This window comes from Mycolicibacterium novocastrense (assembly GCF_001570485.1).
GTDB lineage: Bacteria > Actinomycetota > Actinomycetes > Mycobacteriales > Mycobacteriaceae > Mycobacterium > Mycobacterium novocastrense.
Genome location: NZ_BCTA01000028.1, coordinates 230,687 through 344,419, shown reverse-complemented (window position 1 = coordinate 344,419; position 113,733 = coordinate 230,687). Strand labels below are relative to the sequence as shown.

113 protein-coding genes, 1 tRNA gene and 1 pseudogene (1 of these 115 running past the window's edge) are annotated in these 113,733 nt (G+C 67.7%); 40 read left to right on the top strand and 75 right to left on the bottom strand.

Annotated features, from left to right (window positions below; genetic code table 11):
* Positions 1–48 precede the first annotated feature (48 nt).
* From RMCN_RS12270 to RMCN_RS12255, 4 genes are all read left to right on the top strand, one after another.
* Positions 49–645: a PaaI family thioesterase gene (locus RMCN_RS12270; RefSeq protein ID WP_067389363.1), complete on the top strand. Its 597-nt coding sequence runs from the start codon at positions 49–51 to the stop codon at positions 643–645.
* A gap of 99 nt (positions 646–744) precedes the next feature.
* Positions 745–1,221 (top strand): DUF6328 family protein, encoded by a 477-nt coding sequence (locus RMCN_RS12265; RefSeq protein WP_067389534.1) that lies wholly within the window; start codon positions 745–747, stop codon positions 1,219–1,221.
* Positions 1,222–1,260: 39 nt separating this feature from the next.
* On the top strand, positions 1,261–2,202 hold the full coding sequence (locus RMCN_RS12260) for a DoxX family protein (RefSeq protein ID WP_064414159.1): 942 nt from the start codon (positions 1,261–1,263) through the stop codon (positions 2,200–2,202).
* A gap of 61 nt (positions 2,203–2,263) precedes the next feature.
* Positions 2,264–2,746, top strand: a complete 483-nt coding sequence (locus RMCN_RS12255; RefSeq protein WP_064414158.1) for an RDD family protein — start codon at positions 2,264–2,266, stop codon at positions 2,744–2,746.
* A gap of 42 nt (positions 2,747–2,788) precedes the next feature.
* On the opposite strand, the gene RMCN_RS12250 is transcribed toward RMCN_RS12255, so the two are convergent.
* The gene (locus RMCN_RS12250) at positions 2,789–4,237 is read right to left on the bottom strand and encodes a GntP family permease (protein ID WP_067389360.1); all 1,449 of its coding nucleotides are present in this window, start codon (positions 4,235–4,237) and stop codon (positions 2,789–2,791) included.
* Between the two features lie 106 nt (positions 4,238–4,343).
* Entirely contained in the window at positions 4,344–4,847 is a 504-nt protein-coding gene (locus RMCN_RS12245; protein WP_064414156.1) for a gluconokinase, read from the bottom strand.
* Positions 4,848–4,971: 124 nt separating this feature from the next.
* Here RMCN_RS12245 and RMCN_RS12240 point away from each other — a divergent pair, with 124 nt between their 5' ends.
* The 3 genes from RMCN_RS12240 to RMCN_RS12230 all read left to right on the top strand — a co-directional run bounded on the left by RMCN_RS12240 (position 4,972) and on the right by RMCN_RS12230 (position 7,042).
* Positions 4,972–5,685: a FadR/GntR family transcriptional regulator gene (locus RMCN_RS12240; protein WP_067389357.1), complete on the top strand. Its 714-nt coding sequence runs from the start codon at positions 4,972–4,974 to the stop codon at positions 5,683–5,685.
* 56 nt (positions 5,686–5,741) lie between these two features.
* Positions 5,742–6,626 carry an SCO6745 family protein gene (locus RMCN_RS12235; RefSeq protein WP_067389338.1) on the top strand — a complete coding sequence of 295 codons (885 nt, stop codon included), beginning with the start codon at positions 5,742–5,744 and terminating at the stop codon, positions 6,624–6,626.
* Between the two features lie 89 nt (positions 6,627–6,715).
* Complete coding sequence (locus RMCN_RS12230; protein ID WP_064350090.1) at positions 6,716–7,042, top strand: YnfA family protein; 327 nt, start codon at positions 6,716–6,718, stop codon at positions 7,040–7,042.
* A 95-nt stretch (positions 7,043–7,137) separates the two neighbouring features.
* Here RMCN_RS12230 and RMCN_RS12225 read toward each other — a convergent pair whose 3' ends face one another.
* Entirely contained in the window at positions 7,138–9,096 is a 1,959-nt protein-coding gene (locus tag RMCN_RS12225) for a DUF7064 domain-containing protein (RefSeq protein WP_067389336.1), read from the bottom strand.
* Positions 9,097–9,134: 38 nt separating this feature from the next.
* Positions 9,135–10,643, bottom strand: coding sequence for a carboxylesterase/lipase family protein (locus tag RMCN_RS12220; protein WP_067389333.1), 1,509 nt, complete (start codon positions 10,641–10,643; stop codon positions 9,135–9,137).
* An 86-nt stretch (positions 10,644–10,729) separates the two neighbouring features.
* Between RMCN_RS12220 and RMCN_RS12215 the strand changes: the two genes are divergently transcribed.
* Entirely contained in the window at positions 10,730–11,404 is a 675-nt protein-coding gene (locus tag RMCN_RS12215) for a hypothetical protein (RefSeq protein WP_064350088.1), read from the top strand.
* Positions 11,405–11,413: 9 nt separating this feature from the next.
* On the opposite strand, the gene RMCN_RS12210 is transcribed toward RMCN_RS12215, so the two are convergent.
* The 6 genes and pseudogenes from RMCN_RS12210 to RMCN_RS12185 form a co-directional block, all read right to left on the bottom strand.
* Positions 11,414–12,508 (bottom strand): LLM class flavin-dependent oxidoreductase, encoded by a 1,095-nt coding sequence (locus tag RMCN_RS12210; protein WP_067389330.1) that lies wholly within the window; start codon positions 12,506–12,508, stop codon positions 11,414–11,416.
* Between the two features lie 7 nt (positions 12,509–12,515).
* Positions 12,516–13,529 carry an ABC transporter substrate-binding protein gene (locus RMCN_RS12205; RefSeq protein ID WP_067389322.1) on the bottom strand — a complete coding sequence of 338 codons (1,014 nt, stop codon included), beginning with the start codon at positions 13,527–13,529 and terminating at the stop codon, positions 12,516–12,518.
* A 26-nt stretch (positions 13,530–13,555) separates the two neighbouring features.
* A complete protein-coding gene (locus RMCN_RS12200) occupies positions 13,556–14,278 on the bottom strand; it encodes an ABC transporter ATP-binding protein (protein ID WP_067389319.1) in 723 nt (240 codons plus the stop codon).
* A pseudogene (locus RMCN_RS12195) lies at positions 14,275–15,030 on the bottom strand (ABC transporter permease). Before RMCN_RS12195 ends, RMCN_RS12200 begins: the two are co-directional and overlap by 4 nt.
* 176 nt (positions 15,031–15,206) lie before the next feature.
* Positions 15,207–15,887 (bottom strand): hypothetical protein, encoded by a 681-nt coding sequence (locus RMCN_RS12190; protein ID WP_067389532.1) that lies wholly within the window; start codon positions 15,885–15,887, stop codon positions 15,207–15,209.
* Between the two features lie 102 nt (positions 15,888–15,989).
* Complete coding sequence (locus tag RMCN_RS12185) at positions 15,990–16,331, bottom strand: hypothetical protein (RefSeq protein WP_064414149.1); 342 nt, start codon at positions 16,329–16,331, stop codon at positions 15,990–15,992.
* Positions 16,332–16,456: 125 nt separating this feature from the next.
* On the opposite strand from RMCN_RS12185, the gene RMCN_RS12180 reads away from it, so the two are divergent.
* Positions 16,457–16,792 (top strand): RNA polymerase-binding protein RbpA, encoded by a 336-nt coding sequence (locus RMCN_RS12180; protein WP_064350208.1) that lies wholly within the window; start codon positions 16,457–16,459, stop codon positions 16,790–16,792.
* A gap of 92 nt (positions 16,793–16,884) precedes the next feature.
* On the opposite strand, the gene RMCN_RS12175 is transcribed toward RMCN_RS12180, so the two are convergent.
* From RMCN_RS12175 to RMCN_RS12160, 4 genes are read right to left on the bottom strand one after another with little or no spacing between them, the layout of a single operon-like run.
* Positions 16,885–17,661 (bottom strand): polyprenol monophosphomannose synthase, encoded by a 777-nt coding sequence (locus RMCN_RS12175; protein ID WP_067389316.1) that lies wholly within the window; start codon positions 17,659–17,661, stop codon positions 16,885–16,887.
* Positions 17,658–19,298: an apolipoprotein N-acyltransferase gene (gene lnt, locus RMCN_RS12170; protein WP_067389312.1), complete on the bottom strand. Its 1,641-nt coding sequence runs from the start codon at positions 19,296–19,298 to the stop codon at positions 17,658–17,660. Before lnt ends, RMCN_RS12175 begins: the two co-directional genes overlap by 4 nt.
* Positions 19,291–20,877: an amidohydrolase gene (locus tag RMCN_RS12165; protein ID WP_064414146.1), complete on the bottom strand. Its 1,587-nt coding sequence runs from the start codon at positions 20,875–20,877 to the stop codon at positions 19,291–19,293. Before RMCN_RS12165 ends, lnt begins: the two co-directional genes overlap by 8 nt.
* Before the next feature lie 13 nt (positions 20,878–20,890).
* Positions 20,891–21,397 carry an FxsA family protein gene (locus tag RMCN_RS12160; RefSeq protein WP_064350082.1) on the bottom strand — a complete coding sequence of 169 codons (507 nt, stop codon included), beginning with the start codon at positions 21,395–21,397 and terminating at the stop codon, positions 20,891–20,893.
* A gap of 47 nt (positions 21,398–21,444) precedes the next feature.
* Here RMCN_RS12160 and RMCN_RS12155 point away from each other — a divergent pair, with 47 nt between their 5' ends.
* Positions 21,445–22,152: a dienelactone hydrolase family protein gene (locus RMCN_RS12155; RefSeq protein ID WP_064414145.1), complete on the top strand. Its 708-nt coding sequence runs from the start codon at positions 21,445–21,447 to the stop codon at positions 22,150–22,152.
* Here RMCN_RS12155 and RMCN_RS12150 read toward each other — a convergent pair.
* From RMCN_RS12150 to RMCN_RS12115, 8 genes are all read right to left on the bottom strand, one after another.
* On the bottom strand, positions 22,136–22,522 hold the full coding sequence (locus RMCN_RS12150; RefSeq protein ID WP_067389310.1) for a PPOX class F420-dependent oxidoreductase: 387 nt from the start codon (positions 22,520–22,522) through the stop codon (positions 22,136–22,138). The genes RMCN_RS12155 and RMCN_RS12150 overlap by 17 nt on opposite strands.
* 2 nt (positions 22,523–22,524) lie before the next feature.
* A complete protein-coding gene (locus RMCN_RS12145; RefSeq protein ID WP_067389307.1) occupies positions 22,525–22,905 on the bottom strand; it encodes a PPOX class F420-dependent oxidoreductase in 381 nt (126 codons plus the stop codon).
* Between the two features lie 9 nt (positions 22,906–22,914).
* Complete coding sequence (cobN, locus tag RMCN_RS12140) at positions 22,915–26,496, bottom strand: cobaltochelatase subunit CobN (RefSeq protein WP_067389304.1); 3,582 nt, start codon at positions 26,494–26,496, stop codon at positions 22,915–22,917.
* Between the two features lie 417 nt (positions 26,497–26,913).
* A complete protein-coding gene (locus RMCN_RS12135) occupies positions 26,914–28,371 on the bottom strand; it encodes a flavin-containing monooxygenase (protein ID WP_067389301.1) in 1,458 nt (485 codons plus the stop codon).
* A 62-nt stretch (positions 28,372–28,433) separates the two neighbouring features.
* Positions 28,434–29,399 (bottom strand): glycine betaine ABC transporter substrate-binding protein, encoded by a 966-nt coding sequence (locus RMCN_RS12130; protein ID WP_067389298.1) that lies wholly within the window; start codon positions 29,397–29,399, stop codon positions 28,434–28,436.
* Positions 29,396–30,166 (bottom strand): ABC transporter permease, encoded by a 771-nt coding sequence (locus tag RMCN_RS12125; RefSeq protein ID WP_064414139.1) that lies wholly within the window; start codon positions 30,164–30,166, stop codon positions 29,396–29,398. The genes RMCN_RS12130 and RMCN_RS12125 overlap by 4 nt, the downstream gene beginning before the upstream one ends.
* Complete coding sequence (locus RMCN_RS12120) at positions 30,163–31,365, bottom strand: ABC transporter ATP-binding protein (protein WP_067389295.1); 1,203 nt, start codon at positions 31,363–31,365, stop codon at positions 30,163–30,165. The genes RMCN_RS12125 and RMCN_RS12120 overlap by 4 nt, the downstream gene beginning before the upstream one ends.
* The gene (locus RMCN_RS12115) at positions 31,362–32,009 is read right to left on the bottom strand and encodes an ABC transporter permease (RefSeq protein ID WP_064414137.1); all 648 of its coding nucleotides are present in this window, start codon (positions 32,007–32,009) and stop codon (positions 31,362–31,364) included. The genes RMCN_RS12120 and RMCN_RS12115 overlap by 4 nt, the downstream gene beginning before the upstream one ends.
* 134 nt (positions 32,010–32,143) lie before the next feature.
* Between RMCN_RS12115 and RMCN_RS12110 the strand changes: the two genes are divergently transcribed.
* The 4 genes from RMCN_RS12110 to RMCN_RS12095 are packed head-to-tail and all read left to right on the top strand — an operon-like array spanning position 32,144 to position 36,384.
* A complete protein-coding gene (locus tag RMCN_RS12110; protein WP_067389292.1) occupies positions 32,144–33,082 on the top strand; it encodes a TauD/TfdA dioxygenase family protein in 939 nt (312 codons plus the stop codon).
* 57 nt (positions 33,083–33,139) lie between these two features.
* On the top strand, positions 33,140–34,255 hold the full coding sequence (cobG, locus tag RMCN_RS12105) for a precorrin-3B synthase (protein WP_067389291.1): 1,116 nt from the start codon (positions 33,140–33,142) through the stop codon (positions 34,253–34,255).
* A 9-nt stretch (positions 34,256–34,264) separates the two neighbouring features.
* Positions 34,265–34,891 (top strand): precorrin-8X methylmutase, encoded by a 627-nt coding sequence (locus RMCN_RS12100; RefSeq protein ID WP_067389289.1) that lies wholly within the window; start codon positions 34,265–34,267, stop codon positions 34,889–34,891.
* Entirely contained in the window at positions 34,888–36,384 is a 1,497-nt protein-coding gene (locus RMCN_RS12095; protein WP_067389287.1) for a precorrin-2 C(20)-methyltransferase, read from the top strand. The genes RMCN_RS12100 and RMCN_RS12095 overlap by 4 nt, the downstream gene beginning before the upstream one ends.
* Here RMCN_RS12095 and RMCN_RS12090 read toward each other — a convergent pair.
* Genes RMCN_RS12090 through RMCN_RS12080 form a run of 3 tightly spaced genes read right to left on the bottom strand, consistent with a single transcriptional unit; the run spans position 36,372 to position 40,715 of the window.
* Complete coding sequence (locus tag RMCN_RS12090) at positions 36,372–38,936, bottom strand: multicopper oxidase domain-containing protein (RefSeq protein ID WP_067389284.1); 2,565 nt, start codon at positions 38,934–38,936, stop codon at positions 36,372–36,374. The two genes, RMCN_RS12095 and RMCN_RS12090, sit on opposite strands and share 13 nt — an antisense overlap.
* On the bottom strand, positions 38,933–40,024 hold the full coding sequence (locus tag RMCN_RS12085) for a DUF8744 domain-containing protein (RefSeq protein ID WP_067389281.1): 1,092 nt from the start codon (positions 40,022–40,024) through the stop codon (positions 38,933–38,935). The genes RMCN_RS12090 and RMCN_RS12085 overlap by 4 nt, the downstream gene beginning before the upstream one ends.
* Positions 40,017–40,715, bottom strand: a complete 699-nt coding sequence (locus RMCN_RS12080; protein WP_067389278.1) for a helix-turn-helix transcriptional regulator — start codon at positions 40,713–40,715, stop codon at positions 40,017–40,019. Before RMCN_RS12080 ends, RMCN_RS12085 begins: the two co-directional genes overlap by 8 nt.
* A 58-nt stretch (positions 40,716–40,773) precedes the next feature.
* Here RMCN_RS12080 and RMCN_RS12075 point away from each other — a divergent pair, with 58 nt between their 5' ends.
* From RMCN_RS12075 to RMCN_RS12065, 3 genes are all read left to right on the top strand, one after another.
* Positions 40,774–41,532, top strand: a complete 759-nt coding sequence (locus tag RMCN_RS12075; RefSeq protein WP_067389276.1) for a DUF2249 domain-containing protein — start codon at positions 40,774–40,776, stop codon at positions 41,530–41,532.
* A gap of 94 nt (positions 41,533–41,626) precedes the next feature.
* Positions 41,627–42,697 (top strand): phosphotransferase family protein, encoded by a 1,071-nt coding sequence (locus tag RMCN_RS12070; RefSeq protein WP_067389274.1) that lies wholly within the window; start codon positions 41,627–41,629, stop codon positions 42,695–42,697.
* Between the two features lie 187 nt (positions 42,698–42,884).
* On the top strand, positions 42,885–43,814 hold the full coding sequence (locus RMCN_RS12065) for a VOC family protein (protein ID WP_067389272.1): 930 nt from the start codon (positions 42,885–42,887) through the stop codon (positions 43,812–43,814).
* Positions 43,815–43,823: 9 nt separating this feature from the next.
* Here the strand turns inward: RMCN_RS12065 and RMCN_RS12060 are convergent, their stop codons facing one another.
* From RMCN_RS12060 to RMCN_RS12045, 4 genes are read right to left on the bottom strand one after another with little or no spacing between them, the layout of a single operon-like run.
* Positions 43,824–44,567 carry a cobalt-precorrin-6A reductase gene (locus RMCN_RS12060; RefSeq protein WP_067389270.1) on the bottom strand — a complete coding sequence of 248 codons (744 nt, stop codon included), beginning with the start codon at positions 44,565–44,567 and terminating at the stop codon, positions 43,824–43,826.
* Positions 44,567–45,322 carry a precorrin-4 C(11)-methyltransferase gene (cobM, locus tag RMCN_RS12055; RefSeq protein WP_067389528.1) on the bottom strand — a complete coding sequence of 252 codons (756 nt, stop codon included), beginning with the start codon at positions 45,320–45,322 and terminating at the stop codon, positions 44,567–44,569. The genes RMCN_RS12060 and cobM overlap by 1 nt, the downstream gene beginning before the upstream one ends.
* Positions 45,319–46,500 carry a precorrin-6y C5,15-methyltransferase (decarboxylating) subunit CbiE gene (gene cbiE / locus RMCN_RS12050; protein WP_201028829.1) on the bottom strand — a complete coding sequence of 394 codons (1,182 nt, stop codon included), beginning with the start codon at positions 46,498–46,500 and terminating at the stop codon, positions 45,319–45,321. Before cbiE ends, cobM begins: the two co-directional genes overlap by 4 nt.
* A 60-nt stretch (positions 46,501–46,560) precedes the next feature.
* Positions 46,561–47,319 carry a decaprenylphospho-beta-D-erythro-pentofuranosid-2-ulose 2-reductase gene (locus tag RMCN_RS12045; protein WP_067389268.1) on the bottom strand — a complete coding sequence of 253 codons (759 nt, stop codon included), beginning with the start codon at positions 47,317–47,319 and terminating at the stop codon, positions 46,561–46,563.
* 35 nt (positions 47,320–47,354) lie between these two features.
* On the opposite strand from RMCN_RS12045, the gene RMCN_RS12040 reads away from it, so the two are divergent.
* Entirely contained in the window at positions 47,355–47,780 is a 426-nt protein-coding gene (locus tag RMCN_RS12040; RefSeq protein ID WP_067389266.1) for a F420-dependent biliverdin reductase, read from the top strand.
* Between the two features lie 7 nt (positions 47,781–47,787).
* Here the strand turns inward: RMCN_RS12040 and RMCN_RS12035 are convergent, their stop codons facing one another.
* Positions 47,788–48,915, bottom strand: a complete 1,128-nt coding sequence (locus tag RMCN_RS12035; protein ID WP_067389264.1) for a M24 family metallopeptidase — start codon at positions 48,913–48,915, stop codon at positions 47,788–47,790.
* A 69-nt stretch (positions 48,916–48,984) separates the two neighbouring features.
* On the opposite strand from RMCN_RS12035, the gene RMCN_RS12030 reads away from it, so the two are divergent.
* Positions 48,985–49,941, top strand: a complete 957-nt coding sequence (locus RMCN_RS12030) for a 5'-3' exonuclease (RefSeq protein WP_067389526.1) — start codon at positions 48,985–48,987, stop codon at positions 49,939–49,941.
* Between the two features lie 5 nt (positions 49,942–49,946).
* On the opposite strand, the gene RMCN_RS12025 is transcribed toward RMCN_RS12030, so the two are convergent.
* The 7 genes from RMCN_RS12025 to pafA form a co-directional block, all read right to left on the bottom strand.
* Positions 49,947–50,768, bottom strand: a complete 822-nt coding sequence (locus RMCN_RS12025) for a DUF4333 domain-containing protein (protein ID WP_067389262.1) — start codon at positions 50,766–50,768, stop codon at positions 49,947–49,949.
* 60 nt (positions 50,769–50,828) lie between these two features.
* Positions 50,829–53,603, bottom strand: coding sequence for a DEAD/DEAH box helicase (locus tag RMCN_RS12020; RefSeq protein WP_067389524.1), 2,775 nt, complete (start codon positions 53,601–53,603; stop codon positions 50,829–50,831).
* Complete coding sequence (gene tatC / locus RMCN_RS12015) at positions 53,587–54,537, bottom strand: twin-arginine translocase subunit TatC (protein ID WP_064350056.1); 951 nt, start codon at positions 54,535–54,537, stop codon at positions 53,587–53,589. The genes RMCN_RS12020 and tatC overlap by 17 nt, the downstream gene beginning before the upstream one ends.
* Before the next feature lie 51 nt (positions 54,538–54,588).
* Positions 54,589–54,852 carry a Sec-independent protein translocase subunit TatA gene (tatA, locus tag RMCN_RS12010; protein WP_064404258.1) on the bottom strand — a complete coding sequence of 88 codons (264 nt, stop codon included), beginning with the start codon at positions 54,850–54,852 and terminating at the stop codon, positions 54,589–54,591.
* Positions 54,853–54,887: 35 nt separating this feature from the next.
* Positions 54,888–55,847, bottom strand: coding sequence for a helix-turn-helix transcriptional regulator (locus RMCN_RS12005; protein ID WP_067389260.1), 960 nt, complete (start codon positions 55,845–55,847; stop codon positions 54,888–54,890).
* The gene (locus tag RMCN_RS12000; protein WP_067389258.1) at positions 55,844–56,833 is read right to left on the bottom strand and encodes a helix-turn-helix transcriptional regulator; all 990 of its coding nucleotides are present in this window, start codon (positions 56,831–56,833) and stop codon (positions 55,844–55,846) included. The genes RMCN_RS12005 and RMCN_RS12000 overlap by 4 nt, the downstream gene beginning before the upstream one ends.
* Positions 56,834–56,899: 66 nt before the next feature.
* Complete coding sequence (gene pafA, locus RMCN_RS11995; protein ID WP_094286531.1) at positions 56,900–58,258, bottom strand: Pup--protein ligase; 1,359 nt, start codon at positions 58,256–58,258, stop codon at positions 56,900–56,902.
* Between the two features lie 156 nt (positions 58,259–58,414).
* Between pafA and RMCN_RS11990 the strand changes: the two genes are divergently transcribed.
* From RMCN_RS11990 to RMCN_RS11980, 3 genes are read left to right on the top strand one after another with little or no spacing between them, the layout of a single operon-like run.
* Complete coding sequence (locus RMCN_RS11990; protein WP_067389256.1) at positions 58,415–58,690, top strand: DUF7162 family protein; 276 nt, start codon at positions 58,415–58,417, stop codon at positions 58,688–58,690.
* The gene (locus RMCN_RS11985; protein WP_067389255.1) at positions 58,687–60,258 is read left to right on the top strand and encodes an alpha/beta hydrolase; all 1,572 of its coding nucleotides are present in this window, start codon (positions 58,687–58,689) and stop codon (positions 60,256–60,258) included. Before RMCN_RS11990 ends, RMCN_RS11985 begins: the two co-directional genes overlap by 4 nt.
* Positions 60,255–61,166 carry an alpha/beta fold hydrolase gene (locus tag RMCN_RS11980; protein ID WP_064414118.1) on the top strand — a complete coding sequence of 304 codons (912 nt, stop codon included), beginning with the start codon at positions 60,255–60,257 and terminating at the stop codon, positions 61,164–61,166. The genes RMCN_RS11985 and RMCN_RS11980 overlap by 4 nt, the downstream gene beginning before the upstream one ends.
* A 1-nt stretch (position 61,167) precedes the next feature.
* Here RMCN_RS11980 and prcA read toward each other — a convergent pair whose 3' ends face one another.
* The 4 genes from prcA to dop all read right to left on the bottom strand — a co-directional run bounded on the left by prcA (position 61,168) and on the right by dop (position 64,606).
* Positions 61,168–61,911: a proteasome subunit alpha gene (gene prcA / locus RMCN_RS11975; RefSeq protein WP_067389253.1), complete on the bottom strand. Its 744-nt coding sequence runs from the start codon at positions 61,909–61,911 to the stop codon at positions 61,168–61,170.
* Complete coding sequence (gene prcB / locus RMCN_RS11970; protein WP_067389251.1) at positions 61,908–62,825, bottom strand: proteasome subunit beta; 918 nt, start codon at positions 62,823–62,825, stop codon at positions 61,908–61,910. The genes prcA and prcB overlap by 4 nt, the downstream gene beginning before the upstream one ends.
* A complete protein-coding gene (locus RMCN_RS11965) occupies positions 62,822–63,016 on the bottom strand; it encodes a ubiquitin-like protein Pup (RefSeq protein WP_064393943.1) in 195 nt (64 codons plus the stop codon). Before RMCN_RS11965 ends, prcB begins: the two co-directional genes overlap by 4 nt.
* Positions 63,017–63,109: 93 nt before the next feature.
* Entirely contained in the window at positions 63,110–64,606 is a 1,497-nt protein-coding gene (gene dop / locus RMCN_RS11960) for a pup deamidase/depupylase (protein WP_064350045.1), read from the bottom strand.
* A gap of 40 nt (positions 64,607–64,646) precedes the next feature.
* Between dop and RMCN_RS11955 the strand changes: the two genes are divergently transcribed.
* Positions 64,647–65,816, top strand: a complete 1,170-nt coding sequence (locus tag RMCN_RS11955) for a hypothetical protein (protein WP_067389249.1) — start codon at positions 64,647–64,649, stop codon at positions 65,814–65,816.
* Between the two features lie 45 nt (positions 65,817–65,861).
* Entirely contained in the window at positions 65,862–67,004 is a 1,143-nt protein-coding gene (locus RMCN_RS11950; RefSeq protein WP_067389242.1) for a hypothetical protein, read from the top strand.
* Here the strand turns inward: RMCN_RS11950 and RMCN_RS11945 are convergent.
* Both RMCN_RS11945 and arc read right to left on the bottom strand, forming a co-directional pair.
* Complete coding sequence (locus tag RMCN_RS11945) at positions 66,986–67,612, bottom strand: hypothetical protein (RefSeq protein WP_067389522.1); 627 nt, start codon at positions 67,610–67,612, stop codon at positions 66,986–66,988. The genes RMCN_RS11950 and RMCN_RS11945 overlap by 19 nt on opposite strands.
* 99 nt (positions 67,613–67,711) lie before the next feature.
* Positions 67,712–69,553 carry a proteasome ATPase gene (gene arc / locus RMCN_RS11940; RefSeq protein WP_067389239.1) on the bottom strand — a complete coding sequence of 614 codons (1,842 nt, stop codon included), beginning with the start codon at positions 69,551–69,553 and terminating at the stop codon, positions 67,712–67,714.
* Between the two features lie 145 nt (positions 69,554–69,698).
* Here arc and RMCN_RS11935 point away from each other — a divergent pair, with 145 nt between their 5' ends.
* Genes RMCN_RS11935 through RMCN_RS11925 form a run of 3 tightly spaced genes read left to right on the top strand, consistent with a single transcriptional unit; the run spans position 69,699 to position 71,049 of the window.
* A complete protein-coding gene (locus RMCN_RS11935; protein WP_064414112.1) occupies positions 69,699–70,190 on the top strand; it encodes an MTB12 family secreted protein in 492 nt (163 codons plus the stop codon).
* A gap of 7 nt (positions 70,191–70,197) precedes the next feature.
* Positions 70,198–70,746, top strand: a complete 549-nt coding sequence (locus RMCN_RS11930) for a lipoprotein LppK (protein ID WP_165604436.1) — start codon at positions 70,198–70,200, stop codon at positions 70,744–70,746.
* 6 nt (positions 70,747–70,752) lie between these two features.
* A complete protein-coding gene (locus RMCN_RS11925) occupies positions 70,753–71,049 on the top strand; it encodes a DUF503 domain-containing protein (RefSeq protein WP_067389237.1) in 297 nt (98 codons plus the stop codon).
* A 52-nt stretch (positions 71,050–71,101) separates the two neighbouring features.
* Here RMCN_RS11925 and RMCN_RS11920 read toward each other — a convergent pair whose 3' ends face one another.
* Positions 71,102–71,935 (bottom strand): tRNA (adenine-N1)-methyltransferase, encoded by an 834-nt coding sequence (locus RMCN_RS11920; protein WP_064404227.1) that lies wholly within the window; start codon positions 71,933–71,935, stop codon positions 71,102–71,104.
* Between the two features lie 74 nt (positions 71,936–72,009).
* Here RMCN_RS11920 and RMCN_RS11915 point away from each other — a divergent pair, with 74 nt between their 5' ends.
* From RMCN_RS11915 to RMCN_RS11890, 6 genes are all read left to right on the top strand, one after another.
* On the top strand, positions 72,010–72,897 hold the full coding sequence (locus RMCN_RS11915) for a RecB family exonuclease (RefSeq protein WP_067389234.1): 888 nt from the start codon (positions 72,010–72,012) through the stop codon (positions 72,895–72,897).
* Between the two features lie 67 nt (positions 72,898–72,964).
* The gene (locus RMCN_RS11910) at positions 72,965–73,762 is read left to right on the top strand and encodes a thioesterase family protein (protein WP_067389231.1); all 798 of its coding nucleotides are present in this window, start codon (positions 72,965–72,967) and stop codon (positions 73,760–73,762) included.
* A 140-nt stretch (positions 73,763–73,902) separates the two neighbouring features.
* Positions 73,903–74,187 carry a YiaA/YiaB family inner membrane protein gene (locus RMCN_RS11905; protein ID WP_067389228.1) on the top strand — a complete coding sequence of 95 codons (285 nt, stop codon included), beginning with the start codon at positions 73,903–73,905 and terminating at the stop codon, positions 74,185–74,187.
* A 46-nt stretch (positions 74,188–74,233) separates the two neighbouring features.
* Positions 74,234–74,554, top strand: a complete 321-nt coding sequence (locus RMCN_RS11900) for an ArsR/SmtB family transcription factor (protein ID WP_067085246.1) — start codon at positions 74,234–74,236, stop codon at positions 74,552–74,554.
* Positions 74,547–75,047 (top strand): SRPBCC family protein, encoded by a 501-nt coding sequence (locus tag RMCN_RS11895; RefSeq protein ID WP_067389225.1) that lies wholly within the window; start codon positions 74,547–74,549, stop codon positions 75,045–75,047. The genes RMCN_RS11900 and RMCN_RS11895 overlap by 8 nt, the downstream gene beginning before the upstream one ends.
* 1 nt (position 75,048) lies before the next feature.
* Positions 75,049–75,681, top strand: coding sequence for a flavodoxin family protein (locus RMCN_RS11890; protein ID WP_067389222.1), 633 nt, complete (start codon positions 75,049–75,051; stop codon positions 75,679–75,681).
* Here RMCN_RS11890 and RMCN_RS11885 read toward each other — a convergent pair.
* The 8 genes from RMCN_RS11885 to metH all read right to left on the bottom strand — a co-directional run bounded on the left by RMCN_RS11885 (position 75,647) and on the right by metH (position 86,253).
* Entirely contained in the window at positions 75,647–77,017 is a 1,371-nt protein-coding gene (locus RMCN_RS11885) for an FAD-containing oxidoreductase (RefSeq protein ID WP_201028828.1), read from the bottom strand. The two genes, RMCN_RS11890 and RMCN_RS11885, sit on opposite strands and share 35 nt — an antisense overlap.
* Positions 77,018–77,042: 25 nt before the next feature.
* Positions 77,043–77,525, bottom strand: coding sequence for a DUF4126 family protein (locus RMCN_RS11880; protein ID WP_067389216.1), 483 nt, complete (start codon positions 77,523–77,525; stop codon positions 77,043–77,045).
* A gap of 63 nt (positions 77,526–77,588) precedes the next feature.
* Positions 77,589–78,440 (bottom strand): ATP phosphoribosyltransferase, encoded by an 852-nt coding sequence (hisG, locus tag RMCN_RS11875; RefSeq protein ID WP_067389213.1) that lies wholly within the window; start codon positions 78,438–78,440, stop codon positions 77,589–77,591.
* The gene (locus RMCN_RS11870) at positions 78,440–78,721 is read right to left on the bottom strand and encodes a phosphoribosyl-ATP diphosphatase (RefSeq protein WP_064416339.1); all 282 of its coding nucleotides are present in this window, start codon (positions 78,719–78,721) and stop codon (positions 78,440–78,442) included. Before RMCN_RS11870 ends, hisG begins: the two co-directional genes overlap by 1 nt.
* 39 nt (positions 78,722–78,760) lie before the next feature.
* Positions 78,761–80,296, bottom strand: a complete 1,536-nt coding sequence (locus RMCN_RS11865) for an FAD-binding protein (protein ID WP_067389516.1) — start codon at positions 80,294–80,296, stop codon at positions 78,761–78,763.
* Positions 80,293–81,750, bottom strand: a complete 1,458-nt coding sequence (locus RMCN_RS11860; protein WP_067389209.1) for a sugar porter family MFS transporter — start codon at positions 81,748–81,750, stop codon at positions 80,293–80,295. The genes RMCN_RS11865 and RMCN_RS11860 overlap by 4 nt, the downstream gene beginning before the upstream one ends.
* A gap of 57 nt (positions 81,751–81,807) precedes the next feature.
* Complete coding sequence (locus RMCN_RS11855) at positions 81,808–82,491, bottom strand: HAD family hydrolase (RefSeq protein WP_067389513.1); 684 nt, start codon at positions 82,489–82,491, stop codon at positions 81,808–81,810.
* A gap of 12 nt (positions 82,492–82,503) precedes the next feature.
* A complete protein-coding gene (gene metH / locus RMCN_RS11850) occupies positions 82,504–86,253 on the bottom strand; it encodes a methionine synthase (RefSeq protein WP_067389206.1) in 3,750 nt (1,249 codons plus the stop codon).
* 393 nt (positions 86,254–86,646) lie between these two features.
* Between metH and RMCN_RS11845 the strand changes: the two genes are divergently transcribed.
* Positions 86,647–87,537, top strand: coding sequence for a PAC2 family protein (locus RMCN_RS11845; RefSeq protein ID WP_067389203.1), 891 nt, complete (start codon positions 86,647–86,649; stop codon positions 87,535–87,537).
* A gap of 3 nt (positions 87,538–87,540) precedes the next feature.
* Here RMCN_RS11845 and RMCN_RS11840 read toward each other — a convergent pair whose 3' ends face one another.
* From RMCN_RS11840 to RMCN_RS11805, 8 genes are read right to left on the bottom strand one after another with little or no spacing between them, the layout of a single operon-like run.
* Positions 87,541–88,419: an SDR family oxidoreductase gene (locus RMCN_RS11840; RefSeq protein WP_064416343.1), complete on the bottom strand. Its 879-nt coding sequence runs from the start codon at positions 88,417–88,419 to the stop codon at positions 87,541–87,543.
* A gap of 34 nt (positions 88,420–88,453) precedes the next feature.
* The gene (gene mshC, locus RMCN_RS11835) at positions 88,454–89,692 is read right to left on the bottom strand and encodes a cysteine--1-D-myo-inosityl 2-amino-2-deoxy-alpha-D-glucopyranoside ligase (RefSeq protein WP_067389201.1); all 1,239 of its coding nucleotides are present in this window, start codon (positions 89,690–89,692) and stop codon (positions 88,454–88,456) included.
* 57 nt (positions 89,693–89,749) lie between these two features.
* The gene (locus RMCN_RS11830; RefSeq protein WP_067389199.1) at positions 89,750–90,529 is read right to left on the bottom strand and encodes a 3'(2'),5'-bisphosphate nucleotidase CysQ; all 780 of its coding nucleotides are present in this window, start codon (positions 90,527–90,529) and stop codon (positions 89,750–89,752) included.
* 4 nt (positions 90,530–90,533) lie between these two features.
* The gene (locus RMCN_RS11825) at positions 90,534–91,367 is read right to left on the bottom strand and encodes an Rv2133c family protein (protein ID WP_064416346.1); all 834 of its coding nucleotides are present in this window, start codon (positions 91,365–91,367) and stop codon (positions 90,534–90,536) included.
* Positions 91,351–91,938, bottom strand: coding sequence for an Rv2134c family protein (locus tag RMCN_RS11820; RefSeq protein ID WP_064350016.1), 588 nt, complete (start codon positions 91,936–91,938; stop codon positions 91,351–91,353). Before RMCN_RS11820 ends, RMCN_RS11825 begins: the two co-directional genes overlap by 17 nt.
* A gap of 46 nt (positions 91,939–91,984) precedes the next feature.
* Positions 91,985–92,689 carry a histidine phosphatase family protein gene (locus RMCN_RS11815; protein WP_064416347.1) on the bottom strand — a complete coding sequence of 235 codons (705 nt, stop codon included), beginning with the start codon at positions 92,687–92,689 and terminating at the stop codon, positions 91,985–91,987.
* A complete protein-coding gene (locus RMCN_RS11810; protein ID WP_064404503.1) occupies positions 92,686–93,516 on the bottom strand; it encodes an undecaprenyl-diphosphate phosphatase in 831 nt (276 codons plus the stop codon). The genes RMCN_RS11815 and RMCN_RS11810 overlap by 4 nt, the downstream gene beginning before the upstream one ends.
* A gap of 45 nt (positions 93,517–93,561) precedes the next feature.
* Entirely contained in the window at positions 93,562–93,873 is a 312-nt protein-coding gene (locus RMCN_RS11805; RefSeq protein ID WP_067389197.1) for a hypothetical protein, read from the bottom strand.
* Positions 93,874–93,999: 126 nt separating this feature from the next.
* On the opposite strand from RMCN_RS11805, the gene RMCN_RS11800 reads away from it, so the two are divergent.
* From RMCN_RS11800 to RMCN_RS11790, 3 genes are read left to right on the top strand one after another with little or no spacing between them, the layout of a single operon-like run.
* Complete coding sequence (locus RMCN_RS11800; protein WP_067389505.1) at positions 94,000–95,037, top strand: YncE family protein; 1,038 nt, start codon at positions 94,000–94,002, stop codon at positions 95,035–95,037.
* A complete protein-coding gene (locus tag RMCN_RS11795) occupies positions 95,034–95,303 on the top strand; it encodes a DUF5703 family protein (RefSeq protein ID WP_064350010.1) in 270 nt (89 codons plus the stop codon). The genes RMCN_RS11800 and RMCN_RS11795 overlap by 4 nt, the downstream gene beginning before the upstream one ends.
* A gap of 4 nt (positions 95,304–95,307) precedes the next feature.
* Positions 95,308–96,369 carry a quinone-dependent dihydroorotate dehydrogenase gene (locus tag RMCN_RS11790; RefSeq protein WP_067389195.1) on the top strand — a complete coding sequence of 354 codons (1,062 nt, stop codon included), beginning with the start codon at positions 95,308–95,310 and terminating at the stop codon, positions 96,367–96,369.
* On the opposite strand, the gene RMCN_RS31845 is transcribed toward RMCN_RS11790, so the two are convergent.
* The 3 genes from RMCN_RS31845 to RMCN_RS11780 form a co-directional block, all read right to left on the bottom strand.
* Complete coding sequence (locus RMCN_RS31845; protein WP_263987669.1) at positions 96,366–96,494, bottom strand: hypothetical protein; 129 nt, start codon at positions 96,492–96,494, stop codon at positions 96,366–96,368. The genes RMCN_RS11790 and RMCN_RS31845 overlap by 4 nt on opposite strands.
* 104 nt (positions 96,495–96,598) lie before the next feature.
* Positions 96,599–97,129: a YbhB/YbcL family Raf kinase inhibitor-like protein gene (locus RMCN_RS11785; RefSeq protein WP_064350005.1), complete on the bottom strand. Its 531-nt coding sequence runs from the start codon at positions 97,127–97,129 to the stop codon at positions 96,599–96,601.
* Between the two features lie 19 nt (positions 97,130–97,148).
* Positions 97,149–98,492 carry a M20/M25/M40 family metallo-hydrolase gene (locus RMCN_RS11780; protein WP_067389503.1) on the bottom strand — a complete coding sequence of 448 codons (1,344 nt, stop codon included), beginning with the start codon at positions 98,490–98,492 and terminating at the stop codon, positions 97,149–97,151.
* 100 nt (positions 98,493–98,592) lie between these two features.
* Here RMCN_RS11780 and RMCN_RS11775 point away from each other — a divergent pair.
* Positions 98,593–98,678: transfer RNA gene (locus RMCN_RS11775), tRNA-Leu, on the top strand.
* Here RMCN_RS11775 and RMCN_RS11770 read toward each other — a convergent pair.
* The 4 genes from RMCN_RS11770 to RMCN_RS11755 form a co-directional block, all read right to left on the bottom strand.
* Positions 98,660–100,306 (bottom strand): recombinase family protein, encoded by a 1,647-nt coding sequence (locus tag RMCN_RS11770; protein ID WP_011560558.1) that lies wholly within the window; start codon positions 100,304–100,306, stop codon positions 98,660–98,662. The two genes, RMCN_RS11775 and RMCN_RS11770, sit on opposite strands and share 19 nt — an antisense overlap.
* Positions 100,307–100,495: 189 nt before the next feature.
* On the bottom strand, positions 100,496–101,995 hold the full coding sequence (locus tag RMCN_RS11765; RefSeq protein WP_011560559.1) for a replication initiator: 1,500 nt from the start codon (positions 101,993–101,995) through the stop codon (positions 100,496–100,498).
* Positions 101,996–101,999: 4 nt separating this feature from the next.
* Positions 102,000–103,445: an FtsK/SpoIIIE domain-containing protein gene (locus tag RMCN_RS11760; protein ID WP_017205322.1), complete on the bottom strand. Its 1,446-nt coding sequence runs from the start codon at positions 103,443–103,445 to the stop codon at positions 102,000–102,002.
* A 92-nt stretch (positions 103,446–103,537) separates the two neighbouring features.
* Positions 103,538–103,882, bottom strand: coding sequence for an SCO3933 family regulatory protein (locus tag RMCN_RS11755; protein WP_011560561.1), 345 nt, complete (start codon positions 103,880–103,882; stop codon positions 103,538–103,540).
* A gap of 253 nt (positions 103,883–104,135) precedes the next feature.
* Here RMCN_RS11755 and RMCN_RS11750 point away from each other — a divergent pair, with 253 nt between their 5' ends.
* Positions 104,136–104,936, top strand: coding sequence for a hypothetical protein (locus RMCN_RS11750; protein ID WP_011560562.1), 801 nt, complete (start codon positions 104,136–104,138; stop codon positions 104,934–104,936).
* A gap of 6 nt (positions 104,937–104,942) precedes the next feature.
* Positions 104,943–105,410: an NUDIX hydrolase gene (locus RMCN_RS11745; RefSeq protein WP_005110618.1), complete on the top strand. Its 468-nt coding sequence runs from the start codon at positions 104,943–104,945 to the stop codon at positions 105,408–105,410.
* A gap of 8 nt (positions 105,411–105,418) precedes the next feature.
* On the opposite strand, the gene RMCN_RS11740 is transcribed toward RMCN_RS11745, so the two are convergent.
* The 8 genes from RMCN_RS11740 to RMCN_RS11700 all read right to left on the bottom strand — a co-directional run.
* Complete coding sequence (locus RMCN_RS11740; protein ID WP_005110615.1) at positions 105,419–105,955, bottom strand: HD domain-containing protein; 537 nt, start codon at positions 105,953–105,955, stop codon at positions 105,419–105,421.
* Positions 105,956–106,304: 349 nt separating this feature from the next.
* Positions 106,305–106,547 (bottom strand): hypothetical protein, encoded by a 243-nt coding sequence (locus RMCN_RS11735; RefSeq protein ID WP_005110614.1) that lies wholly within the window; start codon positions 106,545–106,547, stop codon positions 106,305–106,307.
* Positions 106,544–108,319, bottom strand: a complete 1,776-nt coding sequence (locus RMCN_RS11730) for a ThiF family adenylyltransferase (protein ID WP_011768281.1) — start codon at positions 108,317–108,319, stop codon at positions 106,544–106,546. Before RMCN_RS11730 ends, RMCN_RS11735 begins: the two co-directional genes overlap by 4 nt.
* Entirely contained in the window at positions 108,316–109,329 is a 1,014-nt protein-coding gene (locus RMCN_RS11725; RefSeq protein WP_005110610.1) for an SMODS domain-containing nucleotidyltransferase, read from the bottom strand. The genes RMCN_RS11730 and RMCN_RS11725 overlap by 4 nt, the downstream gene beginning before the upstream one ends.
* Positions 109,316–110,431, bottom strand: a complete 1,116-nt coding sequence (locus tag RMCN_RS11720) for a CBASS cGAMP-activated phospholipase (protein ID WP_011560565.1) — start codon at positions 110,429–110,431, stop codon at positions 109,316–109,318. Before RMCN_RS11720 ends, RMCN_RS11725 begins: the two co-directional genes overlap by 14 nt.
* 177 nt (positions 110,432–110,608) lie before the next feature.
* Positions 110,609–111,352, bottom strand: a complete 744-nt coding sequence (locus RMCN_RS11715; RefSeq protein ID WP_011560566.1) for a nucleotidyl transferase AbiEii/AbiGii toxin family protein — start codon at positions 111,350–111,352, stop codon at positions 110,609–110,611.
* Complete coding sequence (locus RMCN_RS31245; protein WP_017205323.1) at positions 111,349–112,260, bottom strand: hypothetical protein; 912 nt, start codon at positions 112,258–112,260, stop codon at positions 111,349–111,351. The genes RMCN_RS11715 and RMCN_RS31245 overlap by 4 nt, the downstream gene beginning before the upstream one ends.
* Before the next feature lie 614 nt (positions 112,261–112,874).
* The gene (locus RMCN_RS11700) for an IS3 family transposase (protein ID WP_225323256.1) occupies positions 112,875–113,733 on the bottom strand (it continues 304 nt past the right edge of the window). Within the gene, positions 112,875–113,733 belong to an annotated coding region that runs on past the window's edge; the region does not span the whole gene.

The following is a 113,733-nucleotide window of genomic DNA, read 5'->3' as shown; positions in this document are numbered from 1 at the left end:
CCGGGATGTCGCCTTGCGGCGGCGCCGAGGCTTACGCACGCTGAACCCATGGCCGGCTCCGAACTCGACGATCTGCGCGCCGTGTACGAACCCTTGGCGCAGTCGGTACGCCGACTCGTCGACATCACGATCCGCACGACAGCGGACGCAGCGACCGTCGAAGCAGTCAAGAACAGAATCGATTGCGCAAGTGACGAACTCAGCGCATCGCTGGTCGATGGCTCGTTCGGTCTGCAACATACCCGCGACGGCGAAGCGATGGTGTGGGGCAACGTCGTCATCGGGCTGCGCAACCCGGCCGCCCCGCCGCTGAAGGTCCACCACGACACCGACGGCCGAGTATGGGCCGAGTTCACGCTCGGCGCCGCGTTCGAGGGCCCTCCGGGACATGTCCACGGTGGCGTCTGCGCGATGCTGCTCGACCACGTGCTCGGCGCCACGGCGCACAAACCGGGTAAGCCCGCGGTGACGGGCACGCTGACCACGCGCTACCGGCGGGGAACCCGGCTCGGCCACCCGCTGCGCGCGGAGGCCTGGGTCGAACGGCTCGAGGGCGCCAAGACCTTCGCCGTGGGGCATATCGCCGACGCCGACGGCGTCACCGTGGAAGCCGACGGTGTCTTCATCCATCCGCGAGTTCCGTGACCGCCGGGGCCCAGGGCGGGCGGATACCGCCTTTCGGTCCACCGGCCGCGGCACCGCCTGCCAGAATCAGGTGTGGACCTCGAGCGTCTGGATCCGGACATGCCGGAGGGCTACCGACGCAATGAGACGGAAGCCCAACGGTTGGACCGTAATTGGTCGAGCCTGCTGCAGGAGTTACGGGTCGCTCAGACGGGCGTGCAGCTGCTCACCGGCTTCCTGCTGATCTTGCCGTTCACCGACAACTTCTCCGAGCTGGACGAGCTCATGCGGATCGTCTATCTCGTGACGGTGGCCTGCTCGATCGGAGCGACAACCCTGCTCATCGCTCCGGTCAGCATGCATCGGTTGTTGTTCCGCAGACACCGCATGGACACCCTGGTCTCGACCGCGCATGCATTCGCCATCACCGGCACGCTGCTCCTCGGCGTCGCGCTCGCCGGCGTGGCGACGATCATCTTCGACGCCGTCGCCGACCGGGTGGCGGCATGGATCGCCGGCGGCGGCGTCCTGGTCGCGCTCGTCGTGTTCTGGTATCTCGTGCCTCTGCGACACCGCACTCCCCCGAATGCCTCGTAACGACGTTTGCGCCCCTGTTCGCCTGGGAACACCTGGCCCATGTTGATTCGACGTATCGCGCGCCCGATGCTGTCAGCAGCCTTCATCGCCAGAGGCGTCGAGGCCCTACGCAGCCCGAAACCCGCGGCCGACGCCGCACGCCCGACACTCGAGGGTTTGAGCAAACTGCCGGACCCGGTCGGCACCAACGTTCCGACCAACGCCGAGACCGTCGCCCGTGCCACGGCCGCCGTCCAGATCGGCGGTGGCCTGCTGCTGGCCACCGGCAAACTCCCCCGACTCGCCTCCGCCGCGCTCGCACTCAGCGTGGTGCCGGGCAGCCTTGGCGGACATACGTTCTGGAGTGAGACAGACCCCCAGCGCAAAGCCGAAGAACGGCGTGCGTTCATCACCGACGTGAGCCTGATCGGTGGGCTGATCATCGCCGCGGTCGACACTGAGGGCAAACCCTCGATCGGCTGGCGCGGCCGACGCGCGGCACACAAGGTGTCCGAAGCGGTCACCACGGCGCTGCCCGTCGGGGCGGCGGCCGGTGGCGCTCTGACCGACAGCGCGTTGGCCGACAAGGTCGGTCACGGTCTGCAGGTCGGCGCCGAACGCGGCCGCGAGTTCGCCCACGTCGCCCGCGAACGTGGCGCCGAACTGGCCGAGGTCGCCCGCGAGCGCGGACCCGAACTCGCCGAGCGGGCGCGCAAACGCAGCGCCGAACTGGCCGAGGTTGCCCGCGAGCGCGGACCCGAGCTCGCTGAGGTGGCGCGCAAACGCGGGTCGGTGCTCGCCGATGTCGCGCGGGAGCGGGGCTCGGAGTGGGCCGACGTCGCCCGCGACCGCGCGCCCGAACTGGCGGAGACGGCGCGGGGGCGCGCGGCGGAGCTGGCCGAGACCGCACGCAAGCAGGCCGACACGGCACGCAAACAGGCCGAGACGACACGCAAGCAGGCCCGCAAGCAGGCCAAGCGCCAGCAGCGCAAGCTTCGCTGACTGTCCACCAAGCGAACGAAAGCGCCCCTGATCCGCTGGGGACGCCGGTACATTGACTCGGATGACTAGCGGAAATCTCGGACCCCAGCCGGATCAGTACGGCGGCGGCTATCCGGCGGGCGGCGGTCAGCCGGGCGGCCTGCTCCTGCGTTGGCTCGCCCGGATCATCGACGGCATCCTCGTCGGAATCGTGAGCTGGCTGTTGGCCTTCCTCACCGATACCGCCTCCAACATCATGGTCACCGGCTTCTTCACCGGCGGCTTGATGTTCGTCTACTTCCTCGCGTTCGAGGCCGGTACGGGCTCGACACCGGGGAAGAAGATCCTCGGCCTGACCGTTCGCGGTCCCGGCGGGGCCGCCAAGCCGACCGCCGCGCAGGCGGCCATTCGCAACTCGTGGACGCTGCTTCCGATCATCCCGTTCGTCGGCGGATTGCTCGGCGTCATCGCGATCATCGTCATCGCCGTCACCATCAGCGGCAGCCCGACCAAGCAGGGCAAGCACGATGAACTCGCGGGCGGCACGCAAGTCGTCAAAGGCTGACCGTCACAGCGGTCGACACGGTTGACCCGCAACATGTCGGGGTCAGATCACCAGCCACACAACAAGGCTGAACGCGAATGCGGTGAGGCCAAGCGTGGTCTCCATGACCGTCCACGTCTTCAGCGTGGTCTTGACGTCCATCCCGAAGAAGCGGCTCACCAGCCAGAAGCCCGAGTCGTTGACGTGTGAGAGCACGGTCGATCCGGCGGCGATGGCGATGACCAGCAGGGTGAGGTGAAGACTGCCCAAGCTCGCCTCGGCGGCTGCGGCACTGATCAGCCCGGCCGTCGTCGTGATCGCGACCGTGGCCGATCCCTGGGCCACGCGCAGCAGCGTCGCGATGATGAAGGCCTGGACGATCAGCGACATCCCCAGACCCGACAGGGAATCGCTCAGGGCGCTGCCGATGCCGCTCAACCGCAGCACTCCGCCGAACATGCCGCCGGCCCCGGTGATCAAGATGACCGAGCAGATGGGCCCGAGCGCGTTGTCGTAGAGGGCGCTGACTTCGTCCATCGACCGACCCCGCCGCAGACCCAACACCACGGCCGCCACGATCACGGTGATCAGCAGCGCAACACTCGTGTTGCCGAGCAACATCAGGTAGCGCACCCACGTGGCGTCCTCTTCCAAAATCCCCGCGGTCACAAGGGTGTCGAGAACGGTGTTGAACGAGATCAACACGAACGGAAGAAGCAGCACGCCGAGCACGGAGGCGAAGGACGGAACGGTTCGGGCCGCGGTGGCCACTCCTTTAGCGCCGGTTCCGCCGGGGGTGTCGCCGGCACCGTCGGGTTCGGAGTTCGTTGTTCCGCCGTTCATTTCGCCGAACAACGCCGTCGGAACGTCGACGTGTACGCGGCGCCCGATCACCCGGGAAACCAGCAGTACGCCGATGTACCAAGACAATACGGCGACCGGAGCGCCGACCAGGAGCGTCACGCCGATGCTCGCGCCGAGTGCCTCGGCCGCGGCCACCGGCCCCGGATGGGGTGGCACCAGGGCGTGCATGGCGGCGAATGCGCCCGCCGCGGGCAGACCGTAGAGCAGCAGCGATCCTCCGAACCGTCGGGCGACGGTCATGATGATGGGCAGGAATACGACCAGACCGGCGTCGAAGAAGATCGGGAAGCCGAACAGCAGCGCGGCGACGCCGAGCGCAAACGGCGCCCGCTTCTCACCGAATCGGGCGATCAGGGTGTCGGCGAGAACCTGCGCGCCGCCGGTGACTTCGAGCAGCCGACCGAGCATGACGCCGAAGCCGACGAGCAACGCCACCGAGCCGAGGGTGTTCGAAAAGCCGTAGCTGATGGCGTCGGGAACATCGCCCACCGGGATGCCCGCGGCAAGTGCCGTGAGCACGCTGACGAGCACCAACGCCACGAAGGCGTGCAGTTTGACCTTGATGATCAAGAACAGCAGGGCCGCCACCGCCCCCGCAGCGATCAACAGGAGCGTCGTGGCTCCGTAGGCGGGATCGATTGCTTCCATCAGGCCTCCGAACTGTCAGTGCCGGACGTATCACGCCCACTGGCGGGTGGTCAAAGTGCTTTAGCGGCATCGTGTTTTGGTTCATCGGGTGTGTCGGCCACGGGTCTTACCGGTCGGTCGAACCCGTTGCCGCTACATAGCTCTCGACGATGGCATCGATGCTCTGGTCGACGTCGATGTCGACGCCGCGCTCGTCGGATCCCAGCGGTTCGAGTGTCGCGAATTGAGAAGCCAGCAGTGATGCCGGCATGAAGTGACCGGGACGGCTGGCCTGCCGCCTGCCGATGACCTCTGGGGTGCCGACCAGATGCAGGAGTTCCACCTCAGGGCAGTGACGCCGCAACTGATCCCGGTACTTGCGCTTGAGCGCCGAGCAACTCATCACCCCACCGGTTGCGCAGCGCTCGGCCAACCACTCACCGATCGCTTCCAGCCACGGGTAGCGGTCGTCGTCGTCGAGCGCCTCACCGGCCGTCATCTTCGCGATGTTGGCCGGCGGATGGAAGTCGTCCGCATCGGCGAACGGTACGCGCAATCGCTGCGCGAGCGCAGCACCCACGGTCGACTTGCCCGAACCCGAGACGCCCATGACCACGATCGGAGACGCCATTTCCTCCACCTACCCAGTTGTGTTTGGCATCACACAGCATTCCGTAATAGGCATACGATTGCAATAGGGTCACGTATTAATTCGTCTTTAAGTCCGGCTGACGAACCTATGAAACGATGTATGCGTGGCGTCTCAACCAATCGTCGGCGCGCTGCACGGCAATCTTCTCAAGGCGCTCGGCACCGCGATCGTCTCCGGTGAGTATCCCGCCGGGCAGGTGTTGACCCTCGACGGGGTCAGCGCGCGTCACGGGGTGTCGCGCAGCGTCGCTCGTGAGGCGATCCGGGTGCTCGAATCGATGGGCATGGTCGAATCGCGTCGGCGGGTGGGCATCACGGTCCAACCGTCGCAGAAGTGGAATGTCTTCGACCCCAGGCTGATTCGCTGGCGCTTGGAAGCCGGCGACCGGGCCGCCCAACTCCTCTCGCTTTCCGAGCTACGCCGCGGATTCGAGCCCGCGGCGGCCGCTCTGGCCGCGCGGCGGGCCGGTCCGGATCAATGCCGCATCATGGCGGCCGCCGTTTCGGACATGGTCGTCCACGGCCGCGCAGGCGACCTCGAGGCATACCTGGAGGCCGACAAGCTGTTTCACCGGACCATGTTGGAGGCCAGCGGCAACGAGATGTTCCGTGCGCTGGACGGTGTTGTGGCCGAAGTGCTCGCCGGGCGAACCCACCACGGGATGATGCCCTCGACGCCCAACCCCGCCGCGATCAACCTGCACGACGAGGTTGCGCGCGCCATCCGGCTGCGTGACGAGGCGGCGGCCGAACAGGCCATGCGCGCGATAATCGACGAGGCCAGTTCGGCGGTGTCCGAGGATTCGTCGGGTCACTGACACCTCTTGATCGGGCCGCGGCGGACGCGGATCGACGTCAGTGGTTAACTGCCGACGTGGACAGGCAACCGTCGTTGGCGCGCCGATTCTTCGATCGACTCGAACCCGTGCACGCCGTCACCTACTTCGCCCCCGAAGCTCGCGCGGCCCTCGACGGCCTTGGCTACAAGGGATTCTGGATGGGCTATTTCGCGGCCAGGTCGGCACCGCTGGGGGAGGTGGCACCCGAGGTGGTGACGGCGGCGTTCTACAACTTCGCGCCGCACCGGGTCGCCAAGGCTCTTCCGGCGGCGTGGGAGGTGGCTCCCCCGGCCGACGCGCTGCGGGTCCGACTGGAGTCCGCGGTGGCGGCGCTCGAACGTTACGGCGTCGGACACGGCGACGACGTGGCCACCGCGGCTGACTTGTTGGCGAAGGTCGCCCGCAACGCCGCGCTCGACGGTCGATGCCTGTTCGCCGCGAACGCGGCGCTGCCGTGGCCGGACGAACCTCTGGCCAAGCTCTGGCACGCCACCACGCTGCTGCGGGAACAGCGCGGTGACGGTCACATCGCGTTGCTCATCACTCACGGGATTTCCGGTCGCGAGAGCAACATCCTGCACGCCGCTGCGGGCCGTGTGCCCAAGGAGATGATCATGCGCAGCCGCGACTACGACGACGAACAGTGGGCGCTGTACCGCGACCGGCTAGCCGCGCGCGGCCTGCTCGACGGTGATGAGCTCACTGACGCCGGCCGTGACCTCAAACAGCGGATCGAGGACGACACCGACCGGCTGGCGCTGCCGGCGCTCGACGTGTTGAACGATGACGAGATCGAGACGCTGTTCCGCACCCTGACACCGATCACCCGCAAAGTCGTCGCCGGCGGCGACCTGCCCGCCGCGACGCCCATGGGCCTGAACCGCGACGACCTCGACGACGACAGCGCCCACCTGGCCTGACAATTCGTGCCGCGACGGTGCGTGTTTGCACACGACACGCCGCGCCGTGACAGCAATTTGCGCACGCTCACGGCACGCTGAGTGACGTGATGGTGCTCAAATCGGTGATGCTGTTCGTCCTCGCCGCGCTGCTCGAGATCGGCGGCGCGTGGCTGGTGTGGCAGGGCGTGCGTGAGCACCGCGGTTGGTGGTGGATCGGTGCCGGTGTGATGGCCCTGGGCGCTTACGGTTTCGTCGCCGCGTTTCAGCCCGACGCCCATTTCGGCCGGGTGCTGGCGGCGTATGGCGGGGTCTTCATCGCCGGCTCACTCGCGTGGGGAATGATCGCCGACGGCTTTCGGCCCGATCGGTGGGACGTCACCGGGGCGCTGATCTGTCTGGCCGGCGTCGGTCTGATCATGTACGCCCCGCGCTAGCGCACGCCCGCTGCGGCGCGAGGGTGCGCGAAGCGCCGAATTTTCGCGGTGTGTCGTGTGCAAACTCGCACGCTCGCGCCACAACGAAGGCGCGGCTAGGGCTGGTTGCGGTTCCACTCCAGCCAGCCCACGCCCTTGCGGCCGTCGGCCGTCGTGACCGTCGCCCACGCGCGGGGGAAGTGGCTGATCCGGCCGTCGGGCGAGGTCAGCAGCACCGGAGCGTGGGCGCGCACCTCGGCCGTGACGGTCACGTCGCCGGGTGCCAGCGTCAGCGTCGTCGCCACCGGTAACGCGTTGTCGGCGAACGTCTCCCGTGCGGTGACGGTCTGCAGTTCGATCAGCGGCTCGCCGGGCGGTTGCACATAGCCGATACCGAGCGGCGGAGCGCCGGGGATGCGGATGTCGACACCGTGCAGATGGGTGCCGTCGTCGAGGTGCAGCGCGCTCCACACCCAGTCCATCGACCACCAGTCGCGCACACCCCAGGAGTGGTCGCGCTGGCCCGGCACATCGGTGAACGTGAACTCGTGACCGTCGACCGACACTGTGCCCGACACGGAGCACGGTATCTCGTAGCGCGGGGTCACCCGGTACAGATACGGCGTGCCGGTGGTGGTCCACTCGAGTTCCATCGACACGTCGACAGGACGGCCGGATTCGTTGCGGAGCAGCCCAGCCGGATCGTCGTACGCCTGGCCGCGGCCGCGCATGGTGACGCGGACGGTCTTGAGCGGTTCGGTGGGGGTCAGCGTCAGTTCGATCGCATCGGTGCCCTCGAAGTCGAGCAACGCGTAGGTCGGGATGTTCGGACCACACACCAGGCCGTTGACCCAGGACGTCTTGAGGTTGGGGTACAGCCCCAGACGCACCCAACCGCCGATCTCCTGCTGCGGGTCGACGAAGTCGTAGTACCAGCTCTCGTTCCACAGCGGCTCGTCGCTGGGCGGATGTTCACCCTCGTCCTCGGCCGTGGGTGTAAGAGGTTCGGGCGCAACCGGTTCCGGGAGTATGCTCAGCGCGTTGACGTCGATTACGTGCTCGCAGTGGCGCTGTAGCATCGTCATGAACATCTCGTCGCCGCGCTCGGTCTGCTCGACCAGCATCGAGGAGATGATCGCCATCATCACCCCGAAGAAGGTCTGCCTGCGCACGCCGTCGCGGACGTCCTCGAAGCTGATCGTTGCGTCGGGACCCAACGCCTGGTGGTAAGCGTCCAACAGCGCATCGTAGTGCTCGCGGCGCAACTCGACAGGGAGCGCACAGCCCATGAAGTACGCCACGTCGGTCATCGCCGGACCCCAGGTGACCGTCTGCCAGTCGACGACTGTCAGCGGCCGGTCGGCCCCGGCCTGCCCGAACAGCATGTTGTCGAGCCGGTAGTCCCCGTGCACGAGCCCCTTGACCCGGTCGTCCGCCGACTCCGCGGCGAGATACCCGTCGAAGCTCGCGAGCAGTCGCTCGCACACCTCACGATGCTCGGGCGCGATCTTGTCGGCATAGCGCTCGGCGAAGCCCGCGTACAGGTTGGCGATCAGCGCCTGGTTGACCGGTGCCTCCCGGTTGAGCCATTCGGCGCTCGCGGCAGCGGGATCCCCGAGCAGCGGGCCGTGCAGTCTGCCGAGCTCGGACAGCGCCAGCATGGCCTGTTCGACTGAGGCGCCGCGGATCTCGTCGCCGACGGTCGCCGGGCCGGCGTCACCGAGGAGCAGATGGAAGGCGCCCGTTTCCGGGTTGAATGCCGACGAAAAGCAGGGCGCCACCGGTCCCCCGATCCGCGGCGCGATGTCGGTGTAGAACCGCACCTCGCGTTCGTAAAGGCCCAGCGCCAAACCGGTCTGCCTGCTGACCGCGTCGGTGGCGGCCACCTTGAGCACCACGGTCGCGGGGCCGGCGTGCTGGTCCGCATACGTCAGCGTGACGCGGTAGCACTCGCTCATCTGGCCCGTCCCGATGCGCTCGTAGGAGAAGTCCGCGACCGCTGAGCCGATCGCGGACGTCAACCACTCGGCGGTCAGATCTGCGGGGCTTTCGACGACGTTGATGGTGGGCACCATTCCTCCGTGTGACGATTCGTGGTCGCTGGGGGCCAGCGTCAACGCGAGACTAGCGAGAAGTTTTCCCACGCCTCCCTGCGGGCGGCGTGCGGGTCGAACTCGATGCGCGGGCGCTGATCGAACACTCGCACGGCGCGATCCGCGCTGGTGTAGGCGGGCCAGTCGGCACCGGGGACGCCGGTGGCCGCGAATTCGCGCCAGCGGCGTTGGACGTCATCGCTGACGCGCAACGCGGTCTTGCGGTCACCGACCGCGGTGAGCAGACGGCCGAGCCCGGTGCGGTACACGTCGAACACCGCCAGTAGTTCGGTGGCGTGCGTGGCGCCGAGGCCCGACCAGCGCAACGGGCGCGGTGCGTAGTCGTAGCGGTACAGGTAGGTCGGCGCGTGGCGGCTGTGCGCCTCGGCGATCTGCCAGGCGGCCGAGCCGAACGCGAAATCGCTGCCGAACTGGACGCATGCCTTTTGATTCGGATATCCCGGATACGCGGCGGTGATACGTTCCCGCTCTTCAGGTTCCGCCTCGGCGAGCAGCCGCTCGATCATCGGCTCGGACATGGGCAACAGCTTGAGGAAACGACCGAAGAGGTTGGCCTCTTCGGCATTCGTCCCGACGATGAGCGGCAGCCGGTGTCCATTGCCACTGCGCATCGCCTCCACCGGATCCTGTGGCAGGTAGTCGGTTCCGCTCGTGGGCCCGGCCGCGAAGGCGCCGAGCATCTCGCGTTGGCCGTGTCTGATGAGATCTTCGAACGCATCGACCAATTCGGCCGGGCGCGCCGCCATCACCGCGTTGGCGCCGTCGTTCTCCCCCGCGCCCAGCATGGCGGCGAACCGCGTCGCGTACTGTGCGGCCACCTCCGGGGTGCGCACCATTCCCGCCGCCGGACTCTCCGAGATCGCGTTGGCGAAAAGGCCTTTCGCGGCGGGTACCGCGAGCAACGTGGCCACGGCGTGCGCTCCGGCGCTCTCGCCGAAGATCGTCACATTGTCGGGATCGCCGCCGAACACCGCGATGTTCCCGCGCACCCAGCGCAGGGCCATCACCAAATCGCGCAGATACAGGTTGTCGTCGATCGTGACGTCTGAGTTCGATAGCGACGACAGGTCCAGACACCCCAGCGCACCCAGGCGGTAGTTGACCGATACGTACACACATCCCTTGCGGGCCAGTGCCGCACCGTCATAGATCGGGGTGGCCGACGTCCCCATGAAGTAACCGCCGCCGTGGATGAAAACCATGACCGGCAGCGCGGAACCCGACCGTTTTTTCGGGCTCACCACGTTCAGGGTCAGGCAGTCCTCGCTCATCGGTTGGTACTTGCCCGGTGCCAGCATCGTGTACATGCGTTGCTGGGGGGCGCAGTTGCCGTATCCGTGGCAGTAGCGGACCCCGCGCCGCGGCTGGACGGGCTGGGGCGCGCGCAGCCGCAGCGGACCCACCGGCGGGCGCGCGTAGGGAATGCCACGCCAACGGTGCACGCCGTCGCGGGTGAACCCCTCGATCGTGCCGGAGGCGATGGTCGCGCGGACGGTGTGTTCGTGCATCACCCGACGTTAGCAATGCTCTCTCGAGCACGGCCTCCCGCCGCGCCTGACCAGGGATCGCGTGTCGGCCCGCTAGCCTGGCCGGTATGCGAATGGCTGTGCTGATCGCGTCCGTGCTGGTAGCGGGGTGTTCGACGACGACGGGCGGGCAAGCTGAACGGATAGAACCGATTCCACCGTCTCCGTCGGCGAGTTCGCCGACCACGACCACGACCAAACCGAAGCCCACCGCTCCGCCGGCACCCGGCGCGCCGATCGGCGACGTGGTGGCCTGGGTGGAAGCCGGTGAGCCCGCCGACACCGGCCGGTACCACGCGGCCATGCGCGAGGGCCAGACAACGGACCTCGGCGAGGACGTCGCGTTCACCACGCCGTCGGGCAAAACGAGTTGCATGACCGACAGCCAGTACGCCGACGGGGCGCTGGCCTGCCTGGTGGACCTGGTCGACCCGCCACCGCGGCCGGCTGACGCCTACGGCGAGTGGAAGGGCGGCTGGGTCGACTACGACGGCACCAGCGTCATCGTCGGCTCCGTGCACGGAGACCCCGGCCGGTTCACCGCCGGCGAGGGCCCCGAGCTCCCGTACGGCCAGGCGTTGTCCTTCGGGGACTACCGCTGCCGAACCGACACCGTCGGACTGTTCTGCGTCAACTACGCCTATCAGTCCGCGGTCAAGTTCAGCGACGCAGGCATCGAACCGTTCGGCTGCCTGCAGTCGGTCACCGCGCCCCCGCAGACCGGCGAGAAGTTCAGCTGCTGACCACCCGCACTAGGCCACGCCCTTGCGCTTCAGCAGCGGCAGCACACCTTCGGCGAACCAGTAGGCCTCTTCCAGGTGCGGGTAGCCCGACAGGATGAACTCGTCGAAGCCCAGCGAGTAATACTCGTAGATCAGATTGGCGACCTCCTCGTGGCTGCCGACGAGCGCCGTGCCCGCGCCGCCGCGCACCAACCCGACACCGGCCCACAGGTTCGGGTAGATCTCCAGCCGGTCGGTCCGACCGCCGTGCAGTGCGGTCATCCGCCGCTGCCCCTCGGACTGCGACTTGGCGTGCAGCGCAGTGGCTTTGGCGATCTGCTCTGCACTCAGCCCCGTCAGCATCTCGTTGGCGACCGCCCAGGCCGCCGCCGAGGTGTCGCGGCTGATGGTGTGCAATCGGACGCCGAACCGCACGGTGCGCCCACGTTGTTCGGCGAGCTCACGGACTCGCGCGATCTTCGCGGCCGCGTCCTGCGGTGGCTCGCCCCACGTCAGGTACACGTCGACGTACTGCGCGGCGATCGGCAACGCGGCCGGTGACGATCCGCCGAAGTAGATCTGCGGCAACGGGTCCGGCGGCTCGGACACGCGCGCATCGGCGACCTTGTAGTAGTCGCCCTCGAAATCCAGCGATTCCCCGCGCCAGATGGAATCGACGATGTGGAGGAACTCCCCCGTGCGCGCGTAGCGCTGGTCGTGGTCGAGCCAGTCGCCGAACCGGCGCTGTTCGACGTCGTCGCCACCGCTGACGATATTGAGCAGCACCCTCCCCCCGGAAAACCGCTGCAGCGTCGCGGCCTGCTGGGCGGCGAGCGTGGGCGGCGTCAGCCCCGGCCGGAACGCGACGAGGAACTTCAACCGCTCCGTCTCGGCCAACAGGGCCGATGCGCTCAACCATGCGTCCTCGCACCAGGTTCCGGTCGGGGTCAACACCCCTTCGTAACCCAGGCGGTCGGCGGCGCGGGCCACCTCGGCGAGATAGCGCCGCGTCGGCGCGCGGTAGTTGGCGGGCACGGTCTGCTGTGACGACGCGTGCGACGAACCGACGATGGACCGGCTGTCGCCGGCGGTGGGCAGGAACCAGAAGAACTTCCCCGAGGACATGTCGCTCCTAATCGCGAGTCAGGTAGAGGGGCTTGAGCACGTCGGTATAGCGGCGGTCGACCCAGCGTTCGAAATCCGGTGCCGCCGCGATCTGTTCGGACTCGGCGAACAGATCGGCCATTTCCTGCTCGGATGCGATCAGTTCGTCGGACAGGTCGGTGGGCAACCGCAGGCTGCGCCCCTGTGCGAGTGCGGCGACCGCGGGATCGAGGCCCACTTCTTCTCCGTAGCGTTTCGCCCACTGCTCGCGGTTGTCGTCGGCCCACCGGACGGCCTTGGCGTACCGCTGCAGCAGATCGCTCAGCGCGGTGTTGCGTTTCGGGTCGGCCAATGCGGCGTCGGAGGCGATTCCGAACCCGGCACCGTTGGTGACACCGGTGGCCCGGGCGATGCTGCGCACCGCCAGGTCGGTTTCGGCTTGGGCGGTGTAGGGGTCCCATACTGCCCAGACGTCGACGCGGCGCTGGGTGAACGCCGACAGCGCGTCGGCGGGTTGCAGGAACACCAGCTTCACATCGGAGGCCCTCAAGCCCACCCGGTCCAGCTGGACCAGCGTATGGCCGTGTGCCGAACTGCCTTTGGCGAGCGCAATGCTCTTGCCGCGCAGATCCGCGACCCGCTGGATGGGTGAATCGGCGTGCACCAGGATCTGATCGCCGAATCCGCCGCCGTCCAGGGCCGAGACGACCTTGACCTTCGCGTTGGGGGCGGCGCCGAAGATCGGTGGCGTGTTGCCGGTGATCGCGAAGTCGATCTTCCCGGCGGTGGCCGCCTCGATCTGGGGTGGACCGGACGTGAACGTGGAGAAGTTGATCGCGTACGGCAGGCCCTCGAGAGCGCCCGATGCGCGCAGCAGCGCCTCGGTGCCGCCCTTCTGGTCGCCGACGTTGAGGGTGAGGCCGGCGAGGTCGGTCAACGCGACGGTGGCCGGCGCCTCCTGGGCGCCCGAACTGTCCTGGCGCGACACGCATCCGGTCGCCAACAGGCCGATGAGCGCGAGCACAACGACGACTCTGGACATGACAATCCCTTCGGTTGTATGCGGTTTCAGCTCTGTACGCCGAGCTGGTCGAGCAGTTCGGCACGGTGGCTCGCCGAACCGGTCGAGGTGCGCGGCTCGGGGATGTCGAGCGTGTGGGTGACGCGTCCGTCGTCGAGCACGAGCACGCGGTCGGCGAGCGCAACGGCCTCGTCGACATCGTGCGTGACCAGCAGTACGCCGAACCCGTGCTCACGCCAGAGGTCGAGCAACAACTCGCGCATACTCAGCCGCGTCAACGCGTCCAACGCGCCGAACGGCTCGTCGAGCAGCAGTAGATCGGGTTCGGCCACCAGAGCACGAGCGAGCGAAACCCGCTGTGCCTGGCCACCGGACAGGGTCAGCGGCCAGGCGTCGGCACGATCGGCGAGCCCGACATCGGCCAACGCGCGCTCGGCGCGCGATCGGGCCTGATCCCTGGGCAACCCGCTGCGGGTGAGGCCGTACTCGACGTTGGTGCGGACGTCTCGCCACGGAAACAGCCGCGGCTCCTGGAACGCCAGCGCGGGCGGGCCCGACACGACGCGTTCCCCACTGTGTTCGGACGACAGGCCCGCGAGCACCCGCAGCACGGTCGACTTGCCGGATCCGCTGCGGCCGATCAGCGCAACGATCTCGCCGCTGCCGATCCTCATCGATACGTCGACGAGCACGTGGTGCTTGCCGTACCACTTGTCGACGTGCCGCAGTTCGGCCGCAGTGCGGACTTCTCGGGCAGTGGCCAATGTCATGAGCGGTACCTCAATGCACGTCGTTCCAGAACCCGGACGATCGCGTCGGTACCGATGCCGAGCAACGCGTACACGATCAGGCCGAAGATGATGATGTCGATGCGTAGGAAATCGCGGGCGTTGTTGATCAGGAAGCCGATCCCGCTGTCGGCGTTGATCTGTTCGGCGACGATCAACGTCAACCACGCGATCGCCAACGACTGCCGGAAGCCGACGAGCACCTGCGGCGCCGTGCTCGGCACGATGATGCGCCAGAACCGCTGCCAGAACGAAAAGCCCAGCACCTGGGCGGTTTCGAACAGTTTCGGGTCGACCTATCGAATGGCCGAGAACGTGTTCAGGTACAGCGGGAAGCTGACACCCAACGCGACCAGCAACACCTTGGGTAGTTCGCCGATGCCGAACCACAGGATGAACAACGGGATCAGACCGAGATGGGGCAGCGCCCTGACCATCTGCATGGGCGGGTCGATCGCGGCCTCCACCCACCGCGACAGGCCGACGGCCGTCCCCAGCGCGACACCCAGCACACCGCCGAGCACCAGGCCCTCGACCACCCGGATGCCCGAAACGCTCAGCGCCTCGGCGAGTTGGCCGTTGCGAACAAGCTCCACGCCCGCCTCGAGGATCAGCGACGGGGCGGGCAGTACGTCCTGGGGGATCAGTCCGATCGCGCTGAGGAGCTGCCACAGCGTAAGCAGTATCACTGGCGACGCCAACCGAAGCACGGCCCACTTGTGTTGCTGCCGAATGGGATTCGCAGACCGTCCGACCGCGATGGGCGCATTGGGCGCGGTGAGGTCTGGTGGGGCGGTCACGGTGATCTGACGCTACGGACCGCCGCGCGCCACCTGAAGGCTTTGATTCCGGATGAAATAAAGACACAAGCCCCGCCGGGTGCACCGGCGGGGCTGTGGGGATTGGGTTGTCAGTTCAAGCGGAACGAACCCGTGACGAGGGTCGGGGTGACGTCCCTACCGTTGATCCTGGAGCTCATCGCCCCGTTCGACAGGCGGGTGATCTGCTGCGCCTGTTGCAGCTGGCGTTTGTTGCGGACCTCGGCGCGGAACTGGGCGTCGTTGAGTTGTTGGATGTCGGCCTGGTCGAGCGTGCCGCTGAACCCGTTGAGCTGCACACCGACGGCCGAGCCGTCCTCGCGGACCACCCATGCCGCGCGCACGCCGTCGACGCCGGCGGTGTACACACCGGCCTCACCGGCCACCGGTGTCGCGGTGAATGCGTAGGTGATCCCGTTCATGGTCAGGTCACCTTCGACGTCGGCGCCGTCGAACTGCGCGGTCAGCGTGTCGCGGAACCTGGACGTGAGGTCGATCTTGCCGTCGGTCTGATTGCCGAAGAACCAAGCTTCGTCATCGCTGCCGTTGCAGGCGTACGCGGCGAGCTCACCGCCGTCGACGGAGATGCCGATGGTCATCGGCTTGCCGTCGGGCGATTTCATGTCCGCGACGTAGCGCGCCGTCTGCGGAAACGGCCGGGCCTCCGCCGTCGTCGTCGACTCCACCGACGAGCCGCCGGAGCATGCGGTCAGGAAGCCGAACGCGAGCGTCGCGCTGATACTCACGAACAGGATGCGGGTCCATCTCTTCACGGTCATGGTGGTCCATTCGGGCTGAACTGACTGGTCATCGACACGACGAGCCAGCACCCATTGTGGTTCAACGACGCAGCGAAATACCTGGAAATCCAGCTGTCAGCGCCAACCGTCGGCCGCCTTGGCCGCCGTCATCAGCGCCTCGCACAGTTGGCGCAATTCGACGGTGTCGGCGCCTTCCTCGACCGCTGTGGCGACGTCCTCGGCGGCGCATCGGACCTGGTAGATGCGGTCAGAGAGCTCAGCGGCCTCGTCCGCAGTGAGGACGACCGCGTCAGGGGCCAGCGACGTGCCCTTGATCACGGCGCGCTGTTCGTACGCGCGTTGCCGGCACGACTGCCTGCAGTACTGTCGCCGCCTGCCCAGCCCCGCATCGCCGACCTCGCGGCCGCACCAGCGGCAGGCGGCGGGGCGGGCGCGCCTCTTGATCCCGGTTGCCACAGGCCAGACTGTAAACCGAGCTTCATCGGTTTCCCGGTATCATGGTGGGTCGAGTCGGGAACTTCACAGCATGCTGCGGCGTTGATGATTCGGACAATAACGCGCTGATCGAGGAGTGTTTGACGATGGCTGATCGCGTCTTGAGGGGAAGTCGCCTCGGAGCCGTGAGCTACGAGACCGACCGCAACCACGACTTGGCGCCGCGTCAGGTCGCGCGGTACCGCACCGACAACGGTGAAGAGTTCGACGTCCCGTTCGCCGACGACGCCGAGATCCCCCACACCTGGCTGTGCCGTAACGGCATGGAAGGCACCCTGATCGAGGGTGACGCCCCCGAGCCGAAGAAGACCAAGCCGCCGCGCACGCACTGGGACATGCTGCTCGAGCGCCGGTCGATCGAGGAGCTCGAGGAACTGCTCAAGGAGCGGCTCGACATCATCAAGGCCCGCCGCCGCGGCTGACCCCGTCGTTCACCGCGAGCGACCGCTTCACGCCACGAAAGCACGGCGTGTTGCGGTGCGAACACGGTCACTCGCGGAGGGTGGGGTGAGGGTCAGCGCGTGACGCGGGCCCCGCGGCCGCGGTCGATACGGCCGCGCAGACCCCACTCCGCGACCTTGAACAACGCCTCGCGGATATTGGACCCGCTCATCTTGGACTGGCCGAACTCGCGTTCGGTGAAGGTGATGGGCACTTCCACGACGACGAACCCGTTGTTGATCGTGCGCCAGGTCAGGTCGATCTGGAAGCAGTACCCCTTCGAGTCGACCGCGCTCAGGTCGATCTTTTCCAGCACCTCGCGGCGGTAGGCGCGATAACCGGCGGTGATGTCGTGGATGTCGACGCCGAGCAGGATGCGCGAATAACCGTTGGCGGTCCGCGACAGCAGCAGGCGGCGGCGCGGCCAGTTGCGGACCTCTCCGCCGGGCACATAACGCGAACCGATCACCAGGTCGGCGCCGCCGTCGATGGCGTCGAGCAACCGGTACAGCTGTTCGGGCGGGTGGCTGCCGTCGGCGTCCATCTCCACCAGCACGGAGTACTCGCGGCTGAGCCCCCAGGCAAACCCGGCCAGGTACGCCGCGCCCAGACCACCCTTGGCATTGCGGTGCATGACGTGGATGCGGTCGGGGTCGGCGAGGGCCCGTTCGTCGGCGAGCCTGCCGGTGCCGTCGGGGCTGCCGTCATCGACGATCAGGATGTGGACGTCGGACAGCGCCTTCTGGACGCGATCGACGATCAGCGGAAGGTTCTCCCGCTCGTTGTACGTGGGGATGATGACCAGCGTGCGCTGGCTGGGTCGCTCGCCCGGGTCCCGGCCCGTCGTCATGTGGCTCCTCTGTCTGTGGTGCCGCCGCCCACGCGGCGACGCACAAAGCTTTTATTGTGCAGTATCGCGGTGAGCAGGCTGCCCACGCCGAGGGCGATGAGCAGCCCCTCCACCAGCGGCCCGAACCGTGTCGCGGCGCTGAGCTGGGTTTTCAGCCGTACCGCGGAGTCCAGATACGCGGGTTCGTAGAACGCGGTGCGAGCCAGCTCACGGCCGTCCGGCGAGATGATCGCGCTGATCCCCGTCGTGCCCGCCACCACGACGTAGCGGTCGTGTTCGACAGCACGCAGCCGGGCGAAGGCGAGTTGCTGCTCGCTCATGGACTCGGTGAACGTCGCGTTGTTGGACGGCACGACCAGCATTTGGGCGCCGTTGCGCACCGACTCGCGCGGCGCACGGTCGAAGATCACCTCCCAGCACGTCGCCACCCCCACCGGCACACCGGCCGGGTGCACGACGCCTGTTCCGTCCCCCGGTACGAAGTAACCGGCGCGGTCGGCGTACTCGGAGAAGTTGCGGAAGAACCCGCGCCACGGCAGGTACTCGCCGAACGGCTGCACGATCTGCTTGTCGTGGCGCTCGCCGGGACCGCTGCCCGGGTTCCACACGATCACCGAGTTCGTCGTGGTCGGCTCCTCGGGCGTGGCGCCGGGCGCCTCGACGACCGCGCCGACGAGGATCGGCGCGTCGATGGCTTCGGCGGCTGAGGAGATCAGCTCATGGGCGTCGGGGTTGGCCAGTGGATCGATGTCGGAGGAATTCTCGGGCCAGACGACGAACATCGGCCGCGGCGCCCGCCCCGCCCGCACGTCCTCGGCCAGCCGCAACGTCTCGCGGACGTGGTTGTCGAGCACGGCGCGACGCTGGGCGTTGAAGTCCAGTCCGAGCCGGGGCACATTGCCCTGGACGACGGCGACGGTGACCGAGTGCTCGTCGCCGGCGCCCAGACCCGACTGGCGCACGTGCGGCCATGTCAGCGCAGTGACTAGCAGCACGGCGCTGATGCACAGGCCGGGCACCACCACGGCCGGCGGTGCGGCTTTCTGCGCATCGTCACGCCGCCACCACTGGATGACCTCGAAAACCATTGCCGCCAAGCTGAACCCGACGAGCACGACCGCGAAGGACAGCAGCGGCGCCCCGCCGAGCTGCGCGATCGACCGCAGCGGGCTCTCCGTCTGGCCGTAAGCGACGACGCCCCAGGGGAATCCGCCGAACGGCACCGTCGACTTGAGCCACTCCTGCGCGGCCCACAACCCGGCGAACCACAGCGGCCAGCCCGGGAGCCGGCGAACCACCACAGCGGCCGCCCCGAACAGCGCGGGAAACACCGCCTCGGCGAGCGACAGCCCGATCCACGGGAACGGCCCGACGAACGCCCCCACCCACGGCAGCAGCGGCAGGTAGAAAGCCGCCCCGAACAGGAACCCGTAGCCGAATCCGCCTCGCACCGTGGTGGTTTCGCGTGTCAATACCCACGCCAACAGTGCGAACGCGACGAAGCCCAGATACCACCATCCAAACGGCGGGAAGCTCAAACACAGCAGCACGCCGGCGACGATCGCGACGCCCAGCTGTGGTAGCCGGTCCACCATCACCTGACCGAACCGCCTTGCCTTCGAGGGAGTTTCAGCCATGGATGACGACACCCCGATGGACCGTCTGCCGACACCGGGGTGACGGGCCGTCGAGTCGCGGCAACGCCGGCACCCGCGACCGCTGGTCGGTGGACCACCGTTGCACCGCGTCGGCGGGGGCACTCACCTCGAGTTCGTCGGCTTCCCAGATCGCGTACGAGGCCGGTGCCCCGGGAACGAGGGTGCCCGCCAACCCGTCTCGAACGCCGGCGGCGCGCCACGCACCTCGGGTGAGCGCTGCGAACGCCGCACGCGCCGAGAGCGCACTGCCCGGCGTCTGGTGTCGCGTCGCCGCGCGCAGTGTCGCCCAGGGGTCGATCCCGGTGACGGGGCTGTCCGAGCCGAAGGCGAGGGGCACGCCTTGGGATGCTAACAGCGCGAACGGGTTCAGCGATCGGGCTCGCTGCGGCCCGAGACGCTGGGCGTACATGCCGGTTTCGCCGCCCCAGAGCGCATCGAAATTCGGTTGCATGCTGGCGAGCACACCCCAGGCGCCGAGCTTGTGCGCCTGTTCTGAGGTGACCATCTCCAGATGTTCGAGTCGATGCCCGCACCGGGCGACCGCGGGAGCGCCCGAGGAGGCGACGACGGACTCGAGGGCGTCGACCACCGCGGTCACGGCGGCGTCGCCGATCGCGTGGAAGCCGGCCGCGATACCCGCCTCCGTGCACGCCTGCAGGTGGGCGGCGATGGCGTCGGGGGCGAGGTAGGTGTTGCCCACGCAGCCGGGCGCGTCGTCGTAGGGCTCGTGCAGCCAGGCCGTGCGCGACCCGAGCGCTCCGTCGACGAACAGGTCGCCCGCCAGGCCGCGCGCGCCGGTGCGTTCGATCAGTGCGCGTGCCTGGTCGGCCGTGGTGACCGCTTCACCCCAGTAGCCGACGACATCGACGCCGTGGTCGAGGGCGCGGATCTCATCCCAGTCGTCGAGGCCGCCGATGTCGGGGCCCGCGCATTCGTGCACCGCGACGATGCCGTGCGCCGCCACCGCGTTGAGCGCGGCGGTGCGCGCGTCGGCACGCTGTGGGGCGGTCAGCCCGGCCCGCGCGGCGGCGCGGACCAGGTGATGGGCGTCGCTGGTCAGCGGCCGCTGCGGGTCGTATCCGGCCGCGTCGGCCAGGCCCGGGCACCGCGTGCGCAGCGCGGTGGACGCCGCGGCCGAGTGCACGTCGACCCTGGCGAGGTAGGTCGGCCGGTCCCCCACGACGGCGTCGATGTCATCGGTGCTGGGCGGGGTGCGCTGCGGCCATGTCGACTCGTCCCAGCCGTGCGCCCAGATCGGACCGTCAGGGTGGCTGCGGGCATGGTCGGCGAGCAGTTGCAGGCAGTGTTGAAGCGAGGCGGCGGCCCGCAGATCGAGCCCGGCGAGCGTGAGCCCGGTGGCGGTGAGATGGATGTGGCTGTCGACGAAGCCGGGTGCGACGAAGGCACCGTCGAGGTCGATGACCTGCGCGTCGGGGAACTGGCTGCGGCCGACGTCGTCGCTGCCCAACCATGCGATCACACCGTCGCGCACGGCCAGCGCCGTGGCGTCGGGCATGGCGGGGCTGTGCACCCGCCCGTTGAGCAGAAGGGTCGTCACCTACGGGAGGTTCTCACAGCCCGTCGGTGGTGGGACGCGGGCGCTCCACGGCGGGCGGTTCGACGTCGACCACGTCGACGACCTCGCCGTCGATGTAGTCACCGTGCTGGGTGGCCGAGTCACGCCGGTTGGTGGCCGCCCCCCACCCGGCCATTCCGGCGGTGATCAGCGGCATCCGGCGCGCGGCGAGCGCGGTCACCAGCGGGCGGCCCGCGGCCCGCGTCGGCGGCAGCAGGAGCAGCACCCCCGCCACCGAACTGGCCAGACCCGGAATCACGACCAGCACGGTGCCGAGCGCGACGAGGACGCTGTCGGCGGCGGTACCGTGCAGGGTCGCCGGGGTCAGGCCCGAGCGCAACCTGCCGATATGACGCCTGACCTGCGACCCTGCCAGCGCGAAACCCAGCACGAACGTGGTGAGCAGCGCCAGTAGCGTCCAGCCGATGCCGATCGTCGACACCAGGGCCACCACGACCGCGATCTCGATGACCACATAGAGGACAAACAGCCGCATCGCCATACGGGGTAAACGTCCGGACGGCCTCGAGGGTTCCGTAGATTGGCGGTGTGGCCACGATCAAGATCGATACACCGGGCGGTCCGATCGACGCGTTGCTGTCGACGCCGGGTGGCGAGGGTCCGTGGCCGGCGGTCGTGGTCGTGCACGACGCGATCGGCTACGGGCCGGACAACGAGGCGATATCGGCGCGCATCGCCGAGGCAGGCTACATCGCGATCACTCCCGACCTGTACGCGCGCGGTGGCCGGGCCCGCTGCATCACCCGGGTGTTCCGCGAACTGCTTTCCAAGCGCGGTCGCGCGCTCGACGACATCCTGGCCGCCCGTGACCATGTGCTGGGCCTGCCCGAGTGCACCGGCGCGGTCGGCATCGCCGGCTTCTGCATGGGCGGGCAGTTCGCGCTGGTGATGTCGCCGCAGGGGTTCGGCGCGTCGGCACCGTTCTACGGCACCCCGCTCCCCCGCCGTCTCGACGAGACGCTGACCGGGGCGTGCCCGATCGTCGCGAGCTTCGGCAGGCGCGACCCGATCGGCATCGGTGCGGCGGACAAGTTGCGAAAAGTAGTCGCGGACAAGGGTATTGCGGCAGACATCAAGGTGTATCCGGACGCCGGGCACAGCTTCGCGAACAAGCTGCCGGGCCAACCGCTGTTGCGGATCACCGGGTTCGGCTACAACGAGGCGGCGGCCAACGACGCCTGGGCGCGGGTGTTCGGATTTTTCGGCGAACACCTGACGGCTACCCCGCGGGCTTGATCTCGATTCCGATGTGAACCTTGTCGATGCCGCCACGGAAGAGTGCCTGCGGGATCCACCACCACGCGTGCCACCAGTAGCGCCTGGTGACCTTGTCGAAGACGCGGCGGGTCTCCTCCTTGGGCAGCACCCTGGCGACGGCCTCCACCGGACCGCCTTTCGGCTTGCCCAACGCCGTCGACTTCTGGATCGTCACCCGCGGAGTGTTGTTGATGCGCTTGGTTTTCCACGACCCGTCGTCGGTGATGACGAGCAGCTTGCCGTCCTCGGGCGCACCCCAGATCGGGGTGGGCTTGGGCTTGCCGTCCTTGGTGAAGGTGGTCAGCAGAATGTACTTCGAGCGGGCGACGTCGCCGAACGTGTCAGCCATGGTCAGCCCGGCTTGATCTCGATGGTCACGTTGTTCTTCATTCCCCCGCGCAGCTTGGAGAAAACGTTGAACGTCTTGCCCAGCAGCCCGTAGCGCTTGCCGATGGCGTCGTAAGTCGCGCCGTTGGCCGACTTGTCCAGAACAGCCGCGACGGCGTCGACGGCCTCGCCCTTGGGGTTGCCGCGCATGTCGCACGGCGCGATGGTCACGCGTGGGGTGTTGCGGATCCGCTTGACCTTCCACGACTTCTCCTGCGTGATGGCGATCAGGCCGTCGCCGTCGGGCACCGCCCAGATGGGTGTCGGCTTGGGTCTGCCGTCCTTGGTGAACGTGGTCAGCAGGATGTACTCGGATTTCGCGACATCGGCAAAGGTGGCAGACACGACACCAACCTAGCCCTCCAGGTCGCCTTCGGTCTCCAGCAGCACCTTGCGCAATCCGTCGAGCGTCGCCTGTTCGGGTGCCGCCCACATACCGCGGTCGGCGGCCTCCAGGAGCCGTTCGGCCATACCGTGCAGCGCCCACGGATTGGATTCGGTCATGAATTTGCGGTTCTCGTCGTCGAGCACGTATTCCGCCGACAGCCGCTCGTACATCCAGTCCGCCATCACGCCGGCGGTGGCGTCGTAGCCGAACAGGTAGTCGACCGTGGCGGCCATCTCGAACGCGCCCTTGTAGCCGTGCCTGCGCATCGCGTTGATCCAGCGCGGGTTGACCACGCGGGCGCGAAACACCCGGGTGGTCTCCTCGGACAGGGTGCGGGTGCGCACGGCGTCGGGTCGGGTGTTGTCGCCGATGTAGGCGGCGGGGTCCTTGCCGGTCAACGCACGAACGGTGGCGATCATGCCGCCGTGGTACTGGAAGTAGTCGTCGGAATCGGCGATGTCGTGTTCGCGGGTGTCGGTGTTCTTGGCCGCCACCGCGATCCGGCGGTACTGCCGGCTCATATCGTCGCTGGCGGCGGCTCCGTCCAGACCGCGGCCGTAGGCGAATCCGCCCCACGCCGTGTACACCTCGGCGAGGTCGGCGTCGTCGCGCCAGTTGCGGCTGTCGATCAGCTGCAGCAGCCCGGCACCGTACGTGCCCGGCTTCGAGCCGAAAATCCTTGTGGTGGACCGGCGCTCGTCGCCGTGCTCGGCGAGGTCGGCCTGGGCGTGCGCACGGACGTAGTTGTCCTCGGCTGCTTCGTCGAGTCCGGCCACGAGCGCCACGGCGTCGTCGAGCATCGTGACGACGTGCGGGAAGGCGTCCCGGAAGAACCCGGAGATGCGCACGGTGACGTCGATGCGGGGCCTGCCCAGGTCGGCCAGCGCGATCGGTTCGAGGTCGACCACTCGCCGCGACGCCTCGTCCCACACGGGGCGCACACCCAGTAGGGCGAGCACCTCGGCGATGTCGTCACCGGCGGTCCGCATGGCCGATGTGCCCCATACCGACAGACCGACCGACCGCGGCCAGTCGCCGTAGTCGTCGCGGTACCGGGCCAGCAGCGAATCGGCCATCGCCACACCGGTTTCCCACGCCAGCCGCGACGGCACCGCCTTCGGGTCGACCGAGTAGAAGTTGCGCCCCGTGGGCAGCACGTTGACCAGCCCGCGCAGCGGTGACCCCGAGGGGCCGGCGGCGATGAAACGTCCGTCGAGCGCCCGAAGGATCTGGGTGATCTCCTCTGCCGTGCCCGCGAGCCGCGGCACCACTTCGGTGGCGGCGAACCGCAGCACCGCGGCAACGTCGGCGTTGTCGGTCAACGTGTCGACCATCTCGGAGTTCCATCCCGAATCCTGCAGCGCGGCCACCAGTTTCCGGGCTTGCGCTTCGGCGGCATCGACGGCGGTGCGTTCGTCGTGGCCGTCCTCGGCGAGGCCGAGTGCCTGGCGAAGTCCGGGCACCGTCTGCTCGCCGCCGAACAGCTGACGGGCCCGGAGCACCGCCAGCACCAGGTCCAGTTCGTCCTCCCCGCTTGGCGTTTGGCCGAGGATGTGCAGGCCGTCGCGGATCTGAACGTCTTTGATCTCGCAGAGCCAGCCGTCGACATGCAGCAGCATGTCGTCAAACGAGTCCTCTTCGGGCCGCTCCTCGAGGCCGAGGTCGTGGTCCATCTTCGCGGCGCGCATCAGCGTCCAGATCTGCTGGCGGATCGCGGGCAGCTTGCCGGGGTCGAGTGCCGACACATTCGCGTGCTCGTCGAGCAGCTGCTCCAAACGCGCGATGTCACCGTAGGTTTCGGCGCGCGCCATGGGCGGGATCAAATGGTCGACGAGGGTGGCGTGCGCGCGACGCTTGGCCTGGGTGCCCTCACCGGGATCGTTGACCAGAAACGGGTAGATCAGCGGCAGGCTGCCCAGAGCGGCATCGGATCCGCAGGCCGCCGACATGCCAAGCGTCTTACCCGGCAGCCACTCCAGGTTGCCGTGCTTGCCGAGATGCACGACCGCATCGGCACCGAACACCGACTCGATCCACCGGTACGCGGCCAGATAATGGTGGCTCGGCGGCAGATCCGGGTCGTGGTAGATCGCGACCGGATTCTCGCCGAAACCGCGTGGCGGCTGCACCATCAGGACGACGTTGCCCGCCTGCAGGGCCGCGATGACGATCTCACCGTCCGGATCGGCGCTGCGGTCGACGAACATCTCCCCCGGCGGCGGACCCCAGTGCTCGACGATCGCATCGGTGAGCTCGGCGGGCAGCGTGGCGAACCATTCGCGATAGTCGTTGGCCGACACCCGGATCGGGTTTCCCTCGAGCTGCCCTTCGGTCAGCCAGTCGGGGTCCTGGCCGCCGCGTTCGATCAGCGCGTGGATGAGCGCGTCCCCATCGCCGGCGTCCAGGCCCGGGACATGGTCGATGCGGTAGCCGTGCTCGCGCATCGCGCGCAGCAACGCGATGGCGCTGGCGGGCGTATCGAGGCCGACGGCGTTGCCGATGCGGGCGTGCTTGGTCGGGTAGGCGGAGAAGACGACCGCGATCCTCTTGTCCTGCAGCGGGATCGACCGCAGCCGGGCGTGGCGGACGGCCAGCCCGGCGACGCGCGCGCACCGTTCAGGATCGGGCACGTATGAGGTCAGGCCCTCGTCGTCGATCTCCTTGAACGAGAACGGCACCGTGATGATGCGTCCGTCGAACTCCGGCACGGCGACCTGCGTCGCGACGTCGAGCGGCGAGAGTCCGTCGTCGTTGTTCTGCCACTGAGCCCGAGAACTCGTCAGGCACAACCCTTGCAGGATCGGGACATCCAGCGCCGCAAGATGCGCGACGTTCCACGCGTCATCCGTGCCGCCGGCCGACACGCTCGACGGGGTGGCGCCGCCTGCTGCGAGCACCGTCGTGATCAGCGCGTCGGCCGTCGCGAGCAACTCGAGCAGGTCCGCGTCGGCGGTGCGCAGCGACGCGCAGAACACCGGCAGCGCACGGCCACCGGCATCCTCGATCGCATCACAGAGCGCCTCGACGTAGGCGGTGTTGCCCGCGAGGTGCTGCGCGCGGTAGTAGAGCACCGCGACCGTGGGACCGTCGCCGCCGCCGTCTCGGGGCACCACTCCCCACAGGGGCGTGCTCTCGGGTGGGGAGAACCCGAAGCCGGTCATCAACACCGTGTCGCACAGGAACGCGTGCAGGTGGCGCAGGTTCGAAACGCCGCCCTGAGCCAGATAGACGTGCGCCTGCAGCGCGACCCCGGCGGGCGTGGTCGAATGCCGCATCAGCTCCGCGTCCGGCGACTGCTCGCCGCTGACGACGACCGCGGGCACTCCGCTGGCCACCACCTCGTCGATGCCGTCCTGCCAAGCGCGGTAACTCCCGAGGATGCGCACCACCACGATGTCCGTACCGCGCAGCAGTTCGCCGAGTTCGCCGTCCACCAGTCGCGACGGGTTCGCCCACCGGTAGTTGGCGCCGCTGGACCGGGCGGTGATCAGGTCGGTGTCCGAGGTGGACAGGAGCAAGACGGCGGGGTCGCGAGACGGCTGAGCCACCCCCCATTACTACCCCACGCCGGTTTCCTGCCCACTCCCCGTGCGCCGACGGTGCGTGTCTGCTCAAGACACACCGCGTTATCGCGACAGTTTGCGCACGGTCGGCGGGCGCCGAGCGTGCGGTGATGCCGAGATTTCGCGGCGTGTCACGCAGCAGACACGCCCGCTCGCGGCACCTGCGGGAGGATGGCTAGGGGCGGTTCCAGCGGCCGTAGGTGCTCTGCGGATAAGGCAATCCGAGGGCGGCGATGAGTACGACCAGAAGAGCACCGAACACGATGAGTTCGAACATCGTCGTTCCTTCCTGACGCTTACTGCACACGCGTGCAGTAACCCGGAACTTACGACGTCAGCGGCGATATGAGACCGACTTGTGTGGCACGGATCACTAGAGGTTCTAGTGTGATCGCCGTCACGTTAGGTGGACTGGATCTCGAAGTCTGCGGGTACCGGCGCATGCAACAGCTTGCGGTGCTCCTCGGGCCGCCACGGGAAAAGCTCGGGGAGCCCATCTTTCCCCAGATACCAGCTGTTGCAGCCGGTTACCCAAACCGTCTGTGGCATAGCGGCTTTCATGTCCTCGTTGTACTCCTTGGTCGTCATGTCGGTCGGACCCACCGCGACGACACCGCCCTGACGGATCTGGTTCAGCCAGGCCAGCACGTAATCGGCCTGGGTCTCGGCGATGATGACCAGCGACTGGTTGCCGATCGGCGAATGTGGCCCGATCAGCATGAACATGTTCGGGAAGCCCGGTACTGCGACCGACCGGTAGGCGTGCGGACCCTCGGCCCAGGCCTCCTCGAGCGTTAACCCGCGCTCGCCGATCACGGTCATCGGGTGAACGTAGGCGTGGGCGTCGAACCCCGTGGCCAGTACGAGCACGTCCAGTTCGTGGTGCGTCCCGTCCGCGGTGACCACGCCCGTCGCCTCGATGCGGTCGATTGCATCGCTCACGACCTGCACGCCAGGCTTCTGCAGCGATTGGTAGTAATGACCGGCGAAGACCTGCCGTTTGCACAGCGGGTGATAGCTCGGCGTGAGCCTGCGGCGCAGTTCGGGATCTCGCACCGACAACCGCAGATTCAGTCGGCACAGCGCCACCATGACCCGTCGCTGCCAGCCTGGTTCGACAACTGCGCGTGCCGGGATACGCTCGAATACGTTCTGCCAGAATCGATATCCGATCATGCATAGTTGCGGCCAGCGGCGCAGCAGCGTCTTCGTGAGCTTTGAGTAGCGAAGGTTCGGAGTCGGAAACACCCACTGGGGTGTGCGCTGGAAAACGACGAGCCGTCTGACCCTGCCGCCGAGTTCGGCGGCGATTTGCACACCCGAGGAGCCGGTGCCGATCAAACCGATGCGCTTGTCTTGTAGGAGAACCGAATGGTCCCAACGGGCGGAGTGAAAGCGAGGTCCGGCGAAGTTCGTCAACCCAGGGATGTCGGGATAACGCGGCACTCGCAAGACGCCGGTCGCCGTGATGAGCACGTCATAATCTTCTTCTCCCCCTGCGGTGGTAAGCACCCACCGGCCGCGCTCGTAGCGTGCCGATTCGACCGGGGTGCCGAACCGGATGTGCGGCATGACATCCCGGTCGGTGGCGACTTGATGGAAGTACGACTGGATCTCCGCCCCCGGCGAGTACAGCCGTGACCACCCCGGATTCGGCTGAAACGAATACGAGTAGAAGCGTGACGGCACGTCGCAGTGCAAGCCGGGATAGGTGTTGTCGCGCCAGGTGCCACCGACCTCGTCGGCCTGTTCGAAGATCGTGAAGGTGTCGATACCCGCGTCCTGCAGTTTGGCCGCCATACAGATGCCCGACATGCCGGCGCCCACGATCGCGATTCTCACTGCGCGTTTGTCTGCCATCGGACCCCCTTCGGCTACCGGAAGGGTACGCCTGACCAGCGCGGTTGTCGTCGCAATCGGGGCTACGGGACGGTGACGAAACCTTGGGCCACCATCCAGTCCCGCGCGACCTCGCTCGGGTCGCGGCCCTCCACGTCGACCTGTTTGTTCATCTCCATGATCGCCTCATTGGTCAGCGCCGCCGTCACCGGCGCGGTGACCTCCGCGATCTGCGGATGTGCTTCGTAGAAGGCGCGTTTCATGGTCACCGACGGGTTGTAGTGAGCGAAGAACTGCTTGTCGTCGGTGAGCACGATGAGGTCGAGCGCGGCGATGCGGCCGTCGGTGGTGAACACCTCACCGAAGTCGCACTGCGTGCCGTCCGCGGTGGCCTGGTAGATGATGCCGACCTGCAGTACCGGCGTCTGCGCCCGCCCCGGATCGAACCCGTAGGCCGCCGCCATTCCGGGGAAGCCGTCCTGGCGGGCCCGAAATTCGGTGTCGACGCACGTACGCGCCGCCGCCGGATCGCGCTTGACCAGCTCGGCGTATTGCGAAAGCGTACGCACGCCGGTCCGTTCGACGACCGCCCTGCCGGCCGCCAACGCGTACGTGTCGTCCATCGGTCCTGGCGGCAACCACACCATGTCGTTGCGGGCCAGATCTTCATCGCGGACGGCCTCGAACTGCTTGCGGCTGTCGGGGATCGGCTTCTCGTGCCCCAGGTAGTTGATCCATGCGTTGCCGGTGAACTCGTAGGCGACGTCGACCTGACCCGACAACTGGGCTTCCCGGGTGCTGCGGGAACCCACGATGCCGGTGAGGTCACGCACGTCGGCACCCGCGGCGGCCAACGTGAACTCCAGGATGTAACCGAGGATCACCTGCTCGGTGTATTCCTTGGAGCCCACCGTGATTCGCACTCCCTCGAGTGCGGCGACGGGCTGGATGGAACCCGGCCCCACCTTCAGCGGCACGGTGCTGCCCGCGCCCAGGCCGCACCCGGTCAGCAGGAGGCAAGCCAGCGCGGCGATGGTCCGGCGGATCATCGAAGGCCCTTGGGGTTGAGGTAGAACTCGGCCAGCCCGCCCAACCAGTCGACCAGCAGGGCAAGGCACACCGCGAGCACGCTTCCCAGGATCAGGGTCACGTTGTCCTGCAACTTGTAGCCGGTGTCGATCAGGATCCCCAATCCGCCGGCGTTGACGAGGAAGCTCAACGTTGCGGTTCCCACGGCGAGCACCAGCGACGTGCGCAGTCCGGCCAGGATGTACGGGATCGCCAGCGGCAGCTCGACCCGCGTCAGCACCGAGCGTCGCGACATGCCCTGTCCCAGCCCGGCGTCCACCAGCGACCGGTCCACCTGTGTGATGCCGAGAATGGTGCTGGCCAGCACCGGCAGCAGTGAGTACAGCGCGATCGGAAGGACGCCGATCCAGAACCCGGTCCGACCGGTCCACAGGAACAGCAGCACCAGCAGCCCGATCGCCGGTGCCGCCTGACCGATGTTGGCGACGCCCATGAACAACGGCCGCAGCAGTTTCGCGCCGGGGCGGGTGACCAGCACTCCCAGCGGAACACCGATGGCGAGCACTATCGCGGTGACCGCCACGGTGATCAACAGGTGCTGCCAGATCAGCGTGGCGATGTTGCCGGGGTTGATGTTCTCCTGCTGGGTGGCGGTGAGGTCGCGGTTGAACGCCCAGAACACGACGGCCGCAGCGATGACCAGCACCAAGACGGGCTGGATGAGCAGTCGTCTGCGCTCGCCCGGATTGGCGCGCGCCGATTGAGCGGTATCGGTGACCGCGGTCATGGTCGTCCGTCCGTGTCGGCCTGCGCCGAAGCCCGCAGCCAGGTGATCGTGTCGATCAACGTGTCCAGCGTGACCACACCGGCGTACCGGCTGCCCGGGCCGGCCACCACGGCCGACGCATGCTGTTGGGCGAGGATGGCCTCCAGCGCGTCTTCGAGGGTGGACTGCGTGCTGACCACGTCGAGCGCTTCGACGACGTCGGCGAGCGCGGTCGCGTGCTCGAGCTTGCTCTCCCGCACCCAACTGACCGGGCGCTCACGGTCGTCGAGCACAACGGCCCAATCGAACTCACTGCCCGCCAACGTCTTCCGGACATCATCAATCGAATCCGTCTGGCGTACCGAAGGATGCGGCCGTAGCTCGACGTCCTTGATCCGCATCAGGCCCAGTTGGCGCAGCGACGCGCCGGACCCGACGAAACCGGCGACCGTGTCGTCGGCGGGACTGGCCAGGATGTTCTGCGGAGTGTCGTACTGCAGCACCTTGGACTGGTTGCCCAGCACGGTGATCCGATCACCGAGTTTGACGGCCTCACCGAAGTCATGGGTGACGAAGACGATGGTCTTGCGCAGCTCACCCTGCAACCGCAGAAGTTCATCCTGCAGCGTGCTGCGCGTGATCGGGTCGACGGCGCCGAACGGTTCGTCCATCAACAGAACCGGAGGGTCGGCCGCCAGCGCGCGCGCAACGCCCACACGCTGCTGCTGCCCGCCGGACAGTTGACGCGGATACCTGTCGGCGTACTGGCCCGGTTCCAGCCCGACCATGTCGAGCAGTTCGTCGACCCGTTCGGCGATGCGTTTGCGGTCCCAGCGCAGCAGACCGGGCACCAGGCCGACGTTCTGCCGGATCGTCATGTGCGGGAACAGACCCGCCTGCTGGATGGAGTAGCCGATCGAGCGGCGAAGTTCGGTCGGACGGATCGACATCGCGTCGTTGTCGCCGATCATGATCGTCCCCGACGTCGGCTCCGAGAGCCGGTTGATCATCCGCATCATCGTCGTCTTCCCGCAGCCCGACGGGCCGACGAACACGACGATCTCGCCCGCGGGGATCTCGAGCGACACGTCGTCCACCGCGGGGCGGTCGGAACCGGGATACACCTTGGAGACGTGGTCCAGCACGATGCGGACCCCGGTGCTGCCGTTCGAGCTAGTGTCCTCCGACGCGATGTTCTCTGCCTTCGAATGCCCTGTCATCGAATGCCTTTCGACGTGGTGAGGCGGCCGATCAGTACGAGCACCGCATCGAGTGCGAGCGCGAGGATGACGATGAGCAGCGTTCCGGCCAGCGCCATCGGAAGGGCCGTCGGGCTGCCCACCCGCGCCAACCCGGTGAAGATCAGGTTCCCCAGCCCCGGTCCTTTGACGTAGGCCGCGATCGCCAGCACGCCCATCGACATCTGGGTGCTGATCCGCATGGCCGACAGGATCGACGGCCACACCAGCCGCAGTTCCACTCGGGCCAGGGTGTCGAGCCTGCTCATCCCGATGCCCCGCGCCGCATCGGTCAGCGCAGGGTCCACCGCGTTGAGGCCGACGATCGTGTTGCGCACGATGGGCAGCAGCGAATACAGCACCAACGCGGTGATGCTGGGTACCACGCCGAGCCCGAACAACGGGATCAGCAGGCCCAGCAGCGCGAACGCCGGGACGGTCATGATCACGCTGGAGGTCGCGGTGGCGAGGTTGGCGGCCATCGGGTTGCGGTAGGTCAGCACACCGATCACCACACCGACGATCGTCGCGATGAGCACACTCTGGACGACCGCACTGACGTGCTGGTAGGAGTCGAACGCCAGCTGCGCTTGGTGGGCCCAGATGTAGTCCCACAGTGCCCTCACGGCGGTGAGCTACCCGATCTTGATCCAGCCGAAACACCTGCCCGGTTCGATTCGCGCTGAGTCCAACGGTTGGCGTCACACCTCCCGGAGACGAATGTGAGCACCACGTTTCATGCATCGTTTGGAGGTTCCCCGTGCCGTCATCTCTGCGGGTGGTCAAGCTCGGCGCTCACATCGGCGCCCGGATCGAGGGCGTCGACCTCAGCGCTGGAGTCGACGCGAGAACCGCGTCGGCGATCAACTCGGCCCTGCTCGACCACAAGGTGATCTTCTTCCGCGACCAGCACGGCCTGGATGACGACGGTCAGCTCGCCTTCGCGCAGGCATTGGGCACCCCGACCGCCGCACACCCGACCGTGACCTCGTGCGGTGAGCGCTTCCTGCCCATCGATTCCCGCTACGACAAGGCCAACAGCTGGCATACCGACGTGACGTTCGTCGACCGGATCCCGAAAGCGTCCATCCTGCGCGCCATCACGCTGCCTCCGTACGGCGGCACGACGACGTGGGCGAGCACCGAAGCCGCGTATGACCGTCTTCCGGCGCCGTTGGCAGCGCTGGCCGAGAACCTGTGGGCCGTGCACACCAACCAGTACGACTACGCCACACTGCACGACGAGCCGTACGCAGCGCCCACCGCCGAGCAGCAGTCGTATCGCGATGAATTCGTCTCCGACTACTACGAAACCGAGCATCCCGTGGTCCGCGTACACCCGGAGACCGGCAGGCGGGTGCTGCTGCTCGGCCACTTCGTCAAGAACTTCGTCGGGCTCGGATCAACCGAGTCGGCCACCCTGTTCAATTTGCTCCAGGCGCGAATCACGAAGTTGGAGCACACGATTCGGTGGGACTGGCAACTCGGCGACGTCGCGGTGTGGGACAACCGGGCAACCCAGCACTACGCCGTCGCCGACTACGACGACCAGTACCGCAGGCTCAATCGCATCACCCTGGCCGGGGACATCCCGGTCGACATCCACGGCAGGTCCAGTCGCGCCGTCGTCGGCGACGCCTCGGCATATTCGGCGGTGATCAGTGCCCGCAGCGGGCAGACCGCGGCCCTGGCCAGCTGATCACGGCCGTCGTGCTGCCCGTGTTCGTGGCAGACACCCGCGGACTACCGTGAACTCGTGGCCAGGATCCGCGACCAGGACGCCTGCCCCGGTGCGCTGCAGGTGCATCGGGCGGCGGACGGCGCGTTGGCGCGGGTGCGGCTGCCGGGCGGGCTGATCACCGCCGCGCAGTTGGAGGCCCTGGCCCGGGCGGCCACCGACTGGGGTGCAAGCACGCTGGAACTCACGTCGCGGGGCAACCTCCAGATTCGCGGCGTGACCGACACCGGGGCGGTCGCCGAGGCCGTGGCCGCGGCGGGGCTGCTCCCCTCGCCGACCCACGAGCGCGTGCGCAATATCGTCGCCTCACCGCTGTCGGGACGGGTGGGAGCGACCGCCGACATCCGTGGGCTGATCAGCGAACTCGACGGCGCCATCCAGGCCGACGCGGACCTGGCCACGCTGCCCGGGCGCTTTCTGTTCGGCATTGACGACGGGCGCGGCGACATCTCCGGTCTTGCCCCCGACGTCGGCGTGCACGTCGAGGCCGCTGACGCGGCACTGCTGGTGGCCGGGCGCGACACCGGCGTGCGGCTGCGGATGCGCACAGCGGTGTCGACGATGGTGGATGTGGCCCGACGCTTCGCCGCCATACGCGGGAATGCTTGGCGCGTCAAGGAACTCAGCGATACCGATGTGCTGCTGGGCGGATTGTCGCCGACCGTGGACCCGGGTGTGACGTGGCCCGCGGTCACCCGGCCGCCCGTCGGTTGGCTCGAACAGCACGACGGCCGCATAGCGTTGGGTGCCGCGGTCCCGCTGGGTGTGCTGCCCTCCCGGACGGCGGAGTTTCTCGCCGCGATCGAGGCGCCGATGGTGATCACGCCGTGGCGCTCGGTGCTCGTTTTCGACCTCGCCGAGGACGTCGCCGACGTCGCGCTGCGCGTGCTCGCGCCGCTGGGACTGGTGTTCGACGAGAACTCGCCCTGGCTGTCGGTCAGCGCGTGCACGGGACGTCCCGGCTGTGAGCATTCGCGCGCCGACGTCCGAGCGGACGCCGTCGCGGCCATTGACGAGCCGGCCGCGGGCCACCGGCACTTCGTCGGATGCGACCGGGCCTGCGGCAGCCCGCCCACCGGTGAGGTGCTGGTGGCAACCGGAGACGGATACCGGACGCGCGACGCTCACCCGTAGGGTGATCGCGTGCTCGACTACATCCGCGACGCCGGGGAGATCTACCGGCAGTCGTTCGCGACGATCCGCGATGAGGCGGACCTGACGCGATTTCCCACAGATGTCGCCCGGGTGGTCGTGCGGTTGATCCACACCTGCGGCCAGGTCGACGTCGCCGACCACGTCTCATTCAGTCCCGACGTGGTTACCCGCGCCCACTCCGCGCTGGGCGCCGGCGCCCCGGTGCTGTGTGACTCGTCGATGGTCGCCGCGGGGATCACCCGGTCGCGGCTGCCCGCCGACAACGAGGTGATCTCGCTGGTGGCCGACCCGCGCGCCGCGGACCTCGCCGCGCGCCTCGGCACCACCCGGTCCGCGGCGGCCGTGGACCTGTGGGCCGACCGGCTCGCCGGTGCCGTGCTGGCGATTGGCAACGCGCCCACCGCGTTGTTCCGGCTGCTCGAACTCCTCGACGAGGGCGCTCCGACTCCTGCGGCGGTGCTCGGCGGTCCGGTCGGCTTCGTCGGCTCGGCGCAGTCCAAACAGGAACTCATCGACCGCCCCCGCGGGATGGCCTATCTGGTGGTCACTGGGCGCCGAGGCGGCAGCGCGATGGCCGCTGCGGCCGTGAATGCGATTGCGACGGAACGGGAATGAGCGGCACACGGGAGAAGTCGCCGGAGGCGGCGAGAGGACAATTGTGGGGCGTCGGGCTGGGTCCCGGAGACCCGGAGTTGGTGACGGTCAAGGCGGCACGGGTGATCGGCGAGGCCGACGTCGTGGCATACCACAGCGCGCGGCACGGCAAGAGCATCGCGCGCGGTATCGCCGAACCGTACCTGCGGCCCGGTCAGATCGAAGAGCACCTCGTCTATCCGGTCACCACCGAGACGACCGACCACCCCGGCGGCTACGCCGGGGCGATGGAGGACTTCTACCGTGAGGCCGCCGACCGCATCGCCGCGCACCTGGAGGCCGGCCGCGACGTCGCGCTGCTCGCCGAGGGTGACCCGCTGTTCTACAGCTCCTACATGCACATGCACACGCGGCTCACCGAACGGTTCGACGCGGTCATCGTGCCGGGAGTGACGTCGGTCAGCGCGGCGTCGGCGGCGGTGGCCACTCCCCTCGTCCAGGGCGACGAGGTGTTGACGATCCTGCCCGGCACGTTGCCCGCCGACGAGCTTGCACGCAGGCTCGCCGACACCGACGCTGCGGTCATACTCAAACTCGGACGGTCGTATCCGGCTGTGCGCGAAGCACTCTCGGCAACCGGTCGGTTGGACGACGCGTTCTACGTCGAGCGGGCCAGCACCTCACAGCAGCGGGTGCTCGGCGCCGGCGAGGTCGACGACGCCACCGTCCCGTACTTCTCGCTGGCGATGCTGCCGGGCCGACGCGACCAGCAGACGCCGACCGGGAGAGTCGCGGTGGTCGGGCTGGGTCCGGGCAGCACCGACTGGATGACCCCGCAGTGCCGTCGTGAACTCGCCGCGGCCACCGACCTCATCGGCTACGGCCCCTACCTCGACCGGGTCGGCAACCGGGCCGGCCAACGCAAGCACCCCAGCGACAACACCGACGAGCCCGCCCGGGCCCGGTTGGCGTGCACATTGGCCGAGCAGGGCCGGGCCGTCGCGGTCGTGTCGTCCGGCGACCCCGGGGTTTTCGCAATGGCGACCGCGGTGCTCGAGGAGGCCAAACAGTGGCCGGGGATCTCGGTGCGGGTGATTCCGGCGATGACGGCGGCGCAGGCCGTCGCCAGCCGGGTCGGTGCGCCGCTGGGTCACGACTATGCGGTGATCTCGCTGTCGGACCGGCTCAAACCGTGGGATGTGATCGCCGCCCGGCTGACCGCAGCCGCAAAGGCCGACTTGGTGCTGGCGATCTACAACCCGGCGTCCAAGACCCGCACCTGGCAGGTCGGTGCGATGCGCGACCTGCTGCTCGACCACCGCGATCCGGGTACCCCGGTGGTGATCGGTCGCGACGTGTCCGGCCCCCGCGAGGAGGTCACGGTGGTGCGCCTGGCGGACCTGGACCCCGCCGACGTCGACATGCGCTGCCTGCTGATCATCGGCTCGTCGCAGACGCAGTGGTACACCGACGACGGTGACCGGGTGTTCACACCGCGCCGCTATCCGGAGTGACCGGTGACCTCGATGATCCCGTGAGCGCCGCGCTCGGCGTCGACCATCGCGTGGGTGACGAACGGATAGCGCCCGGGCTGATCGAAGCTCAGCTCGACGAAACCGCCTTGTGCCGCTGACAATCCGAGGGCCTGCGCGCCGCCGGGACCCGGTCGAAGCCGGTAGTCACCCTCGGACCACACGGTGTCGAACTGGCCGCCGACGACGTGGAAGGAACTGCCCCGGTTCGGTCCGGCCGCCAGCACCCAGATTCGCACCCGCTCCCCGGTCCGTGCGGTCAGCGGCGCGTGGTCGTACTGGTTGGCGTAGCCGTTGAACACCACCAGGTCCGGTTTGTCGGCGACGACCTTGGCGGCGTCCACCTCGCCGCCCGGCGGGCCGAGGTAGTACTCGGACTGCACGAGAAGGTATTCGCGGTCCACAGCGGCGAGGTCCGGCGGGTCGATGATCACCGCCCCGAACATGCCGTTGGCGATGTGCACCGACATCGGCATCGTCGAGCAGTGATACATCCACACGCCGGCGCGGGTCGCGGTGAACCGGTAGACCAGGCGTTCGCCGGGTCGGATGGTGCGCATCGGCACGTCCGGCGCGAGCGCCCCGGCGTGGAAGTCGATCGAATGCCCGATCGTCCCGTCGTTGACGAGGGTGACCTCGAAGACGTCGCCGACCTTGCCCCGCAGCGTCGGCCCGGGCGCCGAGCCGCCGAACGTCCACTGGCGCTGCGTGATTCCCGGTGACACCTCCCGCGTCGTCTCGGTGACCGTCAGCGTGATGCGGTGAGCGGGCGTCGCGGCGGCCAAGGCGGCGTCACGCGGGTTGAAGCCGGGCCCCGGCCGCGTGGTGAGGCTGCGCGCGACGTCGTCACCGGCGATCGATTGCGGCGCCGTCTCATGGTGTCCCGGATGGTGGATTCCGTCCGCGCGTACCGACATGGTCATGCCCATCTGGCGGTGCCCGGCGATCGAGCACCACCCATCGAGGTCGGCGCCGATCACCCCGGCGTCGAGGACGGCCTGCTCTCCGGGCGCGAGGCGGCCGGTCCTGGTCCCGCTCGACAGCACCAAGTCGTGGTGGTCGGATCCGCTGTTGACCAGCGTGACCTCCAAGCGGTTGCCGGCGGGTACCGAAATGTTGTCGGGCACATAGCGCATTCCTTCGATGCGCACCTCGACCCGGGTGGTCTGTCCGGTCGCGGGCACCGATGCCGACGGGGCCGTCGCGACGCCGGTCGCGGACGGGTCCGCGGCCACTGCGGCCGCTGCCGTGAGCACGACGACGGCCAGTCCGGCGGCGGCGACGCCGAGCCGCTGTCGCACCGGCGGTCCGGACGGCGGCGGTCCCGGCGTCGACGGCGTCTCACGGAGTCTGCGTGCCCGCCACACCGCGCGGGCCAACAGCGGCAGGAACGCGGCATAGGACGTCACCACCAAGACCGACGCCGCCACCCGCAGCAGGCTCGGCGTCGGCAGCACACACAACAGAAGCGCGAAGTTGGCGACCGCGAGCCGCCACGGTGCGCCGCGCTCCAATTCGGTTGTCGCCGCGATGGAAGCGGCGCGTCCGCCGACGACGATGGTGGTCAGATAGCTCAGCGCGCCCAACAGCACCTGAACCAGGAACCCTGCGAGCACCGCCACGGTGAGCGGACCGGCCCTGTCGAGCAGAGCGGGCCACGTCGGCGCGGTGGCGAAGGCGACCACGGCGTAGCTCAGCGAGCCCACCAGCCACACCACCCCGCACAGCACCGACAGCGTCGCGAAACTTCCCGGTCGCTTACGCCGAAATTCGTCGAGATGTGGCCACAGCACGTAGAGCGTCGCCGCCAGATAGGCCAGCGCCCCGGTGGCGGTCACCACCGGCGAACCGGCAACCGCCCCCGACGCAGCCACCGTCAATCCCCCTACCAGCCCGGGTAACCCACGCCGGGCGGCGACCTCGACGCCGTCGGCCATCCGGGTGCGTAGCATCGTCGGCCACAGGGTCACCAACGTGCCCAGCACCGTGAGCCCGACGAAACCGAACAAGTTGACCGCCGCGTGGGCGATGACGAACCGGTCGTGCAGGGCGCCGGGCAGCGTCGAGTTGGCCATCGCCACACCCAGTCCCGCCCCGATCGAAAGCAGCGCTGCGGCAGCGACGTAGTAGCGAACGGTGTCACCGAAGCGTGAGGGCAGCGCGGAGCGCAACTGCCGCACCAACGTGACGGCGTGGGCCAGCGCGACGCTGGCAACCGCGATGCCACCGGCCAGGACCGCCGGCCAGAAGGACAGGACCATGCCGGCGACCACCGCGACCGCGCCGAGGTTGAAAGCCGCGAGGGCGCAGGCCTGCCCGGCCCGCGAGGAGTCCGGCGGACGACGCAGAAGCGCATCGGCGAAGTGTCGGCTCCAGATGAGGATCGCGTTACCCGCCGCCCCCAGGCCGAGAAGATGGATCAGCAGCCATCCCGACGCCGGCACCGACCTGTGAACGATCGCAATCACCACAAGTGCTGTGAGCCAGGCGAATACGATCGATCCGACCCGCAGGTGCCACCGGGAGCGGTTCATGCCGGCACCCCGATCGGCCGGCGCCGCGTCGCCGCATGAACGGCAACCCCCGCGAAGGCGAGCACGGCAACGATGTTGAGCACCCCGCCGGCCTGCAGCGCCCACTCCACACCGCGCACGTCTCCGACGACCACCCGCAGCAGCAGCGATGCGTGCAGCAACACGACGGGGCCGTACATCGCCGGGGTGTACGGAACCGGGCGGCGCAGCACCGCAGGCATGATGACCGGTGCGTGCGCCATGATCATCGACAGCACGAACCCGAGCATCACCGCGTGCACCACCGCGTCGTAGCCGCCACCGGAGTGCACGGGACCCACCACCAGCCACGTCAGGCCCGGCACCGCCAGCCACGCGTATCCGGCCAGCAGGCACACGGCCATGTACCGCGTCAGCCCTGTCGTATGGACCGTGCGCCGGGCGATGTCGAATCGCAGCAGCCAGCAGGTGATGCCCAGGACCGCACCGCCGAGCAGCGCGAAACCAACTGTCGGCCAGAGTAATTGAGCCAACGCGCCGAGAACCACGGCCGTCGACGACGCGACGAGCAGGACTTCGGCGTTCGTGCCGAGCATCGCCACCCTGGCCAGTTCGAGGCGCTCTCCGGCGATGGTCAGGATGAGGAATCCGGCCAGCCAGCCCAGCAGGTCGGACACCGGCAGCCCGGCGGCCCACAGCAGCGCCGCGCCCGTCGCCAGCACAGCGCCCGCCGCCTGCACCAGCACGGCCGCATCCCAGCTGCGCCGCCACAGCGGCACGTATACCGCTGCGAGCAGCGCAGCCCCCGCGAGCAGGGCGAGGTCGGCGACGCGGCGCGGCGCCGGGCTCACGAGCAGAACGGCCCCCAGGCCCAGGAACGCCGGAGCGAGGTAGCACCACCGCCGGCCCGACGCGACCGCGCGTTCGACCGCGATCACGGTGCCCACGAAGCCGAGCACCAACAGCATCCCGTGCGCGTCGGCCAATCTCGCGGTGTCGATCGGAGCCGGCAGTCCGAGCCGCAACAGGCCCGCGTCCAGTCCGGCCAGCAGTGCGAACGCGCCGGGAACCAGCAGCAGTGCCCGCGGGGGAATCCGGTTCTCAGCCATGGCTTTTCACCACCGGATCCGGAAGGAACAACCGGCAGGCGCCGGGTTCGGCGAACGGGATCAGGTCCAGGCCGGGCCCGGTCGGCGCGTCGATGCTCTGCAGCAACCCTTCGACGATGCCGAGATGGACCTGGCAGACCACGCTCGGGTAGCGGCGGGCGGCCTCGAGCAGCGGACAGCGCCGCAGCGCCACCCCGCGCTCGGCACCCTCGTCGTCGGGCGCGAAGCCCAGCCGCGCCAGTGCGTCGAGGACCGCTTGGCGCGCATCGCCGTCGGTCCGTGCCACCTCGTCGGCCAACTCGCGCCCCCACTCGATGCCGGCGGCGCGGGCGTCGCGTTCGGGGTCGGCGCTGGTGCGGGCGAGATGCCCGGCGAGGGCGGTGGCAAGACCCGCGTAGTCACGGACCCGCACCGCGGGGTCGGCCGCCGAGGGCCGATAGAGCGCGGCGGGCCGGCCGCGCCCGGCGGCAGGTTCGGTGGCGCGCTCGACGAGGCCGAGGTCGACGAGCGCGTCCAGGTGCTCGCGCACGGTGTTCTGGTGCAGCCCGAGCGTCGCCGCCGCATCAACCGTGCGGACCGGGGCGTGCGCGCGCACATGCTCGAGCACCCTCAACCGTTGCCCCGACAAGGGCACCGGACCAGTCGCCGAAGGCGCCGGTGAGGGCCCGAGCGGCGGTGCGCTATTTACCACGGAAATAATTGTAGTAAATTGCTATCTGTAGGGCCAGCACAGCCGAAAGGAAACCATCATGACTGTCAACGAACTGATCGTCGCCACCACACCCGCGGATGCGGAGGCGGCCGAGACGGTCAAGAATCACCACGCTGAGCTGGCCGGACACCTCAAGACGCTGACGGAGGCGATGGTGTCGGCGGCCGAACGCGGCGCCGGTTTCGAAGCGGCGCGCGCCGCGGCCCTCGAATTCCTGACCGACGAGTTGCTGCCGCACGCCACAGCCGAAGAGGCTCGCCTCTACCCCGCCGCCGCCCATACCGAACGGGCCCGGCCGCTGATCGAGTCGATGATCGCCGCGCACCGCGTCATCGGCGGTCTGGTCGACCGGATTCGCACCGAGCAGTCACCCGTGCGCGCGGCCGCGGCCGGGCACGCGCTGCGGGTCGTGTTCGAGGCCCACCTCGTCGACGAGAACGACCGGATCCTGCCGATCGTCGCCTCCGACCCGGAAATCTCGCTGGCAGACTCCCTCGACGGGATGCACGAACTGATCGGCGGCCACCACCATGCCGAAGGCGGCCACAGCTGCGGCTGCGGAGCCGACGCCGAGGAACCCGTTCTCGACGTACGCGACGTGCCGCACTCGTTCCGGCACGCCACGGTTTTCGGCGCTTTCGACGCGGTTCCGGTCGGCGCCAGCATGGTGCTGGTCGCGCCTCACGACCCGGTGCCGCTACTGCACCAGCTGCACGACCGCACAGCCGGCCGGATCTCGTTCGACTACATCGAACGCGGGCCGGAGGCCTGGAGGCTTCGCCTCACCCGCATCTGACGTGCCGCGAGCGCTCAGCCCGGACAGAATCGGCGGGGCTTGATTCGTACAAGGGTGAGCGCTCGCGACGGTCGAGGGTGTTAATGTCCGGCGCGTGACATCCGTACTCGCCATTCCACGGGGGCCCGAAGATGTAACGCCCGCGTGGCTCGGATCAGTGCTGGGAGCTGACGTCGACACGGTCGAGGTCACGCCGATCGGAACGGGCCAGACCGGCGCCACGTACCGAGTGTCGGCGACATACGGCGCGGACACCGGCCTGCCCGCCACGTTCGCGATCAAGCTGTCTGCGCAGGACGACGCGGTGCGTGAGCGGGTGGCACTGGGCTACCGCTCCGAGGTCGAGTTCTACTCGCTGATCGCCGACCGGATGCGAATCCCCGTCCCGCGCAGTTTCCATCAGGACATCTCCGAGGACGGCACCGACGTCGTCCTCCTGCTCGCGGATATGGCGCCCGCGGTGCAGGGCGACCAGATCGCCGGGTGCAGTGTTGTCGAGGCGCAGCTTGCCGTCGAAGCGCTGGCCGGGCTGCACGGCCCGAGTTGGTGCGAGCCCGAGTGGATGGATCTGTCCGCCATCGTCATGCCGAAGCCAGGCGACAGCGAAGCGGCCAAGGGCATGGGTGACGTCTGCAACATGGCCGCCGGCATCGTGATCGACCGCCTCGGGTCTTCGATCAGCCCCGAGGACCAGGAAACACTGTCCGCGGCAATGGCTTCGGTCACCGACTGGCTGATGGCCGAGCCGGACCGTTATGCATTGATGCACGGTGATTACCGGCTCGACAACATGTTGTTCGACCCCGGCCACACCCGCATTACGGTGGTCGACTGGCAGACCATCGGCATCGGCCTGCCAGCGCGCGATCTCGCGTACTTCACCGCGACCAGCCTCGACCCGTCCGTGCGTGCGCAGATCGAGCGCGACCTCGTCGAGCGCTACCACCGCACTCTGATCGGTTACGGCGTCGGCGATTACGACCTCGAAACCTGTTGGACCGACTACCGCCTGGGCTTGGTGCAGGCGCCACTGCTCGTGGCGCTCGGCACGGCGTTCGCGACGTCGACCGAGCGCGGCGACGAGATGATGCTGGCGATGTTGAGTCGCGGTTGCCGGGCCATCCGCGAACTGCAGACCCTGGAGCTCATCGCGTCGTATCGGTAGGCGAGCCGACGCAGTAAGAACTCGGTGCCCGCAGACCGCGGGCGCTTCGAGGCGGCTACTGCTCCCCACTTGCAGGTCCGTGGCACCGCCGAACCCGCTGTGAACGGTATCGAGCCCTGCGACGTTGAAGTCTTCGGGATCGCTGGATCGAGGACATCGGGGACCTTCGCCGTTTGATAGGAGCACCATGGCATTGCACGGCTTGGCCAAAGCCACCATCGGCGTACCAAATGTCGACGAAACCGTCGCCTATTACCGCGAATTCGGCCTCACGCACCGCGGGGGCGGCGTGTTCGCCACCCGCAACGGGGGTGACCAACTAAAAATCATGCATACGCCTAGGCGCCGGCTAGTCGAGCTGACCATCGCAGCCGATGACGAGGACGACGTCGCACGCACCGCCACGCGGCTCGCCACCTTGGGCGCCGAGGTGCATTGCTCGACGATCATGTGCTCGGCGTGTGAACCCGTTACGGGGACTCGGGTCACCGTCGAGATCCGGCCCCGGATCGTTGTCGAACCAGCCGTCGCTGCCACCGCGTACAACGGCCCCGGACGCATCGACCGTGGGGGCCGCGCACCTTTCATTGCCCGGCGGGGGCCGGTACAGCCGAGCAAGCTGGGTCACGCGGTGATCGGTTCCGTCGACCTCGAAACGACGATGCGGTTCTTCGTCGACGGGTTGGGCTTCAAAGTCAGCGACTATATGGGCGACAAAGCCGCCTTCCTGCGCTGTTCTGTCGAACACCACAACCTCTTGGTCATGGCTGCGCCGGTCAACTTCATGCATCACACCAGCTGGCAGGTAGACGACATCGACGAGGTCGGCCGCGGTGCCCAGTCGATGCTGGAAGGTCATCCCGAACGCCACATCTGGGGTCTCGGCCGCCACTATGCGGGCGCCAATTTCTTCTGGTACCTGAAAGATCCGGCGGGCAACTTCTCCGAGTACTACTCCGACATGGATACCGTCCCCGAGGACGAACTGTGGAGCCCCGAGGTGCTGCACGGTTTGCAGGGCCTCTACGCCTGGGGGCCGCCGCCTCCGCCGTCGTTCCTCGAACCCGACGATCTCGCAGCCCTGATGATCGGTGCCCACTCTGCTGCGGGGCAGTGAGCGCTGCGGTCAGTCGCTGGTCCGTGCCTTCCGGATCGCCGCCACCCAGTCGAGCGTCTCGTCCACCGTGGCGACAGTCGTCACCCCGGCGGGCAGCGGTGGCCGATCCACCATCACCACCGGTATCCCGAGTGCGGCGGCGGCATCCAGCTTGGGTCGCGTCATCGACCCACCGCTGTTCTTGGTCACCAACGCGTCGATGCGGTGCTCACGCAATAACGCCAACTCGTCGTCGTAGCGGTATGGTCCGCGCGACAGCACGACCTGATGCCGCCACGGCAGGTCCTCCGATTCGGGTGGGGTGACGGCGCGGATCAGGAACCACGCGTCGACGTCGCGGAACGCCGCGGCCCCGGATCGGCCGGTGGTCAAAAAGACCCGCTGAAATCTCTCGGCGGCAACGGCATTCGCGGCCTCACGATCGTCACCGACCACCACCGCGTCGCCGGCCGGCCAAGGGGGCCGCGCCAGCACCAGGTGCGGCAACCGAAGCTCGGCGCACACGGCCGCGGCGTGGGCGGTCATCGTCGCGGCGTACGGATGCGTGGCGTCGACGACGGCGTCCACCTGTTCGTCGCGCACCCACCTCCGCAGGCCGTCGATGCCGCCGAACCCGCCGACGCGCACCTCTCCGACCGGCAGCGCGGGGTCGGGCACCCGCCCGGCCAGTGAGCTGATCACCTCGATGTCGGGGTGGAGCCGTGCGGCGAGTGCGCGGGCCTCCGATGTGCCGCCCAGCAACAGGATTCGCATCAGTGCCGCCCCCGCCGCACCCGCCCCGACGAGTACAGGTAGCTGTCGGCGAACCCCTCGGCCGCCAGCACGTCGCCGACGACGATGACCGCGGTGCGCGTGATCCCCGCCGCCTTGGTCTGCGCCGCAAGATCCTCGAGCGTGCAGCGCACCACCTGTTGTTGGGGCCACGACGCGAACGCGACCACCGCGCAGGCTGTTTCGGGCCGGTAGCCGCCGGCCAGCAGCTCCGCGGCGATCGTGTCGATCTGCGCTGCCACCAGGTGCAGCACCAGGGTGGCGCCGGGCGCCGACAGTGTCTGCAGGTCCTCCCCCGGCGGCATCGCGGTCGACAAGGTGGCCACGCGGGTCAGCGTGACCGTCTGCGCGACGCCGGGGACCGTGAGTTCGCGGCCCAGTGCGGCGGCGGCCGCGGCGAATGCCGGGACGCCGGGAACGATTTCGTAGTCGATACCGAGATCGTCGAGGCGGCGGCACTGCTCGGCCAGAGCGCTGTAGATCGACGGATCACCGGAATGCAACCGCGCCACATCGAGGTTCGCGGCGTGGGCGTCGGCGAGTTCGGTGACGATCTGGTCGAGTGTCAACGGACCGGTGTCGACGACGCGCGCGTCCGGCGGGCACAGCGCGAGCAGGTCCTCGGGCATGATCGAACCGGCGTAGAGGCACACCGGGCAGCGCTGCAGGAGGCGCTGCCCCCGAACGGTGATCAGGTCGGCGGCACCGGGGCCGGCACCGATGAAGTAGACGGTCATCGCTTGGCCACCGCCCACTGCGTGACGGGCATGGCCGGGCGCCAGCCGGTGAAACCGCCCAGCGGCTCGCCGCGGTGGTGCTCGAAACGTCGAAGCTCACCGCCTAATCGTGAATACCATTGGCCAACAAGTACTTCTGACTCCACCGTGACGGCGTTCGCGACGAGCCTGCCACCGGACGGCAACCGGTCGAAGCACGCTTGCAGCAGTCCGGGTTGAGTGATGCCGCCGCCGATGAAGACGGCGTCGGGCGCCGGTAGCGAGTCGAACGACGCGGGCGCATCGGCCTGCACCTCGACGCGGGCGCCGAATGCGACGGTGTTTTCGGCGATGCGTTTGCGGCGACGCTCGTCGCGCTCGAATGCCACTGCGCGGCAACCCGGCCCGCTGCGACACCATTCGATCGCGATGCTGCCCGAGCCCGCCCCGACGTCCCAGAGAAGCTGTCCGGGGCGCGGCGCCAGGGCGGCCAGCGTCACCGCGCGCACCGGTTGTTTGGTGATCTGCCCGTCGTTGGCGAACAGCTCGTCGGGCAGCACTCCGAGCCGCCGCTCGTCGGGCAGGTAGCGCACCGCAACCACATTGAGATCGTCGACGTCACCGGGAGGCCGCGCCGCCCATTCCCGCGCGGTGGCGGTTCGGCGCCGCTCGGCGGGGCCGCCGAGTTGCTCGAGGACGGTGACCTCGGAGTCGCCGCGGCCGGTGTCGGTCAGCAAGCGCGCCAGCGCCGCGGGAGTCGAACGATCGCGCGACATGACGACGGCCTGCCCGCCGCGGCGCACCGCGGTGTGCGGTTCGCTCGATACCAGGCTGATGACCTCGGTGTCCTGCACCGACCAGCCCACCCGCGAGCAGGCCAGGGTCACCGACGACACGTGCGGCAGCACCGCGACCCGGTCCGCGCCGTACAGCCGGATCAGCGAGTTGCCGACACCGTGCAGCAGTGGGTCACCGCTGGCCACCACGTGCACGTCACCCTCGGCCCCGTCGAGCAGCGTGCGCAGCGCGGGCAGCATCGGTGACGGCCACTCCCGGCGCGCAGCGGTGACGGTGTCGTCGAGCAGCGCCAATTGGCGCCCCGAGCCGTAAATCACGGTGGCCCTTGTGAGTTCGGCCTTGGCGACCGGCGACAGTCCGGGCATGCCGTCGGCGCCGATGCCCACCACAATGATCGTCATCGCCACCCTCTGCTCTTCGCGCAAGCGCTCATCGCCGCCCTCTGCTCTTCGCGCAAGCGCTCATCGCCGCAACCTCCGCCACACGAACCGCGGCGTCATCCGGAACGCCAGCGCCAACACGGCCAGCGGCGCGGGCACCCACACCGTGCCGCGGCCCTTACGCAGCGCGCGGACGGTGGCGTCGGCGACCTGGCCCGGTGTGCTGGACAGCGGCGCGGGCGTCATGCCCTCGGTCATCCGCCCGATCACGAACCCCGGCCGAACCACGAGCAGGTGCACCCCCGAGCCGTGCAGCGCGTCGGCGAGCCCGCTGCAGAACCCGTCCAGCCCGGCCTTCGCGGACCCGTAGACGTAGTTGGCGCGTCGCACCCGGACGCCGGCCACCGACGAGAACGCGACGATGGCCCCGGCGCCCGCAGCGCGCATCGTGTCCGCCAGCACGGTCAACAGGCTGACCTGGGCGACGAAGTCGGTGCGCACGATCGCTGCGGCATGCGCGGGATCCTTCTCCGCCAGGGTCTGATCGCCGAGGATGCCGAACGCCAGCACCGCGGTGTCGATCGGGCCGTGCTCGGCGACGATGGACTCGACGAGCGGACCGTGCGAGTCCAGGTCGTCGGCGTCGAACTCGCGCACATGCACGGCCGCGGCGCCCGCGGCAGCAACGGCGGCCACCTCCGCGTCCAGCTCGTCGGAGCGGCGCGCCGCCAGCAGCACCGCCGCCCCGGACGCCAGGCGCGTGGCCACCTCGAGGCCGATCTCGCTGCGCCCGCCGAAGACCACGACCAAGGGCGGACGAGAGTCAGCCGTGTCTGTCATGGCTGCGATTATGTCCTGCGCTACGGTGAAGCCCGATGGCCCAGTCCAGCCGCCGGGCGACCACCCGGCTCACCACCGACGCGCTCGCGTTCCTGTCCGAGCGTCATCTCGCGATGCTGACGACCCTGCGTTCGGACAACTCGCCGCACGTCGTCGCCGTCGGTTTCACCTTCGACCCGACCACCCACATCGCCCGCGTCATCACCAGCGGAGGTTCGCAGAAGGCCGTCAACGCCGAGCGGCAGGGTGTGGCCGTGCTGAGCCAGGTCGACGGTGCGCGGTGGTTGTCGCTCGAGGGCAAGGCCAAGGTCAACACCGATCCCGACGCCGTCCGCGACGCCGAACTGCGCTACGCGCAGCGGTACCGCACGCCGCGGATCAACCCGAAACGCGTCGTGATCGAGGTTCGTGTCGAGCGGGTGCTGGGCTCCTCGGGCCTGCTGGACCGCGTCGCCGACTGACCGCGAATCAGCTGACCGGCACGACCACCAGCTCGTGCGGGCGGTTGTTCACCGGCTCGGCCCCTTCGGCGGTGACGATCACGATGTCCTCGATGCGCGCGCCCCACTCGCCGGGAAAGTAGATGCCCGGCTCGACGGAGAACGCCATGCCCTCCTCGAGGGTGAGCGTGTTACCGGCGACGATGTAGGGCTCCTCGTGCACCGACAGCCCGATGCCGTGGCCGGTGCGGTGCACGAACGCGTCGGCCAGCCCCTCGGCGGCCAGCACGTCGCGGGCGGCGGCGTCGACCTGTTCGGCGGTGACCCCGGGCCGGACCGCGTCGACCGCGGCCCGCTGGGCGCGCTGCAGCACCGCGTAGCGACGGGCGACGTCGGCATCGGGTTCGCCGATGCTGTAGGTACGGGTGGAGTCGGAGTTGTAGCCGGGCTCGTAGGGTCCGCCGATGTCGACGACCACGATGTCACCGGCGCGCAGTTCGCGGTCCGAACACTCGTGGTGCGGGTCGGCCCCGTGCGGCCCGGAACCGACGATGATGAAGGCGACTTCCGAATGCCCCTCGGCGACAATGGCTTCCGCGATGTCGGCAGCGACGTCGGCCTCGGTGCGGCCGGGCACCAGGAAGTCGGGGACCCTGGCGTGGACCCGGTCGATCGCCGCCCCCGCCTTGCGCAGCGCGTCGATTTCGGCCGGATCCTTGATCATCCGCAGCCGGCGCAGTACGTCGGTGGCCAGCACCGGTACCGTTCCGAGGACCTCGGCGAGCGGAAGCAGGTGCAGGGCGGGCATGGAGTCGGTCACCGCGACCGCGCGCGTCCCCCCGCCCAGCGCCTCGCCCACAAGTGCGTATGGGTCGTCGCCGTCGACCCAGTCGCGCACCGTCAAGCCGAGTTCGGGCACCGCCGACTCCTTGAGCGCCGCCAACTCCAGCCGGGGCACCACGATGGTCGGGTCATCGTCGGCCGGTAACACCAGCGCCGTGAGACGCTCGAAAGTCTGCGCGCGGGAACCGACCAGATAGCGCAGGTCGTAACCCGGCGTGATGACCAGGCCCGCCAGGCCGGCATCGGCCGCGGCGGACGCGGCGGCGCGTAGCCGGTAGGCGTAGACATCGGTGCTGAATCGGTTGGCCGTCATGGGATTCAGGCTAATCCGCGCCCGGATAGCCGGCGACCGGGCTCGTCGACCGCGCTACTGTCAGTGACCGTGGCCGCTCCCCTTGTCCTGCTCGACGGCGCCAGCATGTGGTTTCGCTCTTATTTCGGGGTGCCCAGCTCGATCACGGCGCCGGACGGCCGCCCGGTGAACGCGCTACGCGGCTTTCTGGACGCCATGGCGACGGTGATCACCCGCGAGCGCCCCGGCCGGCTGGTGGTGTGCCGCGACGACGACTGGCGACCGCAGTGGCGCGTCGACCTCATTCCGTCCTACAAGGCGCACCGCGTGCTCGAGGAGAACCCCGAGGGTGAGCCCGACGTCGAGGAGGTGCCCGACGACCTCACCCCCCAGGTCGACATGATCTTCGAGATCCTCGACGCGTTCGGCATCCCGACCGCCGGCGCCGCCGAGTGTGAGGCCGACGACGTGCTGGGCACCCTGGCCGCGCGCGAGAAGCGCGATCCGGTGGTGGTGGTCAGCGGGGATCGCGATCTACTGCAGTTGGTGCGCGACGAGCCGGTCCCGGTTCGGGTCCTCTACCTCGGCCGAGGCCTGGCCAAGGCCACGAAATGGGGCCCGAAGGAAGTGGCCGAGACGTACGGCGTGCGGGTGGACCGGGCGGGTCCGGCGTATGCCGAGCTGGCACTGCTGCGCGGCGATCCGAGCGACGGCCTGCCCGGCGTGCCCGGTATCGGAGAGAAGACGGCTGCGACGCTGCTGGCACAGCACGGATCGCTGGAGAACATCCTCGCCGCGGCCAACGACCCGAAGTCGAAGATGAGCAAGGCGTACCGGACCAAGCTGCTCAGGGCCGCCGACTACATCGAGGCGGCGGCCCCGGTGGTCAAGGTCGCCACCGACGCCGAACTGGACTGGTCGACACCCAACGACACACTCCCCTTGGCAGCCGAGCATCCGCGCAAGGTCGTCACACTCGCCGAGACCTACGGCGTGACATCGTCGATCGGCCGCCTGCAGAAAGCCCTCGACGGACTCGACGGCTGAGCGGCCTACTTGGGTCGGCCGACCTCGTAGGTGCCCTTGTCGTCCTGGAAGGTCACCGTCACCTGGCGCTTGGTGCCGTCGATGCTGACCTCGCAGTTGAAGGTGCCGCCCTTCTCGACGGTCGGGTTCTGGCCGTCATTGCACTTGACGTCCTTGACGTTGGTGGCGCCGTATCCGTTGGCCTCGTCGGTGAGGATCTGCTGCACCCCGGACTGCGCGGCGTCGATGTCGAGCTTGGTGGTGACGAAAAAGCCCGGCTTCCAGAAGCCCATGACCAGCACGACCGCGACGATGACCGCCGCCAGCAGGCCGATCACGCCGCCGATCACCGCCAGCGAGCGCTTCGAACCCTCCTCGGCACCCGGTGTGCCGTATTGCGGGTACTGGCCGAACTGACCCGGCTGCTGGCCGTACTGGCCGGGTTGCTGTCCGTACTGGCCGGCCTGGTCGCCGTATTGGCCGGGCTGCTGCTGGTAGCCCGGTTGACCGGGTTGTGCGTATGGCTGCCCGTAGTGGGGCTGCCCGTACTGCCCCGGCTGCTGATAGGCCTGCGGGGTGTACTCGCTGGGCTGCTGTCCGTACTGCTCGCCACCCGGGTACTGCTGCGGCGGCTGATACGCCGGCTGCTGGTACTGCGGGTACTGCTGCTGGCTCTGCGACGGGTCGTAGGCGGGCGGCTGCCAGCTGGGCGCCGCCTGGGTCGCATCGCCGCCCTGAGGCGGCCACGGCTGGTTGGCCGATGGATCGCTGGACGGCTGGTCCGAAGGCTGTTCCGGCTGCTGGCCTGGCCACGACTGCGTCGGATCAGATCCCTGCGGTCCGCTCATATCACTCCTTGTTCACCCGCGGCCGAGCCGCGAATACCTGGGCGTCTTGCTCCCGACACATTACCCCGCATCAACAGCCACGACGCCGCGTCGAACGTCGTTTATCGCGCGTTTCGCGGTGCTTCGCAGCCCGGCGCCGGGCGCGGCGTTGCGTACCTGGTCCAGCAGGTCCAGGACCTGGCGGCACCACCGGACGAAATCGCCTGCCGACAGCGGTGATCCGCTGCCCGTGGCGTCGGACGCGGCCAGCGCACTGGTCAGGTCGCCGGTCGTGGCCCACCGGAAGATCGCGGCGACGAACCCGTCGTCGGGCTCACGGCTGCCCGTGATGCGGTGGCGCTGTTCGTCGGCACGCAGCTCTGTCCACAGCCGCCGCGTCTGGTTGAGCGCGCGGCGCAGTCTGCCGGTCGGGATGTCGAAACCCTCGCGAGCGCCCGGCGTGTCACCGCGCGCCTCATAGAGCACCGCCGACACCACGCCTGCCAGCTCGGCGGCGTCGAGCCCCTCCCAGATGCCGGTGCGCAGCGCCTCGGCCACCAGCAGGTCACTTTCGCTGTAGATCCGGGCCAGCAGGCGGCCGTCGTCGGTCACCTTGGGATCGTCCGCGGCGCCGCTGATGAAGCCACGTTCGGTCAGCAGCACCACAATCCGGTCGAAAGTGCGCGCCAGCGAGTTGGTCGCCGCGGCCACCTTCTGCCGGATCTGTTCGTTGTCGCGTTCGATGCGCAGGTAGCGCTCGGCCAGCCGGGCCTTCTCCTCCCGGTCGGGCCGGTGATGAGCCGGGTGCGAGCGCAATCGCTCGCGCAACGAGGCCAACTCGGGGTCGATGTCGCGCTCGGCGCTCTCACGCGCGGGCCCACTGCGCCTTCCCTTCCTCGACGGCACATCCAGGCGCTCGGCCGCCGAGATGAGCGCCGAGGCGAGGTCGCGCCGTGCGCGCGGATTGCGGTGCTCGACGCGTTTGGGCAACGGCATGGTGCCCATCGGGGCGGACGTTCCCGAGTAGTCGGCCGACGAGATCCGCCCGGCCCAGCGATGTTCGGTCAACACCAACGGGCGCGGATCCTCGTCGTCGCGGGCGGCTTCGAGCACGACGGCCAAGCCTCCTCTGCGACCGTGGGTGATCGTGATGATGTCGCCGCGGCGCAGCGAGGCCAGCGCCTCGTTGGCCGCCCTGCGGCGCTGCAGCCGCGACGCCCGCGATTGGGCGCGTTCGCGTTCGGAGATCTGCATCCGCAGCCGGACGTAGTCGAGGATCGAGTCGTCGCCCAGTTCGGCATTGATCTCGCTGAGCATCCGCTCGCCGCGCTCGATGCCGCGGCGCAGCCCGACCACCGAACGGTCGGCCTGGTACTGCGCGAACGAGCTCTCCAGCAGCTTGTGCGCCTGAGCCGGACCCATCTGCTGGACGAGGTTGATGGTCATGTTGTACGAGGGCGCAAAGGAACTGCGCAGCGGAAATGTCCGGGTGGATGCCAATCCGGCCACCTCGGCCGGTTCGACGTCCGGGGTCCACAGCACCACGGCGTGGCCTTCGACGTCGATGCCGCGCCGGCCCGCGCGACCGGTCAGCTGCGTGTACTCGCCGGGCGTCAACGGCACGTGTTGTTCGCCGTTGAACTTCACCAACCGTTCGAGCACTACCGTTCGCGCGGGCATGTTGATGCCCAAAGCCAGTGTCTCCGTGGCGAATACCGCCTTAACCAGGCCCGCGGAGAACAGCTCCTCCACAGTGTGGCGGAACACCGGCAGCATGCCGGCGTGATGGGCGGCAAGGCCGCGCAGCAGGCCTTCTCGCCACTCGTGGTAGTCGAGGATGATCAGGTCGGCCTCGGGCAGATCTCCGCAGCGACGGTCGACGACCTCGGCGATGCGGGCGCGTTCCTCGTCGGTGGTCAGCCGCAGCGATGACCGCAGGCACTGTTTGACCGCGGCGTCGCATCCTGCACGCGAGAAGATGAACGTGATTGCGGGCAGCAGCTCTTCGCGGTCCAGCGTGGCGATCACCTCGGGCCGCGACGGCGGCCGGTACATCGTCGGCCTGCCCCGGTTGCGGCCGCGGCCACGGGGCTGCCAGTCGGCCAGCCGGTCCGCTTCGCGCCGATGTGCGATGTGGCGCAGCAACTCCGGGTCGACCAGCAGCTCCCGGTTCGGTTTCGTGGTGCCGCGAGCCGCCCGGGTGGCGCGGTAGTCGAACAGGTCGAACAACCGCTTGCCGACCAGGACGTGCTGCCACAGCGGAACGGGACGGTGTTCGTCGACGATGACCGTGGTGTCCCCGCGTACGGTCTGGATCCAGCCGCCGAACTCCTCGGCGTTGCTGACCGTCGCCGACAGGCTCACCAGCCGCACCTCGTCGGGCAGGTGCAGGATGACCTCTTCCCACACCGCGCCGCGCATGCGGTCCGCCAGAAAGTGCACCTCGTCCATCACCACATACGAAAGGCCCTGCAGCGTCGCCGAATTCGCGTAGAGCATGTTGCGAAGGACCTCGGTGGTCATGACCACCACGTCGGCGTCACCATTGACCGACTGATCGCCGGTGAGCAGTCCGATCTTCTCCGGGCCGTAGCGTTGCACCAGGTCGTTGTGCTTCTGGTTGCTCAGCGCCTTGATCGGCGTCGTGTAGAAGCACTTGCCGCCCGCCGCCAGCGCGAGGTGCACCGCGAACTCCCCCACGACGGTTTTGCCCGCGCCGGTGGGTGCGCACACCAGCACTCCGTGCCCGTTCTCCAGTGCCTCGCAGGAGCGGCGCTGGAAGTCGTCGAGCGCAAACGACAACTGTTCGGCGAAACGGGCCAGCTCGCAGCCCGATTCACTAGGTGGCATCGTCATCGACCACATGCCGCGCGGACGTCGGCACGGTGCTGGACGCTTCGACGGGCTCGGCGGGTTCGATCGGTGCGGCCTGGTCGTCGGAGATGTCCTCGAGCGCGGCCCGCCGGGCCTTACGCCGGTCGTGCAGCCGCGCGATCTGAATCGCGAACTCGAGCAGCACCGTCAGGGCGAGCGCCAGTGCCAGCATCGAGAACGGGTCCGATCCCGGGGTGAACAGCGCGGCGAACACGAACAACGCGAAGATCAACCCGCGGCGCCACGCCTTGAGCCGCTCGTAGGTCAGCACTCCGACGGCATTGAGCATCACGATCAGCAGCGGGAACTCGAAGCTGAAACCGAAGACCAGCAGCAGGTTGATCAGGAAGCCGAAGTACTGATCGCCGGACAGCGCGGTGATCTGCACGTCACTGCCGACGGTGAGCAGGAAGCCCAACGCGGTCGCCAACACCACGTAGGCCAGCACCGCGCCCGCCACGAACAGCACGGCGCCGACGGTGACGAACGCGACCGCGAAGCGGCGCTCCTTCTTGTACAGCCCGGGGGTGATGAAGGCCCACATCTGATAGAGCCACACCGGGCAGGCCAGCACGATGCCCGCGGTCAGTGCCACCTTCAGGCGCAGCATGAACTGGTCGAAGGGCGCGGTGGCCAGCAGGCGGCATTCGTCGTCGGGTGCGATGGTCGCCCGCGACGAGGGCGGCAGATCGCAGTACGGGCCGCGCAGCCAGTCGCCGAGGCTGGGCAGCCCGAACACGCCGTGGCTGTACCAGAGGAAGCCCAGGATCGTCGTGACGACGACGGCGGCCGCCGAGATCAGCAGCCGGGTGCGAAGCTCATGCAGATGCTCGACCAGCGACATCGTGCCGTCGGGGTTGACCCGCGAGCGCCGTCGGCGAGGATCGAGCTTCTTGAACAGTCCTGGGGTCTGCACGGCATGCCTACTTACGCGGCAGCGTGGCCGCGGTCAGTCGATTCTCGACGGTCAGGCGGGACGTTTGTCCGAGGGATGCTCGGTTGCCGGAGCCGTTGCGTTGTCCGGAGCGGCGTTGTCGACCCGCTCCGAGGCGATCGGAGTGGCCGGCGGCGTGTCCGACTTGGAATCGGCCTGCATCTCCTTGATCTCCGATTTGAAGATCCGCATCGACTTGCCGAGCGAGCGCGCCGCGTCCGGGAGCTTCTTGGCACCGAAGAGCAGCACGAATACGGCGATAACGATCACCCAGTGCCAGGGTTGTAGACCGCCCATTTAGGTCACCTCCAGACGTCGCGGCCAGTCTACCGTCACTCAGCCTGCGCGCCGTATGCGCGCAGCGCCGCTTGCGCCGATTCCCGCACCCTCTCCGCAAGATGGGCGGGTTCGAGCACCCGCACGGCCGACCCGAATCCGAGTACGAACCGGGCCATCCAGTCGTCGGAGGCGTAGGTCATCGCGGCCTCCCAGCCACCGTCGGGCAACTCTCGGCTCACCCGCAGCGGGTAGTAGTCGAACATCCAGGCCGCCGACCGGTCGATCAGCAGCGTCGCCGACGGCAGCGAGGGGTCCGCGTCGAACAGCGAGGTGTCCGGTTCGGCCTGCACCGCCGGCGGTGGCGGCGACGACGGCTCGTCGAGCACCTGCGCGTCGACGATGCGGTCGAAACGGAACAGTCGGACCCCCTCGGCGGTTCGGCACCACGCCTCCAGGTAGCTGTGGTCGCCGACCAGCACCACCCGGATCGGGTCGACGATGCGGCTGGTCAGCACGTCGTGCGAAGCCGAGTAGTACTCGATGGACAAGGCGTGCCCGTCGCGCACCGCCTCCCGCACCGCCGCGGCCGCCTCGCTCTCGATCGGCGCGGGCTCGTCGACGGCCGCGCCGTCCTGGCCTACCGTGCCCGCCGCGGACTCGATCTTCGCGATCGCGCTGCGCGCCGCCTCCGGGTCGACCATGCCGGGCACCTCGGCCAACGCGCGCAGGGCCACCAGCACGCCCGTCGCCTCCGGCGACGTCAACCGCAGCGGGTGGTCGATACCGGCGGTGAACGTCACTTCGATTGTGTCGCCGGAGAATTCGAAGTCGATCAGATCGCCGGGGCCGTATCCGGGCAGCCCGCACATCCACAGCTGGTTGAGGTCCTCGCGCAATTGCTTGACGCTGACGCCGAGATCGGAGGCCGCCTCGGCGTAGGTGATCCTCGGGTTGGCCTGGAAGTACGGCACCATGTTGAGCAGCCGGACCAGCCGCGTCGACACGGCCGTCATGCGCGATCCGCCTGCGCGGTCAACCGGGCCACCACATCGTCGCGCAACGAATCGGGCTCGAGCGCCACCGCGTCGGGGCCGTAACTGGCGACCTCGCGCGCCAACCGGTCGAACATGCCGATGTCGATGGTGATCACCTCGCCCGCGCGGCCGTTGTGCGTGTGGGGCGTCGCCGAGGCGGCCCGTCGACGCAGCGCGGTGCCCTTGCCGTCGGCGATCCAGACCCGCGCCTGGCCGCCGGACGGCCACTCACCCACTGCGCGCTCGACGACTTCGCGGAGGTCGACGTCCTGCGGTCGCTTGACCGCACCGGGTGGGCCGACGGTGGTCACCTCGGCGCCGATGCGGGAGAGCCGAAAGGTGCGTGTGGCGTCGCGGTCGCGGTCGTGGCCCACCAGATACCAACGGCCCCTGTGGGTGATGACGCCCCAGGGTTCCACCGTGCGGGTGGTGTAGGGGTCGCTGCGCGACGGTCGGTGCGTGAACTGCACGGCTTGTCCGGAATCGATGGCGGACAACAGGATTCCGAGCACCTCCTCGGAGCCGCGCAGCCCGGGCAGGGCAGCGGTCGAGGTGATCGCCGGCGCGGCCTCCACGGCGTCGATGTCGATACCTGCGGCGCGCAGCTTCAGCAACGCGCCCTGGGTGGCGGTGATGAGTTCCGGGGATTCCCACAACTGGGTGGCCACGGCGACGGCGGCCGCCTCGTCGGGGGTCAGTTCGACCGTGGGCAGCGCGTAGGCCTCGCGGTTGATCCGGTAGCCCTCGGTCGGGTCGAACTGCGAAACCCGCCCCGTCTCCAGCGGAATCCCCAAATCGCGCAACTCGTTCTTGTCGCGCTCGAACATGCGGGAGAAGGCCTCGTCGCTGGCGCTGTCGGCGTATCCCGAAACAGTCTGACGGATCCGCTCGGCGGTGATGAAGTTCCGCGTCGACAGCAGCGCGATCACGAGGTTCATCAGCCGCTCGACTTTGGAGATCGCCACTCGACCCAGCTTAGGGTGTCCGGCCCGCACGGCGAGCGCTCAGCCTGGTACCAGTTTTCGCGAGACTTACATGGAGGCGATGAGCCGCTTGACCCGCTCGTCGACCGACCGGAACGGGTCCTTGCACAGCACCGTGCGCTGCGCCTGATCGTTGAGCTTGAGGTGCACCCAGTCGACGGTGAAGTCCCGGCCGGCCTCCTGCGCGGCGCTGATGAACTCCCCGCGCAGTTTGGCCCTGGTGGTCTGCGGCGGCGTGTTGACGGCCGCCTCGATGTCCTCGTCGGTGGTGATCCGCGCGGCCAGCCCCTTGCGCTGCAGCAGATCGAACACCCCGCGTCCGCGCTTGATGTCGTGGTAGGCGAGGTCGAGCTGGCTGATCTTGGGATCGGACAGCTCCATGTTGTAACGGTCCTGATAGCGCTGGAACAGCTTTCGTTTGATGACCCAGTCGATCTCGGTGTCGACCTTGGCGAAGTCCTGGCTCTCCACGGCGTCGAGCTGACGTCCCCACAGGTCGACCACCTGCTGGATCTGCGTATTGGGCTCGCGACTCTGCAGGTACTCGACGGCGCGGGCGTAATACTCGCGCTGGATGTCCAGGGCGCTGGCCTGCCTGCCGCCGGCCAGGCGCACCGGGCGCCGGCCGGTCAGGTCGTGGCTGACCTCGCGGATGGCGCGGATCGGGTTGTCCAGCGAGAAGTCGCGGAACGCGATCCCGGCCTCGATCATCTCCAGCACCAGCGACGCGGTGCCCACCTTGAGCATCGTGGTGGCCTCGCACATGTTCGAGTCGCCGACGATGACGTGCAACCTGCGGTACTTCTCGGCGTCGGCGTGCGGTTCGTCGCGGGTGTTGATGATCGGGCGCGACCGGGTGGTGGCCGAGGACACGCCCTCCCAGATGTGCTCGGCACGCTGGCTCAGGCAGAACGTCGCCGCCTTGGGGGTCTGCAGCACCTTGCCCGCACCGCAGATCAGCTGGCGGGTGACCAGGAACGGCAGCAGCACGTCGGAGATGCGCGAGAACTCGCCGGCCCGCACGATCAGGTAGTTCTCGTGGCAGCCGTAGGAGTTGCCCGCCGAGTCGGTGTTGTTCTTGAACAGGTAGATGTCGCCACCGATGCCCTCGTCGGCCAGCCGCTGTTCGGCGTCGATGAGCAGATCCTCGAGCACCCGCTCACCCGCGCGGTCGTGGGTGACCAGCTGCGTGAGGCTGTCGCACTCGGCGGTGGCGTACTCGGGATGGCTGCCCACGTCGAGGTAGAGCCGGGCGCCGTTCCTGAGGAAGACATTCGAACTGCGGCCCCACGACACGACTCGCCGGAACAGGTAGCGCGCCACCTCGTCGGGGCTGAGCCGACGATGGCCGTGGAACGTGCAGGTGACACCGAATTCGGTCTCGATGCCCATGATCCGTCGCTGCACCTCATCGAGACTACTTGTTGCTCGGCGGTCACGGAGGGCAAGCCGCGCCGAAGAAGCACCGGACATCGGGTTGACACCCGCTGCGCGGTCCGTAAGGGCGGCGCAGGCCTGTGGATAACTTCAGCGGCGTGGACGCCGATTCTGTCAGCATGAGCCATGGGGGAAATCGTCGAGGTCGACGTGTCGCAACTGCGCACCGTCGCCGACCGGGTCATGACCGCCGCCGACCGGATCGCCGAGATGCGTTGGCCCGAATTGAATCCGGATGAGCTTGCCGGCGCGGCCGTCGCCGACGTCGCCGCGACGGGTGCTGTGGCGCCCGGGCTCGCCGAGGTCGTCGCCAACATGCGCGGATGGGCGCTCGCGGCGCGGATCTCCGCGGACGCGTTCGAGCGCGCGGAGCTACGCACCGCCGACCGCGTCGGGAAGTGACGCCGCCGACCGTCGGCCAGGCCGAAGCCTGGTCTCCGGGCGCGCTGGGTCGGCTGGCCGATGGTTGGGACCGCAACGCCCGGTTCGTGTGCGCGCACGCCGACTCACTGGCCTCCGAATTCAGCTTCTGGACCGGTGCAGGCGCAGACATGGCCCGCGAGCGCGCGAAAAGCATTGTCGCGACGGCTGATACGCTGTCGCGCGCACTGGTGCTCGCGGCCGCTGCGGCCCGCGACGGCGCCGCCCAGATCAGTGCGGCCCGAGCCGATGTCATGGCCGTGGTGTCCGCCGCGCGTACCGAGGGTTTTGCCGTCCACGACGCCGGGTCGGTCGCGGTACACGCTCCACCGTCGCCGCTACTGGTCGCGCTGTCCGGTGGTGTGCCGTCGGTCGCCGTCGAGATGCTCACCGTGCGTGCGGCCGAGCTGACCGGCCGACTCACCGAGGCCCTGAACCGCCTGGGTGCCGCGGACGCCGACGCTGCCGCCGACATCGCCGGGGCGTTCGCCATTCCGGCTGCCGGTGGTCAGGCCGCCGCCGATGCCGGCGTCGTCGCCGCGTGGCCCATCAGCAGCCAGGACCGGATCGCCGATCAGATCGCGGCGATGACGCCCGAACAGCGGCAGCGGCTGGTCGAGGAATTCCCTTCGCAGGTGGGCAACACCGACGGGATCCCGTGGGAGATGCGGGTCGAGGCCAACCGCACCAACGTGGCGCAGGCGGTGCTGCGCGAACCCGACCCGCAACGCCTCGCGGTGTACCGGGAACTGCTCGGAGAGATCGACGATCCCGCCGGTGGACCCGCCCGCCTGGACCGCCAGGTTCTCGCGTTCGACCCCGGCCGTTCATCGCTGGTGGAGCTGCACGGCAACGTCGCATCGGCCTCCAGCGTCGCCGTCCTCGTGCCGGGCCTGAACACGACGATCACCGGGTCGGCGGCCAACGCCGGGACCGCCCGCAGGTTTGTCTCGGCGACCCGCGGCGACGTCGCGGCCATCACCTATCTCGGTGGGCCTTTTCCGCGCGGCGACAACGTCGTGGGCGGTCTGGCGGCCGCCGCTGACCCCCGCTTCGCGCTGGACATGGCGCCGCGACTGGTCGCCTTCACCGAGGACGTCGACCGCACGGTCGACTCGACCGGCCGCCGCATCCCGGTCACCGTTGTCGGCCACTCCTACGGCGGGTCGATCGTGGGCACCGCCGAGGCTTTGGGCATGACCTCGGACCGCACGATGTACGTGGCCGCCGCAGGCGCGGGCGTCGGGGTGCGCGAGCCCGACGACTGGCACAACAGAAACCCGCATGTGCTGCGCTTCTCCATGACACCGCCCGGCGACTTCATCGCGGCGGTGCAGGGCATCCCGGGCGGCCCGCACGGCGCCGACCCCGACGAGATGCCCGGTGTGATCAGGTTGCCCGCCGGCCGGTACGACGACGGCCGCCCTATGGCCGGACCCAGCGCCCACTCCGACGTGCTCAACGCGCCCTCGGACGCGTGGCGCGCGATCCTCGGGGTCATCACCGGTGATATCGGCAGGGATCGTGCAACCTCACGACAACCGGGATGACATCTGGCCAGAATAAGCCGGTGTGGTCGCGCAGCTCGCCCGTCGACGGGTTCCGGCTCGCCTACGACCGGTTCGGCACCAGGGGCGCGCCGCCGGTGGTTCTGCTGCACGGCTGGCCGGGCAACCGCCACGACTATCGCCGGGTGGTGCCCCTGCTCGGGGATGCCGCCGATGTCATCGTGCCGGACCTGCGGGGGTTCGGCGGCTCGGACAAACACGCGGTCGCCATCCGGCACTTCTACAGCGCCACCGCGCAGGCCGGCAGCATCATCGGGCTGATCAAGGAGCTCGAGCTGTCCGAGGTGGTGCTCGCCGGCTATGACGTCGGCAGTCGCGTCGCGCAGAGCATCGCTCGCATGCAGCCGGATCTGGTGCGTTCGCTGGTGCTGTCCCCGCCGCTACCCGGGGCCGGTGACCGCGTCCTGACCGCAAAGGCGCAGAGCGAGTTCTGGTATCAGTCCTTCCACCAGCTGCCGCTGGCGGGCCAGCTGCTCGATGGAAACCCCGACCTGGTCCGCGACTACCTACGCCACTTCTGGACACATTGGTCCGGGCCGAATTTCGCCGTGTCCGAGGACGATCTGGAACGGTTGGTGTCCGACTACGGGCTGCCCGGGGCGTTCACCGCGTCGATCGCGTGGTACCGCGCGGGTGCCGGGATGATCGCGCAGTCGCTCACCGAACTGCCGCCCGAGCGTGCCATCAAGATCCACGTACCCACCGATGTGGTGTGGCCGCACCATGATCCACTGTTCCCAGCCGAGTGGTCGGACCGACTCGGGCACTACTTCACCGATGTGCACGTGCACTTCGCTTATGACGCGGGACATTTCACACCGTTGGAGTGCCCCGAACAGTTCGCCGAACTCATCCTCATCCGGGCCCGACCGACTCCGGCCGCCGGCTGACCTACTCCCCGGCGGGTCCGGCGTCCTGCGGAGTCTCCTCCGCCGGCGGCAGCAGCGTTTCCAGCGCGGAGCCGGTGATCCGACGGAAGGCACGGCGGGGCCGATTGGCGTCCAGGATCGCCACCTCGAGCGTCGCGGGACCCAGCACGCGCTGCTCGGAGCTACCGTTGCCCGCGGCGTGCAGCGCGTCGATCGCGATCTTCATCGCATCTTCCAGGCCGGCGTTCTCGGTGTAGGAGTCGTTGAGGGCGGCGATGATCGGTTCCGTCGTTCCGCCCATGACCACGAAGTGGGGCTCGTCGGCGATCGACCCGTCATAGGTGATGCGGTACATCTCCGGAGGTTTCGACTCGCCGTAGTGGGCGACCTCCGCGACACACAACTCGACCTCGTAGGGCTTGGCCTGCTCGGTGAAGATGGTGCCCAGCGTCTGGGCGTAGATGTTGGCCAGCTGACGTCCGGTCACGTCGCGGCGGGCGTAGGCATAACCCCTGGTGTCGGCGTACTGGATGCCACCGCGGCGCAGGTTGTCGAACTCGTTGAACCGCCCGACGGCCGCGAACCCGACCCTGTCGTAGAGCTCGCTGACCTTCTGCAGCGAGCGGGACGGGTTCTCGGCGACGAACAGCACGCCGTCGGCGTAGGCCAGCGCCACGACGCTGCGCCCCCTGGCGATACCTTTGCGCGCGAGCTCGGAACGCTCGCGCATCGCCTGTTCGGGCGAGATGAAATAGGGAAAGCTCACGAATCTCCCCGCGCATCGGTCGAACGGTGGACGGCGTCGGGACCGAAGGTGTCAGCGCGCGAACGGTTTTCGATCACCAGACGGGCGAACTCGGCGATGCGCTCCTCGGTCACCTCTTCGGCGCCGTCGGCGTCGATGATCACCGCGGTCGGGTAGATACCGCGCACGAGGTCGGGCCCGCCGGTCGCCGAATCGTCGTCAGCGGCGTCGTAGAGCGCTTCGATTGCCACCCGCAGCGCCGAATCTCCGTCCGTCACTTGCGAATACAGCTTCTTCATCGACGACTTGGCGAAGATGGACCCCGACCCCACCGACTGGTAACCCTCTTCTTCGAAGTTCCAGCCGCCCGCCGCGTCGAAGGACACGATGCGCCCCGCCGCTTGCGGGTTGGGGTCGTCGACGTCGTATCCGGCCAGCAACGGCAGCGCGACGAAACCCTGCAGTGCCGCACCGAGGTTGCCGCGCACCATGGTCGCGAGCCGGTTCACCTTGCCCGGGAAGGTCAGTGCGACGCCTTCCAGCTTCTCGTAGTGCTCGAGTTCGACGGCGTAGAGGCGGGCGAACTCGACGGCGATGGCCGCCGTCCCGGCGATGCCCGTGGCCGTGTAGTCGTCGGTGATGTACACCTTCTGCACATCGCGACTGGCGATCATGTGGCCCTGGGTGGCGCGGCGGTCGCCGGCCATGACCACGCCGCCGGGGAACTTCAGCGCGACGATCGTGGTGCCGTGCGGCGCGAAGTCGGTTTGCGCATCACCGGACTGGCCGGCACGGTGCGCGGGTAGGAGTTCGGGCGCCTGGCGGCGCAGCAGTTCAGAGAAGGACGACAGGTCCACGGGGACTGAGGGTGCTACCGGATAGCCGGTGCCGGAGGGGTGGGGGAAGGCCAGCTGATCGCGTTGCGGCCAGGTCACTGTCCACCCTTCTGTACGTATGCGCGGACGAAGTCCTCGGCGTTCTCCTCGAGGACGTCGTCGATCTCATCGAGCAGGTCGTCGGTGTCCTCGGCCAGCTTCTCGCGACGCTCCTGCCCGGCGGCCGTGCTGCCGGTGAGGTCGTCGTCCTCGCCGCCACCACCGCCACGCTTGGTCTGCTCCTGAGCCATCGCTGCCTCCTGCGTAAGTTGTCGGCGGGCTCACTGCTGCCCGCCGTGACTCCACATTACCGGTCGCCGCGCCGATTGCCTGCGATAGCGCGCCTAATTGGTGAGCTGTTCTACCAATTCGACGGCGCTGTCCACCGAGTCCAGCAGGGCTCCGACGTGCGCCTTACTGCCTCGCAGCGGCTCCAGGGTGGGGATCCGGACAAGCGAATCACCGCCCAGATCGAAAATCACCGAGTCCCAACTGGCCGCTGCGATATCGGCCCCGAAGCGACGCAGGCACTCACCGCGGAAGTACGCGCGCGTGTCGGTCGGTGGGTTGTCGACCGCGTCCAGCACCTGCTGCTCGGTGACCAGCCGCTTCATCGACCCGCGGGCCACCAGGCGGTTGTAGAGCCCCTTGTCCAGGCGCACGTCGGAATACTGCAGGTCGACCAGGTGTAGCCGCGGTGCCGACCAGCCCAGGTTCTCGCGGTGGCGGAACCCTTCGAGCAGGCGCAGCTTGGCCGGCCAGTCCAGGATCTCCGCGCACTCCATCGGATCGCGTTCGAGCAGGTCGAGCACTTCGGCCCACATCTTGACGATGTCGGCGGCACGCGGGTCCGGATCGCGGCTGTCCACGAGCTTGGCCACGCGGTCGAGGTACATCCGTTGCAGCGCAAGGCCGGTCACCTCGCGACCGTCGGCCAGCGCGACGGTGGCGCGCAGCGACGGGTCCCGGCTGATGACATGCACCGCGTGCACGGGACGGGCCAGCGCGAGATCGCTGAGATCCATCCCCTCTTCGATCAGGTCCAGCACCAGCGCGGTGGTGCCGAGCTTGAGGTACGTCGAGGTCTCCGACAGGTTCGCGTCGCCGATGATCACGTGCAGCCTGCGGTACTTGTCGGCGTCGGCGTGCGGTTCGTCGCGGGTGTTGATGATGCCGCGCTTGAGCGTGGTCTCGAGGCCGACCTCCACCTCGATGTAGTCCGAGCGCTGCGACAGCTGGAAACCGGGTTCGTCGCCGGAAGGACCGATGCCCACGCGCCCGGACCCGGTCACGACCTGGCGTGACACCAGGAACGGCGTCAGCCCGGCGATCACCGCGGAGAACGGGGTCTGCCGGCTCATCAGGTAGTTCTCGTGCGACCCGTAGGAGGCGCCCTTACCGTCGACGTTGTTCTTGTAGAGCTGCAGTTTCACGGCGCCGGGCACGCTGGCGACGTGCCGCGCGGCGGCCTCCATCACCCGCTCGCCGGCCTTGTCCCAGATCACGGCGTCCAGCGGGTCGGTGCACTCGGGAGCGGAGTACTCCGGATGGGCGTGGTCGACGTAGAGGCGGGCGCCGTTGGTCAGGATCATGTTCGCCGCGCCGACCTCGTCCGCATCGACGACCGGCGGGGGGCCCGCGGACCGGCTCAGGTCGAAACCACGGGCGTCGCGCAGCGGCGACTCCACCTCATAGTCCCAGCGCGTGCGCTTGGCACGCTGGATCCCGGCCGCCGCGGCGTACGCGAGCACGGCCTGGGTGGAGGTCAGGATCGGATTCGCGGTCGGGTCGGACGGCGACGAGATGCCGTACTCGACCTCGGTTCCGATGATCCGTTGCATGTCGTCAAGCCTAGGTGACGGCGGAAAGTAGCCTGCGACCGTGCCATCCGATCCGGTCGATCCCGCCCCCGTCGATGCGTCGCGCCGTCAGGCCGCCGAACGGTGGTTCCTCGTGCACGGCCTGCCGGCGGTGCTGCGGCCCAGCCGCTCGGTCCGCCAGCTGTGGTCGCGGTCGGCGCCCGCCCTGGCCGCATTCGCGGTGCTGATGGCCAACACCGTCGCGGTGGTGGCGTTGACAGGCAAGCATGCGATCGACATCGACGGACGGCCGACGCGGGGCGAGTGGTTCGTGCTGGTGCTGCTGATCCTGGTGCTGCCGGCGGCCGCGGCGCTCGGCTGGTGGGTGTCGCGCATCTCTGTTCAGCGGGGTCGACTCGCGGCCGCGGCGGTCGCTGTCGCCGTCGCGGTGTTGGGCGGTGTGTTCGGCGGCCCGGGCCCGTACCTGCCGAGGAACCTGGTGTGGGTGGCGGTGGCCATCGCGGTGATCCTGACGCTGACCGCGAGCGGTGTCGGCTCGATCCTCGGCTGGGCCGCCCGGGTGACCCTCGCGCACCTGAGCGCGGCGGGGTCGCTGCTGCTGCGCGCGTTGCCCGTGCTCTTGCTGACGTTCCTGGTGTTCTTCAACTCGCCGGTCTGGTTGATGGCGGCGACGATCTCGCGCACCCGGCTCTGGCTGGCGCTGTCGTTCCTCACGGCGATCGCGGCGGCGTTCGTCGCGTCGGTGATCGTGGACCGGTTGCGCCCCATGGTCAACGCCACCGATCCGCATCCAGGTCACGCCGAAAAGCTCGACGGCACTCCGTTCGCCGACATGCCCGATCCCACGCAGGTGAAGCCGCTGAACCGGCCCGAGCGCTGGAACGTGTACTTCGTGCTCGCGGTATCGCAGCTGGCCCACATCCTGGTGGTGGCGGCGGTCACGGCGCTGTTGTTTCTCGTGTTGGGGTTGATCCTGCTCTCCCCCGAGCTGCTTGCGGCATGGACGCACAACGGTTCTGCCGACGGCCAGTTCCTTGGCATGACGATCCCGGTTCCGGATGCGCTGATACAGGTGACGTTGTTCCTCGGAGCGTTGACGTTCATGTACGTCAGCGCCCGCGCGGTGGGCGACGACGCCTATCACGACCGCTTCATCGCCCCGCTCGTCGACGATCTGAGGCTCACGCTGACCGCCCGCAACCGCTACCGGGCCGCCGTTCCGGCGCGGTGAGCGCTTCTGAGAGCAGATCTCGCGCACAATGAGCCCGTGTCGGACATGCGTCGGGTGCACAACTGGTTCCTGCATCGCGGTCTGCCGCTGGTCCTCACCCGACGGATCCGCTCCGGCGCGTTGATCGAACGCTCCGCACCGATGGTCAGCGGTGTCGGAGCGGTGATCTCGCTGACGATGCTGCTGGCCGATCTCACCGGTGACGATCCCGATCTCGGCTACGCGATCCGTGTGGGTGTGCTGACCGCCCTGTTGGTCGCGGCCCCCTTCGGGCTGCATCTGCTGCACCGCATCGGCACCGCGCACAGCGAAGCCGGACGACGATCGGCCGCGTTGGTGGTGATGGCCCTGTTCGTGTTGGGACTTCCGTTCGCCGACAGCGGCTTTTCGGGCATCGCGGCTGTCGAGGCCGTCGGGTTCGCGGTCATCGCCCTGGTCGCGATCTGGCTCACCTATATCGGTATCGGGGCGATAGCCCTGTGGGCGCTGCGGTTCGCCTGGGTGCAACTCGGTGCGCTCGGCACACTGATGAGCCGGGCGCTGCCGCTGTTGATGCTCACCGTCGTGGTGTACTTCACCGGCGAGCTGTGGCAACTGGCCGCCCGGATGCCGCGCCAACGACTCTGGCAGACAATCGGTTTCCTGGCGCTGGTGGCGCTGATCTTCGTGGTCACCACGATTCGCGACGAGGTTAGGGCGTTGCGCGAAGACCGCGCCGAACAAAACGATCCGGCCAAGCTTCTCGAGGGCACACCGCTGGCCGTCGAGCCCGGCACCCGGCTGGAGCGTACACCGCTGTCGCTGGCCGAGCAGATCAATGTCGTTGCGGTGATGGTGTTTTCCCAGACCATCCAGGTGGTGTTCTTCACAACGGGACTGTTCGTGTTCTTTCTCGCATTGGGCATCATCGCCGTGCCTGACGACGTCGCGGTGCTGTGGGCGTCGGAGGTGTCATGTGCGGTCGGCCAACCGCCCTGTCCGGGAACATGGTTCGGGGTCAACGTGCCGGTACCGCAGACCATTGTGCACGTCTCGCTTTTCGTCGCCGTGCTGTCCGGGTTGTACTTCACCGTCAGCACCAGCGTGGACCCGTTGTATCGCGAACGCTTTTTCGAGCCGCTGATCGCCGACGTCGCGGTCAGCCTGGCCGGACGCGACGCCTACCGCGCCTACGTCTGCAACGAGTAACTGTTGGCGAGATCGTCCTGCGTCACGCAGGCGTCCTCGGTGGCGGTGTCGACGACGAGCGGCGATGTCGGGGTACGCGCTTGGTACGACCAACCCTCGGGTAGCGACAGCCTGGCGGCGAGGCCGGTGAGGTCGCTCAGCGACAGCGACGGGTCGACCGTCTGGCTGAACGTCTGCATGACCCACCGGCGGCCGTCCGGATCGACCAGTTCGTAGATCTCCCGGCCCGCGTCGAACGTGAAGATCGCCTTGCGGTCCACCCGGTTGAGCTGGTACGGGGCCGGGTTCATCGAGGCCAGCTTGACGGTGGCTTGCCGCAGCATCTCGATACCACCGAAGCTCTTGCGTTCCAACGTCTCCCGGCCTCTCTTGCCGATACTGCTCATGAGCCAGTACCGCGGCCCGTTGAGCAGCGTGGCGACGGCGCCGTTCTCCTCGGCGATTGCCTTCGCGTCAAGCGCATTCCACAGATCGGCCGGGCAGTCGTTGAGTGGAAAGGTGTTGTACACCGTGGCTTCGGCGCCGGACGGCGTGGTCTTGACGAGCAGCACTTCGCCGTACCGCTTGCCGAAAACACCGTCCGTGACCGACAGGTCGTCCTCGGACATGACGCGACGGTATCCCTCGACGCGCGCGAGCGTGCGCGAATTGCCGCACAAGCGCGGCGTACCGTGTGCAAACACGCGCGCTCGCGCCAACAAGGAGAGCTACAGGTACTGGCCCAGGTTGGACTCGGTGTCGATCGCGCGGCTGGCCGACGAGCTCTTGCCGGTGACCAGCGTGCGAATGTAGACGATCCGCTCGCCCTTCTTGCCCGAGATCCGAGCCCAGTCATCGGGATTGGTGGTGTTGGGCAGGTCCTCGTTCTCGGCGAACTCGTCGACGATCGAGTCCAGCAGATGCTGGATCCGCAGACCCTTGCTGCCGGTCTCCAGCACCGACTTGATCGCGTACTTCTTGGCCCGGTCGACGACGTTCTGGATCATCGCACCGGAGTTGAAGTCCTTGAAGTACATGACCTCTTTGTCGCCGTTGGCGTAGGTCACCTCGAGGAAGCGGTTGTCGTCGATCTCGGCGTACATCCGGTCGACGACCTTCTCGATCATCGCCTTGATCGTCAGCGACCGGTCACCGTCGAACTCCGCCAGGTCGTCCTCGTTGACCGGCAGTTCCTCGGTGAGGTACTTGCTGAAAATGTCCTGCGCGGCTTCGGCATCCGGACGCTCGATCTTGATCTTCACGTCCAGACGGCCCGGGCGCAGGATCGCCGGATCGATCATGTCCTCGCGGTTGGAGGCGCCGATGACGATGACGTTCTCCAGCCCCTCGACGCCGTCGATCTCCGAAAGCAGCTGCGGCACAACCGTCGTCTCCACATCGGAGCTCACGCCGGTGCCGCGGGTGCGGAAGATCGAGTCCATCTCGTCGAAGAACACGATCACCGGGGTGCCCTCGGACGCCTTCTCCCGCGCGCGCTGGAAGATCAGCCGGATGTGACGCTCGGTCTCACCGACGAACTTGTTCAGCAGTTCGGGGCCCTTGATGTTGAGGAAGTAGCTCTTCGCCTCGCGCGCGTCGTCGCCGCGCACCTCGGCCATCTTCTTGGCCAGCGAGTTGGCCACCGCCTTGGCGATCAGCGTCTTACCGCAGCCGGGCGGACCGTAGAGCAGCACGCCCTTGGGCGGGCGCAGCGAGTACTCGCGGTACAGCTCCTTGTGCAGGAATGGCAGCTCGACAGCGTCGCGGATCTGCTCGATCTGGCGGCCCAGGCCGCCGATGTCGTTGTAGCTGACGTCGGGCACCTCCTCGAGCACCAAATCCTCGACCTCGGCCTTGGGAATGCGCTCGAACGCGTATCCGGCCTTGGTGTCCACCAGCAGCGAGTCCCCCGGGCGCAGCTTGCGCGGACGGCTGTCGTCGGCCAGCTCGTCGTCATAGCCGTCGGGCAGGTCCTCGGCCGCGACCAGCGGCTCGGCCAGCCAGACGATGCGCTCCTCGTCGGCGTGCCCGACCACCAGAGCGCGGTGCCCGTCGGACAGGATCTCGCGCAGGGTGCTGATCTCGCCGACGGCCTCGAAGTTGCCGGCCTCGACGACCGTCAGGGCCTCGTTGAGGCGCACGGTCTGACCCTGCTTGAGCGAGCCGGTGTCGATGTTCGGCGAGCACGTCAGCCGCATCTTGCGCCCCGATGTGAACACGTCGACGGTGTCGTCGTCCTGAACGCCCAGCAGCACCCCGTACCCGCTCGGCGGCTGTCCCAGGCGGTCGACCTCTTCGCGCAATGCGAGCAGCTGCTGACGGGCCTCCTTGAGGGTCTCCATCAGCTTGGCGTTGCGGGCGGCGAGCGAGTCGATGCGAGCCTCGAGCTGGTGAACATCTCGGGCGCTGCGCAATCCGCTCTGGGGGCCTACCGCGTTCTCCAACTGCTCACGCAAGACCGCGGCCTCCCGCCGGAGCTCCTCGAGCTCGGCCGCGTCCTCACTGGACAAGCCGGATCCACGGGCGTCAAAACCCTCTGCGAAAGCGTCAGAACGCTCTGATTCACTCATATTGCGCCCCTCCCCGCACCGAGAGTTGGTGCAGTAACAACTTCAAAGCTACCGGCGATTCAGCCTTTGTGTGCGGTGTAGCAATTCGACACACCTGCACCACTGTTAACCTCTCTGATGTGTTGGGCCGATCGAAAGGAAAATCGTGACCCTGAAAGCCCTCGTTACCGGCGTCGCAGCGGTCGCTGTCGTCGGCGGTGCCGCGGCGGGTGTGACGTCAATTGCATCCTCCAATGTGGCCGCCGCACCGACCGTCACCCCGGTCGTTTGGGACATCCCGATGCCGCAGGCGCCGGCTCCCGATCTCGAAGGCCCGCTGCTGCAGACGCTGCAGGCGCTCGGCACGTCCGGGACCGCCGCCAGCAAGGCGCCCTACATCCAGGGTGGCATCGGACGCATCGAGAGCCGCGTCGCCGACACCAAGCTTCGTGAGGCCGCCGCCGAAGGCAAGTTCCCGTTGACCTTCGCGCTGGCGAACATCGACCAGAACGGCCCCGTCGTCTCGGCCGATGTCACCGCGACCTCCGCCACCGGCGGCACGGCCAGCCAGAACATCCAGTTCGTGCCGGGCCCGAGCCCGACCGGCTGGCAGATGGCGAAGCAGTCGCTGATGGCGCTGCTGGCCGCCGTCGGCTAGGAGCCCGGTGCGTCGCACCAAACGTTTCGCAGTCCTGAGCGCCGTCGCGTTAGCGGCGGCGCTCGGGCTTTGCGGATGTGGCGCCGACGAGCCGCAGACCCCACCACCCCCGGCCGCGACCGAGCCGCCGCCGATCGCCACGTCGCCGCCGACGGTGCCCGACCCTGGTTCGACGAGCGCGCCCCTGCCGCCTCCCGAGGCGCTCACCGACGTGCTGGCGCGCATCGCAGACGCCAACATTCCCGGGGCCGAGAAGCTCCACCTGATCGAGGACGCCACCGCGGCCGACGGCGAATCGATGGACAAATTCGCCGTCGCGCTGCGCGACGGCGGCTACGCGCCGGCCACCTTCGAGGCCCGGGATCTGACATGGTCCGACGGCGCGAACGGCGTCGTGCAGGCCACCGTCACCGTCCGGACCGCCAATCCGGAGGCGGGCGAGTTCACGTTCCCGATGGAGTTTCGCCTCGCCGGAAACCAGTGGCAACTGACCCGTTCGACGACCGACGCGCTGTTGCAGCTCGGTCCGGCCCCCACGCCGACACCGACGCCGTAGCCGCCGATGTGGATCGGCTGGCTCGAATTCGACCTACTGCTCGGCGATGTGCGCTCGCTCAAGCAGAAGCGCTCCGCGATCCGGCCGGTGATCGCCGAACTGCACCGCCGGTTCGCCGTCTCGGCCGCCGAAACCGGCGCCCAGGACTTGCACCGGCGGGCCAACGTCGGAGTGGCTCTGGTGGCCGCCGACCGTGGTCATGTCGTCGAGGTGCTCGACGCCGCCGAGCGTCTGGTGGCCGCGCGTCCGGAGTTCGAGTTGTTGTCGGTGCGCCGCGGCCTGCGGCGCAGCAGCGACGACTGAAGGAGCGCCCCACCGGGTTGATCGCCCGGACGTGGCCGTCAGCCCGGCACCGTCAGCTGCCGAGCTGGCGTTTCCGGCGCAGCGGCATCGGCGCCACCGCGCCCGGCGCCAGTTTGCGCACGCTGACCAGAAACGCGGTGTGGCCGCGCATCGTGTGTTGCGGGCGCACTGCAAGCCCGACGACGTGCCAGTTGCGCTGCATGCTCTCCCAGGCCCGCGGCTCGGTCCAGCACTGCTGCTCGCGCAGCGCCTCCACCACTCGCGACAACTGGGTGACGGTCGCGACGTAGACCATCAGCACGCCGCCGGCGACCAGTGCATCGGCGACCGTGCCCAAGACCTCCCAGGGAGCGAGCATGTCGAGCACCACGCGGTCGACCTCCGGACCGCTGTAGGTGGTCAGGTCGGCGATCACCAGCTCCCAGTTCGCCGGGGCCTCACCGAAGAAGGTCGCGACATTGCGCTCGGCGTGGTGAGCGTGGTCCTCGCGGACCTCGTAGGAGGTCACCCGGCCCTCCGGGCCGACGGCCCTCAGCAGCGAGCACGTCAGCGCGCCGGAGCCGGCCCCGGCCTCCAACACCCTGGCGCCGGGGAAGATGTCGCCCTCGTGCACGATCTGGGCGGCGTCCTTGGGGTAGACCACCTGGGCGCCGCGCGGCATCGACATCACGTAGTCGACGAGCAGCGGTCGCAGCACCAGGAACTGGTCGCCGTTGGTGGATTTGACCACGCTGCCCTCGGGCAGCCCGATCACGGAGTCGAGGGCGATGACGCCGCGATGGGTGTGGAACTCACCGCCGGGCGCCAACACCATCGTGTAGTGACGACCCTTGGCGTCGGTGAGCTGCACCCGATCGCCGACGGCGAACGGACCGGTCCTTGGCACAGTCGTTCAGCCTGCCAGTTGACGCGCCGCCGCGGGTATCGGGGGTTGTCGGACACCGGTCTTAGGCTGGCTCTATGAACGACCGGGGTGAGCAGGAGCGTCGACGCCCGGCGCTGTCTCCCTCGCGGGCCGCCGACTTCAAGCAGTGCCCGCTGCTGTACCGCTTCCGCGCGATCGACCGGCTTCCCGAACCGTCCTCGGTCGCCCAGGTGCGCGGTTCGGTGGTGCACGCGGCGCTCGAGCAGCTGTACGCGCTGCCGGCCGCTCAGCGCCGTCCGGAGACCGCGATGACGCTCGTGGAGCCGGCCTGGGACCGCATCGTCGCCGAGCACCCCGGCATCGCCGACGAATTCGCCCCCGAGGTGCGGGCCGCGCTGTTGACGGAGGCGCGCGCGCTGCTGGCCGGCTACTACCGGTTGGAGGATCCCACCCGCTTCGACCCGGACAGTTGTGAGCAGCGCGTCGAGGTCGAGCTCGCGGACGGGACGCTGCTGCGCGGCTTCGTCGATCGCATCGACGTCGCCCCGACAGGTGAGATGCGGGTGGTCGACTACAAGACCGGCAAGGCGCCGCCGGAGGCGCGGGCGCTGGCCGAGTTCAAGGCCATGTTCCAGATGAAGTTCTACGCGGTGGCGCTGCTGCGGTCGCGTGGTGTGCTGCCCGCGCGGCTGCGGCTGCTGTACCTGGCCGACGGTCAGATCCTCGACTACACCCCGGACCTCGAGGAGCTGCTGCGCTTCGAGAAGACCCTGACCGCCATTTGGCGGGCCATCCAGAACGCCGGGGCCACAGGCGATTTCCGCCCGCAGCCTTCGGCGATGTGCGACTGGTGTGCCCACCACGCGCACTGCCCGGTGTTCGGCGGTACCCCGCCGCCGTATCCGGGTTGGCCCGAGGCACCCGACGAGGGGTCGCCGACCGCCGAGGACATCGTGCTTCGCGCCGCGGAGCCCGCCGCGTGATCGCCCGAAGGCGACCGCGAGCAAGGATCGCAGCGCAGCGAGGACCGGAGGGAGCGGGAGCCGAGGCATGATCGACTGCCACTACCGGCGCATCGGCACGGACGACGAGTTCGAGATCTTCGAGTCCACCGACGGCACCCGCAGCAATTGGAATCCCGACATTCAGCACGGCTCACCGCCGTTGGCGCTGATGACCAGGCACATCGAGGAACTGGCCGCCGATTCCGGACTGCGCATCGGTCGGTTGACCCTGGACATCCTGGGCGCGATATCCGTCGAGAAGGTGTGGGTCCGGGCGTGGGTCGAACGTCCGGGCGCCCGAATCTCACTGATGGCCGCCGAGATGTTGCAGGCCCGGCCCGACGGCACACGGCGCGCGGTTGCCCGCGTGACGGCATGGCTGTTGGCGACCAGCGACACCGCCGACGCGGCCACCGACCGCTATCCCCCGCTCGTCGAGGGCCCCGCCGCGGAGGTGCCGCACGCTTGGGTCGGCGCTAAAGGGTACCTGGAGACGGTGAGCTGGCGGCGGCAAGCCGAGACCGGCGAGACCGGAGACGTCGTGTGGATGAGTCCGCTTGTCTCACTTGTCGATTCGGAGCCGACAACGGCGTTGCAGCGGCTCGCGATGGTGGTGGACAGCGCCAACGGCGCCGGTGCGGCGCTGGACCCGGAGTCGTTCGTGTTCATGAACACCGACACCGCGGTGCATCTGCATCGCCTGCCGATCGGCGACGACTTCGCGGTGCGCGCCCGTGGCTCGATCGGCCCGGACGGTATCGGGGTGACCACGGCCGAACTCTTCGACCGGCGGGGGTTCATCGGCACCTCGGCGCAGACGTTGTTGGTGCAACGGCGCCCGTGACCACCGATCTCCAGTGGCAGTTCGACCTCGTGTGGGCGTTGGCCGAGATCGGCCAGTCGCGCCTGTGATCCGCGCGGCGCGCGGAAACCTCGGGTAGTTCTACCTACCCACGTCGTCAGCCGCGCCTGCAGGCTGGCGGCATGGACACACCAACCACCTCGCGGACCACTGCCGCGTACTTCCTGCAAGCCGCAATCGCTTTCGGCGTCAGCCTGCTCGGACTGCTCGGCGGGATCCTGTTCCTTCCCCTCGACCCGTGGCAGCGCCTGTTCCTCGGTATGACGGCGCTGTTTCTCGTCACCAGTTCGTTCACGCTGGCCAAGGTGATCCGCGACCAGCAGGAAGCCGCCACCATCCGGGTGCGGCTCGATGAGGCACGGATCGAGAAGCTCATCGCCGAACACAACCCGTTCACCACAACCTGAGTTGTATGCGCTTGCATCTATATAGATGTTTTGTAATACTAGCCGCATGGACGTCTTCGAAGCGGTCGCCGAACCGAGCCGGCGCGCGCTGCTCGATCAGCTCGTCGACGGTGAACGCACGGCGGGCGAACTGGTCGCGAGCCTGCCGGAGCTGACCCAGCCGACGGTGTCGCGGCATCTGCGGGTCCTGCGGGAGGTCGGACTGGTGGAGGTCCGTCCCGACGCGCAACGCCGCATCTACGCGCTGCGCGCCGACGGCCTCATGGCGATCGACGATTGGATCGCGCGCTACCGGCGCATCTGGACCGACCACCTCGACGCCCTCGAGCGCCACCTGGAAGCCAAACACGGGAGTTCCGATGAGTGACCGCAACGGCCGATTGACCGTCGACGGCGACCGCGCCGTCCTGACCTTCGAGCGCCGGCTGCCCTTCCCCATCGAGGCGGTGTGGTCGGCCATCGTCGATCCCACCGAACGCCGAGAATGGCTGGGCGCCACCACGATCGAGCCGCGCGAGGGCGGCACGATCGAAATGGTGCCCACCGGACCGCCGTTGCCGCCCGACCGGATGCGCGTGACGGGACGCATCCTCGTGTGGGATCCGCCGCACGTCCTGGAACACGAATGGCACCAACCGATCGTTGAGGACAGCACGGTGCGCTACGAACTGACCCCCGACGGCTCCGGCACCCTGTTGCGGTTCACCCACCGCGGGCTCGGCGTGCGCAATGCCGGCGGGTTCCTCGGCGGCACCCACGCCTATCTCGACCGCCTGCAGGCCTACTTGGAGCACGAGCCGCTGCCGGACTGGCTGACCAGGCGCGCGGAGATCAACAACTCGCCGACGGGAGCGAACTGAGATGACACACAACGGATCTGACATCGCCGCTCCCGCGGTGGCGGTTGCCTACCACTCGGGTTTCGGCCACACCGCGACGCTGGCCGAGGCCGTGGTCGCGGGCGCGCGCGACGCCGGTGCGGCCGTCACACCCATCACCGTCGATCGCATGACCGACCGCGACTGGGACATCCTCGACTCGGCCGACGGCATCATGTTCGGCACCGCCACCTACATGGGCAACGTCTCCGCGGCGTTCCAAGGTTTCGCCGAGAAGACCGGACGGCGGTGTGTCACGGGCGCGTGGCGGGACAAGGTCGCCGCCGGGTTCACCAATTCCGGCGGCAAGAGTGGTGACAAGCTCAACACCCTTGTCTCGCTGGCGGTGTTCGCCGCACAGCATCACATGCACTGGGTCAGCCTCGGCCTACCTCCGGGCTGGAACCATTCGAAGGCCAGCGAAAGCGACCTCAACCGGCTCGGCTTCTTCCTCGGCGCCGGCGCACAGACCGACGTCGACGCCGAACCCGAGGCGGTCCACCCCGCCGATGTCGCCACCTGCCGACACCTCGGTCACCGATTCGCGTTGGTGACAAGGCAGTTCATCGTCGGCCGGTCGGTCACTGCAGCGGCGTCATCTCCTGCAGCATCGTAGGCACCAACTCGCTGACCGTCGGATGGATGTGCATCGTGCGTGAGATCGCGGTGTAGGGCTTCTTGGCGGTCATGATGTCGAGGATCGAGTGGATCACTTCGTCGCCGCCGACGCCGAGGATCGCCGCGCCGAGGATCTGCTCGGTCTCGGCGTCGACGACCACCTTCATGAAGCCCTGCGTCTCGCCCTTTTCCACCGCGCGGCCGACCCGCGTCATCGGGCGCTTGCCCACCAACGCCTTTCGGCCCGACTCGCGCACCTGGGCCTCGGTCAGACCGGCGCGGCCCAGCGGCGGGTCGATGTAGAGCGCGTACGTGGTGATGCGGTCGCTGACACGTCGCGGGTCGTCGTCGAGCAGGTTCGCCGCGACGATCTCGAAGTCGTTGTACGACGTGTGCGTGAACGCGCCCTTGCCGTTGCAGTCACCCATGGCCCAGATGTGTTCGACGTTGGTGCGCAGCTGATCGTCGACGACGATGTAGCCGCGGCTGTCGGTTTCGACCCCGGCATTCTCCAGCCCAAGGTCGTCGGTGTTCGGGGTGCGGCCGACCGCGACGAGCAGATGGGTTCCCGCGATGGGCACCGCGCCGTCACTCGGGATGACCTCGAAGCCGCTGTCGGTCTTGGTGAATCGGATCGCGTCGGCACCGAGGACGACGTCGATGCCCTCGGCTTGCAGGATGTCTTTGACCGCGGCCGAGACGTCCTCGTCCTCGCGCGAGGTCAACCGTGGTCCCTTCTCGACGACGGTGACCCCGGCGCCGAAACGCCGGTACATCTGCGCGAACTCCAGCGCGATGTAGCTACCGCCGATGATGACGAGATGTTCGGGAACCGTGTCGAGCTCGAGAATGCCGACGTTGGTCAGGTAATCGATGTCGGCGAGCCCGCGCATATCGGGTGCGACGGCGCGACCGCCGACGTTGAGAAAGATCCTGTCCGCAGACAGCACCCGGTCGTCGACTCGGATCGTGTGCGGATCGGAGAATCGGGCGTGGCCGCGGATGAACGTGCATCCGTCCATGCCGTCGAGCCAGGACTCGACGCCGTCGCGGTCGCCGAGCACGATCTTGTCCTTGCGTGCCTTGACCTTCGCCATGTCGACGCGGATATCGCCTGTGCTGACGCCGTATTCGGCGCCGCGGCGGGCAAGATGGGCGGCGTGCGCGCTGGCAACCAGCGTCTTGGTCGGGATGCATCCATAGTTCACGCACGTCCCGCCGACGAGTTTGCGTTCGATCACCGCGACCGTCTGCCCCGCCTCGGTGAGCCGGCCCGCCAGGGGTGGTCCGGCCTGTCCGGCGCCGATGATGATCGCGTCGAATCGTTCTGTCACTTCAGCCAGTTCAGACGGCATCTGTTCACACCAGGCTGACCAGGAACGCGATCAGGAAGCCGCCGCCGACCGCGACGACGTCCTCGAGGATCGCGCCCGGGCGGTCCTGACCGTTGCGCAGATCAGCGAAGCGTTGACGTGCCGCCGCGCCGCCCATCGTGCCGAGCACCGCGCCGATGACGCCTGCGCCGAGCGCACTGAACGTGTGGAAGTACGCACTGCCGATCACCGCACCGGCGAAGGCACCCATGATGAGCCGGGTGATGAACTGCGGCGCCGTCTTACGGCTGGGGGTGTTCGGCAGCTGATCGGTGACCAGTTCGACGAGCAGGAAGATGGTCAGCACGGTGACGGTGATCGGATGCGCCATCCACTCCGACCATTTCCCGTCCACGTCGATCCACCCGAGCAGGGCGCCCCAGGACACCACCGCGGGGGCGGTGAGTGCGCGCAGGCCAGCGATGACGCCGATCAGCATTGCGAGAACCAGAATCAGGACCTGCGTCATGGCGACCTCCGGTGTTGTGGACCTCCGGACGCTAACACGCAGGCCGCGCGGGTTCCCGTCGAATCAGAGGCGGCAGAATCGGATGTCGGAGGCCAGGATCGCCTTGGCGCCGATGGCGGCGAGTTCATCCATGATCTTGTTGACGTCGCGACGCGGCACCAAAGCCCGCACCGCCACCCACGCCGGGTCGGCGAGCGGAGCGATCGTCGGCGACTCCAGTCCGGGGGTCACCGCAGTCGCCCTGTCGAGGACGCTGCGCGGGCAGTCGTAATCGAGCATCAGGTACTGCTGGCCGCGAACCACACCCTGCACGCGGGCCACCAACTGCGCGCCGGTGGGACTGTCGGGCGCGCCGTCCCGCTCGATCAGCACCGCCTCGGAGTCACACAGGGAATCGCCGAATGCGACGAGGTTGTGCAGCCCGAGCGTGCGGCCGGAGCCCACCACGTCGGCGATCGCGTCGGCCACGCCGAGTTGCACCGAGATCTCCACCGCGCCGTCGAGCCGGATCACCGTCGCCTCGATCCCATGGGCCGCCAGGTCTTTTCGGACCAGGTTCGGAAACGCGGTCGCGATCCGTTTACCCGCCAGATCCTCCACCCGCCAATCGCGTCCGGCCGGACCGGCGTACCGGAACGACGACGAGCCGAAGCCCAACGCCAACCGCTCCCGCACCGGCGCATCCGATTCGGCGGCCAGATCGCGGCCGGTGATCCCGAAATCCAGCTGCCCTGATCCGACGTAGATCGCAATGTCCTTGGGTCGCAGGAAGAAGAACTCGACATTGTTGGCCGGGTCGACGACCGTCAGGTCCTTCGTGTCCGTGCGGCGCCGGTAACCGGCCTCGGAGAGGATCTCGCTCGCGGGTTCGGAGAGTGTGCCCTTGTTGGGTACGGCGACGCGAAGAGCAGACATCAGAGCTTCCCGTAAACGTCGTCGAGGGTGAGGCCGCGCGAGAGCATCAGCACCTGGGTCCAGTACAGGAGCTGGCTGATCTCTTCGGCGAGGGCGTCATCGCTTTCGTGTTCGGCCGCCAGCCACACCTCACCGGCCTCCTCGAGGATCTTCTTGCCGATCCCGTGGATGCCTCCGTCCAGAGCGGCGACGGTGCCGCTACCGGCGGGGCGGGTCCGGGCGCGTTCGCTGAGCTCAGCGAACAGGGCGTCGAAGGTCTTCACGGCTCGCGATTGTGTCACGCTCGCACCCGCCGGGTCACGCCGGTTTGCCCGCACCCCTCACGTACGCGCCATGTGCAGCGCGGCGCGGTGGCTGAACAACAGCGACGCCCCGATCGGGTTCCCGCCGCCGGGGTAGGTCTCGCCCGAAACGGCCGCCATCGTGTTGCCTGCCGCGTACAGCCCCGGAATGGGCCGGTCGGAGGTATCCAGGACGCGGGCGTCGACATCGGTGCGCAGACCGCCCTTGGTGCCGAGGTCCGAGACGCCGAACGCCGCCGCGCGGTAGGGCGGGGTGTCGATCGGCACCAGCGGTGACGCGCCACCGGTGAAGGCACGGTCGAAGGATTCGCCGCCGCGACCGAAGTCCTCGTCGACACCGCGCGCCGCGAACTCGTTGAACCGGCGCACGGTGTCCTCCAATTGCTTTGCCGGAACATCGATCTGGTCGGCAAGCGCGGCCAGCGTGTCACCCTGCACCCACAGTCCCTCGGCCCGGTACTGATCGGTCGGCGAGAACGACACGTTGGTGGCCATCACGGGCGGCTGCTCGCCGGTTCGGCTGTCGTAGACCATCCAGTACCGCGACCCGACTGTACCGTCGCGCATCGCCGCCAGGATCGCGCGGCCCAGCCGGTCGTAGGCCGCCGACTCGTTGGCGAAGCGGCGGCCGAACCGGTCGACGAAGATACCGCCGGTGAAGCACAACGCGAACGCCGCACGGCCGTCCGGATGGATCAGCCCCGGGGACCACCACGCCTGGTCCATCAGGTCCACGCCCGCCCCGACGGCGATCGCCGCCCGATGCGCCAACCCCGTGTTGGCCGGGGCGCCCATGGTGTCGCGGGCGCTTCCTCCGACGCCGTACTCGGTCCGCATGTCGGCGTTCTGCTCGAATCCGCCCGTGGCGAGCAGCACCCCGCGCCGCGCCGCGATCGTGCGGCGCTCACCGTCGTGGTCGACGACCGCGCCGACCACGCGGCCGGCCTCGACGACCAACTCGACGAGCGTGGTGGACAAATGGGCGGTCACGGCGGGGCTGTCGGCCATCGCCCACAGGAACCGTCCGACCAGCGCGCGCCCGCCGGTGAGCAGATCGGGCTGCGGCGCCCCGAGGCGCTCATGGTCCAGCGGCCCGCGGACCAGACCCGCGAAGCGACCGAGACGCTCGTCGGGTAGCGCCTTGGAGACGATGTGGCGCATGCCGTCGTTGCGGGCCCCGGCCGCCGAACTGTAGTAGTCCGGCCACGGCAGGATTTTGAACGCGAAGTGCTCGTCGCGTTCGAGGTAGTCGATCAGCGCCGCGCCGCCGCGGACGTAGGTCTCCTGAAGCGCCGCGGGTGTGCGGTCGCCGACGACCTCGCGGTAGTAGCGCAGCGCCTCCTCGATCGTGTCGTCGCATCCGGCGCGGGCGAGCACCGCGTTGCACGGATACCACAATCCCCCGCCCCCGGAGTAGGCGAACGTACCGCCGAAGCGGTCGGTGGCCTCCACGATCGCGACCGAAAGTCCCTCCCGCGCAGCGGTATAGGCTCCGGCCAGCGCCCCTGCGGAGCCGGCGACGAGTACGTCGACCGACTCCTCGATGCCGGTCAGACGGCCTCCTGCTGCGGTGCGGCCTCGTTGCCCATGTCTTCGAGGTGCTTGCCCTTGGTTTCTTCGACGTACTTCCACACGAACAGGAACGACAGCACCGCGCAGATGGCGTAGAAACCGTAGGCGACGCCGAGTGAGAAGTCACCGAGTGCGGGGAACGACGCCGTGATCGCGCAGTTGGCGATCCACTGCGCTGCGGCGGCCAGGCCCAGCGCGGCGCCGCGGATGCGGTTCGGGAACATCTCACCGAGCAGCACCCAGACCACCGGACCCCACGACATGCCGAACGAGACCACGAAGAGGTTCGCGGCCACCAGCGCTATCGGGCCGGCGATTCCATCCAGGCTCGGCTGGCCGTCGACCACCGGCGCCGTGCCGAAGAGGATCGCCATCGTGCCGAGCGTGATGGCCATGCCCGTCGACCCGACCAACAGCAACGGCTTGCGGCCGACCTTGTCGATCAGCGCGATGGCGATCAGGGTGGTGACGATATTGGTGACCGAGGTGATCACGGTGATCAGGAACGCCTGGCCCTCCCCGAAGCCGACGGCCTCCCACAACACGTTCGAGTAGTAGAAGATCACGTTGATGCCGACGAACTGCTGGAACACCGACAGCAGCACACCGACCCAGACGATGGCATAAAGCCCTCCGGTCGGCTTGCGCAGATCGCGCCACGACGGCGGTGTCTCCGACTTCAGCGAATCCTTGATGCGGGTGATCGTCAGTTCGAGGTTCTTCTCCCCCAACAGCCTCGACAGGACTCGCCGGGCCTCCGGAATACGGTATGTGGCAACGAGATAACGCGGCGATTCGGGAATCGTGAACGCCAGCACGCCGTAGACCACGGCGGGCACCGCCATCACGAGAAACATCCAGCGCCACGCGGGCAGCCCTAGCCAGAGTTCCTCGCGCGACCCGCCGGCGAGGTGGGCCAGCAGCGCATCGATTGCCAGCGAGACGAAGATGCCGGTGACGATGGCCAGCTGTTGCAGGGAGCCCAACCTGCCCCGGATCCGCGGTGGTGAGGTTTCGGCGATGTAGGCCGGTGCGATCACCGAGGCCACGCCGACACCGATACCGCCCACGACACGGAAGAGCCCGAACATCCAGACGTTGGTCGCCAGGCCGGTGCCGAAGGCGCTGATGAAGAACAGCAGCGCGGCGATCTTCATCACCGACAGCCGGCCGATCTTGTCGGCCAGCCGGCCGGCGACCACCGCACCCATCGCGGCGCCGATCAGGGCCGCCGCAACAGCGACGCCCGTCACCGCCTTGGTGGTCTGGAAGTGGTCCTCGACCGCCGCGACCGCGCCGTTGATGACCGCGCTGTCGTAGCCGAACAGCAGGCCGCCGAGCGCGGCCACGGACGCGATGAGGACGACGCGACCGCTGTGTTCGGAGTCCTCGTAATCCACACCTGTCGAGGAGTCACCAGCGGGTCCGTGAGTCATGTGAGACCTTTCCACAGCATCGCGTGATGGACGTCACATTCAATCACAGACCGGTGGTCAGGCGGTGCGTTCTCCTGGCCTCGTCACCAGTTCGGAATGGACCCGGCGAAGGTCCTGCGCGCCCAGCCCGGCGAGTGAGGAAACCTGGCGTCGGCGTGGCCCGGGGGGTACCGCTACGTCGTTGGGTACCACCAGCACCGGGCATCCGGCACGCTCGGCGGCCGCCGAGCCGGTAACGGAGTCTTCGACCGCCAGACACGCGATCGGATCGAAGCCCAGCAGCGCCGCCGCGCACTCGTACACGTCGGGCGCGGGTTTGCCGCGAGCCACCTCGTCAGCGCAGACCGTCGCCGAAAAGTAATGCGCACCAATGCTGTTCAACGCCTTATCGGTCAACGTACGCAGCGTGTTGGTGACCAGAGCCATCGGAACGTCTTCCGCGGCAAGCTCTTCGAGCAATTCTTGAGCACCGTCACACCACGGCAGCCCGTTCTCGAACAACTCGGCGGTGTAATCGTGCAACCATCGGCTCGATTCGGCCATGGCGCGCGGATCCTGCTCGAGACCGAGATCGGTGTACACGGTCCTGATGGTGTCTTCGGCCGAGCCACCGACCAGCGCTTCGCGCACCTGCGGGCTCAGGTCGCCGCCGAGTTCGGTGTACAGCGCCGCCAGCGAGACGTCCCACAGTTTCTCGGAATCGACAAGGGTGCCGTCCATGTCGAAGAGGACCGCGCACAGCGCCTCCCCCATTCAGTCCTCCGGGTTGTAGCCGAGATTGGGCGCGAGCCAGCGCTCGGCTTCCTTCAGTGTCCAACCCTTGCGCTTGGCGTAGTCGGCGACCTGGTCCTGGGCCAACCGGCCGACCACGAAGTACTGCGACTGCGGGTGCGAGAAGTACCAGCCGCTGACCGCGGCACCCGGCCACATCGCCATCGAATCGGTCAACTCGATGCCGGTCCGCCTGGTCACGTCCAGCAGGTTGAACAGCGTGGCCTTCTCGGTGTGCTCCGGGCAGGACGGATAGCCGGGCGCGGGCCGGATCCCGACGTACTTCTCGGCGATCAGCTCGTCGTTGCTGAGCTGCTCGGCGGGCTGGTAGCCCCAGAACTCCTTGCGGACCCGCTCGTGCATCCGTTCGGCGAACGCCTCGGCGAGCCGGTCGGCTACCGACTCCAACAGGATCGCGCTGTAGTCGTCCAGGGCGGCCTTGAACTCCATGATCTTTTCCTGGCTGCCCAGCCCGGCGGTGACGGCGAAGGCGCCGACGTAATCCGACAGGCCCGTTTCCTTGGGGGCGATGAAATCACCCTGCGAGCGGTTCGGGATGCCCTCGCGGTGCTCGCCCTGCTGGCGCAGGTTGTACAGCGTGGTCAAAACCTCGGTGCGGGTGTCGTCGGTGTAGACCTCGATGTCGTCACCCACGGCGTTGGCCGGGAAGAAACCGATGACGCCGTTGGCGGTCAGCCACTTCTCTTTGATCAGGGTGTCGAGCATCTCCTGGGCGTCGTCGTACAGCTTGCGGGCGGCCTCACCCGTGGCCGGGTTGTTGAGGATGTCGGGGAAGCGCCCCTTCATCTCCCAGGCGTTGAAGAACGGCTGCCAGTCGATGTATTCGCGCAGCTCGGCGAGGTCGTAGTCACAGAACTCACGCACGCCGAGACCCTGAGCGGGCACCGGCGGGGTGTAGCCGTCCCAGTCGATCGGCGTCCGGTTCGCGCGCGCCTTCTCCAAGGTCAGCATCGGCCGGTCGTTCTTCTGGGCGTGCCGTTCCCGCAGCGACGCGTAGTCCTTCTCGGTGGCCTCCAGCAGGCCCGGCCGCTGTTTGTCGTCGAGCAGCGCGGCGGCCACCGGGACCGAGCGGGACGCGTCCTTGACCCAGACCACCGGACCGCTGCGACGCGGGGAGATCTTCACCGCGGTGTGGGCGCGCGACGTGGTCGCACCGCCGATGAGCAGCGGGATCTCCAGGCCGGCACGTTCCATCTCGACGGCGAAGTTGGCCATCTCGTCCAGGGACGGGGTGATCAGCCCGGACAGCCCGATGATGTCGGCGTCGTGTTCCTTGGCCGCATCCAGGATCTTCTGCGCGGGCACCATCACCCCGAGGTCGATCACTTCGAAGTTGTTGCACTGCAGCACAACTCCGACGATGTTCTTGCCGATGTCGTGGACGTCGCCCTTGACGGTCGCCATGACGATGGTGCCGTTGGTGTCTTTGGTTCCGGTGGTACCGGCCTCTTCCTTCTCCGCCTCGATGAACGGCAGCAGGTAGGCGACCGCCTTCTTCATCACCCGCGCCGACTTCACGACCTGGGGCAGAAACATCTTGCCCGATCCGAACAGGTCGCCGACGACGTTCATACCGTCCATCAGCGGGCCCTCGATCACCTCGATCGGGCGCCCTCCGGCGTCCGCGATCTCGGCGCGCAGTTCCTCGGTGTCCTCCTCGACGTGGGCGTCGATGCCCTTGACCAGGGCGTGCGTGATGCGCTCGCGGACCGGTAGGGAGCGCCACTCCGCGGCGGACGGGTCGTCGGCCTTGTCGGTGCTGTTGAACCGTTCGGCGATCTCCAGCAGGCGCTCGGCCGCGTCGGGCCGACGGTTGAGCACGACGTCTTCGATGCGCTCGCGCAGTTCGGGGTCGATCGAGTCGTAGGGCACCAGCGCCCCGGCGTTGACGATGCCCATGTCCAGACCCGCCTTGATGGCGTGGAAGAGGAACACCGCGTGGATGGCCTCGCGGACCGGGTTGTTGCCGCGGAACGAGAACGACACGTTCGAGATGCCGCCGGAGAGGTGCACCCCCGGCAGGTTCTCCTTGATCCACGCGCACGCCTCGATGAAGTCGATCCCGTAGGTCGCATGCTCCTCGATGCCGGTGGCCAGCGCGAAGCAGTTCGGGTCGAAGATGATGTCCTCGGCGGGGAAACCGACCTCTTCGGTCAGGATCCGGTAGGCGCGACCGCAGATCTCTTTGCGCCGCTCCAGATTGTCGGCCTGCCCCTGCTCGTCGAAGGCCATCACGACGACGGCGGCGCCGTACTTGCGGCACAACCGTGCCTCGCGGATGAACTTCTCCTCGCCCTCCTTCAGGGAGATCGAGTTGACGATCGGCTTGCCCTGCACGTTCTTCAGGCCGGCCTCGATGACCTCCCATTTGGACGAGTCGATCATCACCGGCACGCGGCTGATGTCGGGCTCGGACGCGATCAGCCTGGTGAACCGGTCCATCGCGGCGACGCCGTCGATCATGCCCTCGTCCATGTTGATGTCGATGACCTGCGCGCCGACCTCGACCTGCTGCAGGGCCACCGAGAGCGCGGTGTCGTAATCCTCGGCCTTGATCAGGTTGCGGAACCGGGCCGAGCCGGTGATGTTGGTCCGCTCACCGATGTTGACGAACAGGGTGTCGTCGTCGATGTTGAGCGGTTCCAGACCTGAGAGCCGGGTGGCCACCGGGATCTCGGGCACCTGGCGCGGTGGCTTGCCCTCGACGGCCTCGGCGATCTTGGCGATGTGCGCCGGCGTCGTGCCGCAGCACCCGCCGACCAGGTTGACGAACCCGGCCTCGGCGAAGTCGGCGACGTAGCCGGCCTGACGCTCGGGAGTCTCGTCGTACTCGGCGAAGGCGTTGGGCAACCCGGCGTTCGGGTAGCAGGAGACGAACGTGTCGGCGATTCGCGACACCTCGGCGATGTAGGGCCTCATCTCGGGTGCGCCCAGGGCGCAGTTGAGGCCGATCGCGAGCGGCTTGGCGTGCCGGACCGAGTTCCAGAACGCCTCGGTGACCTGCCCGGACAGCGTCCGCCCGGAAGCGTCGGTGATGGTGCCCGAGATGACCACGGGCCAGCGTCGCCCACGCTGCTCGAACAGCGTCTCGAGCGCGAACACGGCAGCCTTCGCGTTCAGCGTGTCGAAGATCGTCTCGACGAGGATGATGTCGGCGCCGCCGTCGACCAGGCCGTTGGCGGCTTCGAGGTAGGCGGCCACCAGCTGGTCGTAGGTGATGTTGCGGGCGCCCGGATCGTTGACGTCCGGCGAGATCGACGCGGTCCGCGTGGTGGGCCCCAGCGCTCCGGCGACGTAGCGGGGCCTGTCCGGGGTGCCGACCTCGTCGCAGGCTTTCCGCGCCAGGGCGGCACCGGCGTGGTTCAGCTCGTAGCTGAACTCCTCCATGCCGTAGTCCGACAGCGAGACCGCGTTCGCGTTGAACGTGTTGGTCTCGATGATGTCGGCGCCGGCGTCGAGGTATTCGCGGTGGATGGCCTCGATGATCTGCGGCTGCGTCAGGTTGAGCAGGTCGTTGTTGCCCTGGACGTCGCTGGGCCAGTCCTTGAATCGCTCGCCGCGGTACCCGGCCTCGTCCGGCCGGTCGCGCTGGATCGCCGTGCCCATCGCGCCGTCGATCACCATGATCCGCTGACCCAGGGTCGCCGTCAGTTCGTCGGTGCAGTCGGGCCGGATGTTCGGCGTGAGAGTGTTCGACTCAACGGCGGTCATGCGAGCTCCTTCCCTGAGGAAGGCGTCCTTGAGTCTGCCGAGCGTGGCGGATAGCGGTGAAGACCGGAATCCGTTGCAACGCCTCTCGACAGGGAAAGTCTACGTTGTCATCCAACCGATTTTCGGACGCCCGCCTCGACGCGGCGATCGAGTCGGCGCATCTTGTCGGCACTGTCGTCGACACCTTGGTCAACCAGATTGCCGCCGAGCGTATTTCGTCTCGGCGGGAAGCCGGGTACACATCGCGCCGCCACCGATCACCAGGGTGTCGAGCAAATCGGTCGTGTCGGCGCGATCCTTTCCATCAGCCACGGATCCAGGGTAGTCGGCGAATCAAGTCAGCACGTGTGGCGATGGCGCTCCTACCCGCTCATAAGGGCTTACGCTGGCGTTGTGACCTTGTCGGATGCGAGCGGTTTGAGACCGCCCGACCTGCCCGAACTCAACGACACGATCGTCGTCGCGGCGTTCGAAGGCTGGAACGACGCCGGCGATGCGGCCAGCGATGCGGTGGAGCACCTCGACGCGATCTGGGAAGCCGAGACGATCGTCGAGATCGATGACGAGGCTTACTACGACTACCAGGTGAACCGGCCGGTGATCAGGCAGGTCGACGGGGTCACGCGGGAACTGGTGTGGCCGTCGATGCGGATCTCGCACTGCCGTCCGCCCGGTTCCGACCGTGACATCGTGCTGATGCACGGCGTTGAGCCCAACATGCGCTGGCGCACGTTCTGCTCGGAGTTGTTGGCCATCGCCGACAAGCTCAACGTGCAGACCGTCGTCATCCTCGGCGCCCTTCTGGCCGATACGCCCCACACCCGGCCGGTGCCGGTGTCGGGTGCGGCCTACTCGTCGGATTCCGCAGCGGTGTTCGGGTTGGAGGAGACGCGGTACGAAGGCCCGACCGGCATCGCCGGCGTGTTCCAGGACGCGTGCGTGCAGGCCGGGATTCCGGCGGTGACGTTCTGGGCCGCGGTGCCCCATTACGTTTCCCAGCCGCCGAGCCCGAAGGCGACGGTCGCCCTGCTGCGTCGCGTCGAGGATGTGCTCGACATCGAGGTGCCGCTGGCCGACCTGCCGACCGCCGCCGAGGAGTGGGAGCAGGCGGTTTCGGAGATGACCGCCGAGGACGACGAGATCGCCGAGTACGTGCAGTCGCTGGAGGAACGCGGCGATGCCGAGGTCGACATGACCGAGGCGCTAGGAAAAATCGACGGCGACGCGCTGGCCGCCGAGTTCGAGCGCTACCTGCGCCGCCGCGGGCCCGGCTTCAGGGGTTAGGGCTCAGCGCTTTTCCAGCGCTTCGGTGCGTGCGCTCATCGAACGGCCCAACGCGGCGACCTCGGCGTCCATCTTCGGCAGCAGATCCGGTACCGACTTGAGTGAGGCCCGCTCCCCCAGCCGCGACGCCAGGACCGGCTTGAGCCAGCGCATCAGCCCGACGAAGCGGGGACAGTTGATCTGGCGTTTGCGCTGTTCGATGCCCTTGACGAACTGCTCACCGCACTCGCGCACCGACGTGGTCTTGCCCAGCGGACCGGGCAGGGTGTCGAGCATCGCGCGAGCGCTCGGCAGGTCGGACCGGCTCTCCTGCACCAGCGGGGTGTCGATCCAGAGCATGTGCGCCGATCCGACGTCGACGCCGTGGTGGGCCACCTCCAGGCGCAGCGCGTTGGCGAAGTGCTCGACCGCCGCCTTGGAGGCGTCGTACGGTGCCATGCCTGCCGATGCCGCGTAGGCGGCCGCCGAGGCCACGATCAGGACGTAGCCACGACGCTCGATCACCGACGGCAGCGCGGCACGCACGGTGTGGAACACGCCGACGACGTTGACGTCCATCAGCGTCTGGAACGCCTCCGGGTCGACCTGCAGCACCGAGCCGTAGGTCGCGATGCCCGCGTTGGCCATCACGACGTCGATGCCGCCGAACCGCTCGACACCCTTGGCGACGGCCGATTCCATCGCGGCCAGATCCCGCACGTCGGCGACCGCTGTGACCACGCCCTCGTTGCCCAACCGCGCGGCCACCTGCTCGAGCCGGTCCCCGTCCAGGTCGGTCAGCACCAACTTCGCGCCCTTGTCGTGCAGGCGGCGCGCCACCTCTTCGCCGATACCGTTCGCCCCGCCGGTGATCAGGACGACTTTGCCGTTGAGAGAAGCCATGGGCGACAACGTACCGCGCGCGGGTCGGGCCGATCTACAGCCGAATGCCCAGCAAAGCGTCGACGGCGGCAGCCACCGTGTGCCCCGCCTCGGGGTCGTGTCCGCCGTAGGTCAGCGCGTCGGTTGTCCAACCATCCAGCGCGGCAAGCGCTTTGGGGGTGTCGAGATCGTCGGCGAGGTACCGGCGAACCCGTTCCACGACGTCGGTCGCATCCGGCGCACCGGGCAGCGCGACTGCCGTACGCCACCGAGCCAGCCGCTCGACCGCCTCGGCGAGCACGGCGTCACTCCAGTACCGGTCGGCGCGGTAGTGACCGGCGAACAGGCCGAGTCGGATCGCCGCGGGGTCGACGCCTTGAGAGCGCAGCTGCGAGACCAGCACCAGGTTCCCGCGGCTCTTGCTCATCTTGTGGCCGTCCCAGCCGATCATGCCGGCGTGCACGTAGTGGCGCGCGAATCTGCGCTCGCCGGTGACGGATTCGGCGTGTGCGGCGGAGAACTCGTGGTGCGGGAAGATCAGGTCGCTGCCGCCGCCCTGGATGTCGAGGTCGGTGCCGATGCGGCTCAGGGCGATGGCCGCACATTCGACGTGCCATCCGGGTCGTCCCGGCCCGAACGGCGACGGCCAACTCGGCTCCCCCGGCCGTTGCGCCCGCCACAGCAGCGCGTCGAGTTCATCGCCCTTACCCGGCCGCTCCGGGTCCCCGCCGCGTTCGGCGAACAGCCGAGCCATGGTGTCGCGGTCGTAGCCGGACTCGTAGCCGAACTGCGCGGTGGCGTCGGCGCGGAAGTACACGTCGGGATACTCGGCGTCGTCGACGACGTACGCGGCACCCGACGCCAGCAGCTTTTCCACCACCTCGATGACCTCGGCGATGGTTTCGGTGGCGGCGACGTAGTCGTGCGGCGGCAGCACCCGCAGCGCGGCCATGTCCTCGCAGAACAGCCGGGTCTCGCGGTCCGCGAGATCGCGCCAGTCGATTCCGTCGCGCTCCGCGCGTTCGAACAGCGGGTCGTCGACGTCGGTGATGTTCTGCACGTAGTGGACGCGATGCCCAGCGTCCAGCCAGATGCGGTGCACGAGGTCGAACGCGAGGTAGGTGGCGGCGTGGCCGAGGTGGGTCGCGTCGTAGGGCGTGATGCCGCAGACGTACATCGTGGCCGTTTCGCCGGCGCTGACGGGACGGACCTGTCGGTCGGCGCTGTCATAGAGACGCAGCTGCGGTCCCCGGCCCGGCAGCGCCGGGACGACGGGGGCCGGCCACGAATTCATGGTCTCGACTCTAGGCATCGATCTCACCGACATCGCGGGCGGCCGTTTCATTCCCGCTCAGTCCCTCCAGCGGCTCCGATACGCCGACAGGATCTCCTTGAGCAGCACCTCGGCCAGCTCCGATCGGCACATCAGCAGGTCGGGCAGGTAGGGGTCGCGTCGGTTGTAGACCAGCTCCGAGCCGTCGATGCGCGACGCGTGCAGACCCGCGGCCTGCACCACTCCGGCCGGCGCCGCCGAATCCCACTCCCACTGGCCACCGGCGTGCAGATAGGCGTCTACGTCACCGCGCACTACCGCCATCGCCTTGGCGCCCGCGGACCCGATCCGCACCAGCTGGATGTCCAACCGATCGCGCAGCCACCACAGCACCGGCGGCGGCCGGTTGGCACTCGCCGTGATCAGGATGGGGCCGTCGCCGCGCGGTGGCGGCGGGGTGACGGTGTCGGTGCGGTAGACCTCGTTGCGAGCCGGCAGCGCGACGGCGGCGTCGGTGATGCGCCCGTTCGGGCCGCCGTCTCGTCGCCACAGCGCGATGTGCACCGCCCAATCCGTGCGTCGCGGCATGGAGTACTCGTGGGTGCCGTCGACCGGGTCGACGATCCACACCCGGTCCGCCTCGACGCGCGACAGATCGTCGACCGCCTCTTCGGAGAGCACCTTGTCCTCGGGCCGCGCGGCGCGAAGCCGATCGAGGATCAGCCGGTTGGCCAGCTTGTCGCCGGTGTCGCCGAGGCCGTACGGGTCGTAGAAACCAACTTCTTCGCGGACCTTCAGCAGCATCTCGCCCGCCTCGGCGGCCACCTCGGCGGCCAACGCCGCATCAGTCTGGGTCATCGCTTCAGAACGCCGGCCACGGAATCGGGCGGCGACGATCGGGTGAGGGCATCACCGGATCGGTCAGCAGCGCAACGGTTCTGGAGAGCAACGCGGCGATCTCGCGGCCGGTGATGAGGGTGCGCAGTTCGTCGGCCAACCCGTTTTGCAGCTGATCGCGCAGCGCCGCCACCGATTCCAGCGTCTGGTCGTCGACGGGTTTACCGGCCCAACCCCACAGCACGGTGCGCAGCTTGTCCTCGGTGTGCAGGGTCACCCCGTGGTCGACGCCGTACACCCGGCCGTCGACGCCCGACAGGATGTGCCCGCCCTTACGGTCGGCGTTGTTGACCAGCACGTCGAACACCGCCATCCGGCGCAACCGGTCGTCGTCGGCGTGCACCAGGGTGACCTCGTCGCCCGCATAGTCGTAGGCCTGAAGGATCGGTAGAAAGCCCGGCGGAATGCGGCCCGCCGGAAGCAGATCCACCAGATCCGGGCCCGCGGGTCGTTCGTCGTCGACCTCGTCGCCCGGCTGGTCCACCCACAGTTGCACCATGCCCTCACCGGCGGGTCCCTCGCGAATGATGGTGTAGGGCACCACATTCCAGCCCAACGCGGCCGACACCAGGTAGGCCCCGCGCTCACGGCCGGCCAGCGTGCCATCGGGGAAGTCCCACAGCGGCGCCTCGCCCGCGACCGGCTTGTAGACGCAATGCACTTGCTGTGTGCCGAGATTCGCCTCGCACAGGAAGGTTGCGTTGCTGGCCGATCGGATACGGCCGATGACGGTCAGTTCACCGCACCGCAGCACCTCTTCGCGGACCGCGTCGGCCCCGCCGTCAGATGTCGATGTCATCGTCGGACTCGGCGAAGGCGCCGCGCCGATAGCCGTTGGTGCGCACGCAGATGTGACCTTCGGGGTCCAGCGGTTCGTCGCACAGAGGACAGGGCGGGCGGCCTGCCGAGATGACCCGGTTGGAGCGCGTCGCGAACTCGCGAGCGGATTCCGGTGTGAGGAACACGCGTACCGCATCGGGGCCTTCCTCGGCATCGTCGAGCACCACGGACGCGTCGAATTCGGTCTCCGACACCGCGAGCAGTTCGACGACGACCGTCTGGGCTTCGGAGTCCCAGCCCAACCCCATCGTGCCCACCCGGAACTCGGCGTCGACCGGGGTGATCAGCGGGCTGAGATCCTCGACCTCACCGGTGTCGGGCGGGATCGGCGTTCCGAACCGGCGATTGATCTCCAGCAGCAGCGCGGCAATGCGTTCGGCGAGCACGGCGACCTGCTGCTTCTCCAGAACCACCGATACGACGCGCTTGTCGTGGACGGCCTGCAGGTAGAAGGTGCGGTTGCCGGGTTGGCCGACGGTCCCGGCCACGAATCGGTCGGGTGTGCGGAAGACGTGGATTGCGCGGGCCATGGCACTTTCCAAAATACCTGTTGGGGCTTGTCAGCCGTAATTGCGACTAGCCGGTGGACCCGCCGACGACGGCATCCTCCGGCGGCACCTCGCCGTCCTCGGAGTCGGTCTTGGTCGGTTTGGGCAACAGGCCGGACGTGAGTTGGTCGCCGGTGTGGTTGACGTGGATCACGAACGGCCGCACCGCCGTGTAGCGGATCACGCTCATCGACGCCGGGTCGGCGGTGATCCGCTGGAAGCTGTCGAGATGGGTCCCGAGCGCGTCGGCGACGATGGCTTTGATCACGTCGCCGTGAGTGCAGGCGACCCACAACACGTCGCCCTCGTGCTCCTCGGCGAGTCGACGGTCGTGCTCGCGCACCGCGGCCACCGCACGGGCCTGCACGTGGGCCAGCCCCTCCCCGTCGGGGAACACCGCGGCGCTGGGCTGCTGCTGCACCACCGCCCACAGCGGCTCCTTGACCAGGTCGCCGATCTTGCGCCCGGTCCAGGCCCCGTAGTCGACCTCCGAGATCCGGTCGTCGACGATCGGCGTCAGTCCCAGCGCGGCGGCCAGCGGTTCGACGGTTCGTTCGCACCGCAGCAGCGGCGAGCGCACGATCGCGCGGATCGGCAGTGCACCGATGCGGGTCGCCACCGCCTGCGCCTGTTCGCGCCCCTTGTCGTCGAGGTCGACGCCCTCGGATCGGCCCGCCAGTGTGTGCGCGGTGTTGGAGGTCGAGCGGCCGTGCCGCAACAGGATCACCGTCATGTCGCTGCCACCACACCCGTCCCCAGCAAGATCAGCACCACGGTCCCCAGCATGACGCGATATCCGACGAACCAGTACATGCTGTGTCGGACCAGGAACCGCAGGAACCAGGCCACCGCGGCGAAGCCGACGACGAACGCGATCACCGTCGCCACGAGCAGCTGCGGGCCGGTGGCGCTCATCCCCTCCCCGACGGGGTGGAATGCGTCGGGAAGTGAGAACAACCCGGAGGCGAACACCGCGGGGATGGCCAGCAGAAAACCGAACCGGGCGGCCAGCTCGCGGTTGAGGCCGAGAAAGAGTCCGGCGCTGATCGTCGCGCCGGACCGGGACACGCCGGGCAGCAGGGCCAGGCACTGCGCGAAGCCCACGATGATGCTGTCCTTCCACGTCAGCTGTTCGACGGTGCGTGCCTGGCGACCGAAGTACTCGGCGGCGGCGATGACGGCCGAGAACACGATCAGCGCGATCGCGATGGCCCACAGATTGCGTGCGCCGGTGCGGATCTGGTCTTTGAACAGCAGCCCGAGCACTGCGATCGGGATGGTCCCGACGATCACGTACCACCCCAGCCAGTAGTCGGCGTTGCGGTGGGCGGTGACGAACAAGCCGTTGAACCAGGCCTTGACGATGCGCCCGATGTCCTTGGCGAAGTAGAGCAGGACCGCGAATTCGGTGCCTAACTGGGTGACGGCGGTGAATGATGCCCCGGCATCGTCGGCGAAGAACACTCGTGACGTGATCGCCAGATGCCCCGAGGAGCTGACGGGCAGGAACTCGGTCAGCCCCTGCACGATCGCGAGAACGACGACCTGCACCCACGACATCGCCGGCACGTCGGTCACGACGAAGACCGTACCGTGGGCGCGGTGTCAGCGGCCGGTGCGTGCCACCGGCTCTGCGGATGCGACCAGATCGCGCACCGCCGCGCCCACGCTGCGCCGGTCGGTGAGGTCGATGTCGGTCAGCTTGCGGTTGGAGGTCGCGACCACGTCCTCTTCGTGCGGGACGGGGCCGGCCAGCCGCGGGCGGTAGATCTCGACGACGAGCATCTGGCGCTCGACGTGGAATGAGAAGCTGCGGCCGTCCCCCACCTGGCCGAACCCGCTGGCGTACAGGCCGGTGGTCATGTCCTCGATCACAAACTCCCGGGCGCCCAGTGCGCGGTCGGCGGCGAGGGTCATGATCGCACCATACCGTTGACGCAGCCGCTAATTGGGAGGGCACGGCCGGCGGGCGAAAGCCCACGCGTGGTCTGCCTAGACTGGCCGTTCAGTCGCTTCACCGTACGCACGACCGAGAGCTACCCCTTGCCGACCGTTGTAAACACATCGAAGCAGCCGGTTCGCCGGATCGTGGCCGCGCTGGCTATCTCGTCCGCATTTGCGCTGGTCAGCGGCTGCTCATCGGAGGGCTCCGACGCTCCGGCCACCATCGCGCCCGCGCAGGCCGCGGTGTCCCCGCCGGTCGCGGGCCGGCCGGACGGTGTGGTGCGGCCGTTGGTTGCGGACGCGAACGCGGCCGTCGTCGATACGGCGAGCGGCTCATTGGTGGTGCTGGCGGCGTTGCCAGTGGTCACGGTGCTTTCCCGCAACGGCGGAGACGCGGCGACGGTGCCGTTGTCCAGCCCCGCCACCGCGTTGACCGGCGATGGCGACGGCCATGTCTACGCGGCGACGCGCGGGGGTTACCACCGGATCGACCTGGCCGGCCGCACCGCCACCAAGATCGAGGTCGAGGGCCTGCCCGACACCGAGTTCACCGCGATCGCCCGGCGCGCGGACGGCCGGCTGGTGCTGGGCAGCGCCGACGGCGCCGTCTACACGTTGGGCTCGGACACCGCCGTCGCCGCCGAGCTGAAGATCTTCGCCCGCGTGGATGCTCTTGTCACACAAGGAAACACCACCGTCGTGCTCGACCGCGCCCAGACATCGGTGACGGCGCTCACCGAGAACGGTGAGGAACAGGCGCAGGCGCTGCGGGCGGGTGAGGGGGCGACGACGATGGTCGCCGACCCGGTCGGTCGCGTGCTGGTGGCCGATACCCGGGGCGAGGGACTGCTGGTCTTCGGCACCGACCCGCTGATCCTGCGTCAGCGGTATCCGGTGCGCGGTGCCCCCTACGGCCTTGCCGTGTCGTCGACGTTGGCCTGGGTGTCGCAGACAGCGGCGAACGAGGTCGTTGGCTACGATTTGGCCACCGGCATCCCCGTCGAGAAGGTGCGATATCGAACCGTGCAGCAACCGAACTCCCTGGCATTCGACGAATCCTCTGGCACGCTGTATGTGGTGTCCGGATCGGGAGCGGGTGTGCAGGTGATCGTCGACGCGGCGAAAGCGCACGCATGAGCGCACTTCACCGCGGACGGATGCCAGCGGCTTGGGAGGACGCCGTCAAGGCCGACCTTTCAGACGACTACGAATGGATTCCGCTGCGACTGCCGCCGGACGTGACGCGGATCAGCGCCTCGACGCGGTTGTCGATCGAGGCCGAATACCGCGGTTGGGAACTCACCCGCGTCAGGCTCTACACCGACGGTTCGCGACGGGTGTTGCTGCGCCGCAAGAAAACCGCGGCCAGTCGGATGGATGCCCCCGAGCAGCCCGCACAGTGATCCGATGATCTACCGCACACTGCGGCGGACGCTGTTTCTCGTTGCGCCCGAACGGATTCACACCTGGGTGTTCGCGGTTCTGCGAGCCGTCACCTATCCGCCGTGGACCAGGCGCGCGTTGAGACGGTGGTTGGGGCCCCGCGATCCGGTATTGGCGAGCACGGTCTTCGGCGTCCGCTTCCCGGGACCGCTGGGCCTGGCGGCGGGGTTCGACAAGAACGGCAGCGGACTGCACACCTGGGGCGCGCTCGGATTCGGGTACGCCGAGGTGGGCACCGTGACAGCGGAGGCCCAGCCCGGCAATCCGAAGCCGAGGATGTTCCGCCTGCCCGACGACCATGCGCTGTTGAACCGGATGGGCTTCAACAACCACGGTGCGGGTGAACTGGCGGTAAGGTTGGCGCGGCACCTGCCCGATGTCCCGATAGGGGTGAACATCGGCAAGACGAAGGTCACGCCACCGGAGGCGGCGGTGCAGGATTACGCGACATCGGCTCGCCTGTTGGGGCCACTCGCCGCGTTCGTGGTGGTCAACGTCAGCTCACCGAACACGCCGGGGCTGCGCGACCTGCAGGCGGTTTCGTCGTTGCGGCCGATCCTGACCGCCGTGCTCGCGGAGACCTCGACACCGGTGCTGGTGAAGATCGCACCGGACCTTTCCGACGAAGACGTCGACGAAATCGCCGATCTGGCAGTGGATCTCGGTCTGGCAGGCATCGTGGCCACCAATACGACGGTGTCGCGTGACGGCTTGGCCACCCCCGGCCTCGACGAACTGGGGCCGGGCGGGATCTCCGGGCGGCCGGTGGCCGGTCGTTCGGTCGAGGTGCTGCGCAGGCTCTATCGCCGCGTCGGGGACCGGCTGGTGCTGGTCAGTGTCGGCGGCATCGAAACCGCCGACGACGCGTGGGACCGGATCACCTCGGGCGCGTCACTGCTGCAGGGCTACACCGGGTTCGTGTACGGCGGCGGGCTGTGGGCCAAGGGCATCCACGATGGAATCGCCCGCCGCCTTCACGAGGGGGGCTTCGGCTCACTGGCCGAAGCGGTCGGTTCTGCGGCCTAACTGGCGCGCTTGCGCTTGCGGATGAACTCACCCGCCTCGGCGTCGCGCTGACGCTTCTCGGCGCGCCGCTCTTTGAGGGACCGTCCGGTCTTCTTCAGGTTCTTACCCGGTTTCTTGTCAGCCATTGTCGCTCCTTAAGCAGAAGTGGCAATCACTCACCCGCGACCATACGTCAGTTCCTCAGAAAAGCCAGTCACGCAGGAAATCGAAGCGCGCAGAGCCGATTTCGCTACTTCTGTTCGTAGGTCGCGTGAATCAGCGCCCGGGCGATCGCCTGCTGGAACAGGTTGAACCCGAGGTAAGCCGGAGTCGCGTCCTCGGGCAGGTCGAGCTTTTCGACGCCGACGGCGTGTACGGCGACGATGTAGCGGTGCGGGCCGTGTCCCGGCGGCGGGGCGGCGCCGATGAAGCGCTTGAGGCCGGCGTCGTTGCGCAGCGTGAGCGCATCGCCGGGCAGGCTGCTGCCGTCGCCGGCGCCGGCGGGCAGTTCGGTGACGGTGGCGGGCAGGTTGGCCACCGCCCAGTGCCAGAAACCGGACGCGGTCGGGGCGTCGGGGTCATAGACCGTGACCGCGAAGCTGCGGGTCTCCTCGGGGAAGCCCGACCACGTCAGGTGCGGCGACACGTCATTGCCCCCGGCGCCCATGATGCCGCTGACCTGGTCGTTACCCAGCGCGTCGCCGTCGTTGAAGGTGTTCGAGGACAGCTTGAACGAAGGTAGCTTCGGGAGGAACTCGTACGGGTTGTAGTCAAACGCCATGGCTCGTCCTTTCGTCGATTCAGCAGTGCAGCAGGAAGTGTTCGAGAACCTGGGTACCGAACGTCAACGCGTCAACGGGTACCCGTTCGTCGACGCCGTGGAACAACGCGGTGAAGTCGAGGTCGGGCGGCAACTGCAGCGGCGCGAACCCGAAGCATCGAATCCCCAACTGCGCGAACGCTTTTGCGTCCGTTCCGCCGGAAAGCATGTACGGCACGATGCGGGCGTCGGGGTCCACGGACAGGATCGCGCCGTTCATCGCATCGACCAGGTCGCCGTCGAAGGTGGTCTCGTAGGACGGCAGTTCGGTGACCCACTCCCGGGTGACGTTCGGGCCGATCAGCTCGTCGACCTCGCGTTCGAAGGCCGCCTGGCGCCCCGGCAGGATCCGGCAGTCCACCACCGCTTCGGCCGACGCCGGGATCACGTTGGCCTTGTAACCGGCCTTGAGCATGGTCGGATTGGCGGTGTCGCGCAGGGTGGCGCCGACCACGCGGGCGATCGGGCCCAGTTTGGCGATCGCGCCGGGCAGATCCGGCGAGTCGACGTCGAACGAATAGCCGGTCTCCTCGGTGACAGCCGCCAAGAACTGGCTGACCGCGTCGGTCATCACCAGCGGGAACTCGTGGCGGCCCAGCTTGGCCACCGCTTCGGCGACCGCGGTCACGGAGTTGCTGTCGTGGATCATCGAGCCGTGACCGGCGTGGCTGCGCGCGGTCAGCTTCATCCAGTTCATCGACTTCTCGGCCGTCTCGACCAGGTAGAGGCGTCGCTCCCCGCCGTCCTTGCGCGGCACGGTCAGCGAGAAGCCGCCGACCTCGCCGACCGCCTCGGTGACCCCGGCGAACAAGTCGGGCCGGTTCTTGACCAGCCAGTGTGAGCCGAACTTGCCGCCGGCCTCCTCGTCGGACAGGAACGCGAAGATCAGGTCGCGCGGCGGGGTGATGCCCGCGCGCTTGAAGTGCCGCGCGATCGCGATCATCATGCCGCACATGTCCTTCATGTCGACCGCGCCGCGGCCCCACACGTAGCCGTTCTCGACCGCTCCGGAGAACGGGTGCACGCTCCAGTCGGCGGCCTCGGCGGGCACCACGTCGAGGTGGCCGTGCAGCAGCAGCGAGCCGCGCGAGCTGTCGGCGCCCTCGAGCCGGGCGAACACGTTGCCTCGGCCCGGCGCGCCTGCCTCGACGTATTCGGTCGCATAGCCGACCTCTTCGAGCTGCTCGGCCACCCAGCGCGCGCACTCGGCCTCACCCTTGGTGGTGGCCGGGTCGCCGGTGTTGGACGTGTCGAACCGGATGAGCGTGCTGACGAGGTCGACGACCTCCGCTTCGGCGTTGACGGGACCAGTCACAGTGCTAATGGGTAGTGCTCCTCTCGTCCGCCACCATTCGTACCATTGACCTGCCAGCTGGGTTTGGGTCACGCCTCGGTGATCCGATAGCCTTAGCTGCCCACAACGAGTCCGAGTGGCGGAATGGCAGACGCGCTAGCTTGAGGTGCTAGTGCCCTATTAACGGGCGTGGGGGTTCAAGTCCCCCCTCGGACACATCCGGCGACACGACTCAGGTCGGCAGTCGCCGTGACTCGCCGAAGATGCGGGTCGTAGTCGAGACGCAGGCCCAAGCTTGCGTACACCTCGGCGCGCTCAGCTCCGGTTGCCGCGCCGAGGATGACCGACAGTCCGCCTAACTCCTTAACTAACTCACTGATCTCGGCGGCACACATGGCGCGGGGCCGCTCCACTCGCTCAACGCGTGCCCTCAGCTCGTCGCGCTCGGCGGTACGTTGACGCAACGCAGCAGTTAGATCCTCAACGGCCACGCCAGACTCCACGGCGGTGATCAAGGCAGCCACTTTGGCATTCGCCTCGCTCAGCTGGCGCTGCAAGGCGGCGTAGCCAGGTCCGGCCGCCGGGTCCACGTCTTGCCCGCGTGCGAGGTCTTCTGGATCGGCCAGAGTGGCGATCCATTCGTCGAGTCGCGCTGTCACTGCGTCTTCGCGGAGATAGACGGTGCGCGGATGATCACTCAGGTCCACAGGTACAGAACGTGACTTGCCGAACTCACAACGGTAGAGGATCCGCGTTGTTTGCTTCCCCGGCCGGGCGGCGCCCTGCATTCGCCGTCCACATGCGGCGCAGAACAGCAGCCCACGCAGCGCATACGGCACTGTCGATTCTCTGCTGCACACGCGACCGGGACCACGCCGCGCCTGCATCCGGAGACGAACAGCCTGCGCCAGCTCATCAGGGATCAGCTCTTCGTGCGTGCGTCGATCGGGTGCGATCCAGTCGGCCCGATCGCGCCACCGCATGCGAGTCTCATATCCCGCGGCGACATCATCGGGGTTCAAAAGGACCTCATACTTCTCCTGCTTGCCCCAGACACGGATACCGCGGTACGCAGGGTTGTCGAGAATGGCGCGGATCGCCGAATGGGACCATCCACGTGGGTCACGATGCCGGTTCCGTGCCGGGTCGTATTGGCTCGGTGATGGCACTCCATCGTCGGTGAGCTGCTGTGCGATGAAGCGCAAGCCAGCACCATCGGCATACATGCGATAGATCCGCTCGACGGTCGGGGCGGTCTCGGGGTCAGGCTCCAGGCGGTGAAGACGCTGCCCAAGACTTGCCTTGGCGGGGTTTGGGTGCGGGCCGGCATCGACGAGTTGATAACCGTACGGTGGGCGACCGCCGAGGTATCTGGTTGTGTCCTGCGCGAGTGCCGACATCGCGGTACGCACGCGCATCTGGATTCGCGCACGTTCTCCCTTGCTCATTCCGCCAAAGAGCGTCATCACGAGGTCGTGTGCCTCGGATCCGGGATCAACCGCTCCGCCAACTTCAGGCACCCATAGGCCGACCCCGTAGTGCGTGAGCACCGGGAAGGTGAGCGCAAATTGCGGTCCGTAGAACGCGCGAGCAGGTTCCCCGATCACGACGGCATCGAAGCCACGGCCACGAGAAGTGACATCTGCGAGCAGACGTGAAGCCTCCGGCCTGCGTTTCCAGGGAAGCGACCGGCTCTGGCCTATATCGAAGTAGTCGGCGGCGAGGACGCCGCCATGCGGACTGATCAGATCGATGGCACGACGTTTCTGCCAGCTGCGGCTCGCCTCCGGATCTTGGGCGTCCTCGGTACTCACTCGGCCATAGAAGGCGAACCTGAGGCTCATGCCACTCCCCTCCCTGATCTAGGCGTCCGGTCCCGCATAGCCAGTATGACGTTTACCAGCGCGCGGTTGGCCTCGCGCGGGAGCCGATACCGGTTCGGCAGGTCAATTTCAACACCTCCCTCTGACATGTTCGGAGCATCGACTCGAACGTCACACTCGGAGCGAGCATGTGTCGTAGTCGGGCATCTTTCAGCCATCGCTTGCCCCTAGCGGATCCCATTGTTCGTTGTGGGCTTGGCGACGTGCTTCTACCAGTCCGATGAGGCGGGAGTGGATGCGTTGGAGGGCCGCGGAATAGACGAGACTGCGATCGCCGAGGCTGCCGAGGCCGGCACGTTCGAACTCCCACGCCACCAGATCATCGCGACCGGCGAAGTCACAGTTGGGATCGTATTGGTATGCAGTGCTTTTCAAGCGTTCTTCACGCGTCCAAATGGCGCGCTGTTCGCGCAGCACGGTCATGGTAGTGGAATAACGGCGGGATTTGCTGGTGATGTGGCCGCGGAATCCGAGGGTGTGCAACCACCGCCCGATGCCGGACAGTCCTTTGTCCGCGAGATCGCTGATGGTGGTCAGGATGGTCCGCACATGCTCTGACACGTCCAGGTCGGGTATGGCTTCCGTAGATAGGCGGCGCGCGCTGATTCCGAGGTCTACCAAGGATTTGGTGACATACTTGGCGAGATAGCGTGCCACCAGCCGGCCAGACATGGACCGTCCTGAGCCTGACCCTGGTTCTGGTTCTGGTTCTGGTGGAGCACTTTTCACTGGTTTTGCGGATGCGGCGAGGGGTTGGGTGTCGATCTGTGTGCCGAAACGCATCGTCCGCGCATCGGTATCAGCGGTCGGATCGTCGATGGTGAGCGTGACGGTGCGGGCGGCGTGTTGGATGATGGTGGCGAGTTCGACTGCACCGATGGGTGATTCCCAATCGGTCTGATCGGGGTCGTCTTGGGGGTCCAGGCGGATCAGGGCGTGGATGTGTGGGATGGCGCGGGCTTGCAGTTCGACGATTTTGATGAAGCTCACCCGCACCGCATCCGGATCCACACCGGTGGCTTTCAGTTCTTTGCGGAGGGTGCGCCGCATGGTGATGGTGAAGCGTCGCCACAGTTCGGGAAGATGCCAGGCGAACAGGACATGCCCGGCATAGTCGTAGCACTCCGGACAGAGCGGCTGACCGACCCGCTCGTCGCCATGATCATGGGACATGCTGCACCACAATTGTTTTCCATGCGGGCAGCGGCGGTAGCCGCCGATCCGGTGCTGGTCTCGGCATACCTGCGCTTTCTTGTCCCCCGACGTCGTGGCGGTGTGGACGGCCCCGAAGCTGGGGGCAGTCAGGGTGAGGAAAACTTGCGGATGATCGCCCACCGCGGTGGGCATGCCGTGGTGGCCTCCCGCAGCGCCGGCGTGCACGAGTTGCCAGGTGTCGCGGGCGTAGAGATCTGAACACGACGGGCAAATGTGGGCGCGACGGTTGTTGCACCGCGTCCACACCACCCGCTGACGCCCGTACTCATCGGTACCGATCAGCTGGATGGGGTGAGCGCAGAATCCGACGGATTCTGCTCGTCGCCACCAGGATTGGTATCCCATCGACGCGGCCCGGCGCACCATCTGCTCGACCACTCGGGTGGTATCAACTGTATCCGGAACACCCGGCAGGGCAAGCTGCGCCGATGTCATGGAGCTATTCACCGCTGCCCTCACCCACGGTGTGCCCGGTATCGGTGTTGTGTGGCTGGTGGGTCTTGTTCGGTCGGCTCGGGGGTCGGCGGAACCGAGTGGCCAGCGCGGTGATGTCGTGGTCGGTGACGTGGAAGGCCCGCACCCGCTGGGCGTAGGCGGTGCCGTCAACCATCATGTAGCCAACACCCGGTGTCGCGTCGGGGATGCGGTCACATTCGGCGCCGGCATCGCGTGCTCCCTGTCCCAGGACCATAGTGGTTTGGGTGGCTTCAGTCAGGCGCAACCCGATCCGCACCGTGAACAGCTGCCTTAACGGCAGGGTGTCTTTGGCGGGGTCTTGCACCGCGGCGACGACGCTGATGCCGACTGCGCGGCCTTGCGAGAGCAGGAGGCCCAGGAGTTGTTCGATTTCGGTGCGGACCTTGCGGTCGGTCACATACGCACTCAGTGCTGCGATTTCATCGATCACTACCACGAACAACGGCTCCGACGTCGTGGGAGTGTGTAGTCGGGTGTGGCCGCGCAGACGATTCGCCCGGGCGTGCATCACCGTGACGAGCTGGCGTAGCAGCTCCAGGGTGGTGTCGGTGGCGTCGTGGGTGAACACGGTGAACAGGGGTGCTCCGGCACCGAGTTCCATGCCACCTTTGGGGTCGATGACACATAACCGCACCAGTCCGGTCTTCACCGCGGGGGCGATGCCGGCGATCAACGACCACAGCACTGAGCCTTTACCTGCGCCGGTTGCCCCGGCGATCAGCACATGGTGACCGAGCAGCGGCACTTGCCACCAATGCCGCGTTTCGGTGATCCCGACCCGCACCAGCGCCAGGTCCACCGGGGTTGCCGGGGCGGGCATGGGCAGGACGATCGGTTCAGCGAGCACGTCTGCCCGCATTAAAGTGATGCGCAGTTCGCCAGGCGAGGTGGCGGTGATGCTGATGCGGTCGGCGCGCCACGCGGCGGCCAGCGCGTCGGACTGTTTATGCCAATCTGCCACGGACTGGCCGGTGACGATGCGCACCGCCAGCACATCGGTGGTTTTACCGATTGTCACCGTGCGCAGGGTGGGAGTGAGGGTGCGGCCGCCGAGTGTGGCCGTCAGGCCGTGCAAGGTGCAGGTCGATTCCCAGGTGCGGGTGTAGCGCGACCACGTGAGCCAGCGCCGCCGTACCGGTTCGGTCACCCAGGCGCGAAATGACCCCGGTTGGAGCCAGGCCCAGCCCGCATACCCGGCACTGCACACGATCGCGCAGATCAGGCCCACGCGTGGGCCGTGGCTGATGGCAAGCACGAGGCTGGCGATGATGGGCACGTTGATCGCCGGGAACAGCACCGCCCACCAGAGCACATACCCGGCTGCGGTGAACAGCGACATGACCAGTTCTCCGAACCAGTCGTCATCGCCTGATCCACTGTTGGTGGTGTTCTTATTGTTCGATGTCATGAGAGATGCCCTCCGTGAGCGTGTGGTCAACAGCAATGCCCGGGGTGGCGGGGTGCGGTGATCGGTTCACCGCACCCCACACCCGCTTGGGGTTACTTCTGCGGGCGTGTCTGCTCACTCGGCGCAGCACCACTGGCGGTGGCGGGGGTGAGGGCATCAGCGCGGAACGCCACCCCGCTGCGATCACCTTGGGCCCACGGGATGGCCACCAGACCAACCACCGAAATAGACTGCGTGACTGTAACTTTGGGGTCTCCTGCCACGGTGACATTGAGTACTTCGCCGCCGGAGTCATCCAGCGCGAGGACCTGGGTGGCGTACATCGGCATCCCGGTGGCGGTGTCGACTTTCGGGGCGCCGGTTTCGAAGTTCAGCCGTGGCTCCGGAGCGCGGGTGACGATAAAACGAGTTCCAGACGTATCGATTCTCAAACGCATTGTCCTACTAGTCCTTTCGTGAGATGTTGACGCCGGTCCGGCGCTGGATTCAGTTCACGTGGACATCACGGACGTTGCGAGAGACATGTGCCGACATTTCCGACACATCCACGGGCATTTCGGACACGGCCGGACATACCCACGGACATCACACCGACACTATCGCCGCAGGGTGGCGGCAATCGCATGGCAAACTAGACACCACGCGCTGAAGGATGGATACGGACGACACGGGAAGATGTGCGCTGACACGATGGACGAGCAGGACGGCACCGAGGCCGCCATCACTCCCAACGATCGCCTCGCGCAGCGGCTACAGGCCAAAGGTCTGTCCTCGCAGCGGTTCGCCACCGCGGTGGGTGTCGATATCAAGTCGGTGCGACGCTGGCTGGCCGATAGCGACTACAGAATTCGCGAACACAACGCCCGCAGCGCCAGCGAGGTGCTCGACTGCACTCCGCATGACCTGTGGCCCAAGCAGTACCCGGCCGCTACCCCCCGTGCAGTGACAACAGCGTCTGCGGGTGGGCCATTCACCGCGACCCTGTATGCCAGCCGTACTCAGCTGCCGATCACGACGTGGCAGCAGCATTTCGCCGACGCCACCACCGGCATCGACATCCTCGTGCTCGCGGCCACGTTCCTGTTCGACACCCTCGACGGATTCCTCGACACCCTGCTCGCCGCCGCCGCCCGCGGTGTGTCGGTGCGGTTTCTCGTCGGGGATCCCGACACTGCGACCACGATCTTGCGCGGTGAGGAGGAAGGGATCGGCGAGGCTGTCATCGCCCGCTGCCGCACGTCGGTGGAGTTGCTCGCCCCTCACGCTTGTACCCCGGGGCTGGACATTCGCACCCACGACACCGCGCTCTACACGTCGATCTTTCGGGTCGATGACGCCATGATTGTCAACTTCCACATCTACGGCTCACCCGGGCGCAACAACCCTGTGCTGGTTCTGTCACGTCACCATGAGCCAAGGCTCTGGACCACCCTCGAAGACGCTTTCACCCAGGTCTGGAACCGCGCCAGACCGCTGACCGCGAAAGGCTGACCCCCGATGCGCACCGACTACTACAATGACCCCAACGCCCCGGCGCCCAACAGTGTCGTTCCGTCCGCCTCGGCCATCGTCACCGACGAACAAGGTCGTATTCTGCTGATCAAACGCCGCGACAACACCCTGTGGGCGTTACCCGGCGGCGGACACGACATCGGCGAAACCATCGCCGACACCGCCGTGCGGGAAGTCAAAGAAGAAACCGGGCTCGACGTCGAAGTCACGGGTCTGGTCGGTGTCTACACCAACCCCCACCACGTGGTCGCGTTCACCGATGGCGAAGTGCGCCAACAATTCTCGCTACTGTTCGCCACCACGGTGCTCGGCGGGACCCTCGCCATCGACCACGAAAGCACCGACATCGCCTGGACTGCCCCCGACGACATCGCTGGCCTGGATATGCATCCGTCGATGCGACTGCGCGTCGAGCACTACCTGCAACGCCGCGACAGCCCCTACCTCGGCTGACCGCTGGGCTACAGCCAGTCGCGTACTCGCCGGACCGCCGCCAACAATTCGTCGCGGCCCGCGTCGACCGCCCGGTGCACCGGGTCCTCGGATCCATAACGCGCCAACACGTCGCGTAGTCGATCTCGCGGTGATATCGGCGCCCCGTCAGGTCCAGTCGTCAGATCGCAAAAAGTCAACGCATCAAGGACATTGCTGGGCGGATCGCTGAACGCGGACAAACCCGACAAGCCCCGCTCGGCAGCCTCCGCGTGCGCTCCGGTATGAAAGGCCACCAAGGAAGCGACCAGCTCCCCGAAACCCGCCGATCGCACGAACTCCGCTCCATCAAGGGGATGAAAACCGGTCCGGCGCACCGACGGTGCGTAACCGATATCGTGCAACCACCCCGCCGCGACCAGACAGTCCGCCGTTTGAGCATCGAAACGCCGGCTCAACCGCTCGGCAGTCGTCGCGACCCCCCGGACATGCGCCAACCGCCGCGGCTGCTCAGCCAGCCGCGCCTCGGCCTCGCGCCGTGCACGCTGCGCCAAAACTACGCTCACAACCGCCAGCCTACGAGCCCCAGCACCATGCCGCAGCCCCGTCGCGGCTGATGGCGCAGATCCTGGACACCCGCGACCCGCAGGAACCGGCGGCCACCAGCAGGCTTCGCTACGCTCGCTCTGCTCCCGTCCGCTGGCGCTCCCGTCCGCGCCGCTCCCTGCGCTCCGCCCTCCGTCCGCCGCCACGCATGCATGCACCCACGACCGGCGCCGGAACTAAGTCGCAGGCCACAGCGCTGGCATCACGACGAGGCGCAGCTGCCCTCGCTGCTCGCCGCATCGAGACGCCGCGAGCGGCAGGCCGGACCAATAGCCTGACCGTCGCTGACCTGCGATGTGAGAACTTTCTTTACTGGTATCGAGACACCTGCTCGATACAGCGGCGAAGGCGTACCGCCGCTAACAGGAAGAAGTGCAGGTCACGTTCAAGAGTTTGGAGTTCCACGTGGTCGGCGTGCCGCTTGTTGAAGCGTCGGTCGATGCGTCCTGATTGGAGCGCCACGGCGTTGATCCAGTTGGTTGCCTCGGTGCGAAGACGCTCGACAATGACGCCCTCTGATGGGGCATTGCGTTGACGTTCCGTTGCCCTCATTCTGTCCCTGCTGTGTGATCCATGGGGTGCGTTACACCGGGGAGGAAGTGGTGTCGGGGGCCGCTGGCCGCGTGCGGCAGAGCGATGAGGTGTGTGCCCGAAACCGCGGAGTCCGGTTGTTGGAGGTGGCTTCCGATCAGGTTGACGAGTGTGGCTGCGACCGCTACGAGGTCGGCTGCCGAGCCGTGGAATGTGGGGACCGAGCAGCCCCTGGTTGGTATAAGTTCGTCATCGCTGGGTTCTTGCCACAGCGTGTGGTAGAGCTCAAGTCCGCTGTCGCCCTGGATTGTTCGGCCAGCGTCTTGATCGATGCTGGAAACTGTCGCTGTTGCGCTTGCGGCGCACAGCACGGCTAGGCCGAGCGTGCCAGAGCGAGCGTCTGTGGCGACCTGAGCGATCAATGCCTTTCGCGTCGGCGCAGTTGCCAACGCATCGAGACAGCTCGTGATGCCGTTGTTCACTGTGGCGTCGATGATGAGATCCGCTGCCAGGCATGACGTGTGGTCTTCTGGGAGGTGCCCTTCTGCGACGGTGACCGTCAGGTCATCACGGATCGCGCGGAGCCGTCCAGCGAGTGCCTCGGCTTTGGAACGGCCAATGTCGTCTTCGACGTAGTTTTGTCGGACGAGCAAGCCGCCGGTGACGATGCCAGGGTCGCACACGGTGATCTCCGATGCTCCTGCGCGAGCGATGAATTCGGCGATCCATGATCCGAGCCCGCCGCAGCCCCAGATGTGGACAGTCTTTCGTTGAAATCCGTTCACGGGGCGGCCGTCGTCGCGGCGGGTTGTCACTTCGGGTCGTTCGTCGGACATCCTGCACCACTCAATCGGGATTTCAGTGTTGATCTTCGCGGGGTCGAGAACAACCCCCACACCCCGTTGCTGCGCGACCTCGCGGAGCGCATTCGCCGTTGGGGTGGGGAGCCGTCCGCCCAAGAGGTGGGGTGGGCCTCCAGCGGGGTGCGGCACGGCGAGGACGAAGTATTGCTCGGCGTCGTGGTGATTTCGTAACGCACTCGCCAGGAGGGCGGTGAGGAACGCCGGCGATTGCGGTGCGATCCGGGGAGCCCGTCCTTCGAGGCGGTCAAGGTAGGGGTCGTCCAGGAGAGCAAGCAGTAGCGCGAATGTGGATGCGGCACCGAACGGCAGCGCGGTGGCCAGGGTAATTACCGGTACGCGATGCCCGGCAGCTCCAGGCGAGTACGTCAGGTCGTATCGGTGCGTTGACCGGGCGATCAGGTGAGCCGTTTGGTGGCGCTTCGCCGGTCCGGGTTCTCGGGTAACGATCGTCGGTGTGTCATGTGCCTGATGCGGCACTCCGCCAACAGCGTGGTACATGGCGGTGGCGGCGTCGAAGTTTCCGGCGGCCGCGTCGACGAGCCAGTCCCAAAGGCGGGTGAGTAGGCCGGCCACACCAAGCGTCGGCTGCCATTCCCGTGAAGGATCCAAATAGATGCATAGTCGTTGACCCGCGAGCACATGGGGGTAGCCGAGAAACCGAGTGTGATCAACGTCGATAGCCGGTAGCGAGTACGAAGAGGGGCGAAGCTGAAGGATGAACTCCTCGGTCTCTTGAAGTTGCAGGCCACCCGGATGATGCGGGATGGCGGCCGTGCGTAGCGAGATGCGGAGCGACGCCTCGCCGCTAGCGTCGAGCGTGGGTCTTCCTCGGACCTGGATTTCGTTGGGACGTTGTTGCGCTAGCGCTTTGAGTTCGGCGAGGAGATGCTTCTGCCAGCCCGTCAGCGTGGGCTGGTGGCGTCTGGTCACCCTGCCCGACCAGAGCGCCCCACTGTTGAGTCCGCGGCAGAGGTGGCTGCTGGAAACTTCGCGCTAGCGGTTGTTGTGGCCGGCGCCTTGAATCCGTCGCCGAAGATGTTCTGCCACAGCTGGACACTGCGGTCTTTGTCTTTCTCCTCGTAGGCCGCTTCGATGTCGGCGGCATGCACGTGGATTCGGTCACGGAAGTAGCTGTAGGTCGCCTGAGCGCTCTCGGGGTCTGGTCCCCACCGGTGGTCGAACGTCACGCCGGAACCGGACGGGTCGGCGATGGAGGGCTTGATCGGGTTCGCTTGCAACCAGGTGTCGAGGTCTTGCACGACATGAAGAAGAGTTGTGGGGACGTTGCTGTAGTAACTCGGGTCCAGGAGCTTGCGCAAGTCTGTTACCTGCTCCCCCAGCATGGTGGTCAGCAGGACTGAACGTGTGCCGGTGAACGAATTCTTGTGATCACGAAGGTATTTCATGAGTCTGATCACTTTGCGTAAGTTCCCGCTGGCGATAGAGTCCTGTTTCTTCATCCAATCGGTGAAACCCTGCGGGTTCGTCAGCTCCCACTCGTTGTCGTCGCGGTTGACGATGACCTCTCGACCGTCGGCCAGGTTGAGGTGAGGGACGATGTCGACGTGCATGGAGTTGGCGTAGACGAGCCGCGCGCAGCGGCACTTACGTGAGTGCGGCATGGTGCCGTAGGTGCTGTGCCGATGCAGGGCTGCGTAGACCTCATCGATGTAGGTCTTGGGGTTGTCGGCCCAGTCCGGGTTCTGGCTCATGTCGAGCATGAAGTCGGCGTCGAACTCGTTGTCACCGACGGGGTTGATGATCGTGCGGTGTGCCCAGGAGCCTTGCGGCGTCTTGCCGGTGATCAGCGCACCGATTTCGACGTCGGCTTTGAGTGCCTTGTAGATGGCTTCGACGCGCTGGTTGAGTAGGTCCAGTTTGAACTGGCTGAGATTGACCGTGTCTTTCAGCAAGACGTTGAAGTGGTCAGCGAGTTGCATTGGGGGCCTCCGTGTGTGAAATGCTGCCCGGATCGTCGCGGTGTCGGCGTCCGTTCACCGGTGTGTATGCGGGCGCCTGGTGGTCAGCGAATTTCGCGGTGTAGCTAGGGCTGAGTTCTCGGCTGACTGAGGCAGCGAGGCCGGCCACGTCCTTTGGGTCCGCCGAGTCCAGTGCGTAGAGGCCGCCGGGCACTAGAGCGTCGAAGCGCGTGTAGTTGGATTTGCCGATCAAGTGTTCGGCGAGGCCCTGTCCGCCACGGCTGCTGGCGTTAAGGATCAGCGGGGCAATCGGTCTTGCCCAGTGTAAGAGTCCGCCGCGGTCCAAGCGCTTGGGGTGATCGGTCAGCTGATCAATGGTGCCGACGTTGAGGACGGTAATCGCGTCGAGAGGAACACCGAGCATGCTGACGGCCTCGGCGATCGCGACGACAGCCGGGTTGTTGGCCCATACTCCGCCGTCAATGAGCCTGTGTCCGTCGACGTACGCCGCGGGGAAGTACAGCGGCGCCGCCGAGGTCGCCAGTGCAACGTCCACCATCGGTATGCGCCAGTCGCGGGTCAGCCGTGTGTGGTGCGGAGTCTTGAAGATGTGCACGGCCCCGCGTTGTACATCCCACGCGGGAATGACGAGTCGCTTCGTGCTGTCGCCAAGGAGTCGGGCTCCGAGGACGCCGGTCAACGCTTGCCGCAGCGCCTCTGCGTCATAGATGGGCGATCTCAGCTGCCGTGGTCGGCGCCATCCTCGCCGCCTCGACGCCGGAAAGACTTTCTCGACCAGTTCTTCGTAGTGGGAGACAATCTCCTTCGGCGTGAGGCCCGCACCGAGACCCAGTGCGACGATGCCGCCCGCCGACGTGCCAGCAATGAGGTCGAAGGAATCGGTGATCCTAACGCCCAGATCCTGCTCCAGACGTGCAAGCACATGCGCAGTGAACAACGCCTTGGCGCCCCCTCCATCGAGAGCGAGGACCTGGAAGCGCTCGGGGCGCGGGCCAGCCGCCTCGCGCTCGGCTGCTGGATAGACCTGCGCGGCGAATTCGCCAGGTCCCGGCGAGGACGTACCATTATCAAGGTTGGCAGGCGTCGCGGGAACTACATCCATGTAACTAGACTACGCCGCTCCGCCGACAACGACCTAGCCGTTATTGCCACCGGCGTGGGGACCCGCGCAGCCAGCAGCCATGTCAATGCTCCGGCTCAGCATTTGCCGGCTCCGTCGAGACCGAAACCGTTTCGCTCGGCGTAGCCGCACGGAAACGAACGACTGTCTGCTGGTGCGTCATCGCGACACGATGGCGACATGGCGCCGGAGCAGCGCCCGCACTCTGGCCGGCACCCTCGTCGGCGGACTGGAGATCATCTGCGCTGCCACACGCGCAGCGTCGCCGCGCTCGCCGGCCTTTGTGATCTTGGGGTCGCCCAGGCGCCACGGCGAAGCGTGGTAATCGGGTTGTGACGCGACGATCTCCAGTAGTGTCTCGATATCCTGGAGGTCACGTTCGGAGTCGCGAACGGTACGTGCCAGCATCTTCAACACGAATGCTGCCTCGACGTCGGGAACCGGAATTTCGAACTCAACCGTGTCGCCGTCGGTGAGTCGGGCTGTGACGGCGACTTCGATCGGCGGTAGGGCGAGCGCCAACCGCAGCCCTGGCGCTCCGTCGAAGGCTCGTTCGCCGATGATCCGCTTGCCTGGTTTGGCTGCGGTGGGAACTAAGAGGTCGACCGCTTGCTCACCCCGCTCGTAGCGGTTGCCGCACTCAGCGGTGTACCCCAGTGCGGTGAGTCGATCGTGGAGGTTCCCGGTGGACGCCACGTTGACGTCGATCCCGGTGTCTGCGTCGGAGGTCAGTCGCGGTATGCCCGACACGTTGTAGACGTGCCGCAGCAGTCGCACCATGTGACCGCCGATGACGCGGTACTCGATGTCGGCAGTGACTGCGGCCACGTCACGCAGTGCACGCATTCCGTTGTCGTCGGCCACCGCAGTGCAGGCGATTTGCACCGATGCTGTTCCGGTCACCGGTGCACGATCCAGTCGCTGAGATGCTGCGGTGCACCGTCGCCAAGATCGGCACCGCCGCTGAGGTCCTGAAGCGCAATCACTGGATCCACAGTGATGATGTCGGAACGCTGCGTATCACGAACCCGCCGCCACCAGGCCGCGGTCGTCCAGACGGTCGGGTCGGCGGGAACCCGCACAGTCAAGGTCGCTTCCTCGGCGGTGGCCTCCACCAAACCGAACTCGGAGAGGTCGACCAGTTCTTTGGCATAGACCAGACCTCTGGTTGGTACCTGCCACGGTCGCAGGACGTCGGCGGCGACCTCGCCGCCAGCAAGGATCGGCACGGTGAGCTCGGCGCCGAGTCGGGTCGCACTGCGCACCTGCTCCACTACCGGATCCATTCCATACCAGTACGTTTCGACAAGTCCGCTGTCCGCAGGTACCAATGCCAGTTTCACCAGGAGCTCCCGGCGCGCAGCCTCGGTCATCGGCGTGTCCGGCAGCGGATCCTTCTCGGTCATTTTGGACACCGCCTGCTGGCTAACTCCGATGGCCGCGGCAATGTCGCGTTGGCGGAGGTGACCGCGCGTAAGCACACAGACCCGTTCAGCCGCCCGCCGCCGCCAGCTGCGCTCGCTGGCGGCGCGGGGCGGCCGTCCTGGTGTTGGCGTTCGGTAGGTTCGCCCGGAGAGCACCAGTTCGCCGGTGCTGCCGACGCTGAGATCCACGTCAGCCTGAGCCAGGAGCGCTGAACGTGCCTCATCTGAGATGGTCTCGCACACCACGAATACGCGGCGGCCTGGATGGCGGCGCACACGACTAAGGACTGCGGCCGGAGATGGCACACGTTCTGCCAGAACCAGGTCCGCTACTACGGCGCGGCCATCGATTCGGTATGTGATGCTGTGTGCATCACCAGTCACCATCCGCACGCCTGCGTCGACCAAGCGGGCAGGAATCGAAGCAGAGAGCACGTCTGTTACTCTACTCAGTGACTACTTGTCAAACAACCTATTGTCGATAAATAGCGTTCTGGTTGTTTGACTTCGACCAACCAGTGGCGTACAAACCGTCCATTGATCCGTCATACGCTGGTGGAGTTTAACGGGCCTAGCGTCGAGGAACCTGAGCAGATAGAGCTACTCTGACGTTTTCGCGGCGACGCCGGTAGCCCAGGCATCGCTGACAGCCGCTGACTCTTAATCAGCGGGTCTGGGGTTCGAAACCCTGACGGCGCACCATGCAAACGCAATGCTCAGGCAGGGTTGTTGTCGTTTCGGAGTGTTTGCTGCCTGTGACAGATGTGACCGATGTGACCGAAAGGTCTCCATATTGTCCCCGCGCTGCGGAAGCAGACCCACCACAGCAAACGGCGCGTCGGCGTGACATGTGAGACCGCCGTCCTAAGGTCGTGCCGTGTCTAATATGCCTCCCGACCCCGATGCATCTGACTCACGCGAGGACGGTGCACCTACCAAAGAGGCCTGTGCCAAGCTCTATCAGGAAGTGGGTCTGCTGCACGATCAGGTGACAATTTCGGTCACGCGGCCTGACTGGCCGTCGTGGTCATGATGGCTTCGTATTCGACGGGGGTCAACCGGCCGAGGGCGCCTTGGCGGCGACGTCGGTGGTAGGTGCGTTCGATCCAAGTGACGATGGCGATCCGCAGCTCCTCTCGGGTGGCCCAGCGGCGGCGGTCGAGGACGTTCTTCTGCAGCAGGCTGAAGAAGCTCTCCATCGCCGCGTTGTCGCCGGCCGCGCCGACACGTCCCATTGAGCCGACCATGCCGTGATGGTGCAGGGCCTGGACGAACTTTCGACTTCGAAACTGCGACCCTCTGTCCGTGTGAACCACGCAGCCGGCGACCACCCCACGGCGGCCGACCGCGTTGCGCAGCGCGGCGGTCGCCAGGCGTGACTTCATTCGGGAGTCGATCGAATAACCCACGATGCGGTTGGAGAATGCATCCTTGATCGCGCAGAGGTAGAGCTTGCCCTCGCCGGTATAATGCTCAGTTATGTCGCTGAGCCACAACATGTTTGGCGTTTCAGCGGTGAAGTCGCGCTGGACCAGATCGTCGTGCACCGGCGGTCCTGGTTTGCCGTTCTTGCCGCGCTTCTTGCCGAACACGCTCCACAACTGCTGCTGTGAGCAGATGCGCCAGGCGGTGCGCTCGGCCATCGGCTCGCCGGCCTCACGGGCCTCCTCGACGAGGTAGCGGTAGCCGAACTCGGGGTCCTCGCCGTGCGCGTCGAACAGGGCGTTGGCGCGGTATGCCTCGACGAGTTCGGCATTGGTGATGGGATTTGCCCGCCAGCGGTAGTAGGGCTGGCGGGCGAGCTTGAGTACCCGGCGCGTCACCGCGACGGGAATCCCGTCGGCGGCGAGCTCACTTACG

Bases quoted from the DNA above. Each gene is read 5' to 3' on its own strand.
- RMCN_RS12270 (WP_067389363.1), top strand. From the start codon at position 49: ATGGCCGGCTCCGAACTCGACGATCTGCGCGCCGTGTACGAACCCTTG.
- RMCN_RS12265 (WP_067389534.1), top strand. From the start codon at position 745: ATGCCGGAGGGCTACCGACGCAATGAGACGGAAGCCCAACGGTTGGAC.
- RMCN_RS12260 (WP_064414159.1), top strand. From the start codon at position 1,261: ATGTTGATTCGACGTATCGCGCGCCCGATGCTGTCAGCAGCCTTCATC.
- RMCN_RS12255 (WP_064414158.1), top strand. From the start codon at position 2,264: ATGACTAGCGGAAATCTCGGACCCCAGCCGGATCAGTACGGCGGCGGC.
- RMCN_RS12250 (WP_067389360.1), bottom strand. From the start codon at position 4,237: ATGGAAGCAATCGATCCCGCCTACGGAGCCACGACGCTCCTGTTGATC.
- RMCN_RS12245 (WP_064414156.1), bottom strand. From the start codon at position 4,847: ATGGCGTCTCCGATCGTGGTCATGGGCGTCTCGGGTTCGGGCAAGTCG.
- RMCN_RS12230 (WP_064350090.1), top strand. From the start codon at position 6,716: ATGGTGCTCAAATCGGTGATGCTGTTCGTCCTCGCCGCGCTGCTCGAG.
- RMCN_RS12225 (WP_067389336.1), bottom strand. From the start codon at position 9,096: ATGGTGCCCACCATCAACGTCGTCGAAAGCCCCGCAGATCTGACCGCC.
- RMCN_RS12220 (WP_067389333.1), bottom strand. From the start codon at position 10,643: ATGCACGAACACACCGTCCGCGCGACCATCGCCTCCGGCACGATCGAG.
- RMCN_RS12215 (WP_064350088.1), top strand. From the start codon at position 10,730: ATGCGAATGGCTGTGCTGATCGCGTCCGTGCTGGTAGCGGGGTGTTCG.
- RMCN_RS12210 (WP_067389330.1), bottom strand. From the start codon at position 12,508: ATGTCCTCGGGGAAGTTCTTCTGGTTCCTGCCCACCGCCGGCGACAGC.
- RMCN_RS12205 (WP_067389322.1), bottom strand. From the start codon at position 13,529: ATGTCCAGAGTCGTCGTTGTGCTCGCGCTCATCGGCCTGTTGGCGACC.
- RMCN_RS12200 (WP_067389319.1), bottom strand. From the start codon at position 14,278: ATGACATTGGCCACTGCCCGAGAAGTCCGCACTGCGGCCGAACTGCGG.
- RMCN_RS12180 (WP_064350208.1), top strand. From the start codon at position 16,457: ATGGCTGATCGCGTCTTGAGGGGAAGTCGCCTCGGAGCCGTGAGCTAC.
- RMCN_RS12175 (WP_067389316.1), bottom strand. From the start codon at position 17,661: ATGACGACGGGCCGGGACCCGGGCGAGCGACCCAGCCAGCGCACGCTG.
- lnt (WP_067389312.1), bottom strand. From the start codon at position 19,298: ATGGCTGAAACTCCCTCGAAGGCAAGGCGGTTCGGTCAGGTGATGGTG.
- RMCN_RS12160 (WP_064350082.1), bottom strand. From the start codon at position 21,397: ATGGCGATGCGGCTGTTTGTCCTCTATGTGGTCATCGAGATCGCGGTC.
- RMCN_RS12150 (WP_067389310.1), bottom strand. From the start codon at position 22,522: ATGGCTGACACGTTCGGCGACGTCGCCCGCTCGAAGTACATTCTGCTG.
- RMCN_RS12135 (WP_067389301.1), bottom strand. From the start codon at position 28,371: ATGGCAGACAAACGCGCAGTGAGAATCGCGATCGTGGGCGCCGGCATG.
- RMCN_RS12130 (WP_067389298.1), bottom strand. From the start codon at position 29,399: ATGATCCGCCGGACCATCGCCGCGCTGGCTTGCCTCCTGCTGACCGGG.
- RMCN_RS12125 (WP_064414139.1), bottom strand. From the start codon at position 30,166: ATGACCGCGGTCACCGATACCGCTCAATCGGCGCGCGCCAATCCGGGC.
- RMCN_RS12120 (WP_067389295.1), bottom strand. From the start codon at position 31,365: ATGACAGGGCATTCGAAGGCAGAGAACATCGCGTCGGAGGACACTAGC.
- RMCN_RS12095 (WP_067389287.1), top strand. From the start codon at position 34,888: ATGAGCGGCACACGGGAGAAGTCGCCGGAGGCGGCGAGAGGACAATTG.
- RMCN_RS12090 (WP_067389284.1), bottom strand. From the start codon at position 38,936: ATGAACCGCTCCCGGTGGCACCTGCGGGTCGGATCGATCGTATTCGCC.
- RMCN_RS12085 (WP_067389281.1), bottom strand. From the start codon at position 40,024: ATGGCTGAGAACCGGATTCCCCCGCGGGCACTGCTGCTGGTTCCCGGC.
- RMCN_RS12075 (WP_067389276.1), top strand. From the start codon at position 40,774: ATGACTGTCAACGAACTGATCGTCGCCACCACACCCGCGGATGCGGAG.
- RMCN_RS12065 (WP_067389272.1), top strand. From the start codon at position 42,885: ATGGCATTGCACGGCTTGGCCAAAGCCACCATCGGCGTACCAAATGTC.
- RMCN_RS12060 (WP_067389270.1), bottom strand. From the start codon at position 44,567: ATGCGAATCCTGTTGCTGGGCGGCACATCGGAGGCCCGCGCACTCGCC.
- cobM (WP_067389528.1), bottom strand. From the start codon at position 45,322: ATGACCGTCTACTTCATCGGTGCCGGCCCCGGTGCCGCCGACCTGATC.
- cbiE (WP_201028829.1), bottom strand. From the start codon at position 46,500: ATGACGATCATTGTGGTGGGCATCGGCGCCGACGGCATGCCCGGACTG.
- RMCN_RS12045 (WP_067389268.1), bottom strand. From the start codon at position 47,319: ATGACAGACACGGCTGACTCTCGTCCGCCCTTGGTCGTGGTCTTCGGC.
- RMCN_RS12040 (WP_067389266.1), top strand. From the start codon at position 47,355: ATGGCCCAGTCCAGCCGCCGGGCGACCACCCGGCTCACCACCGACGCG.
- RMCN_RS12035 (WP_067389264.1), bottom strand. From the start codon at position 48,915: ATGACGGCCAACCGATTCAGCACCGATGTCTACGCCTACCGGCTACGC.
- RMCN_RS12025 (WP_067389262.1), bottom strand. From the start codon at position 50,768: ATGAGCGGACCGCAGGGATCTGATCCGACGCAGTCGTGGCCAGGCCAG.
- RMCN_RS12020 (WP_067389524.1), bottom strand. From the start codon at position 53,603: ATGACGATGCCACCTAGTGAATCGGGCTGCGAGCTGGCCCGTTTCGCC.
- tatA (WP_064404258.1), bottom strand. From the start codon at position 54,852: ATGGGCGGTCTACAACCCTGGCACTGGGTGATCGTTATCGCCGTATTC.
- RMCN_RS12005 (WP_067389260.1), bottom strand. From the start codon at position 55,847: ATGACGGCCGTGTCGACGCGGCTGGTCCGGCTGCTCAACATGGTGCCG.
- RMCN_RS11990 (WP_067389256.1), top strand. From the start codon at position 58,415: ATGGGGGAAATCGTCGAGGTCGACGTGTCGCAACTGCGCACCGTCGCC.
- RMCN_RS11980 (WP_064414118.1), top strand. From the start codon at position 60,255: ATGACATCTGGCCAGAATAAGCCGGTGTGGTCGCGCAGCTCGCCCGTC.
- RMCN_RS11965 (WP_064393943.1), bottom strand. From the start codon at position 63,016: ATGGCTCAGGAGCAGACCAAGCGTGGCGGTGGTGGCGGCGAGGACGAC.
- dop (WP_064350045.1), bottom strand. From the start codon at position 64,606: ATGCAACGGATCATCGGAACCGAGGTCGAGTACGGCATCTCGTCGCCG.
- RMCN_RS11950 (WP_067389242.1), top strand. From the start codon at position 65,862: ATGCGTCGGGTGCACAACTGGTTCCTGCATCGCGGTCTGCCGCTGGTC.
- RMCN_RS11945 (WP_067389522.1), bottom strand. From the start codon at position 67,612: ATGTCCGAGGACGACCTGTCGGTCACGGACGGTGTTTTCGGCAAGCGG.
- arc (WP_067389239.1), bottom strand. From the start codon at position 69,553: ATGAGTGAATCAGAGCGTTCTGACGCTTTCGCAGAGGGTTTTGACGCC.
- RMCN_RS11925 (WP_067389237.1), top strand. From the start codon at position 70,753: ATGTGGATCGGCTGGCTCGAATTCGACCTACTGCTCGGCGATGTGCGC.
- RMCN_RS11915 (WP_067389234.1), top strand. From the start codon at position 72,010: ATGAACGACCGGGGTGAGCAGGAGCGTCGACGCCCGGCGCTGTCTCCC.
- RMCN_RS11910 (WP_067389231.1), top strand. From the start codon at position 72,965: ATGATCGACTGCCACTACCGGCGCATCGGCACGGACGACGAGTTCGAG.
- RMCN_RS11905 (WP_067389228.1), top strand. From the start codon at position 73,903: ATGGACACACCAACCACCTCGCGGACCACTGCCGCGTACTTCCTGCAA.
- RMCN_RS11900 (WP_067085246.1), top strand. From the start codon at position 74,234: ATGGACGTCTTCGAAGCGGTCGCCGAACCGAGCCGGCGCGCGCTGCTC.
- RMCN_RS11895 (WP_067389225.1), top strand. From the start codon at position 74,547: ATGAGTGACCGCAACGGCCGATTGACCGTCGACGGCGACCGCGCCGTC.
- RMCN_RS11890 (WP_067389222.1), top strand. From the start codon at position 75,049: ATGACACACAACGGATCTGACATCGCCGCTCCCGCGGTGGCGGTTGCC.
- RMCN_RS11880 (WP_067389216.1), bottom strand. From the start codon at position 77,525: ATGACGCAGGTCCTGATTCTGGTTCTCGCAATGCTGATCGGCGTCATC.
- hisG (WP_067389213.1), bottom strand. From the start codon at position 78,440: ATGTCTGCTCTTCGCGTCGCCGTACCCAACAAGGGCACACTCTCCGAA.
- RMCN_RS11860 (WP_067389209.1), bottom strand. From the start codon at position 81,750: ATGACTCACGGACCCGCTGGTGACTCCTCGACAGGTGTGGATTACGAG.
- metH (WP_067389206.1), bottom strand. From the start codon at position 86,253: ATGACCGCCGTTGAGTCGAACACTCTCACGCCGAACATCCGGCCCGAC.
- RMCN_RS11840 (WP_064416343.1), bottom strand. From the start codon at position 88,419: ATGGCTTCTCTCAACGGCAAAGTCGTCCTGATCACCGGCGGGGCGAAC.
- mshC (WP_067389201.1), bottom strand. From the start codon at position 89,692: ATGAATTCGTGGCCGGCCCCCGTCGTCCCGGCGCTGCCGGGCCGGGGA.
- RMCN_RS11830 (WP_067389199.1), bottom strand. From the start codon at position 90,529: ATGACCCAGACTGATGCGGCGTTGGCCGCCGAGGTGGCCGCCGAGGCG.
- RMCN_RS11825 (WP_064416346.1), bottom strand. From the start codon at position 91,367: ATGACATCGACATCTGACGGCGGGGCCGACGCGGTCCGCGAAGAGGTG.
- RMCN_RS11820 (WP_064350016.1), bottom strand. From the start codon at position 91,938: ATGGCCCGCGCAATCCACGTCTTCCGCACACCCGACCGATTCGTGGCC.
- RMCN_RS11815 (WP_064416347.1), bottom strand. From the start codon at position 92,689: ATGACGGTGATCCTGTTGCGGCACGGCCGCTCGACCTCCAACACCGCG.
- RMCN_RS11810 (WP_064404503.1), bottom strand. From the start codon at position 93,516: ATGTCGTGGGTGCAGGTCGTCGTTCTCGCGATCGTGCAGGGGCTGACC.
- RMCN_RS11805 (WP_067389197.1), bottom strand. From the start codon at position 93,873: ATGACCCTCGCCGCCGACCGCGCACTGGGCGCCCGGGAGTTTGTGATC.
- RMCN_RS11795 (WP_064350010.1), top strand. From the start codon at position 95,034: ATGAGCGCACTTCACCGCGGACGGATGCCAGCGGCTTGGGAGGACGCC.
- RMCN_RS11790 (WP_067389195.1), top strand. From the start codon at position 95,308: ATGATCTACCGCACACTGCGGCGGACGCTGTTTCTCGTTGCGCCCGAA.
- RMCN_RS31845 (WP_263987669.1), bottom strand. From the start codon at position 96,494: ATGGCTGACAAGAAACCGGGTAAGAACCTGAAGAAGACCGGACGGTCC.
- RMCN_RS11785 (WP_064350005.1), bottom strand. From the start codon at position 97,129: ATGGCGTTTGACTACAACCCGTACGAGTTCCTCCCGAAGCTACCTTCG.
- RMCN_RS11770 (WP_011560558.1), bottom strand. From the start codon at position 100,306: ATGAGCCTCAGGTTCGCCTTCTATGGCCGAGTGAGTACCGAGGACGCC.
- RMCN_RS11765 (WP_011560559.1), bottom strand. From the start codon at position 101,995: ATGACATCGGCGCAGCTTGCCCTGCCGGGTGTTCCGGATACAGTTGAT.
- RMCN_RS11760 (WP_017205322.1), bottom strand. From the start codon at position 103,445: ATGACATCGAACAATAAGAACACCACCAACAGTGGATCAGGCGATGAC.
- RMCN_RS11755 (WP_011560561.1), bottom strand. From the start codon at position 103,882: ATGCGTTTGAGAATCGATACGTCTGGAACTCGTTTTATCGTCACCCGC.
- RMCN_RS11750 (WP_011560562.1), top strand. From the start codon at position 104,136: ATGGACGAGCAGGACGGCACCGAGGCCGCCATCACTCCCAACGATCGC.
- RMCN_RS11745 (WP_005110618.1), top strand. From the start codon at position 104,943: ATGCGCACCGACTACTACAATGACCCCAACGCCCCGGCGCCCAACAGT.
- RMCN_RS11735 (WP_005110614.1), bottom strand. From the start codon at position 106,547: ATGAGGGCAACGGAACGTCAACGCAATGCCCCATCAGAGGGCGTCATT.
- RMCN_RS11725 (WP_005110610.1), bottom strand. From the start codon at position 109,329: ATGCAACTCGCTGACCACTTCAACGTCTTGCTGAAAGACACGGTCAAT.
- RMCN_RS11720 (WP_011560565.1), bottom strand. From the start codon at position 110,431: ATGGATGTAGTTCCCGCGACGCCTGCCAACCTTGATAATGGTACGTCC.
- RMCN_RS31245 (WP_017205323.1), bottom strand. From the start codon at position 112,260: ATGGTGACTGGTGATGCACACAGCATCACATACCGAATCGATGGCCGC.